At 72.8% G+C, this 90609-nt stretch carries 87 protein-coding genes and 1 pseudogene; 52 read left to right on the top strand and 36 right to left on the bottom strand.

What is annotated here, in order from left to right; all coding sequences use genetic code 11:
* The coding region (locus ACQB60_RS42635) for a TerD family protein (protein WP_496931476.1) at positions 1–706 on the top strand (706 nt) is incomplete at its 5' end.
* 22 nt (positions 707–728) lie between these two features.
* Here the strand turns inward: ACQB60_RS42635 and ACQB60_RS42640 are convergent.
* Positions 729–1955, bottom strand: coding sequence for a glycosyltransferase (locus tag ACQB60_RS42640; protein WP_496931477.1), 1227 nt, complete (start codon positions 1953–1955; stop codon positions 729–731).
* 58 nt (positions 1956–2013) lie between these two features.
* Here ACQB60_RS42640 and ACQB60_RS42645 point away from each other — a divergent pair, with 58 nt between their 5' ends.
* Positions 2014–2811, top strand: a complete 798-nt coding sequence (locus tag ACQB60_RS42645) for a glutamate racemase (protein WP_496931478.1) — start codon at positions 2014–2016, stop codon at positions 2809–2811.
* 93 nt (positions 2812–2904) lie between these two features.
* Complete coding sequence (locus tag ACQB60_RS42650) at positions 2905–3453, top strand: hypothetical protein (RefSeq protein ID WP_496931479.1); 549 nt, start codon at positions 2905–2907, stop codon at positions 3451–3453.
* A 49-nt stretch (positions 3454–3502) separates the two neighbouring features.
* Here ACQB60_RS42650 and ACQB60_RS42655 read toward each other — a convergent pair whose 3' ends face one another.
* Positions 3503–4561 (bottom strand): O-antigen ligase family protein, encoded by a 1059-nt coding sequence (locus tag ACQB60_RS42655; RefSeq protein WP_496931480.1) that lies wholly within the window; start codon positions 4559–4561, stop codon positions 3503–3505.
* Positions 4562–4796: 235 nt separating this feature from the next.
* Here ACQB60_RS42655 and lnt point away from each other — a divergent pair, with 235 nt between their 5' ends.
* Complete coding sequence (gene lnt / locus ACQB60_RS42660; protein WP_496931481.1) at positions 4797–6401, top strand: apolipoprotein N-acyltransferase; 1605 nt, start codon at positions 4797–4799, stop codon at positions 6399–6401.
* On the opposite strand, the gene ACQB60_RS42665 is transcribed toward lnt, so the two are convergent.
* Positions 6370–6837, bottom strand: a complete 468-nt coding sequence (locus ACQB60_RS42665) for a GNAT family N-acetyltransferase (RefSeq protein WP_496931557.1) — start codon at positions 6835–6837, stop codon at positions 6370–6372. The two genes, lnt and ACQB60_RS42665, sit on opposite strands and share 32 nt — an antisense overlap.
* 159 nt (positions 6838–6996) lie before the next feature.
* Here ACQB60_RS42665 and ACQB60_RS42670 point away from each other — a divergent pair, with 159 nt between their 5' ends.
* The 4 genes from ACQB60_RS42670 to ACQB60_RS42685 all read left to right on the top strand — a co-directional run bounded on the left by ACQB60_RS42670 (position 6997) and on the right by ACQB60_RS42685 (position 11443).
* Entirely contained in the window at positions 6997–7482 is a 486-nt protein-coding gene (locus tag ACQB60_RS42670; RefSeq protein WP_496931482.1) for an NUDIX hydrolase, read from the top strand.
* A gap of 56 nt (positions 7483–7538) precedes the next feature.
* A complete protein-coding gene (locus ACQB60_RS42675; RefSeq protein ID WP_496931483.1) occupies positions 7539–8729 on the top strand; it encodes a methyltransferase in 1191 nt (396 codons plus the stop codon).
* Positions 8730–8866: 137 nt separating this feature from the next.
* Positions 8867–10888, top strand: coding sequence for an NADPH-dependent 2,4-dienoyl-CoA reductase (locus ACQB60_RS42680; protein WP_496931484.1), 2022 nt, complete (start codon positions 8867–8869; stop codon positions 10886–10888).
* A gap of 15 nt (positions 10889–10903) precedes the next feature.
* Positions 10904–11443: a PadR family transcriptional regulator gene (locus tag ACQB60_RS42685; RefSeq protein ID WP_496931485.1), complete on the top strand. Its 540-nt coding sequence runs from the start codon at positions 10904–10906 to the stop codon at positions 11441–11443.
* A 76-nt stretch (positions 11444–11519) separates the two neighbouring features.
* On the opposite strand, the gene ACQB60_RS42690 is transcribed toward ACQB60_RS42685, so the two are convergent.
* Positions 11520–12026: a hypothetical protein gene (locus tag ACQB60_RS42690; protein ID WP_496931486.1), complete on the bottom strand. Its 507-nt coding sequence runs from the start codon at positions 12024–12026 to the stop codon at positions 11520–11522.
* Positions 12027–12226: 200 nt separating this feature from the next.
* Positions 12227–13216, bottom strand: coding sequence for a fibronectin type III domain-containing protein (locus tag ACQB60_RS42695; protein ID WP_496931487.1), 990 nt, complete (start codon positions 13214–13216; stop codon positions 12227–12229).
* Between the two features lie 309 nt (positions 13217–13525).
* Here ACQB60_RS42695 and ACQB60_RS42700 point away from each other — a divergent pair, with 309 nt between their 5' ends.
* The gene (locus tag ACQB60_RS42700) at positions 13526–14371 is read left to right on the top strand and encodes a glycoside hydrolase family 75 protein (RefSeq protein ID WP_496931488.1); all 846 of its coding nucleotides are present in this window, start codon (positions 13526–13528) and stop codon (positions 14369–14371) included.
* Between the two features lie 56 nt (positions 14372–14427).
* Here ACQB60_RS42700 and ACQB60_RS42705 read toward each other — a convergent pair whose 3' ends face one another.
* From ACQB60_RS42705 to ACQB60_RS42725, 5 genes are all read right to left on the bottom strand, one after another.
* A complete protein-coding gene (locus ACQB60_RS42705) occupies positions 14428–14838 on the bottom strand; it encodes a PTS-dependent dihydroxyacetone kinase phosphotransferase subunit DhaM (RefSeq protein WP_496931489.1) in 411 nt (136 codons plus the stop codon).
* The gene (gene dhaL / locus ACQB60_RS42710; RefSeq protein ID WP_496931490.1) at positions 14835–15500 is read right to left on the bottom strand and encodes a dihydroxyacetone kinase subunit DhaL; all 666 of its coding nucleotides are present in this window, start codon (positions 15498–15500) and stop codon (positions 14835–14837) included. The genes ACQB60_RS42705 and dhaL overlap by 4 nt, the downstream gene beginning before the upstream one ends.
* 28 nt (positions 15501–15528) lie before the next feature.
* Positions 15529–16521, bottom strand: coding sequence for a dihydroxyacetone kinase subunit DhaK (gene dhaK, locus ACQB60_RS42715; protein ID WP_496931491.1), 993 nt, complete (start codon positions 16519–16521; stop codon positions 15529–15531).
* Positions 16522–16645: 124 nt separating this feature from the next.
* The gene (locus tag ACQB60_RS42720) at positions 16646–17233 is read right to left on the bottom strand and encodes an endonuclease VII domain-containing protein (protein ID WP_496931492.1); all 588 of its coding nucleotides are present in this window, start codon (positions 17231–17233) and stop codon (positions 16646–16648) included.
* Between the two features lie 646 nt (positions 17234–17879).
* Positions 17880–18752, bottom strand: a complete 873-nt coding sequence (locus ACQB60_RS42725) for an aldo/keto reductase (RefSeq protein WP_496931493.1) — start codon at positions 18750–18752, stop codon at positions 17880–17882.
* Between the two features lie 212 nt (positions 18753–18964).
* Between ACQB60_RS42725 and ACQB60_RS42730 the strand changes: the two genes are divergently transcribed.
* Positions 18965–19615 carry a DedA family protein gene (locus tag ACQB60_RS42730; protein WP_496931494.1) on the top strand — a complete coding sequence of 217 codons (651 nt, stop codon included), beginning with the start codon at positions 18965–18967 and terminating at the stop codon, positions 19613–19615.
* Positions 19616–19679: 64 nt separating this feature from the next.
* Here the strand turns inward: ACQB60_RS42730 and ACQB60_RS42735 are convergent, their stop codons facing one another.
* The gene (locus tag ACQB60_RS42735; RefSeq protein ID WP_496931495.1) at positions 19680–20381 is read right to left on the bottom strand and encodes an NAD(P)-dependent oxidoreductase; all 702 of its coding nucleotides are present in this window, start codon (positions 20379–20381) and stop codon (positions 19680–19682) included.
* 160 nt (positions 20382–20541) lie between these two features.
* Between ACQB60_RS42735 and ACQB60_RS42740 the strand changes: the two genes are divergently transcribed.
* The 3 genes from ACQB60_RS42740 to ACQB60_RS42750 all read left to right on the top strand — a co-directional run bounded on the left by ACQB60_RS42740 (position 20542) and on the right by ACQB60_RS42750 (position 23339).
* Positions 20542–21267, top strand: coding sequence for a TetR/AcrR family transcriptional regulator (locus ACQB60_RS42740; protein ID WP_496931496.1), 726 nt, complete (start codon positions 20542–20544; stop codon positions 21265–21267).
* Positions 21268–21422: 155 nt separating this feature from the next.
* Entirely contained in the window at positions 21423–22586 is a 1164-nt protein-coding gene (locus ACQB60_RS42745; RefSeq protein WP_496931558.1) for a serine hydrolase domain-containing protein, read from the top strand.
* Positions 22587–22769: 183 nt separating this feature from the next.
* Complete coding sequence (locus ACQB60_RS42750) at positions 22770–23339, top strand: carboxymuconolactone decarboxylase family protein (RefSeq protein ID WP_496931497.1); 570 nt, start codon at positions 22770–22772, stop codon at positions 23337–23339.
* 3 nt (positions 23340–23342) lie between these two features.
* On the opposite strand, the gene ACQB60_RS42755 is transcribed toward ACQB60_RS42750, so the two are convergent.
* Positions 23343–24848: an MFS transporter gene (locus tag ACQB60_RS42755; protein WP_496931498.1), complete on the bottom strand. Its 1506-nt coding sequence runs from the start codon at positions 24846–24848 to the stop codon at positions 23343–23345.
* Positions 24845–25516, bottom strand: a complete 672-nt coding sequence (locus tag ACQB60_RS42760) for a TetR/AcrR family transcriptional regulator (RefSeq protein WP_496931499.1) — start codon at positions 25514–25516, stop codon at positions 24845–24847. Before ACQB60_RS42760 ends, ACQB60_RS42755 begins: the two co-directional genes overlap by 4 nt.
* Positions 25517–25764: 248 nt before the next feature.
* Here ACQB60_RS42760 and ACQB60_RS42765 point away from each other — a divergent pair, with 248 nt between their 5' ends.
* The gene (locus tag ACQB60_RS42765; RefSeq protein WP_496931559.1) at positions 25765–27132 is read left to right on the top strand and encodes a S41 family peptidase; all 1368 of its coding nucleotides are present in this window, start codon (positions 25765–25767) and stop codon (positions 27130–27132) included.
* A 45-nt stretch (positions 27133–27177) separates the two neighbouring features.
* Here the strand turns inward: ACQB60_RS42765 and ACQB60_RS42770 are convergent, their stop codons facing one another.
* Complete coding sequence (locus ACQB60_RS42770; protein WP_496931500.1) at positions 27178–28644, bottom strand: MFS transporter; 1467 nt, start codon at positions 28642–28644, stop codon at positions 27178–27180.
* A gap of 199 nt (positions 28645–28843) precedes the next feature.
* On the opposite strand from ACQB60_RS42770, the gene ACQB60_RS42775 reads away from it, so the two are divergent.
* Positions 28844–30424, top strand: coding sequence for an MFS transporter (locus ACQB60_RS42775; RefSeq protein WP_496931501.1), 1581 nt, complete (start codon positions 28844–28846; stop codon positions 30422–30424).
* 99 nt (positions 30425–30523) lie between these two features.
* Here the strand turns inward: ACQB60_RS42775 and ACQB60_RS42780 are convergent, their stop codons facing one another.
* A complete protein-coding gene (locus ACQB60_RS42780) occupies positions 30524–31747 on the bottom strand; it encodes a cytochrome P450 family protein (protein WP_496931502.1) in 1224 nt (407 codons plus the stop codon).
* Positions 31748–32039: 292 nt separating this feature from the next.
* Here ACQB60_RS42780 and ACQB60_RS42785 point away from each other — a divergent pair, with 292 nt between their 5' ends.
* The 8 genes from ACQB60_RS42785 to ACQB60_RS42820 all read left to right on the top strand — a co-directional run bounded on the left by ACQB60_RS42785 (position 32040) and on the right by ACQB60_RS42820 (position 39231).
* Positions 32040–32183, top strand: coding sequence for a hypothetical protein (locus ACQB60_RS42785; protein WP_384834123.1), 144 nt, complete (start codon positions 32040–32042; stop codon positions 32181–32183).
* A 297-nt stretch (positions 32184–32480) separates the two neighbouring features.
* Complete coding sequence (locus tag ACQB60_RS42790) at positions 32481–33224, top strand: SagB/ThcOx family dehydrogenase (protein WP_496931503.1); 744 nt, start codon at positions 32481–32483, stop codon at positions 33222–33224.
* A 55-nt stretch (positions 33225–33279) separates the two neighbouring features.
* Complete coding sequence (locus tag ACQB60_RS42795) at positions 33280–34314, top strand: TOMM precursor leader peptide-binding protein (RefSeq protein WP_496931504.1); 1035 nt, start codon at positions 33280–33282, stop codon at positions 34312–34314.
* On the top strand, positions 34314–35642 hold the full coding sequence (locus tag ACQB60_RS42800) for a YcaO-like family protein (RefSeq protein WP_496931505.1): 1329 nt from the start codon (positions 34314–34316) through the stop codon (positions 35640–35642). The genes ACQB60_RS42795 and ACQB60_RS42800 overlap by 1 nt, the downstream gene beginning before the upstream one ends.
* Positions 35617–36471 carry a CPBP family intramembrane glutamic endopeptidase gene (locus tag ACQB60_RS42805; protein ID WP_496931506.1) on the top strand — a complete coding sequence of 285 codons (855 nt, stop codon included), beginning with the start codon at positions 35617–35619 and terminating at the stop codon, positions 36469–36471. The genes ACQB60_RS42800 and ACQB60_RS42805 overlap by 26 nt, the downstream gene beginning before the upstream one ends.
* On the top strand, positions 36468–37346 hold the full coding sequence (locus ACQB60_RS42810) for a CPBP family glutamic-type intramembrane protease (protein WP_496931507.1): 879 nt from the start codon (positions 36468–36470) through the stop codon (positions 37344–37346). The genes ACQB60_RS42805 and ACQB60_RS42810 overlap by 4 nt, the downstream gene beginning before the upstream one ends.
* Entirely contained in the window at positions 37343–38413 is a 1071-nt protein-coding gene (locus tag ACQB60_RS42815) for an LLM class flavin-dependent oxidoreductase (RefSeq protein WP_496931508.1), read from the top strand. The genes ACQB60_RS42810 and ACQB60_RS42815 overlap by 4 nt, the downstream gene beginning before the upstream one ends.
* Positions 38414–38517: 104 nt before the next feature.
* A complete protein-coding gene (locus ACQB60_RS42820; protein ID WP_496931509.1) occupies positions 38518–39231 on the top strand; it encodes a TetR/AcrR family transcriptional regulator in 714 nt (237 codons plus the stop codon).
* Positions 39232–39259: 28 nt separating this feature from the next.
* Here ACQB60_RS42820 and ACQB60_RS42825 read toward each other — a convergent pair whose 3' ends face one another.
* Both ACQB60_RS42825 and ACQB60_RS42830 read right to left on the bottom strand, forming a co-directional pair.
* Positions 39260–39424 (bottom strand): hypothetical protein, encoded by a 165-nt coding sequence (locus tag ACQB60_RS42825; RefSeq protein ID WP_496931510.1) that lies wholly within the window; start codon positions 39422–39424, stop codon positions 39260–39262.
* A 23-nt stretch (positions 39425–39447) separates the two neighbouring features.
* Positions 39448–40539: a methyltransferase gene (locus tag ACQB60_RS42830; protein WP_496931511.1), complete on the bottom strand. Its 1092-nt coding sequence runs from the start codon at positions 40537–40539 to the stop codon at positions 39448–39450.
* Between the two features lie 84 nt (positions 40540–40623).
* On the opposite strand from ACQB60_RS42830, the gene ACQB60_RS42835 reads away from it, so the two are divergent.
* Positions 40624–41073: a hypothetical protein gene (locus ACQB60_RS42835; protein ID WP_496931512.1), complete on the top strand. Its 450-nt coding sequence runs from the start codon at positions 40624–40626 to the stop codon at positions 41071–41073.
* A gap of 50 nt (positions 41074–41123) precedes the next feature.
* On the opposite strand, the gene ACQB60_RS42840 is transcribed toward ACQB60_RS42835, so the two are convergent.
* A complete protein-coding gene (locus ACQB60_RS42840; protein WP_496931513.1) occupies positions 41124–41618 on the bottom strand; it encodes an FBP domain-containing protein in 495 nt (164 codons plus the stop codon).
* A 71-nt stretch (positions 41619–41689) separates the two neighbouring features.
* Between ACQB60_RS42840 and ACQB60_RS42845 the strand changes: the two genes are divergently transcribed.
* The 6 genes from ACQB60_RS42845 (at position 41690) to ACQB60_RS42870 (ending at position 46583) form a co-directional block, all read left to right on the top strand.
* Positions 41690–42313 (top strand): TetR/AcrR family transcriptional regulator, encoded by a 624-nt coding sequence (locus tag ACQB60_RS42845; protein ID WP_496931514.1) that lies wholly within the window; start codon positions 41690–41692, stop codon positions 42311–42313.
* Positions 42314–42354: 41 nt separating this feature from the next.
* Complete coding sequence (locus ACQB60_RS42850) at positions 42355–43545, top strand: GDSL-type esterase/lipase family protein (RefSeq protein ID WP_496931515.1); 1191 nt, start codon at positions 42355–42357, stop codon at positions 43543–43545.
* Between the two features lie 34 nt (positions 43546–43579).
* Positions 43580–44134, top strand: coding sequence for a cupin domain-containing protein (locus tag ACQB60_RS42855; RefSeq protein WP_496931516.1), 555 nt, complete (start codon positions 43580–43582; stop codon positions 44132–44134).
* A 92-nt stretch (positions 44135–44226) separates the two neighbouring features.
* The gene (locus ACQB60_RS42860; RefSeq protein WP_496931517.1) at positions 44227–44493 is read left to right on the top strand and encodes a DUF4235 domain-containing protein; all 267 of its coding nucleotides are present in this window, start codon (positions 44227–44229) and stop codon (positions 44491–44493) included.
* 156 nt (positions 44494–44649) lie between these two features.
* A complete protein-coding gene (locus ACQB60_RS42865; protein ID WP_496931518.1) occupies positions 44650–45279 on the top strand; it encodes a TetR/AcrR family transcriptional regulator in 630 nt (209 codons plus the stop codon).
* Between the two features lie 83 nt (positions 45280–45362).
* Complete coding sequence (locus ACQB60_RS42870) at positions 45363–46583, top strand: cytochrome P450 (protein WP_496931519.1); 1221 nt, start codon at positions 45363–45365, stop codon at positions 46581–46583.
* Between the two features lie 27 nt (positions 46584–46610).
* Here ACQB60_RS42870 and ACQB60_RS42875 read toward each other — a convergent pair whose 3' ends face one another.
* Positions 46611–47543, bottom strand: coding sequence for a zinc-binding dehydrogenase (locus tag ACQB60_RS42875; protein ID WP_496931520.1), 933 nt, complete (start codon positions 47541–47543; stop codon positions 46611–46613).
* A gap of 54 nt (positions 47544–47597) precedes the next feature.
* Positions 47598–48029, bottom strand: a complete 432-nt coding sequence (locus ACQB60_RS42880; RefSeq protein ID WP_496931521.1) for a nuclear transport factor 2 family protein — start codon at positions 48027–48029, stop codon at positions 47598–47600.
* A 206-nt stretch (positions 48030–48235) separates the two neighbouring features.
* On the opposite strand from ACQB60_RS42880, the gene ACQB60_RS42885 reads away from it, so the two are divergent.
* Positions 48236–49159, top strand: coding sequence for a LysR family transcriptional regulator (locus ACQB60_RS42885; RefSeq protein WP_496931522.1), 924 nt, complete (start codon positions 48236–48238; stop codon positions 49157–49159).
* Between the two features lie 117 nt (positions 49160–49276).
* On the top strand, positions 49277–49960 hold the full coding sequence (locus ACQB60_RS42890; protein ID WP_496931523.1) for a hypothetical protein: 684 nt from the start codon (positions 49277–49279) through the stop codon (positions 49958–49960).
* Between the two features lie 8 nt (positions 49961–49968).
* Here ACQB60_RS42890 and ACQB60_RS42895 read toward each other — a convergent pair whose 3' ends face one another.
* Positions 49969–50796 carry an endonuclease I family protein gene (locus tag ACQB60_RS42895; protein ID WP_496931524.1) on the bottom strand — a complete coding sequence of 276 codons (828 nt, stop codon included), beginning with the start codon at positions 50794–50796 and terminating at the stop codon, positions 49969–49971.
* Positions 50797–51198: 402 nt separating this feature from the next.
* On the opposite strand from ACQB60_RS42895, the gene ACQB60_RS42900 reads away from it, so the two are divergent.
* The 3 genes from ACQB60_RS42900 (at position 51199) to ACQB60_RS42910 (ending at position 52980) form a co-directional block, all read left to right on the top strand.
* A complete protein-coding gene (locus tag ACQB60_RS42900) occupies positions 51199–52089 on the top strand; it encodes an SGNH/GDSL hydrolase family protein (RefSeq protein ID WP_496931525.1) in 891 nt (296 codons plus the stop codon).
* Positions 52090–52161: 72 nt separating this feature from the next.
* Positions 52162–52359, top strand: coding sequence for a hypothetical protein (locus tag ACQB60_RS42905; RefSeq protein ID WP_496931526.1), 198 nt, complete (start codon positions 52162–52164; stop codon positions 52357–52359).
* Positions 52360–52470: 111 nt separating this feature from the next.
* Positions 52471–52980: a luciferase domain-containing protein gene (locus tag ACQB60_RS42910; RefSeq protein WP_496931527.1), complete on the top strand. Its 510-nt coding sequence runs from the start codon at positions 52471–52473 to the stop codon at positions 52978–52980.
* A gap of 84 nt (positions 52981–53064) precedes the next feature.
* On the opposite strand, the gene ACQB60_RS42915 is transcribed toward ACQB60_RS42910, so the two are convergent.
* Positions 53065–54390: a peptide MFS transporter gene (locus ACQB60_RS42915; protein WP_496931528.1), complete on the bottom strand. Its 1326-nt coding sequence runs from the start codon at positions 54388–54390 to the stop codon at positions 53065–53067.
* A gap of 317 nt (positions 54391–54707) precedes the next feature.
* Entirely contained in the window at positions 54708–55208 is a 501-nt protein-coding gene (locus ACQB60_RS42920; RefSeq protein ID WP_496931529.1) for a cupin domain-containing protein, read from the bottom strand.
* A 121-nt stretch (positions 55209–55329) separates the two neighbouring features.
* On the opposite strand from ACQB60_RS42920, the gene ACQB60_RS42925 reads away from it, so the two are divergent.
* On the top strand, positions 55330–55827 hold the full coding sequence (locus ACQB60_RS42925) for a MarR family winged helix-turn-helix transcriptional regulator (RefSeq protein ID WP_496931560.1): 498 nt from the start codon (positions 55330–55332) through the stop codon (positions 55825–55827).
* Here the strand turns inward: ACQB60_RS42925 and ACQB60_RS42930 are convergent.
* Complete coding sequence (locus ACQB60_RS42930) at positions 55817–56764, bottom strand: alpha/beta fold hydrolase (RefSeq protein WP_496931530.1); 948 nt, start codon at positions 56762–56764, stop codon at positions 55817–55819. The two genes, ACQB60_RS42925 and ACQB60_RS42930, sit on opposite strands and share 11 nt — an antisense overlap.
* A gap of 133 nt (positions 56765–56897) precedes the next feature.
* Between ACQB60_RS42930 and ACQB60_RS42935 the strand changes: the two genes are divergently transcribed.
* Positions 56898–59378, top strand: a complete 2481-nt coding sequence (locus tag ACQB60_RS42935; RefSeq protein WP_496931531.1) for an AfsR/SARP family transcriptional regulator — start codon at positions 56898–56900, stop codon at positions 59376–59378.
* A gap of 61 nt (positions 59379–59439) precedes the next feature.
* Here ACQB60_RS42935 and ACQB60_RS42940 read toward each other — a convergent pair whose 3' ends face one another.
* On the bottom strand, positions 59440–60984 hold the full coding sequence (locus ACQB60_RS42940) for an MFS transporter (RefSeq protein WP_496931532.1): 1545 nt from the start codon (positions 60982–60984) through the stop codon (positions 59440–59442).
* A gap of 161 nt (positions 60985–61145) precedes the next feature.
* Positions 61146–63089 carry an isocitrate lyase/PEP mutase family protein gene (locus tag ACQB60_RS42945; RefSeq protein ID WP_496931533.1) on the bottom strand — a complete coding sequence of 648 codons (1944 nt, stop codon included), beginning with the start codon at positions 63087–63089 and terminating at the stop codon, positions 61146–61148.
* A gap of 64 nt (positions 63090–63153) precedes the next feature.
* Here ACQB60_RS42945 and ACQB60_RS42950 point away from each other — a divergent pair, with 64 nt between their 5' ends.
* Both ACQB60_RS42950 and ACQB60_RS42955 read left to right on the top strand, forming a co-directional pair.
* Positions 63154–63876 (top strand): ArsR/SmtB family transcription factor, encoded by a 723-nt coding sequence (locus tag ACQB60_RS42950; protein ID WP_496931534.1) that lies wholly within the window; start codon positions 63154–63156, stop codon positions 63874–63876.
* A gap of 136 nt (positions 63877–64012) precedes the next feature.
* The gene (locus tag ACQB60_RS42955; RefSeq protein WP_496931535.1) at positions 64013–64549 is read left to right on the top strand and encodes a response regulator; all 537 of its coding nucleotides are present in this window, start codon (positions 64013–64015) and stop codon (positions 64547–64549) included.
* Positions 64550–64739: 190 nt separating this feature from the next.
* Here ACQB60_RS42955 and ACQB60_RS42960 read toward each other — a convergent pair whose 3' ends face one another.
* Entirely contained in the window at positions 64740–65405 is a 666-nt protein-coding gene (locus ACQB60_RS42960; RefSeq protein ID WP_496931536.1) for a TetR/AcrR family transcriptional regulator, read from the bottom strand.
* Between the two features lie 104 nt (positions 65406–65509).
* On the opposite strand from ACQB60_RS42960, the gene ACQB60_RS42965 reads away from it, so the two are divergent.
* The 5 genes and pseudogenes from ACQB60_RS42965 (at position 65510) to ACQB60_RS42985 (ending at position 69371) form a co-directional block, all read left to right on the top strand.
* Positions 65510–66448, top strand: coding sequence for an alpha/beta fold hydrolase (locus tag ACQB60_RS42965; protein ID WP_496931537.1), 939 nt, complete (start codon positions 65510–65512; stop codon positions 66446–66448).
* Positions 66445–67410 carry an SDR family oxidoreductase gene (locus ACQB60_RS42970; protein ID WP_496931538.1) on the top strand — a complete coding sequence of 322 codons (966 nt, stop codon included), beginning with the start codon at positions 66445–66447 and terminating at the stop codon, positions 67408–67410. The genes ACQB60_RS42965 and ACQB60_RS42970 overlap by 4 nt, the downstream gene beginning before the upstream one ends.
* A gap of 161 nt (positions 67411–67571) precedes the next feature.
* Positions 67572–68132: pseudogene (locus tag ACQB60_RS42975) on the top strand (carboxymuconolactone decarboxylase family protein); the annotation flags it as partial.
* A gap of 115 nt (positions 68133–68247) precedes the next feature.
* On the top strand, positions 68248–68871 hold the full coding sequence (locus ACQB60_RS42980) for a hypothetical protein (protein ID WP_496931539.1): 624 nt from the start codon (positions 68248–68250) through the stop codon (positions 68869–68871).
* A gap of 68 nt (positions 68872–68939) precedes the next feature.
* Positions 68940–69371, top strand: a complete 432-nt coding sequence (locus ACQB60_RS42985; RefSeq protein WP_496931540.1) for an SDR family NAD(P)-dependent oxidoreductase — start codon at positions 68940–68942, stop codon at positions 69369–69371.
* Positions 69372–69580: 209 nt separating this feature from the next.
* On the opposite strand, the gene ACQB60_RS42990 is transcribed toward ACQB60_RS42985, so the two are convergent.
* The 6 genes from ACQB60_RS42990 to ACQB60_RS43015 form a co-directional block, all read right to left on the bottom strand.
* Positions 69581–70150: a hypothetical protein gene (locus ACQB60_RS42990; RefSeq protein ID WP_496931541.1), complete on the bottom strand. Its 570-nt coding sequence runs from the start codon at positions 70148–70150 to the stop codon at positions 69581–69583.
* 123 nt (positions 70151–70273) lie between these two features.
* Positions 70274–72388 carry a hypothetical protein gene (locus ACQB60_RS42995; protein WP_496931542.1) on the bottom strand — a complete coding sequence of 705 codons (2115 nt, stop codon included), beginning with the start codon at positions 72386–72388 and terminating at the stop codon, positions 70274–70276.
* Positions 72389–72567: 179 nt separating this feature from the next.
* Positions 72568–73590 carry a hemolysin family protein gene (locus ACQB60_RS43000; RefSeq protein ID WP_496931543.1) on the bottom strand — a complete coding sequence of 341 codons (1023 nt, stop codon included), beginning with the start codon at positions 73588–73590 and terminating at the stop codon, positions 72568–72570.
* Positions 73587–74978, bottom strand: coding sequence for a hemolysin family protein (locus ACQB60_RS43005; protein WP_496931544.1), 1392 nt, complete (start codon positions 74976–74978; stop codon positions 73587–73589). The genes ACQB60_RS43000 and ACQB60_RS43005 overlap by 4 nt, the downstream gene beginning before the upstream one ends.
* Positions 74979–75451: 473 nt before the next feature.
* Positions 75452–76072 carry a hypothetical protein gene (locus ACQB60_RS43010; protein WP_496931545.1) on the bottom strand — a complete coding sequence of 207 codons (621 nt, stop codon included), beginning with the start codon at positions 76070–76072 and terminating at the stop codon, positions 75452–75454.
* Positions 76060–76602, bottom strand: a complete 543-nt coding sequence (locus ACQB60_RS43015; RefSeq protein ID WP_496931546.1) for an RNA polymerase sigma factor — start codon at positions 76600–76602, stop codon at positions 76060–76062. Before ACQB60_RS43015 ends, ACQB60_RS43010 begins: the two co-directional genes overlap by 13 nt.
* A gap of 199 nt (positions 76603–76801) precedes the next feature.
* On the opposite strand from ACQB60_RS43015, the gene ACQB60_RS43020 reads away from it, so the two are divergent.
* Positions 76802–77740, top strand: a complete 939-nt coding sequence (locus ACQB60_RS43020; RefSeq protein ID WP_496931547.1) for an alpha/beta fold hydrolase — start codon at positions 76802–76804, stop codon at positions 77738–77740.
* Here ACQB60_RS43020 and ACQB60_RS43025 read toward each other — a convergent pair.
* Complete coding sequence (locus ACQB60_RS43025; RefSeq protein WP_496931561.1) at positions 77728–78579, bottom strand: alpha/beta fold hydrolase; 852 nt, start codon at positions 78577–78579, stop codon at positions 77728–77730. The two genes, ACQB60_RS43020 and ACQB60_RS43025, sit on opposite strands and share 13 nt — an antisense overlap.
* A 169-nt stretch (positions 78580–78748) precedes the next feature.
* Here ACQB60_RS43025 and ACQB60_RS43030 point away from each other — a divergent pair, with 169 nt between their 5' ends.
* The 4 genes from ACQB60_RS43030 to ACQB60_RS43045 all read left to right on the top strand — a co-directional run bounded on the left by ACQB60_RS43030 (position 78749) and on the right by ACQB60_RS43045 (position 84013).
* Positions 78749–79291 (top strand): sigma-70 family RNA polymerase sigma factor, encoded by a 543-nt coding sequence (locus ACQB60_RS43030; RefSeq protein ID WP_496931548.1) that lies wholly within the window; start codon positions 78749–78751, stop codon positions 79289–79291.
* A 209-nt stretch (positions 79292–79500) separates the two neighbouring features.
* Positions 79501–82242 (top strand): InlB B-repeat-containing protein, encoded by a 2742-nt coding sequence (locus ACQB60_RS43035; protein ID WP_496931549.1) that lies wholly within the window; start codon positions 79501–79503, stop codon positions 82240–82242.
* A gap of 121 nt (positions 82243–82363) precedes the next feature.
* Positions 82364–82735, top strand: coding sequence for a DUF952 domain-containing protein (locus tag ACQB60_RS43040; protein WP_496931550.1), 372 nt, complete (start codon positions 82364–82366; stop codon positions 82733–82735).
* 87 nt (positions 82736–82822) lie between these two features.
* On the top strand, positions 82823–84013 hold the full coding sequence (locus ACQB60_RS43045; RefSeq protein ID WP_496931551.1) for an acyl-CoA dehydrogenase family protein: 1191 nt from the start codon (positions 82823–82825) through the stop codon (positions 84011–84013).
* A gap of 31 nt (positions 84014–84044) precedes the next feature.
* Here ACQB60_RS43045 and ACQB60_RS43050 read toward each other — a convergent pair whose 3' ends face one another.
* Positions 84045–84764: a histidine phosphatase family protein gene (locus tag ACQB60_RS43050; RefSeq protein ID WP_496931552.1), complete on the bottom strand. Its 720-nt coding sequence runs from the start codon at positions 84762–84764 to the stop codon at positions 84045–84047.
* Positions 84765–85067: 303 nt separating this feature from the next.
* Here ACQB60_RS43050 and ACQB60_RS43055 point away from each other — a divergent pair, with 303 nt between their 5' ends.
* From ACQB60_RS43055 to ACQB60_RS43065, 3 genes are all read left to right on the top strand, one after another.
* The gene (locus tag ACQB60_RS43055; protein WP_496931553.1) at positions 85068–85661 is read left to right on the top strand and encodes an Rv1733c family protein; all 594 of its coding nucleotides are present in this window, start codon (positions 85068–85070) and stop codon (positions 85659–85661) included.
* Between the two features lie 138 nt (positions 85662–85799).
* Entirely contained in the window at positions 85800–86732 is a 933-nt protein-coding gene (locus tag ACQB60_RS43060; protein WP_496931554.1) for an oxygenase MpaB family protein, read from the top strand.
* The gene (locus ACQB60_RS43065; RefSeq protein ID WP_496931555.1) at positions 86714–88966 is read left to right on the top strand and encodes a serine/threonine-protein kinase; all 2253 of its coding nucleotides are present in this window, start codon (positions 86714–86716) and stop codon (positions 88964–88966) included. Before ACQB60_RS43060 ends, ACQB60_RS43065 begins: the two co-directional genes overlap by 19 nt.
* Positions 88967–88981: 15 nt before the next feature.
* Here ACQB60_RS43065 and ACQB60_RS43070 read toward each other — a convergent pair whose 3' ends face one another.
* Positions 88982–90298, bottom strand: a complete 1317-nt coding sequence (locus ACQB60_RS43070) for a M28 family metallopeptidase (protein ID WP_496931556.1) — start codon at positions 90296–90298, stop codon at positions 88982–88984.
* Positions 90299–90609: the final 311 nt, after the last annotated feature.

Raw genomic sequence — 90609 nt, forward strand, 5'->3', positions numbered from 1 at the left:
GACGTGGCGTCGGGCTTCGCGTACGTCCGGCCCTTCCAGGCCGCCCCCCGCCGCGGCCGCTCCTCCGGTGCGCCTGACGAAGGTCACGCTCACCAAGGAGGCCCCCGCGGTCTCCCTGACGAAGCAGGGCGGCACCTCCGGCGCGATGCGCGTGAACCTCAACTGGGAGGTGCGCAAGCAGTTCAAGGGGTGGGGCGCCAAGCTCGGCCGGGCCGTCGCCATGCATGCCGACCTCGACCTGGACCTGTGCGCGCTCTATGAACTCGCCGACGGCCGCAAGGGAGTGGTCCAGGCGCTCGGCAACGCCTTCGGGGCGTTCCACCAGCCGCCGTTCATGCAGCTCGACGCGGACGACCGCACCGGGGCGTCGGCCAGCGGCGAGAACCTCACCATCAACCTCGACCACGCGCAGGACTTCCGGCGCATCATCATCTTCGTGACCATCTACGAAGGCGCGCGCAGCTTCGCCGACCTGCACGCCACGGTCACGCTCATGCCGCAGCACGGAGCCCCCGTCGAGTTCTTCCTCGACGAGTGCACGGTGCCCTCCACGGTGTGCGCGCTCGCGCTCATCACCAACAACGGAGGAGACCTGGTCGTGCAGCGCGAGGCCCGCTACCTGGTGCCCGAGCGCGGGGTGAGCCCGCAGCGCACCATCGACTACGCGTACGGCTGGGGCATGAACTGGACGCCCGGCCGCAAGTGACGCCGCGGCGGGGGCGGTCGGCTCAGGTCTGCTCCAGGTCCGGCCTGGCGTCGGGTCCGCTGGCAGACCGGGCATCGGACGTGGCGTCGGGCTTCGCGTACGTCCGGCCCTTCCAGGCCGCCCCCCGCCCCCGGTAGTGCTGCACCGCCGAGTCCACGGTCATCAGCAGGTACAGGAACGCGGTGAAGGGCAGCAGCGGCGCGAGCCACAGGGGCTGGCGGTAGTAGCGCAGCATCGGGACGTACGTCGCCGTCATGAGCAGCCAGGCGAGACCGCCCGCCCCAGCCACCGCCGCGTTCCCCGTGGCCAGGCCCGCCACCAGAGCCACGGGCGGGACCAGGTAGACGACGGCGAGCCCGGCGACCGTGCCGACGAGCAGCGCCGGGCTGTGCCGCAGCTGGGCGTAGGCGCTGCGGGACACCATGCGCCACAGGTCGGCCAGGCGCGGATAGGGCCGCACGCTGTCGACACGGTCGGCGAGACCGAGCCAGATGTGTCCGCCGGAGCGCTTCACCGCGCGCGCGAGGGCGACGTCGTCGATGACGGCGTGCCGGATCGCGTCGGGCACCCGGGCCCGCTCCGCCGCCTCCGCGCGCAGCAGCACACAGCCGCCCGCGGCCGCCGCGGTCCTGCCGCCCCTGCGCGCGATCCAGCGGAACGGATACAGCTGCGCGAAGAAGTACACGAACGCCGGGACGACCAGGCGCTCCCACAGGCTCACCACGCGCAGCCGGGCCATCAGCGAGACGAGGTCGTGGCCCCCGGCCCGGGCGGCGGCCACCAACTCCCGCAGACTGTCCGGCTCATGGGCGATGTCCGCGTCGGTGAGCAGCAGGTACTCGGGCTCACGCGCGCGTGCCAGGCCGATTCCGTGGCGGACCGCCCACAGCTTGCCCGTCCAGCCGGAGGGGGGCTCGCCGGGCGTCGTGACGGTCAGCGGGAGGCCGCCGTGGCGCGCGGCCAGGGAGCGGGCCAGCTCACCGGTGCCGTCCGAACTCCCGTCGTCGACAAGGAAGATCTCGGCCCGCCCCGGATAGTCCTGGACGAGCAAGGAGGGCAGGCTTTCGGCCAGCACCCCGGCCTCGTCGCGCGCGGGGACCACCACACAGACGGAAGGCCACTGCCCGGTCTCCGCCGCTTGCGCGCGAGGTGGCAGCCGCAGGTCCGTACGCCAGAAGAAGCCCTGCCCCAACAGCAGCCACACCCAGGCGAGAAGCGAAGCTGCGGCGATCCACACGACGGCGCTCATCCGCCGCAGTCTGCCCCACACCGACGGACCCGTGGGGGCGATCGGCTAGGGTGACCGGGTGAAGATCGCGCTCATGGACTCCGGTATCGGACTGCTCGCAGCGGCGGCCGCGGTGCGTCGCCTGCGGCCCGGCGTGGATCTCGTTCTCTCCTCGGACCCGGACGGACTGCCGTGGGGCCCGCGCACGCCCGAGGACCTCGTCGAGCGCTCCCTCGCCGTCGCCGAGGCGGCCGCGAAGCACGGCCCGGACGCGCTGATCGTGGCCTGCAACACCTCGTCCGTGCACGCCCTTCCCGCGCTGCGGGCCCGCCTCGAACCGGAGATCCCGGTCATCGGCACCGTCCCGGCGATCAAGCCCGCCGCGGCCGGCGGCGGCCCCGTCGCCATCTGGGCCACCCCCGCCACCACCGGCAGTCCCTACCAGCGCGGCCTCATCGAGGAGTTCGCGCCCGGCGTCGCCGTCACCGAAGTGCCGTGCCCCGGTCTCGCCGACGCCGTGCAGTACGCCGACGAGCAGGCCATCACGGACGCGATCAACGCCGCTGCGGCCCTCACCCCGACCGATGTAAGCACCGTCGTCCTGGGCTGCACCCATTACGAGCTGGTTGCGGAGCGTATTCGTTCAGCTGTCCAGCAGCCCGGTCGGCCGCCGCTCGTGCTGCACGGTTCGGCGGGCGCCGTCGCCGCCCAGGGGCTGCGCAGGGCCGCCGAGCGGGCCGGCGCGGACGGTGCCTCCGCGGTCGCCGAGGACGGCCGTCTCACCGTCATCCTCAGCGGACGCGAGGCCGAGCTGCCCGCGGCCGCCCTGAACTACGCCGAGGGCAGGCTCCTCGCGTCGGTCAGCCCCGCACGCTGACGCACCCGCCGCCCCGCGCGCGAGGACCCCACCGGAGCAGTGACTCTGTGCGACGCGGTGCCTTCACAGCGGAACGTGAGTAGTCTCTTGCCCATGAGGGACCACACCCACGGCGAGCACGGCGGCGCCGACTCCCTGCCCGAGATCTGGACCGGACGCGCGACGAACCGCGCCCAGTGGCTGCTCGCCGTGGCCGGTGCCGCCTGCATGGCGCTCGGCATCGAGCTGGCCGTGGACTCCGTGTGGACCTCCGGGATCGCGCCGCTCGCGATGTCCGTCGTGGGCTGCATCGCCGCCGGGCTGCTGATGCTCTACGGCACGCTGGCGTTCGTGCACGTCGCCGTGAAGGTCGACAAGGACTGCCTCGAGGTGCGCTGTGGCCACATGGGCCTGCCGCGCCGCCGCATCCCGCTCTCCCACGTCGTCGGCGCCGACTTCGCGCCCCGGGTCACCCCGCGCCAGTGGGGCGGCTGGGGCTACCGGTGGCGGCCCGAGAAGGGCACCGCCGTGGTGGTGCGGCGCGGCGAGGGCGTCGTGCTCAGCCTCGGCGACGGCCGGAAGTTCACCGTCACCGTCGACAACGCCGAGGCCGCGGTGCGCATCATCCGCGACCGCCTCCGCCTCGCCGGAACCGCCGTGTAACGACCTGCCCACACGCTCCTTCGAAGCGGTGCGGAACCCTTGAGGCCGTCTAGGGCCTGTCCGGGGCCCGCACCGCTTCGTCGTGGAAGGGGCGTGCCGTCGCGATGCCCGCGAGGAGGCCCGCTCCCGTCGTCACGGCGGTCACGCTCAGGGCGTTGCCGACGGCGGCGACGAGCGCGAGCGCCGTGAGGGCGGCGCCCGCCGAGAGCACCACCTGGGTGGAGCGGGGGGAGCGCCACAGCGCGTACAGGAGCCAGCAGAACACCGCCGCGAACAGGGCCACGCCGATGAGACCCTGTTCGGCGGCCTGCTGCAGCGGTGCCGAGTGCGGCTTGCCGTCGGAGAGGAGCGTCCCGGCGGCCGTCGGGCTGACGTCGCCGAAGCGGCCGGGGCCCGCGCCGAGCGCCGGTTCCCGGGCCGCGATGTCGAAGGCGTCCCGCCACAGCAGCAGCCGGTGCTCGGTCAGTTGACCCTCCAGCGAGGCGTTGAGCCCGTACGGCAGGACGCCGCCCGCGGCGATCGCCCACACCAGGCCGGTCACCAGGGCGGTCGCGCCCGCGAGGCCCGCGAGCCCGAGGCCCCGGTGGCGCATCAGGGAGACGGCGAGGGAGCAGAGCAGGATCACGGCGCAGGCGACGAGTGCGGTGACCGAGCCGAGGACGCCCGCGATCACGGCGGTCGCGGCCGTGAGCAGGCGCAGGGCGATCCGGGCCCCCGGCCGCCGCGCCGACCAGGCCGCACAGCAGGCGCCCCCCGCGGCCAGGATCAGGAGCGCGGCGGTGGCGCCCTCGGGGCCGAGCGGCGCATTGGCCTCGGGGCCCCGGACGACGTGCGGCGCCGCCACCGCGAGGGCGAGGCCCACCAGCGCGCCCGCGCACGGAGCCGCCACCGGGAGCAGGGCACCGCAGATGCGTCCGCCCGCGTACCCCGCCGTCACGGCGAGCACCGCGAGCAGGACGCCCTCGGGCTGTCCGCCGTGCACGCCCGCGCTGATCAGCGCCCAGGCCGCGCACGCCCCGAGCAGCGCGATGCCGGTCGCGTCGGACGCGCCGCGCCGTTCGCGCGCAGCCGCTGTCCCCGTCGTCGTGGCCGTCCCCGTTGACCCCACCCCGTCGCCCCCTGATGCGTGCCGGTCCCGGGACGCCGTGGCCGCATGCGTACGTGTGGCCGATTCGCGCCGGGCGCCGGGGACTCGGGCACACCGTAACGGCTGCTGGTCCCCTTTGTGGATGTGTTGCGCAGGAACGATCCCGCGACGACCGGGATGTCCCCCTTTTCCGGGCGCTCCAGGAGGCGGTGGACCACGCTGTCCGGGGCCTGGTCACGCGCCGTACACTCCCCGGGTGACCGCCACCACCACCTCCGTAGACGAGTCGGAGCAGCTCGGACCGCAGCCCGAGCCCGAAGCCAGGGCCGCTCGGCTGCTGCGCCGCTTCGGCCCGGCCGTCGGGGCGGCGCTCTCCGGAGTGCTGCTCTACGTCAGTTTTCCGCCACGCACCCTGTGGTGGCTCGCGGTCCCGGCGTTCGCGGGGCTCGCGTGGTGTCTGCGCGGCCGCTCGTGGAAGGCGGGGCTCGGGCTCGGCTATCTCTTCGGGCTCGGCTTCCTGCTGCCGCTCCTGGTGTGGACCGGCGTCGAGGTGGGGCCCGGCCCGTGGCTGGCGCTCGCCGCGATCGAGGCCGTCTTCATCGCGCTCGTCGGGGCGGGCATCGCGACGGTCTCGCGGCTGCCCGCCTTCCCGCTCTGGGCGGCCGCACTGTGGACCGCGGGAGAGGCGGCGCGCGCGCGTGTGCCCTTCAACGGCTTCCCCTGGGGCAAGGTCGCCTTCGGCCAGGCCGACGGGGTCTTCCTGCCGCTGGCCGCGCTCGGTGGTACGCCGGTGCTCGGCTTCGCCGTCGTGCTCTGCGGGTTCGGGCTCGCCGAGGCGGTACGCCAGGTGGTCGCCGTGCGCCGCGGCGGGGGCCTGCGGCGGGGCGCCGCCGTCGCGGCCGCGCTCAGCGTGCTGGTGCCCGTCGCCGGAGCGTTCGCGGCGAAGCCGCTCGTCAGCGACGACGCGGAGGACGGCACCGCGACCGTGGCCGCGATCCAGGGCAACGTCCCGCGCGCGGGGCTCGCGTTCAACGCGCAGCGCCGGGCCGTCCTCGACCACCACGTGCGCGAGACCGAACGGCTCGCCGCGCGGGTCGCGCAGGGCAAGGCGCCCCAGCCCGACTTCGTCCTGTGGCCGGAGAACTCCTCCGACATCGACCCCTTCACCAACCCCGACGCCCGCGGCGTGATCGACGGCGCGGTCAAGGCCATCGGCGTGCCCCTCTCCGTGGGCGGCGTGGTCGAGTCCAAGGACGGCAAGCTCTACAACGAGCAGATCCTGTGGGACCCGAAGAAGGGCCCCACGGACACGTACGACAAGCGCCAGATCCAGCCCTTCGGCGAGTACATCCCGCTGCGGTCCGTCGTCGGCGTCTTCAGCAGCGAGATCGGCAAGGTCCGCAAGGACTTCAGCAGGGGCGGCAAGCCGGGCGTCTTCACCATGGCGGGCACCAAGGTCGGCATCGCGACCTGCTACGAGGCGGCCTTCGACTGGGCGGTGCGCGACACCGTCACGGGCGGCGCCCAGCTCATCTCCGTGCCGAGCAACAACGCGACCTTCGACCGCAGCGAGATGACCTACCAGCAGCTCGCCATGTCCCGGATCCGCGCCGTCGAGCACAGCCGCTCCGTCGTCGTGCCGGTGACCAGCGGCGTCAGCGCGATGATCATGCCCGACGGGCGGATCACGCAGAAGACGACGTGGTTCACCGCGGACTCGCTCGTGCAGAAGATGCCGCTGCGCTCGTCCACGACGCCCGCCACCGAACTCGGCATCCTGCCCGAGATGGTGCTCGTCCTCGTCGCGGCGGGCGGCCTCGCCTGGCCCGTCACCGCACGGGTGCGCTCGCGTCGCTCCTGAAGGCGATCCACACGTCCGGGGGCAGCTCCGGGCGGCCCGGGACCGGCCGCCGCTCCTCGGTCCACGCGTCGCCGGCGACCGCGGCGGCGACGCGGCGCCAGAAGCGGACCGCGGCCGCGTTCTCGTCCTGGAAGGCGACCTCCCACGGCCCGGGGTGGCGGGCGACGACCTCGCGCACGGCCTGCAGCCCGAGCCCGCTCCTGCGGGCCGCGCGGACGACGAAGAAGCTGTTGAGGACGCGCGTCGGCCCGTCGAGGCCACGGACGAAGGCGAGCCCGACCGGGGACGCGCCATGGCTCAGCAGATACGGCGCCCAGTCGGTGCTGCCCGAGAGGGCCAGTTCGAGCCGGTCGCCGCGGAAGGTCCCGTCGGGGTTCGGGGGCAGGCCGGAGAACTCCGACATGTCGTGCCGGAACATCAGCCAGAGCCGTTCCATGAGGGGGCGGTCGGCGGGGGTCGCGAGGCGTATGGAGAGGTCGGTCGAGTCGGTCACGGGGGCTCCTTCGCGGAGTGGGCAGGACAGGGTGAAGGTATCCGCGTGGCCGAAATCGGGCTGCCCGTAAGGGCGGTGGCCGGGCGCGGTTAGGGTCGGAGCATGGCTACTCCTGATTTCATCCGTGCGCTCCGGGCCGACGCAGGCCACCAGCTCCTCTGGCTGCCGGGGGTCACCGCCATCGTCTTCGACGACGCCGGACGCGTCCTGCTCGGGCAGCGCGCCGACAACGGCAAGTGGTCGGTGATCGGCGGCATCCCGGAGCCGGGGGAGCAGCCCGCGGCGTGCGCCGTGCGCGAGGTGTACGAGGAGACGGCCGTGCACTGTGTGCCCGAGCGGGTGGTGCTCGTGGAGTCCCTGAAGCCGGTCACGTATCCCAATCAGGACCAGTGCCAGTACATGGACATCACCTTCCGGTGCCGCGCGGTCGGCGGGGAGCCGCGGGTCAATGACGACGAGTCGCTGGACGTGGCGTGGTTCGACGTGGACGCGCTGCCGGACCTGCACGAGTTCAGCAGCCTCCGGATCAAGCAGGCGCTCGCCGACGCGCCCACGTGGTTCGACCCCGGGCTTGCCGCCGGGCAGTGATCCCGCCGCCGGACGGTGATCGGGAGGTCGGCGCGCTCCGTTAGCCTGAGGGCACGATGAACCGTTTGAGCACGTCGTGGGGCGCGTACGACCTCACCCGCTTTCCCGAGGACCCCCGCGACCAGCTCCGTGCCTGGTCGGCGGCCGACGCCTATCTGCTGCGTTACCTGGCAGGTGAGGACGGCGGCGGCGAGACGCCCGTCGACCTGTCGGGGACGGTGGCCGTGGTCGGTGACCGGTGGGGCGCCCTGACCACCTCGCTCGCTGCCCACGCGCACACGACGGTGCAGATCACCGACTCGTTCCTGGCTCGGGAGGCGACCCGGGCCAATCTCGCGCGGGCCTCTCTCGCCCCGGACGCCGTCCGGCTGTCGACGACCCGGGACGAGCCGCCGGCCCGCGGCGCCGTCGATGTACTGCTGGTGCGCGTACCGAAGTCCCTCGCGCTCCTGGAGGACCAGCTGCACCGGCTCGCGCCCGCGCTGCACGCGGGCAGCGTCGTGGTCGGCACCGGCATGGTGACGGAGATCCACACCTCCACCCTGGAGGTGTTCGAGCGGATCGTCGGGCCGACCCGGACGTCCCTGGCCCGGCAGAAGGCGCGGCTCGTCTTCAGCACGCCCGTGGCTGAGGGAAGGGGCGACTCCAGCCCCTGGCCGCGCAGTTACGTCCTCGACGGGGACGCCGGGGCGGGCGCGGGGCTGACCGCCGTCAACCACGCGGGCATCTTCTGCGCCGAGCGGCTCGACATCGGCACCCGCTTCCTGTTGCGGCACTTCCCCCGGATCCCGCGCGCCGCCCGGGTCGTGGACCTCGGCTGCGGCAACGGGATCCTCGGTGCGGCCGCCGCCGTCGCCGAGCCCGGGGCCGAGGTCACCTTCATCGACGAGTCCTTCCAGGCCGTGGCCTCGGCGGAAGAGACCTTCCGGGCCAACGCCCCCGAAGGCGCCGAGGCGGAGTTCGTGGCCGGGGACGCGCTGGACGCCGTGCCGCCCGCCTCCGTGGACCTCGTCCTCAACAACCCGCCGTTCCACAGCCACCAGGCGACCACCGACGCCACCGCCCGGCGCATGTTCGGCGGGGCGCGGGCCGCCCTGCGCGACGGCGGAGAGCTCTGGGTCGTCGGCAACCGCCACCTCGGCTATCACGTCCGCCTCAAGCGCCTCTTCGGGAACGTGGAGGTCGTGGCGAGCGACCGGAAGTTCGTGGTGCTCCGAGCGGTCAAGGCGCCGCACGCCAAGCGCTGACCCCGCGCCGCGGGTCTCGGCCGTGGTGCCGCCGTGACGTGCCGCCGTGATGCCGGACACCTCTTTGTGCAACTAGTTGCATAAGGGGGTCGGCGGCCTCTACAACTGTGGTGACGACACCGCGTACGGAGGGCCGCATGAGCCGTTACCCGAACCTGCTGAACCCGCTCGACCTGGGCTTCACCACGCTGCCCAACCGCGTGCTCATGGGGTCCATGCACGTGGGCCTGGAGGAGACGCCGGGCGGCTTCGAGCGGATGGCGGAGTTCTACGCGACCCGCGCGCGGGGCGGCGTCGGCCTGATCGTGACGGGCGGCATCGCCCCGAACGAGCTGGGCAGGCCCTGGGACGGCGGCGCCAAGCTGACCACCGAGGCCGAGGCCGAGGAGCACGCGGGCATCACCGCCGCCGTGCACCGCGAGGGCGGCCGGATCGCGATGCAGATCCTGCACTTCGGGCGGTACGCGTACCACGACCAGCTCGTCGCCCCGAGTGCCCTCCAGGCGCCCATCAGCCCCTTCGTGCCGCGCGCCCTGGAGGACGACGAGGTCGAGCAGACCGTCGAGGACTTCGTGCGCGCCGCCGAGCTGGCCAGGCTCGCCGGGTACGACGGCGTCGAAGTCATGGGCTCCGAGGGCTACTTGATCAACGAGTTCATCGCGGCCCCCACGAATCAGCGCACCGACCGGTGGGGCGGCTCCTACGAGAACCGGATCCGCTTCCCCGTCGAGATCGTGCGCCGCACCCGCGAGCGCCTGGGCGACGACTTCATCATCATCTACCGGCTCTCCATGCTGGACCTCGTCCCCGGGGGCTCCACCCTCGACGAGGTCGTACAGCTCGCCAAGGAGATCGAGGCCGCGGGCGCCACCATCATCAACACCGGCATCGGCTGGCACGAGGCCCGCATCCCCACCATCGCGACCTCGGTGCCGCGTGGCGCGTACAGCTTCGTCACGAAGAAGCTCATGGGCGAGGTCTCCGTCCCCCTCGTGACCGTCAACCGCATCAACACCCCCGAGATCGCCGAGCAGTTGCTCGCCGACGGCGCCGCCGACATGGTGTCCCTCGCCCGGCCGCTGCTCGCCGACCCCGACTTCGTGAACAAGGCGAAGGCCGAGGACGCCGACGCCATCAACACCTGCATCGGCTGCAACCAAGCCTGCCTCGACCACACCTTCCAGCTGCAGATCACCTCCTGCCTGGTGAACCCGCGCGCCTGCCACGAGACCGAGCTGGTGCTCGCGCCGACCCGCACCAAGAAGCGCGTCGCCGTCGTCGGCGCCGGTCCCGCCGGGCTCGCCTGCGCCGTCTCGGCGGCCGAGCGCGGCCACGCCGTGACCCTCTTCGACGCCGCCGCCGAGATCGGTGGGCAGCTCAACGTCGCCCGCAAGGTCCCCGGCAAGGAGGAGTTCGACGAGACGCTGCGCTACTTCCGTACGCGGCTCGAACGGCTCGGTGTGGACGTCCGGTTGAACCACCGCGCCACCGTCGACGAGCTCGGCGCGGACGCGTACGACGAGGTGGTCGTCGCGACCGGCGTCACGCCCCGCACGCCCGAGATCCCCGGCGTCGACCACCCCAAGGTCGTGGGCTACCTCGACGTGCTGCGCGACGAGGCGCACGTGGGGGAGCGGGTCGCGATCATCGGTGCGGGCGGCATCGGCTTCGACGTCGCCGAGTACCTCACCGACAGCGGCGACAAGGCGAGCCTCGACCCGGCCACGTACTTCCGGCAGTGGGGCGTCGACATGGACTACCAGGGCCGCGGCGGCCTGATCGCGCCCGAGCGGCCCGCGCCGCCGCGCTCCGTCCACCTCCTGCAGCGCAAGACGTCCAAGGTCGGCCAGGGCCTCGGCAAGACCACCGGCTGGATCCACCGCACCGAGCTGCGCCACCGCGGCGTGACGATGGTCGCGGGCGTGAGCTACGACCGCATCGACGACGCGGGCCTGCACATCACCGTGGACGGCGACAGCCAGCTCATCCCGGTCGACACCGTCGTCCTGTGCAGCGGCCAGGACCCGCGCCGCGGCCTGTACGAGGAGCTGTGCGCCGCCGGTCGGGAGGCGCACCTCATCGGCGGCGCCGACGTGGCCGCCGAGCTGGACGCGAAGCGGGCCATCAAGCAGGGCACGGAGCTCGCGGCCGCGCTCTGACCGTAGGGTGCCTGCATGTCACTGCCGCACGCCATCCTCACCGCCCTGCTCGAGAAGCCGTCGTCGGGGATCGAGCTGACCCGCAGGTTCGACAAGTCGATCGGCTACTTCTGGTCGGCCACGCACCAGCAGATCTACCGGGACCTCGGGAAGCTGGAGCGGGACGGGCTGATCCGGGCGCTGCCCACGGATCAGCCCACGCGCGGCCAGAAGAAGGAGTACGAGGTGCTGCCCGAGGGCCGCGCCGAGCTGGCCCGGTGGACGGCGGAGAGCCAGGACCCCAAGGCGCTGCGGGACCCGCTGGCGGTGCGGATCCGGGCGGCCGCCGTCGTCGGCACCGAGGGCCTCGTCGCTGATCTCCAGCGCCATCTCGGGCTGCACCAGCGGCAGTTGGAGACCTACCAGGAGATCGAGAAGCGCGATTTCCCCGCGGGCACGGAGGCGCTCGACGACCGGCTGCGGCACCTGGTGCTGCGGGCCGGGATCGACATGGAGACGTTCTGGACGAACTGGCTCACGCAGGTGCTCGAGGAGTTGGGGGAGGAGTCCGCCTGAGTGTGGCGGACAGACGGCTGCCGCCGGTCCGGCACGGGGCCGGGCCGGCGGCAGCCGGTGTGCGGTGGAGCAGGAGCTAGCTCCGGTTCTGCGCGCCGCGGCGCCGGATGTACCAGGCGCCGCCCCCGCCCACGGCCGCGGCCACGAGGGCCCCGCCCGCGACGAGGGTGATCGTCCCCCGGTCCTCCGTACCGCCCCCGAGCCCCCCGCGGACGCCGCGCGTGGGCGACGTCGTCGAGGAGATGGTCGGCGAGGTGCCGACCGTGACGGTCTGGGTACCGGCGGTCGAGCCGTCCTGGCAGACCACCGCCACCGTGTAGGTGCCGGGAGTGACGCCCTGCCAGGAGCCGCTGCCGTTCGTCAGGTCCACCTGTTTGCCACCGGCGAAACTGGCGTTGCCGTTGCCCATCAACGACGCCCGTGCCCCGTTGGGACAGGCGCTGGTGCTGACGTTGACCGTGGATCCGGTGGCGGTCACGGAGATCCCCGAGCCCGCGACCGCCGGGGAGGCGGCCAGTGCCAGCGGAACGGCGAAGGCGGCGACGGTCAGGCCGGAGCGGACGGATATTTGAGTGGTACGCATGATGTCTGCCCTCCGGAGGCACGGGAGGCGGGACATCCCTTGCGCCGCCGAATTAGGGAAACCCCGTGCTACCTGACGTCGAGCCAACGCGCCGGGCAGACGGAGCGCATGCGGACCGCCCCCGGGCAGGTGACGGAATCCTTCGTCCGGCCGACGTCCGGGTTACGCGGGGGCGGGCGCCCGCTCTCAGGAGGCCGTCCTCAGCCGCCGGTCGTGACGGTCCGCTCGGGCGCGTAGCCGCCCCACGTTCCGTCAGGAAGCTTGGCCCGCAGCTTCACGCGGTGCGACTCGCCCGCCTTCTTGCCCACGTAGAAGCTGTGCCGGGCGGTGCCCTTGGGCGGCTTTCCGCCCCAGACCAGCGAGGTGGCCGACTGTCCGTCGAGCCGTATCTGGTACTCCGTCACCGCGCCGCCGGTGTGCGGGGGCGTCCACGACAGGTCGATGTAGTACGCCCCGTCCTTCGCGTGCGTGCGGGCGCGGAAGTCCGTCGGCGCGGTGCCCCGGGCCTCGCCCCCGCTGTCGTCGCCGTCCGCCGTCGTGGTGACGGCGGTGGCGGGGCTCGCGGGGGAGACGTTGTCGGCGGCGTCCCGCGCCTTGACCGTGAAGCGGTAGGACGTGCCCGGGCGCAGACCGGTGAGCACGGTGCTCGTCTCGTCCCCGTCGACGCTGTGGATCTGCGATCCGCCCTGATAGACGGCGTACGAGGCGATGCCCTGGTCGTCGTGCGACCTGCTCCACGACAGGGTCACCGCCCGGCTCCCGGCCGCCTTCGCGCGCAGCCGCCCCGGCCGGGTGGGGGCCTTGCTGTCCTCGGCCTTCGCGGCGGGCGTGGTGACCGAGAGGCGGGCGCTGTCGGCGGAGACGTTGCCCGCCCGGTCCCGGGCGCGGACCGTGAAGGTGTACGCGGTGCGGGGCTTCAGCCCGGTGACGTCGACCATGTGTTCCCGTTCGGGCAGTGACTTCACGCGCTTGCCGCTCCGGTACACGTCGTAGCCGGTGACCTCGGTGTCGTCGGTGGCCCTGTTCCACATGACGTGCACCGAAGTGGCGCTGCCCGCCTGGGCGGTGACGCCGCGCGGTGCCTCCGGGGGCCGGGTGTCCTTGCCGTCCTGGCCGCCCCAGGCGCAGGCGGTCAGGGCGCAGGCGGCGGTGACGGTGACGGTGGCCAGGGCGTGGGGGGTCCGTCGCACGGTCGTGCCTCTCGGTGGGCGGGCTGGGTTCCGGAACCGGTTCCGGAGGGATTCCGGGATGGGTCCGGGATCCGTTCCAGGTTTGGTCCAGACCTATTTGACACAGGTGACGAGGCCACATCAAGAGGTCGGAGGGGACGGGTCCGGGTCCTGCCCTGTTCCTGCCCCCTCCCTGCTCGGCCCCCTGAGGGACCGTCATGCACCGTCCGGACCCTGAGCGGTGGCCGCATCCCGCGGTCGGCACCAGATTGGGATGCCTGGCCCACGGGCCGTCATGTCCCCAGTTCCGTACGGAAGGTCCCCACTCCGATGCGCACCCGAACCGTCGCCCTCGCCGCGGCCGCCGGCGCCGCCCTGCTCGCCCCCGCGACGATGCCCGCCGCCGCCCGCCCCGCGGACGAGCCCGCCGCACACCCGGCCGACGAGCCCCTGCGGCCCGCCCTCGCGGCTCCGAGGGAACCCAACTCCCGTATGGGGACGGGAGGTTCCACATCCCATACGGCGAAGGAGGCTTCAGCCGCCTCCCCGGCGGTGAAAGAGGGATCATCCACCTCCCCGACGGCGAAAGAGGGTTCCGTCCGGGCGGCGGATCTCCTGGCCCGGCTCCGCTCGTGCAGACAGATCTCGCACGGCAAGTACCGCACCGACGACGGCGCCCGGGCCTCCGTCCCCGTCTGCGGCGGCAGGGGCGCCGTGTTCTGGAAGGCCGACATGGACATCGACTGCGACGGCCGCCCCAGCAGGGCCTGCAACCACCGCACCGACCCGCTCTTCGCGCCGATGACGGCCTTCCAGCAGTCCAACGGCGACCACTTGAGCGCGGAGCGGCTCCCGTACGTCGTCGTGCCCGGCGCGAGCCGCCGCTGGAACCCGGCCGCGCACGGCATCAAGGGCGGCGGGGTGGCCGCCGTCATCTACCGGGGGAAGGTCGAGTACGCGGTCGTCGGCGACACCGGACCCACCGACCTCATCGGCGAGGCGTCGTACGCCACGGCGCGCGCCCTCAGGATCCCGCCGAACCCGCGCACGGGCGGGGCCGGGCCCGAGGTCACGTATCTGCTCTTCAAGAACTCGCGGGTGTCCCCGGTGGAGAGCCACCGGGCAGCGGTCGCGCGCGGCGACGCGCTGGCCCGGCGGTTCCTGCGCGAGAACTGAGGGCGGCCCGGCGCCCGCTGCGCTTCTCCTTGCCGCTCCTCTGCCCGGGGCCGGACCTACTCCTTCCGGTACGCGTACGCCTCCGTGGCCGCCGCCTCGACCGCGGACAGGCCGGCGCCGGCCGACGCGGTCACCACGGCGGCCACGGCGCCCTCCACGAAGGGGGCGTCCACCAGGCGTGCGCCGTCCGGGAGTTCGTCGCCCTCGGCGAGCAGCGCCTTCACGGTGAGGACGGCGCTGCCGAGGTCGGCCAGAATCGCGACGCCCGCGCCGCGGTCCACCTTCGCGGCGGCCGCCGAGACGAGCTCGGAGCTCGTCCCGAAGCCGCCGTCCTCGGTGCCGCCCGCCGCGGCGACCGGGGCGGTGGCCCCACCGCCCGCGAGCCCCACGGCGAGCCCGGCGACGGACTCGGCGACGGCGGCGCTGTGCGACACGAGCACGATTCCGACGAGTCGATCTTCGCTCACTGCTCTGCTCCCCCTGCCTGCGCGAGGGCGGCGAAGAGGAGCGCGGAGGATGTCGCCCCCGGGTCCTGGTGCCCGATGCTGCGCTCGCCCAGGTAGCTGGCCCGGCCCTTGCGCGCCTGCAACGGAGTGGTGGCGAGCGCCCCTTCCTCGGCCGCGGCCCGCGCCGCCGCGAACGATTCGGTGAGTGCGTCGACGCCGGGTACGAGGGCGTCCAGCATGGTCTTGTCGCCGGGTGTCGCACCGCCGAGGGCGCTCACCGCGTCCACGCCGACGCGCAGGGCACGGGCGAACTCCTCCCGGCTCACCCCGGCCGCGTCGCCGTCCGCGTCCCCGCCCGCGGCGCCGAGCGCCTTCCCGGTGCGGCGCAGCAGCGTCCCGTACAGCGGCCCCGAGGCGCCGCCCACGGTGGAGATCAACTGCCGCCCCGCAAGGGTGAGTACGGCTCCGGGGGTGCCGGGCGCCTCCTTCTCCAGGACCTCCACGACGGCCGCGAAGCCGCGCCGCAGATTGCTGCCGTGGTCGGCGTCCCCGATCGGGGAGTCGAGTTCGGTGAGCCGCTCCGCCTCGCTGTCGACGAGCGCGGCGGCCGCCGTCAGCCAGTTCCGGAAGAAGGCGGCATCAAGTACGTCGGGTACCTCAGGTACCTCGGGTGCCTCGGGCACGGAATCTCCTCTCCTGTCACGTCCCCCCTCACATACCCCACCGCAGCCCGGCGGTGCGCACCGGCGCGTCCCACAGGCGCAGCAGTTCTTCGTCCACCTCGCACAGCGTGACCGAGGCCCCGGCCATGTCCAGGGAGGTCACATAGTTGCCGACGAGGGTGCGGGCGACGGGCACGCCGCGCTCGGTCAGCACGCGCTGCACCTCCGCGTTGAAACCGTAGAGCTCGAGCAGTGGAGTGGCCCCCATCCCGTTGACGAGCAGCAGCACGGGATTGCGCGGCCGCAGATCGTCGAGAACCGCCTCGACGGCGAAGTCGGCGATCTCCCGGGAGGTCATCATCGGCCGCCGCTCCCGCCCCGGCTCACCGTGGATCCCGATGCCCAACTCCAGCTCCCCGGCGGGCAGATCGAAGGTGGGGCTGCCCTTGGCGGGCGTCGTGCAGGGGCTCAGCGCGACGCCGAAGCTGCGCGCGCTCTCGTTGACCTGCCGGGCGACCGCCTCGACCCGCTCCAGCGGCAGCCCTTCCTCGGCGGCGGCACCGGCGATCTTCTCGACGAAGAGCGTGGCCCCGGTCCCGCGCCGCCCCGCCGTGAACAGGCTGTCGGTCACGGCGACGTCATCATTGACCAGCACCTTGGCGACCTGCACGCCCTCGTCCTCGGCGAGCTCGGCGGCCATGTCGAAGTTGAGCACGTCACCGGTGTAGTTCTTCACGACGAACAGCACGCCCGCACCGCTGTCCACGGCGGCCGCGGCCCGCACCATCTGGTCGGGCACGGGCGAGGTGAACACCTCACCGGGACAGGCGGCCGACAGCATCCCCGGCCCCACGAACCCCCCGTGCAACGGCTCATGCCCCGACCCGCCCCCCGACACGAGGGCCACCTTCCCCGCGACCGGGGCGTCCCTGCGTACGACCACGCGGTTCTCGACGTCCACGGTGAGCTCGGGATGCGCGGCGGCCATCCCGCGCAGGGCGTCGGCCACCACGGTCTCGGGGACGTTGATCAGCATCCTCATGGGTACCTCCGGGTGCGATGAGCAGCTGCGCTGCTGACCGGTGTCTTTCTTCGTCGGACATGGCGCAGGATGCCATCGGGGCACGGGGGTTGGACAGGAGGACAGGCGGAGGTCCGGCCCGTGGCTATGCCCCGTGCAGTTCGATGTACCGGATCGCGGCCCGAAGCCGGTCCACATCATCTCGGAAGTGCCCCAGAGCCAGGTTGCAGGCCCGGCACAAGAGGCCCCGTACCTTGCTGCTGTTGTGGCAGTGGTCGACGTGAGGGCTCAGGGTGCTGCTGCGGATCTCAAAGGGCTCCCGGCAGATCCAGTAGCGGTACTCCTGTTCCTCGAGCATCGCCAGGTACCGGTCGTAGGCGAGGCCGTAGAGGCGGAGCATCGCCGACTTCTGGTCCTTGAGCCACTTGCACGTCTTGCACACCCGCGTGCCCTGGTCGACGAAGAACCCCACGTCGGCGTACGCATGACCGTTGTGGCAGTGCGTCTCCGTGCCGCGGTAGGGCTCCCTGGCCGCTCGGAGGGGATGCTCCGGGGCATTGCGCTTCTTCGACTCCCAGCCGCACTGCCTGCACCCCCAAGCATCGCGGTGCGGTTGCCGGTAGAGGTTCTCGTCGTCCAGCTCGTGGCCGTTCACACAGTGGCTGGGGATCTCGGCCGCGCCCGGCTTCCGGTAGCGGCGGACCATGCCCGGCGAGGCGTGACCCACGGCCACGCAACGCCTGTTCCCACACGTGCGCTTGAGGATCTGCCCTTTCACGAGCCGGTCGTTCTCGCTCTCGTAGAGCCAACGGGCGACCACGGTCCGCCGAGACCCCCTGCCCCTCTCGGTGTCCGGCTCGAACCACACGGGGTGGCCGTCCTTGTTCAAGGACCCCTGCCAGATGAGGCACCCGCTCTCTCGCTCGCGCGTGGTGTCAGCTATCACCGTGAGACTCAGCGGGACATTCCGGAGCCCGGAGCCGGGAGCCACCGGGAGGGGAAGTGCACTGTTCTTGGTGCGTGCGCTCATCCTCGGACGGTACGCCGCCGAGAGGAGCGCGGTCGCCCGACCGATGAAACGTCACAGAGACGGTGCTCGCGCTGTTCCGGCTGGGGTCGGGGGCGCGGGGGCGGGAGGTCTTCCGGCCGTGGCGGGAGGCGGCCCTGCGCCGGCTCGGCGGGAGCGAGTGTGCGCTGCGGCGGCAACGGGCCCTGCTGCGCACCATCGTCAGTGACCGGTCCCCGTACTTCCCCGGCCTCGGCCCTCGCCCCCGCCCTGCCGCGGTGGTGCCACGAGGTCGCCGACGGTGACGGAGCGGTGCGGTGCGGCGCCGCGGAAGGGGAGTTTCTCCGTGGCGCCCCCGTGTGCACGCGATGTGTCAGGCCGCCGCCGACAGCGCGTCGAACTCCGCGTCCGTGAGCCTGATGTGGGCCGCCGCCGTGTTCTCCTCGAGGTGCGCCACGCTCTTCGTGCCGGGGATCGGGAGCAGGACGGGGGAGCGGCGCAGGAGCCAGGCGAGGGCGAGTTGGGCGGGGCTCGCGCCGTGGTCCTTGGCGGCGGCGTCCAACGGGCCGCCGGGGCGGGCGAGTTCGCCGGTCGCCATCGGGAACCACGGGATGAACGCGATGTTCTCGGCCTCCGTGTACGTGAGGAGGTCCTCCGCGGAGCGCTTCGCGAGGTTGTAGTGGTTCTGGACGGACACGATGTCCGCGTACGCGCGGGACTCCTTCAACTGCTCGACCGTGACCTCGGAGAGGCCGATGTGGCGGATCTTGCCCTCGTCCTGCAGCAGCTTGAGTTCGCCGACCTGGTCGGCGAGCGGGACCTGCGGGTCGATGCGGTGCAGCTGGTAGAGGTCGATGCGCTCGACGCCGAGGTGGCGCAGGCTGAGCTCCGTCTGCTGGCGCAGGTACTCGGGGCGGCCCACCGGGCGCCAGTCGTCGGGCCCGGAGCGGGTCAGGCCGCCCTTGGTCGCGATGACGAGGTCGTCCGCGTACGGGTGCAGCGCCTTGCGTATCAACTGCTCGCTGACGATCGGCCCGTACGAGTCGGCGGTGTCGATGAGGTTCACGCCGAGCTCGACGGCGCGGCGCAGCACGCGCACCGCCTCGGCCGGGTCCTCGGGCTCGCCCCAGACGCCGGGCCCGGTCAGCTGCATGGTGCCGTAGCCGAGGCGGCGGACGGGCAGGTCGCCGCCGAGTTCGAACGTACCGGCGGTCTCGGCGGGGCGGGTGGGCGCATCAGTGGTCATGACGGGTGTCCTTCGTCGTTCCGCAGGTGGTCGGCTCCGAGGAGCTTACGAAGAGGGGGCTCGTCCGCGCACGGGGTGTTTGACCGCTCGACGCCTACAACGTTTCGCCGGGTTTGTCGTTGACCGGGTGTTGAACGGGGCGGAGTTCTCCAGAACCATCCCCTCAACGCCCTTCCGTCAATGTCCTTCAACTGCTTCGAGAAGGAGCCCTCGTGGAACTCGCCGTCAATGTGCTGGACGCCCAGTCGATGATCACCGCCTTCGGCCTCGCGGGCATCCTGGCGGTCATCTTCGCCGAGACGGGGCTGCTCATCGGCTTCTTCCTGCCCGGTGACTCGCTGCTGTTCCTGGCGGGCGTCGGCGCGTCCGGGGCGGCCGCCGAGGTCTTCGACCGGCCCGGCTTCCATCTCTCGCTGCCCGCGCTCCTGGTGGGGGCGCCGCTGTGCGCGATCGCCGGGGCGCAGGTCGGACACCTGCTGGGCGCGCGGCTCGGCCCGAAGCTGTTCGCCCGCCCGGACTCGCGTCTCTTCAAGGCCGAGTACGTGGCGAAGGCGGAGGCATACTTCACCAAGTACGGCGCCGGGAAGGCCGTCGTCCTCGCCCGGTTCGTGCCCATCGTGCGCACGTTCCTCAACCCGGTCGCCGGGGTGCTCGGCATGCGCGCGGGTGCGTTCCTGCTCTGGAACGCCGTGGGCGGCGCGGTGTGGACGATCGGGATCATCCTGCTCGGCTACCGCCTCGGCGACTCCCTCAAGGGCAGCATCGACACGTATCTGCTGCCCGCCATCGCCCTGATCATCGCGCTGTCGCTGCTGCCCGTGCTGGTGGAGGTCGTGCGGTCGCGGCGTGCGGCCACGCGCTGACGGCGTCAATCCCGGCATGGGCAGGGGTGGTTGAGGACGTGGCGGCGGTAGGCGGTACGGCGGCTCAGTAGCCCACCGTGAAGCGCCGCTGCACGAACCGCGGCAACTCCGCCTCGTCGACGAGCGCCACGGCCGCGTCCTCGGCCGAGATGCGGCTGCGCCCCTCCGCGTCGACGACCACCTGGTCGCCGCCGACGCGGAAGCGGCCCGTGCGCGCGCCGGGCGCGATGTCCTCTGCGGGACTGAAGTACGTCCACAGCCGGTTGGACGTGCGCAGCACGTCGAGCGCGTCCCGGTGTCCGCGCACGGCGGCCGCGTACTCCCGCGGCAGGCCGACCGCGTCGAGGGTCTCGTGCAGCAGCGCGTCGTCGTCCGCCCGCGTGACCCCGGGCCTGATCTCCAGGCTGCCCGCGCCGCCGATCACGATCAGCCGCGTCCTGGGGTGGCTCTCCAGGGCCTTCAGCAGTGAGCGCGCGGCGGTGGCGTACAGCGTGGGGTCGGCGATCGAGCGGGCGAGGGTGTCGGCCATGTCCCGGGCGGCGTTGCCGGGCTGGTAGCCGCTGATGAGCACGTCGAGTCCGGGCAGCGCGGCCGCCACGCCCTCCGCGTCGAGCACGTCGACGCTGCGCCAAGTGACGTTCTGCCGGGACTCGTTGACGCCTTCCGCGTTGCGCGTGAACGCCGTGACGTGATGGCCCCGGCCGAGGGCCTCGGTGACGACGCGGCTGCCGATGGTGCCCGTGGCCCCGATGACTCCTATGCGCATGACTCTCCCCTTGAGTGGCTCTGTTCGAGCGGCTGTGCCCCTGAGCCGATCCGTCCCTGGGCGGCCCGCCCATGACGCGATCTGCTGCACGGCGTGCCGGGACTATACGGCGTGAAGTTTTCATACGGCAAGCAGTGAAGTGACGCTGTACAGTGACCGCGTGGTGAGCACCAGGAGTACGCGTACGGGCAGCGGCGGGCGGCGGGAGCGGCTGCGCGCCGAGACGACGGCCGAAATCAAAGAGGTGGCACTGGAGTTGATGGCCACGGGCGGGCCCGACGCCATCACGCTGCGGGCCATCGCCCGCGAGATGGGGATGACCGCCAACGCCATCTACGGCTACTTCGCCACCCGCGACGACCTGGTCACCACGCTCATCAACGACCTGTACACCGCCCTCGCCGACGCCGTCGACGCCGCCTGGCAGGCCGCTCCCGCCGAGGACCCGGCCGCCCGCATCCAGGCGTGGGCGGACGCCTTCCGCGGCTGGGCGCGCACCCACCCCGAAGGCTTCCGCCTGGTGTACGGCGACCCCGTGCCGGGCTACCGCGCCCCCGAGGGAGGCCCCGCCCCGGACGCCGCCCGCCGGGTCTGCGTCGGCATCACCGCGCTCGCGGCCGCGGCCTGGCCGCACGCCGAACGGCGGTATGCGGACTCCGAGTTCACCTGGTCCGACTTCGACGAGGGCCTGCTCGCCAAGGTCCGCCCCGCCTTTCCGGACCTTCCCCCGGCCGCCGTCGCCCTGGCCCTGCGCATCTGGAGCCGGCTGCACGGACTGGTGTCGCTGGAGGTCTACGGGCACCTCGCCGGTCAGACGCCGAGCCCCGACAAGCTCTTCCGCGAGGAACTCGCCCAACTCATACGGTCTTTGGGCGTCCCCGAGTAGGGTGCCGGGGCGTCCGCGCCGGATCACCGCAGGGCCGGGCGATGATTTTCGCGTACGACGGGAGTCGACCCCCTCAGCCGCCCACGGATCAGCCGCCCACGGACGAAGAAGGTGCCCCGATGCAGCCGAAGACCCCTGTGTCCCCCGTGACCCCGATGGCCGACGCAGCCGCCGGCCTCGGTGATCTCCTCAAGACCCACGTCGCCGACGGCACCCTGCCCGGCGCGGTCGCCCTCGTGGCGCGCGGCGACGAGACCGAGGTGGCCGCCGTCGGGTCCGCCGACGTCGCGTCGGGGCGTCCGATGGCCCGGGACTCGCTGTTCCGCATCGCCTCGCTCACCAAGCCCCTGACCGCGGCGGCCGTGATGGCGCTCGTCGACGACGGGCGGATCGCCCTCGGCGACCCGATCGCGCCGTGGCTGCCGGAACTCGCGGCGCCGATGGTCGTCCGTACGCCGGACGCCCCCGTCGACGACGTGGTCCCCGCCGCCCGGCCCCTCACGGTCGAGGACCTGATGAGCTTCCGCGCCGGATGGGGATTCCCGTCCGACTTCTCCCGGCCCGCCGTCGCCCCGGTCCTCGGCCTGATCGCGCGGGGCGCCCCGCACGCGCGGGAGTTCGCGTCGGACGAGGAGTGGCTGGCGGAGCTGTCCCGGGTGCCGATGCTGTACCAGCCGGGCGAGGCATGGCTGTACAACACCTGCTCCGACATCCTCGGCGCGCTCGTCGCGCGGGTCAGCGGCCGTCCGCTGGCGGAGTTCCTCGCCGAGCGGCTGCTGGTGCCCCTGGGCATGGCCGACACGGGATTCGAGGTGGCGGCGGTCGACCGGGACCGGTTCACCACCGCCTATGAGCGGGACCGGGAGAGCGGTGAACTGGTGGCCTACGACACCCCGGACGGGCTGTGGAGCGGCGCGGTCGGCTTCGCCTCCGGGGCGGGCGGCCTGGTGTCGACCGTCGACGACCTGCACGCCTTCGCCCGGATGATCCTGGCCGGGGGTGAGACGCGGGGCGGGCGGCAGCTGCTGTCGCGGGAGTCGGTGCGGCTCATCACCACCGACCACCTCACGCCGGAGCAGCGCGCGGCGAGCGCGCTCTTCACCGGGAAGCAGGGCTGGGGCTTCGGCGGCACCGTGGACGTCGAGCCGAGCCAGCCGTGGCACGTCGTCGGGCGCTACGGCTGGACCGGTGGCTCCGGCACCACGGCCCACCTCGTCCCGGCCACCGGCGCCGTCACCGTGCTGCTCACGCAGGTGGCGATGACCGGGCCCACGCCGAACCCCCTGATGCGGGAGTTCTGGACGTACGCGGCGCGCTGATCCCGCCCGAGACGGCCGGGCATCGGGATGGCGCGCTGATCCCGCCCGAGACGGCCGAGTGCCGGGAGGGGCCGCTGATCCCGCCCGCAGTGGCTCAACTTCAGGATGGCGATTCGGAAACAGAAGCAGTAGTCTCCCTCCGTATCCGCGCTTCTGGAACAGAAGCGCTCGAAGGGAGGCCGCATGCCCGCCCGGATCCCACCCGTCGCCGCCCCGTACCCTCCTGACGTCGCGTCAGTGCTGCGCCGCATGATGCCGCCAGGCGAGGAGCCCATCGGGCTCTTCCGGACCTACGCGCAGAACCCCGGCCTGACGGAGGCCCTGCACGCCTGGGGCTCCTACCAGCTCACCCGCAGGCTCAGCCTGGGCCTGCGCGACCGGGAGATTGTCATCGACCGCACCTGCGCGCGGTGCGGCTGCGCGTACGAATGGGGCGTGCACGTCCAACGGTTCGCCGGGCGTGCGGAGTTGACCGCCGCGCAGATCGGCTCGCTCACCCACGGCGGTGCCACGGACGCCTGCTGGACGAGCGAGCGTGACCGGCTGCTCATCGAGGCGGCCGACGCGCTGCACGCCGACCATGACATCGACGACGCACTCTGGGCCCGGCTCGCCGCGGAGTTCGCGCCCGAGCAGCTGCTGGATCTGCTGATGCTGTGCGGCTGGTACCACGCGATCAGCTTCACGGCCCGCGCGACCAGGCTGCCGCCGGAGCCGGGGGCACCTGGCTTCGCCGACTTCCCCGCACCGTAGCGGCTACGGGGCGGACAGCCGCCCGCTGAGCAGAGTCCCCGCTCCCGCGACCACGGCGAGCACCGTGAGCGCGGTCCCCATCGCCGAGGTGAAGGACCCCGAGGACCCGAGAACCGTGCCCGCCACGGCGATTCCCAGCGTGGGCCCGACGTTCATCGCGGTCTGCTGGAGCCCGCCCGCCACCCCCGCGTCGGCCGCCGGGGCCCGGCGTACGACGACCGTGGTCGCCGTCACCATCACGGTGCCGAATCCGGCGCCGAGCAGCAGGAAGCCGCCACCGACGGCGAGCGCGCCCGAGTCCGGACCGAGCCGCGACAGGGCCAGCACCCCGAGGGTGAGCAGCGCCATCGCGGCGGCCGTGGTGCGCCGGGGGCCGTGGCGGCGCTCCAGTACGGGCGCGAGCGGGGCGGCCGCCACCATCGTCACGGCCAGCGGCAGCGCGCGCAGGCTGCTCTGCAGCGGGTCGAGTCCGAGCACGTCCTGAAGAAAGTACGTCGCGACGTACAGCGCCCCGAACATCGCCGCCGACGCGGTGACCAGGACGGCCAGGGCCGAGGTGATCGCCGTCGAGCCGGACACGGACGCGGGGACGAGAGGGCTCTGGGTGCGGCGCTCGTGCCGGACGAAGGCGAGGCCCGAGGCGAGGGCAACTCCCGCGCCGAGTACGGGAAGTGAGAGGAGCGGTGCGCCGGGGAGCCCCACGCAGGCGTGCACGAGACAGCCGAGGGTCAGGGCGAGGAGAGCGGCTCCCGGCAGGTCGAGGCGCTCGCCCCGCGCTTCGCGTACTTCCTGCGCTTCCCGTACGTCCTGTGTGTCCCTTGCGCCCCCTGAGCCCCTTGCATCCCTCGTGCCCTGCGCTTCCCGCGACTCCCGCGCTTCCCGCGACTCCCGTACGAGGAGGGTCAGCGCGAGCCCGCCGAGGGCGAACGCGGGGACGGCGCTGAGGAAGAACGCGGACCGCCAGCCCCAGTGGGTGGTGAGCGCGCCGCCGACGAGCGGACCCGTGGCCGCCGCGAGGCCGATGGCGGCGGTGCGCACGGCGAGCGGCCGGCCGAGGCGGTCGGGCGGGTAGGCGGCGCGGAGCATGCCGAGCGTGGCGGGTTGCAGAAGTGCGCCGAACACGCCCTGGGCGACGCGGAGTCCGATGACCGGGCCGATGCCCGGGGACACCGCGATCCCGGCCGATGTGACGGCGAAACCGAGCGTGCCGAGGGCGAAGAGCCGCCGGTGGCCGTAGCGGTCGCCGAGCCGCCCGGCGAAGACGAGGAGGCTCGCCACGGCGATGAGGTAGCCGGTGCTGGTCCACTGGACCTGTGCGAACGAGGCGTGGAGGTCGCGGCGCAGGGCGGGTTGGGCGACGGTGAGGACCGTGCCGTCGAGGGCGACGACCACGGCGCCGGTGACGCTGGCGGCGAGAGTGAGGCGGGGGCTGCCGCCGCGGCCGCGGGGGTGGTGTGGGTGCGCGGCGGTGGTGGTGCTGCGGGCCGTGTCGGGGAGAGGTGAGGTCATCGCGCGTCGGACTCCGGGCCCAGGTGCGCGTCGAGCGCCGCGTGCAGCAGGGGTTCGACGTCGTCGGCGCCGGTGGCGAGCTGAAGGCTTCCCCAGCCCCACAGTTGGGCGATGCCGTGCAGATTGGCCCAGAGCGCGCCCGCGATCACGGCTGGCTCGGCGCCGTGCAGGGGCCGGGCCCGGGCGACCAGGTCCACGAAGACAGCGAAGAGCGGCAGGCTGGTGTCCCGCAGACCCAACTCCTTCGACTCCAGCAGATCGTGACGGAACATCAGCTCGAACATGCCGCGGTTCTCGAGCGCGAAGCGGAGGTAGGTGCGGCTGAGATCGGCGAGCTGGGCGCGGGGTGAGGGGCTGCTCGTGCCGCCGCCTCCCGTGCCCCCGCCTCCCGCGCCCCCGGCCAGGGTCGTCGCCACCTCTTCGGCGAGGTCCGCGAAGCCCTGCCGTGCGATGGCGGACAACAGGGAGAGGTGGGTGGGGAAGTGGCGGCGGGGCGCGCCGTGCGAGACGCCTGCCCTGCGGGCGATCTCCCGGAGGGAGAGCGCGGCCACGCCTTCGCGGGCCACGAGGTCGACGCCCGTCTCGACGAGGCGGGCGCGGAGGCCCTGGTCCTGCGCCCCCTGAACTTCCTGTGTTCCCTGTGCTCCGTGCTCGTTCCGCTGATCCATAGACACTGTCTACCACGTGCACGTAGACACTGTCTACGTGCACGTGGGGTGGGGTCTTCCCCCGCATGGACCGTCGGGCCAGCAGGATGTCGGGACCTCGGCCGCGTGACGATCATTGAGGCGACGCATCAAGTGGCCGGATAGACCAAGTGGCCGACGGGAAGGGTCAGATCGTGTACTCGGAGAACTCGCCGACGAGGACGTCCAAGACGCTCGCCGCCGCCGTGTTGGTGGCCGTGATCGGCGGCATGGCGGCGACCGCCGGACCTGCCCGAGCCGTACGGGCCGGCGAACTGCCCGGTGAGCAGCCCGGCGTCCAGGGCACCTGGCGCATCCAGGGCGACAGCACGCTCCTGTCCATCGCCCACGGCACCCTGCGCACCTACCAGACGACCGCCGTCAGCTGCCTCCCCGGCGACACCGCGCGACGCACCGGACGCGGGACGGTGCCGGCGGGCACCGTCACGTACAAGGGGGACGAGAACACCTACCAGGTGCGCCCCGGCAAGGGCGGCGCGCGGGCCACGCTGCACTACGAGGGCTCGACCGGCGACCGGACCCTGCGACGGGTGGCGGAGCTGCCGGAGTCCTGCGGCGAGTCGGCGCCCGACGGCAAGCGCGCGACCTTCGACGTCTTCTGGCGGACCTTCGAGGAGAACTATCCGTTCTTCACGGCGAAGAACATCGACTGGCACGCGGTCCGGGACCGGTACCGGCCCCGGATCCACGAGGGCATGAGCGACGCCCAACTCTTCGCCGTACTGCGGGAGATGATCCGTCCGTTGTACGACGCCCATGTGTCGCTGCGCGCCGGGGACACCGGGAGTTTCGGGCAGGGGCGCCCCGGTACGGAGGTCCCGTCCGCCACGCTCGACCGGCGTGCGCGGAGCCACATCGAGCGGATCGACCTCGGCGGCGAGCGGCTGCGCCCCTTCGCGGGCGGCCGCATCGGATACGCCCGGCTCCCCGACGGGCAGGGCTATCTGCGCATCTCCGGCTTCGGTGGCTACACCGACAAGGGGGACGACTACGCGGCCGACAGCGCGGCCCTCGACGAGGCGCTGACCGAGGCCGTGCGGTCGGGCCCGCGCGGCCTCATCCTGGACCTGCGCATCAACGGCGGCGGCTCCGACGCCCTGGCCCTCCAGGTGGCCCAACGCCTCACGAAACAGCCGTACTTCGCGTACGCCAAGCGCGTGCGCGACGACCCGGCCGACCCCGCCCACTTCACCCGCCCGCAGTCCGTGCGCGTCCACCCCGCCCCCGGCAGGCAGCGGTACGCGGGCCCGCTCGCGGTCCTCACCGGCGGCGAGACGTACAGCGCGGGCGAGACCCTCACACAGGCCCTGATGGACCGCCCGGCCCCGACCGTGCGGATCGGCCGGAACACCCAGGGCGTCTTCTCCGACGTACTGGAGCGGAAGCTCCCCAACGGGTGGACGTTCGGCCTGCCCAACGAGGAGTTCCTCACCGCGACCGGCGAGACCTTCGACGGCACGGGCATTCCGCCGCATCACCGAACCGGTGTGTTCACCGAGGAGTTGGCGCAGGGGAAGCGTGACTCGGCCTTCGCGTGTGCCCTCGTGGAGCTTGCCCGACACCCCGGCCGGTCGTAGCGGCCGTGGCGGTCGCGGCTGCCGCGGTCGTGGGCGATCCGCGGCTCAAGCCCGCTGTCGCGCCTCCGCCCGGAGGTCGAGCACCGCCGCCACCAGCGCCACGACCACGAAGCCCAGCGCCGTGAGCAGGCCCAGCTGCAGGGCGTCCGCCCAGTGGTCGTGGTTGCCGACGTGGGCGAAGAAGACGGCGCCCACCGCAGCGATGCCCGCGGCGGAGCCGATGCGCTGGGAGGTCTGGAGCACGCCGCCCGCCGCGCCCGCGAGGCGCACCGGGACCTCGGAGAGGGTGAGCGTGGTGTTGGGGGAGACCGTGAGGCCCGAGCCGAGCCCCGCCACCAGCAGGGGAAGGGCCGTCGCCCACGCGGCGTGGGGACCGGGGACGAGGCGGACGGCCACGATGGTGCCCGTGAGGCCGAGGGCCACGCCGAGCAGGCCGAAGGTGACCAGCTTGCGGCCGTGCCGGACCACGAGGCGGCCGCCCGCCGCCGCGGCGACCGCGGAGCCCGCCGCGAACGGGACGGACGCGCAGCCCGCTTCGAGCGCGCTGTAGCCGAGCCCGTTCTGCAGGAACAGGGTGTAGACGAAGAAGACCGTGGTGAAGCCGGCGAAGTAGACCAGGGCGAGGAGCGCGCCCAGCGAGAAGGAACGGAGCCGGAAGAGGCGGACGTTGACCAGCGGCGCGTGCTGCCGGTCCGTCTGGCGGCGCTCCCACAGCCAGAAGGCGAGCAGGAGCAGCACGCCCAGCGGGACCAGCGCCCACTTGCCGCGGCCCGGCCACTCCTGCTCCTGGACCAGCGGCAGCATCACCGCGACGACGCCCAGGCCGAGCAGGAGCACGCCGAGCGGGTCGAAGCCCTCCCCGCCCCGGCGCTCGGCGGCGGAGCGCCGGGGGAGCAGGCGCAGGGCGGCGGCGAACGCGGCGGCGCCGAGTGGCAGGTTGACGAAGAACACCCAGCGCCAGCCCGAGTCCGTGCCGAACGCCTGGATGAGCAGACCGCCGACCAGCGGGCCCACGGCCGTGGAGATGCCGATGGTGCTGCCGAGCATCCCGAAGGCCCGGGCCCGCTCCGCGCCCTGGAACAACTGCTGGATCAGGCCGGAGACCTGCGGCGAGACGAACCCGGCCGCCGCGCCCTGGAGGAGACGGAAGGCGACCAGCCAGCCCGATGAGGGCGCGAGTCCGCAGGCCGCCGAGGCGAGCGTGAACAGGGCGAGGCCGGTGAGGAACGCCGTCCGGCGCCCGCGCAGGTCGCCGAGCCGCCCGGCCGGTACGAGCGCGAGCCCGTACGTGAGCGCGTACCCGGAGACCACCCAGGACAGGTCGGCCTGTGAGGCGTGCAGTCCCCGCTCCATCGACGGCAGCGCGACGTTGACGATCGAGGTGTCGAGGAGCGTCATGAACCCGGCGGTCAGACAGACCGCGAGGGCCTTCCAGCGGCGGGCGTCGGCGGTCGCCTCGGGGTCGGGGCCGTGCTCCGTGGCTGCGGCTGTCCGGGCCTTGGGGACGGTCATGGCTCCCAGCCTGGCCGGTGCCCGGGGCCCGGGGGAGATCGCGCGGGCCGTTCGAGTGGCGGGGCGCTTCAGGTCGCCGGGGACGGTGCGCTTCACGGAGTGCGGAGCGAGGCGCTTCACGTCGCAGACTCACACTGTTAGAGTGGTCTAACAGTGTTAGAGAACGATCTGCGAGACCAACCCGACAGGACGGTGTGCGATGGCGGTGGACACCCCCGCCCGATCCGGCCGGAGCCCGTACCGGACGCTCCCGGCGCTCTGTGTGCCGCTGGCCCTCACGATGCTGCAGAGCACGGTGCTCAGCACCGCGCTGCCCGACATCCAGGACGATCTCAACGGCGGCATCCAGGACATCCAGTGGGTCATCAGCGGCTACTCCCTGGCGTTCGCCGCGCTCATGCTGACCGGCGGCGCCTGCGGTGACCGGTTCGGCCGCAAGCGGACCTTCCTGGCCGGCCTCACGGTCTTCCTCGCGGGCTCGGTCTTCTCCGCGCTCGCCGGGTCCGTGTGGGTCCTGGTGGCCGGGCAGGCCGTGCTCGGCGTCGGCGCCGCGCTGCTCATGCCCAACACGCTCTCGATCATCCGGCACGTCTTCACCGACAGCGGCGAGCGCGGCACGGCCATCGGCATCTGGGCCGCCGTCGCGGGCGCGGCCGTCGCCTTCGGCCCGGTCGTCGGCGGGCCGCTGGTGGAGAACTTCGGCTGGGCGGGCATCTTCTGGATGTACGTGCCCATCGCCGTGCTCGGTCTGGTCATGGGCCTGCGGGACGTACCGGAGTCGTCCAACCCCGAACGGCGCCTGGACCTGGCCGGGTTGGTGCTCTCCATCGCCGCCATGTCCGCGATCGTGTACGCCACCATCGAGGGCGGCTCGCGCGGCTGGAGCGACTCGCTCGTCGTCGGCGCGTATGTGGCGGGCGGGGTGCTCCTGGTGGCCTTCCTCGTCACCGAGACGCTGGTGAAGGAGCCGATGCTGGACCTGTCGTTCTTCCGTGACCGGGTCTTCACCGGCTCCGTGCTCGCCGGGTTCGTCCTGTACTTCGGCCTGTTCGCGATCACGTACTTCCTGATGCTGTGGCTGCAGACCGTCCTCGGCTGGTCGGCGGTCGGCGCCGGACTCGCGATCCTCCCCGGCATGCTCCTCGCGATGGTCTCGGCGCCGGTCGCCGGCTGGATGACCACCCGGGTCGGCGGCGCCGTGCCGCTCGGGCTCGGCATCTTCTTCGCCTCGATGACGATGTTCGGGGCGTCCCTGTACGGCACCGGGGCGCGCTACTCCGAGTACTGGTGGGTGGTGCTCCTGGTCGGGCTCGGCATCGGTCTCACGCTCACCCCGATCTCCACCCTCGTGATGATGCGGGTGCCCGCCGCCCGCTCCGGCATGGCGTCCGGCGCGAGCAACGCCACCCGGCAGCTCGGCAGCGTCTTCGGGGTGGCCGTGCTCGGCACGCTGCTCACCACGAAGATGACCGACAGCGTGCGCGACCGGCTGACGGAGGCGCGGGTTCCGGCCCAGGCGCGCGACAGCGTCGTGAAGGCGGTCGAGGCGGGCGGTGCGCAGAGCACGGGCCAGGGCGGCGACCCCCGGATCACGAACCTGGTCAACGAGGCGTTCGTGGACGGCCTGCACCTGGCCGAACGGGTCGGCGGCGCCTTGCTGTTGGTCACCGCGGTGGTCGCCTACTTCCTCGTCCGTGGCCGGGACCGCACCGACATCGAGGACGAGACGGCGGCGGACACGGCGGCCGGCGACGAGGTCGCGGCGGGCGACCGCACCTGAGACAGCCGGGCGGGCTCGGATCGGATCCCCCGTCGGCCGAGCCCGTCCGGCGTTCGACGCGCCACTCCCGTCACGGGAGTGGCGCGTCTCCCCGTACCGTCACTCCCGTACGAGCACCGGCAGTTCGCACACGCCCCGCATCATCAGGTTGTCCCGCCACCGCAGATCCTCCGGGGCCCAGGCGAGGCGCAGCCCCGGGTGGCGCGCGAACAGCCGGGCCACCCCGACCCGCCCCTCCATGCGGCCGACCGCGGCCCCCATGCAGTGGTGGATCCCATGGCTGAACGCCAGGTGCTGCTGCGCGGCCGCGCGGGTGCTGTCGAAGTGGTCCGGGTCGGGGAAGCGGCGCGGATCACGGCCGGTCGCCCCGAGCAGTACGAGCACCGGCTCCCCGGCACGCAGTTTCCGTCCGCACAGCTCGACGTCGCGCACCGGGAAGCGCCAGGTGGGCACCTTCACCGGGCCGTCGACGCGCAGCACCTCCTCGATCAGGGGCTCGATCCGCGCGGGATCCCGCTCCAGGGCGGCGCGTTCTTCCGGGTGGGACAGCAGGCGCAGGGTCGCGTTGGTGATGAGGTACGCGCTGGACTCATGGCCCGCGAAGAACAACTGGTAGACGAGTGAGATCAGTTCGTAGTCGTCGAGGTGCTCCTCGCCGTGGGCCGAGACCAGGGCGCTGACCAGGTCGTCGGCGGGTTCCTTGCGGCGGGAGGCGAGCAGCGGGACGAAGTAGCCGGCCATCTCGTCGGCGGCCTGGTCGAAGGACGCGTCGTCCTGGAGCTCGGCGCGCACGAGCAGCGCGCCCCAGTCCTTGAACCGCTGCCGGTCGGCTGCGGGAATGCCGATCAGCTCGCAGATCACCTCGACGGCGAGCGGCAGCGCGTAGTCCCCGAGGACGTCGAAGTCGGGGCGGCCCGCAAGGGTGTCGAGCTGTGCTTCCGCGAACGTCTCGACGGGGCCCTGGAGTTGGAGCATCCGCCGGGCGGTGAGCGCCCGGGACATCAGCCGGCGCATCCGGGTGTGGTCGGGCGGGTCGACGCTGAGCAGATGACGGCCGAGCAGGGCCGTCTTCTCCTCGGCGCGGCCGGCCGCGATGGCCTCGCGCACCGGCTCCTCCGTGTTGGCCGGATCGACGCTGAACAGCGGGTCGGAGAGTACCCATTTCGCCACGTCGTAGCCCGTGATCAGCCAGGGGTTCAGGTCCGGGCGCAGATGCACGCGGGTCACCGGTTCCGTGCGGTGGAGCTCGGCGTAGCCCGGCCCCGGGTCGGCCATGAATGCGGAATCGAGCAGATCAACCGGAGGTGCGTCTTCGAAGGCCATGGCCTCGTTGGTAACGCATGCCGGGGGTGCCACGCAATAACGGTCTGGTATTCCCCATTAAAAGGCTTCGTCAAGTGGAATATAGCGTGCCGTTTGCCCGATCGGGCTATTTGTAGTTCGCTCGGGGCGGCCTTGCACTGGCTGACAAACACTGTTAGGTTGCGACGCTGTGAGGCTGGAAGTTTCTGCTCAACAGACTCACCGACCTCACCGGGGGTTTCCGGTGAATGTGGCCGGATGCCCTTCGTGCACATGGAATCCACCCTCCGTATCCCAACACGAGGAGATGGTCATGAAGCTGCAGTCCGAGAAGACGGCGGAGCACCGCAACAGCACCCCGCAGGCCGCTCTTGAGCCGTTCGGCGCAGGTCGTGAAGGTGCCGTTCTGGTTCCTGGCGCCTGTTCCTGCTGCTGCGGAGCCGTTGTCCGCAAGTAACCGATGACGGTCGGCGCGCCGCGGGTCACGGGCCCGCGGCGCGTCGGCCCCTCGTCAGTTCTGACAACGACGGTTAAGTCCGCAGCGGCGGGTTAAATGCGAGGAGCGAATTACATGAGCGATGCGCAGACCCCCGCAGATTCAGGACTTGTGCGGTCCTCGGTTGCTGCGAGTGCCTATCGCACGATGAGTCCACATGTGAACGCTGTAGGTTTGCAAACCCACTCGATGCGTTTTGAAAATCAGTCAGCAGATGGTGCCGAACGCATCGCGGAGGAGTTTCTGATAGCAACTCGAATGCGACGCTGGGACCGTGAGTCCCTGCTGTCCATCGGGTATTACTTCTCCGATGTCATGGCGGTCGTCCAGTCCCGCCAGGACCGGCTGCCGCGCCAGGGCGCGCCCCGCGTCCCGCTGCCCGAGGGCGCCGACGCCCCGGCCGGGCTCGCCGAGACCGTGCTGCGCCGCCGCAGCGGCCGTGACTTCACCGGCGCCCCGGTCTCCCTCGACGACCTCGCCACGGTGCTGCGCTTCGCGGGCGGCGTCACGGCCGAGGCCGACATCGAACTCGCCGACGGCGCCCCGCTGACCATGGGCTTCCGTACGGTGCCCAGCGCGGGCGGCCTCTACCCCGTCGAGCTCTGGCTCGCCGCCCTGAACGTGACCGGCCTCGAGCGGGGGCTGCACCGCTATCTGCCCGTCGAGGACGCCCTCACCGCGCAGGCGGGCCCCGAGACGCTGCCCGAACTCCTCGCCTCCTTCGACCCGCAGGACGGCTCGATCGACTTCGAGCGGGCCGGCGCCGTCCTCCTGCTGATCGGCAACCCCTGGCGCTCGATGCGCAAGTACGGCCCGCGGGGCATGCGTTCGATGTTCCACGAGTCGGGCGGCATCGCCCAGAACACCCATCTGGCCGCCACCGGACTCGGGTTGCAGAGCGTGGACTTCTCCGGCTTCTACGACGACGAGGCGCACGCCGCCCTCCACCTCGACGGCGTGCACCGCACGCTGCTCCACACCGTGCTGTTGGGCGCGGGCTGACCCCCGCGCGCCCACTCGACACCACCAGGGACCAGGCAGAAGAGAGGCCCCACGCATGACAGACAACCGGCAGCCGCGCGTGCGCCGTTCGTTCTCCGTCGTCGGCCACAGCCCCGACGTCGTCGAACTGCGCACCGGGGTGTGGAACGCCAAGTCCTACACGCTCACCGACGACTCCCGCTCCGGCAAGCTCTTCAACCTCGTCAGCGGACTCGACGGCACGCTCTCGCGCCGCGACCTCGCCAAACGCGAAGGCGTGTCCCGCGTCGAGGTCGAGGCCCTCGTCGACCACCTCTACGGCCTCGACGCCATCGAGGAGGGCCCCGGCAACGCCCTGGACGCCTACCTCGACGGCATGGCCGCCCTCGGCGCCCGCCCCGAACAGCCCGTCGCCCGGGGCGTGATCCTGCTCGGCGACGGCGAACTCACCGAGCGCACCGCCGCGTTACTCCCGCCCGACGTCACCGGCGACACCCTCATACCCGGCCCCGACCACCCCGTACGGGCCCGCCTCGACGCCCTCGCACCGGCCGTCCTGCACGACGGACTCGCCTTCGGTGAAGCCGTGGAATTCCTCGCCCCCTGGCGCGGCCACTACCTCCTGCTCGCCGAGAAGACCATCGACCCGGTGCGCGCCCAGCTCCTCAACCGGCTCACCCGCGCCGCCGGGATCGACTGGACGTACGCGGCGATCGACGGGCCCTTCCTCTTCGTCGGACCCACCATGGTCGCCGGGCGCTCCGCCTGCTTCGAGTGCTTCGAGACCCGCGTCACCATGAACCTCCGCGAGAGCGCCGGATACCAGCGCTACAAGGCCGCGCTCGCCCGCTCCGCCGTGCACGCCGGCGAGCCGCCCGTCTACGGCCCCGTCCAGCAGCTGCTCTGCTCGCACCTCGCCCTCGAAGCCACCAACTACCTCAGCTGCGGCTCGACGTTCACCATCCAGAAGGTCCTCGGCTGCTATCTGCCGAGCATGGAGATCTCCTACCAGGAGGTCCTGCCGCTGCCCGGCTGCCCCGGCTGCGGCTCCGTGCCCGAACGGGACGACGAGACCCTCCACTTCGACCCGCGCTCGTGGCTGGAGGACTGATGCGCCTGACCCTCCACCAGGACGAGGACACCCGCGTCCACCGGCTGCGCCGCCGCATGCACAACCCGCTGTGCGGCATCACCACCTCGATGGGCTTCCTCACCCGCTACCCCGGCGGCCCCCGGCTCCTCGTCGGCACGGCCGACATGACCGGCGTCCACGTCCGCCAGGACCAGCCGCCGCCCAAGGCGGGCAGTTACCACATCGGCGGCTACGGCATCTTCCCGTTCGAGAGCCACATCCGCTCGCTGGCCGAGACCCTGGAGCGCTACTCCGGCTACGCCGCCGCGCTCGACGGCCACTTCGAGGAGCGGTACGCCTCGTACGACCAACTGGCCGCCGAGAACGAGCCGTTGCTGCCCCCGTCGGCCTTCCGGCTCTTCACCGACGAGCAGTACGAGCGCGACGGCTTCCCCTTCGACCGCTTCGACCCACAGGCCCCCTCCGGCTGGATCCGCGTGCCGTCCCTCACCGGCGGCGGCACCTGCTGGGTGCCCACGCAGCGCTTCCTCCTCGGGTACGTGCGCCGGCGCGAGGAGCCCTGGACGCTGCCCGCCGTCACCACGGGCACCGCGACGCACACCACCGCACCGGCCGCCCTGCGCGCGGCACTCGAGGAAGTCGTCCAGGTCGACGCGGCCATGGGCCACTGGTACGGCCGCACGGAGTCCGCGCTGATCCGGCCCGACGCCCGCACCCGGCACGTCGACCGCATCGTCGACACCTACTTCCCCGCGTCCGCGCCCCGCCCCGAGTTCCACGCCCTGCCCAGCCCCGACCTGCCCGGCTTCACCATCGCCTGCCTGCTGCGCCAGCCCGCCGGGCTCGTCCCCGAGGTCGCCATCGGCCTCGGCAGCGGCGCCTCGCTGGCCCGTGCCATGTACCGGGCGCTCCTCGAAGCGGCGGGCGTGCAGTGGCTCGCCGCCTGGGTCGCGGTCGAACAGTCCCAGGAGGGCACGCCCGACACCGGGGACATCTACGACCTGGAGGGCAACGTCGGCCTGTACGCGACGTCCAACGGCGCCCGCACGGTGGAGCGGCGCTTCGCCCACCACACCGAGACACCCGCCTCCGAGCTCCCACCCGACGACGACCGCCCGGTCAAGGAAGCGGTACGCGGCCTCGTCGACGCCTTCCAACACACCGGGAAACAGCTCTACTTCGCCGATCTGACCACCCGCGACCTGCGCGCCCTCGGCTTCCACGCGATGCGCGTCTGGTCGCCGGACACGGTCAGCCTGCCGCTGCCCAGCGCCGTGCCCGCCGCCCACCCGCGCTTCGCCGACTACGGGGGCTTCACCGATGACGTCCCTCATCCCTACCCCTGAGCTGCGCGCCACGGCGCTGGCCGCGCTGACGCTGTGCGCGTTCTCCGCCCTCGCGCTCGCCTCCCACCTGCACGTGCGCTTCTTCGACCACCGGGGGGTCCACACCCTCCAGGTGTACGCGGGGGTGCTCGGCGCCGTGACCGGGTTCGGCCTGCTCGTGCTCGGCCCCGCCGCGCTCGGGCGGGAGGCGGCGGTCTGGGGCCTGGTGGCGGGACCGGTCCTCGGCGCGGCGGCGGCTCCGCTGATCGCCACCGCCGACACGGCGATCACACGGCGGCTGGCCCGGCGCGCGTCCGCCCGGCCAACTCCCGCACGCACGACGGCAACAGCGCCTCGGACGCGGGCCACGCGGGCGGTGGGCGCGGCGGCGAAGCTCGCACGGGGAGCCGGGGGAGAGGCCCCCGCTCCGGCGGTGGAGCGGCGCTGGACGGCCAGCCGCCGCGACAGCGACGTGGCGCTGCCACTGGTGTGGCTGGTGACGGTCGGAGTCCTGGAGGAGTGTGTGTTCCGGGGCACGCTGACCGGCGTGGCGCTCCATCAACACGCGTGGCCGGTAAGGGCGTTGGTACTTCTCCTCGCCACCGCGGCCTTCGCCCTCTCGCACATCTTCTTCGGCTGGGCCCAGGTCGTCGCGAAGCTCCCGCTGTCGTGCGTGGCGCTCGCGCTGACGCTGGCGACGGGCACGGTCCTGGGCGCGGTGGTGGCGCACGCCCTGTTCAACGCGCGGATCTGGCGCTACCAGAACACGGTGCGGGCGGCGGCGCCACGACCGGGCGCTCCCGCGAGCGCTCCCGGCGCCAAGTCCCGCGTACAGAGGGCGGGTTCATGAGCAGTGTGGTGGCCGCGGCGGTGGTCCTGCTGGTGACGGCAGGGGCGTACGGGGCGCTGGCGCCCTGGCTCGCCCGGAGCGTCCCCGGCCGGTTCACGGCGGTGCCGCCCGCCCGGTCCCGATCGCTGGCCGGGGCCGCAGCCGGGGGCCTGGTGACGCTGACCGCCGCCCTGTGCGGCGCCCTGCCGTGGCACCCGCCCGCCCCGGACGGCACCACGGCGGCCCTCGTGCTCCTCGGACTCGCCCTGGGCTGCGGCGAGTTCGCGGCGGCGGCCTTCCTGTCGAGCGTGGTGGCGGACGCGGGGGCGGCGCTGCGGGGAACGCGGGTGGCGCGCGGGGCGGAGCGGGTCCTGGCTGCCGTGCGGCGCGCCGGGACGCGCGCCCGCGACGACGGCCGGCCTCGCACGGCTCCCCACCGAACCGCCCGCACCGCGACCCGTGCCACCGTCCTGCCGCCGCGCACCACCCGTCCCGCCTCGGCCGCCGGGCAGACCCACTGGCTCGCCCTCGCCCGGGGGCAGGCCGCCGAGGAGGCTCGGGCCAGGGTGGCGGGGCCCGGTGCCGCGTGGGGCGTGGCGGCCCTCGCGGTTGCCGTGGTCGCCGAAGAGGGCGCGTTCCGGGCGGGGTTGGTGAGCGCCCTCGCGGGGGCGGGCGCCGTGGCAGCTGTCGGGGTCGCGGTCCTCGCCCACGCCGCCGTGCAGGTGCGCGCCGTCCCGGACGGGCGGCGCACCGCCCCCGACGTCTGGCTGCCCGCCCTCCTCGTCCCCGCCGTGCACGCCGCCCTGTACTGGCGCACCGGAACCCTCACGCCGCTGCTCGCCGCCGACGCCGCCTATCTCGCGCTGCTCATCCCGACCGAGAGGAAACGATCGTGAAACACGGCATCTCGCTGCTCCCCGACTGCCGCCCCGCCACCCGCGGCGCGCGCGAGTACTACGAGGACGTGCTGCGGATCTCCCGGCTCGCGGACGAAGCGGGCCTCGACTACGTCAAGATGACCGAGCACTACCTGAAGGAATACGGCGGCTACTGTCCCAGCCCGCTGACCTTCCTCGCCGCCGTCGCCGCGCAGACCAGCCGGATCCGCCTCATGACCGGCTGCGTGCTGCCCGCCTTCCACCACCCCATCCAGCTCGCCGCGCACACCGCGATGGTCGACGCGCTCAGCGGCGGCCGCCTCGACGTGGGCTTCGCGCGGGCCTGGATGCCGTACGAGTTCGCGGCGTTCGGGGTGTCGATGGACGAGAGCCGCGACCGGTTCAACGACACCATCGCCGCGGTCCTGCGTCTGTGGACCGAGGAGAAGGTCTCCGAGGACAGCCCCTTCTTCTCGTTCCGGGACGCCACCTCGCTGCCCGCTCCCGTGCAGCGCCCGCACCCTCCCGTGTGGGGCGCCGCCGTCCGCTCCCGGCAGAGCTTCGCCTGGCTCGCCGAACAGGGCTTCGGGCTCCTGGTCACGCCCCCGCCCCGGCAGCAGGACCTCGCGGGCGTACGGGACTTGGTGGAGGTCTACCTCGACACCTTCGAGGACGTCCACGGCGACGCCCCCGACGCGCCCCGCCCCCGCGTCGCCGTCTCCATCCCGCTGTACGTGGCGGAGACCGACGACGAGGCGTACGCGACCGCCGACCCGCTGCTGCGCGAGTACCTGACCGTATGGGCGGAGGCCGCCGAGGCGTGGATGCACACGTCGTCGAAGGACTACCCCACGTACTCGCAGATGGCCCTGACGCTGCGCAACCTCGACATCGCCGACTTCCGCAGCCTCGGCACCGCCGTCGTCGGCTCCCCGGCGACCGTGCTCGAACGGGCCCGCCGGCTCCAGGAGTTCCTGTCCGTGGACACCTTCCTGTGGCAGGTGGACTTCGGCGGCCAGGACGGCCCGACGATGGAGCGCAGCTTCCGGCTCTTCGCGGACGAGGTGCTGCCGCACCTGCGATAGGTGACGGGACGGCAACAGGGGTGGCGGAGAGTTACTTTCCGCCACCCCGTTCCCCTAACATTATTAGGGAACCCGTACCGCACCCGCAGGAGGGAGTCGGCCGCATGCCCGCTCAGCGTGCCGCAAACTCGGCAAACCGCCAGCCACGGCCGTCCATCACGCTCGAAGCCGTCACGGCGGCAGCGCTGCGCACACTCCAGCGGGACGGGCTCGACTCCCTGTCCATGCGTCGCCTGGCCGACGAACTCTCCATCCAAGCGCCCTCCTTGTACTGGTATGTCCGGAACAAGGATGAGCTTCTGGACCTTCTGGCCGATGCTCTTCTGGCCGATCTGCGGCTTGACACACTCGTGCGGGACGACGGCGACTGGCAGCGGGAGCTGCGCGAGATGATGCAGGAGTACCGCAAGTACCTGCTCTCCAAGCGGGATTCGGGGCGCGTCCTCGCGGGGCGGCTCCAGCTCGGCCCGCACTTCCTGCACCACGCGGAGGTCATCCTCGGAGCGGTGCGCCGCGCGGGCTTCGGCGACCAGGACACGGCCGACTCGCTGTACTCCTTGACCCAGTACGTGCAGGGCTTCGTCCTCCATGAGACGTCGCCGCTCTCCGCCGACGTGGCGCGGGGCACGGACCCCATGGAGTTCCTGGAGGCCGCGCGCGACCGCCTGGCGCACCTCTCCGCGGAGGAGTACCCGAACGTGGTCGCGGTCGGCTCCCGCCTCGCCCGCCCCGACATCGAGGCCCGCTTCAACTACGGGCTCGACCGCTTGCTGGACGGGCTGCGGGTGCGCTTGGAGGAGGCCAACTCCCCGTCATAGACGGGGAGTTGGTGGTGCGTGGCGGAGCTCAGTCGTCCTGCTGTTGTTGCTGGCGCGCGTCGCGCTCCGCCTGCTCGCGCTCCTGGCGCTCGCGGTTGCGGGCCTGGTCCTCGTCCTGCTTCTTCTGGAGCACCCGCTGCCGGGCCCGGTTGCGGGCCCGCTCGACGGGGTCGCCCTTCCATGGTGCGCGCATGGTGAGACCTCCTGGTCGTCTTGTCAGTTGGGGGTGGAATCCGGGGTCGGGGGCGAGGCCGGGGCCGGAGCCGGGTGCGCGACGAGGACCGACTGCGGCGGGGTGGCGGGCAGTACGCGCTCAAGGGTGAATCCGGCCCGCTCGAGAAGGTCCCGCCACTCCTCCTCGCGGCGCTCGCGCCCGTCGTTGTCGGCGAGCATCTCGATGTCGATGAGCTTCGCCCAGTGGAAGCCGTTGCCCGGTGGCACGACGGCCTCGATGACGAAGAGGCGCGCGTCGTCGCGGCAGGCCGCGCGCACCTTGCGCAGCACGGCAAGCGCGGTGTCGTCGTCGAAGCAGTGCAGCATGTTCTTGATCAGATACGCGTCGCCGCCGCCCGGCACCTCGTCCGTGGCGTCCCCCGCCACGCACCGCACCCGCTCGGCGACCCCGAGCCGGGCAAGCCGCTCGCGGGCGAGCTCGATGACATGGGGCCGCTCCACCAGCACACCGCGGCTGTCCGGGGCGTGCGCGAGCAGCGTGCCGAGCAGCTCGCCGTCCCCGCCGCCGAGGTCGACGAGCGTGCCGTAGCCGCTGAAGTCGAGGGCGGTGACGAGCTCGGCCGCGAGCTCCGAGGTGAGCTCGCCCATGGCCGACTCGTACACGGAGCGGAACGCGACGTCCTTGTCGAGATGCTCGAACAGGGGCCTGCCATGGGCGACTTCGAAGGCCGTCCTGCCGCTGCGCACCGTCTCGGTGAGCTTCCCGAACGAGTCCCACATGGGGCCTTCGGTGAGCATGAGCACCCAGTTGCGGATCGGCGTCGTGGCGTCGCGCCGCAGACAGTCGGCCATGGGCGTGAGCCCGTACCGCCCGTCTTCCTGCTCCTCGAAGACGCCGACGCAGGCGGCGGCGCGCAGGCAGCGGTGCAGCGAGGGGGCGTGCGCGCCCACGGCGGCGGCGATGTCGGCCACCTGGCGCGGTCCGTCGGCGAGGACGTCGGCGACCCCGAGCGAGGCGAGCGCGGAGATGGGCTGGGCCGCCCACTTCGCCGCGGCGAGGGCCAGCACCCGCGCGTGCGGCGGATCGTAGGGCCCGCCGGGAAGGCCGATCGGAGCGGATGCCTCAGCGGTCACGTAACCCTCCTTCTAACAGTGTTAGATAGAAGTCAGGCTAACACCGCGCCCGGCCCGCCGGGAGGTTCGGCGACAATGACCCCCATGTCCCGCCCCGCCCGCTGCTGTGCGGCCCCCGCCCTCACCCTGCTGCTGACCCTGGCCCGCCGGGGCGCCCCGCACGGGGGTGCCGGGCACGGCTCGGTCTTCGACTACACGGCCCTGCTGGCGTGTTCGGCCTGCGGCGGGGGCGTGGTCGAGCACCACTCCCACGACTGCTGGGACGTGGCGGACCACGCCTCGTGGGACATGTACTGGTGGTGGCGCATCACCGCGGACGACATGCCCCTCGTCCATGAACTGGCCGCGGCCTGCCCGGTGTTGCCCGCCGAGGCCGCCTGCGCGTGCCCCGTCCACCGGGGCCTGGGGGAGGGGGCGCCGCCGGGGATCGCGGCGCCGGTGGAGACGCGGTCCGAACCGGCGCCGGTGCCGCGGGCCCGGGTGCGGCTGGCGGACGGAGTGGCGCGCTGGGCCGAGGGGGCCCCGGGGGCTTGACCGTCGAGGAGAGCCTCGGGGTCTGACGTGTCGCGCCGAGCTCTCGGCTCTCAGGCCGTGACCTTCGCGACGAACGCCGCGACGTTCGTCACCGTCCGCTCGATCTTCTCCTCCAGGGTCAGCGTCTCGTGCAGCCGCGCCCCCGAGCCCGCGTCCCGCAGGCCCCGCACATAGAGGGAGCAGGCGAGGTCGCTGCAGATGTACGCGCCCACCGAGTTGCCCTGTTTGCCGGCCTTCCCGGCCTTCGGGGCGACCAGCAGCGAGACGCCGCCGGACTGGGTGGTCAGGCACATCGAGCACATGCTGCGGCGTGCCTGCATCCAGGAGCCGGAGGCGGAGCCGCGCATGGTGAGGCCCTGCAGGCGGCCGTCCAGCTCGATGACGAGGTAGGCACGGTCCGGCGCCTGGGGATCTCGCCAGCCCAGATAGTCCAGGTCGTCCCATGGCCGCTCGCCCAGGTCGCGGGGCACATTGAGGCGCTTGGCCTCGCCCTTGCTGCAGTTCACGAACGCGGCACGGATCTCTTGCTCGGTCAGTGGCTTCATAAACCTGAGGCTAAGTTGCCTAAAGCTTTTAGGCAAATGCATAATGGGTGCAGCTGAAGGTGAGGATGCTTATGGTGCGCGTAGGGCTGAGTGCGGAACGCCTGACCCGGGCGGGCGCGGAGCTGGCCGACGAGGTCGGCTTCGACCGGGTGACCGTCTCGGAGCTGGCGAGGCGGTTCGACGTGAAGGTCGCGAGTCTGTACTCGCACGTCAAGAACTCCCAGGACCTCAAGACGAGGATCACCCTGCTCGCCCTGGAGGAGCTCGCCGAGCTGGGCTCCGCCGCGCTCGCCGGACGGGCCGGGAAGGACGCCCTGGCCGCCCTCGGGAACGTCTACCGCGACTACGCGAAGGAGCACCCCGGCCGGTACGCGGCCACGCAGCTGCGGCTCGACACGGAGACGGCGCTCGCCAGCGCGGGCCCGCGGCACTCCCGGATGACGCGGGCGATCCTGCGCGGCTACGACCTGGACGAGCCGGACCAGACCCACGCCGTTCGCCTCCTCGGCAGCGTCTTCCACGGTTACATCAGCCAGGAGCTGGGCGGCAGCTTCGACCACAGTGCCCCGGACACGCAGGAGACCTGGGAGCGCATCGTGGACGTCCTGGACGCGATGTTGCGCAACTGGCCCGCACCGGCTGCCCAGTCCAGTCGGGCCGGTAAATCCAGTCAGTCCACCCGGACCGTCAAGTAGCGCAGTATCCGTACACGTTGATCAAGAGGTTGAGGCAGTCCATGAGCGCCCGTCACGGCTGGACCACCACCCCCGTCACCGCCGCCTTCCTCCGCGGCGCCCTCGACGTCGAGCCCACCGAGCTCGGCGTGCTCCCGCACCGGCTCCCCGCCCGGGCCCGCGCCCAGAACACCGACGCCCAACTGGCCATGGTCGAGAGCCACCCCTCGGGCGTACGGCTCGCGTTCCGCACCCGGGCCACCGCCGTCGAGCTGGACGTGCTGCGCACGAGACTCGCCTACGTAGGTGTCCCGCCGCGCCCCGACGGTGTCTACGACCTGCTGGTCGACGGCCGGCTCGTGGCGCAGGCCGGTGCGGACGGCGGCCACACCATCACCGTCGACATGGCCGCGGGCGGCGCCGAGCGCACGCCGGGCCCGCCCGGCACCGTCCGGTTCACCGGCCTCCCGGAGGTGGCGGGCGACGGCCTCAAGACCGTCGAGATCTGGCTGCCGTACAACGAGACCACCGAACTCATCGCGCTGCGCACCGACGCCCCTGTGGAGCCCGCCCCCGACCCGGGCCGACCGGTGTGGCTACACCACGGCAGCTCGATCAGCCACGGCTCCGACGCCGCGAGCCCCACCGCCACCTGGCCCGCGCACGCCGCCGCCCTCGGTGGTGTGGAGCTGGTCAACCTGGGCCTCGGCGGCAGCGCCGTGCTCGACCCGTTCACCGCGCGCGCCCTGCGGGACACCCCCGCCGACGTGATCAGCGTCAAGCTCGGCATCAATGTGGTCAACCTCGACGCGATGCGGCTGCGCGCCTTCGGCCCGGCCGTCCACGGCTTCCTCGACACGATCCGCGAGGGCCACCCCACCGCACCCCTCCTGGTCGTCTCGCCCATCCTCTGCCCCATCCACGAGGACACCCCCGGCCCCACGGCCCTGGACCTCAGCACGCTCGGCACCGAGCACGTGAAGTTCCGGGCGACGGGCGACCCGGCCGAAGCCGCCTACGGGAAGCTGACGTTGAGCGTCATCCGGGACGAGCTGGCCCGGATCGTGGCCCAGCGCGCCGAGGACGACCCGCACCTGCACTACCTGGACGGCCGCGACCTCTACGGCCCGGACGACGTCGCCGAGCTCCCGCTGCCGGACGCGCTCCACCCGGACGCCGCCACCCACCGCCGTATCGGTGAGCGATTCGCCAAGGCCGCCTTCGACAACGGCCTTATCCTTCCGGTGGCTTGAGGAGAAGCGGATATGTGAGGAGGAGTGGTCGAACGTGCACGAGTCCCCCCGGGTGCTGCTGCTGGCCGCACGGGCCGCGGAGCTCGCCGACCCCGCCGGGCAGGCGCGGGGCGGCGCGCTGTGGCGACTGCTCGACCGGGGCAGACAGCTCGACGCCAACGTCCTGCGGCTGCCGCCGGGCGCCTCGGTGGCCGAGCACGTCGAGTACGACGTGGATGTGATCCTGGTCGTGGCCGAGGGCGGCGGGCACCTCGACGACGGCACGCGGCGGCGGGAGTTGACCCCCGGCACCGTGGTGTGGCTGCCGAGGACGGCGCGCCGCGCCCTGTCCGCCGGGCCGCACGGCCTGACGTACGTCTCCGTCCATCAGCGCCGCGCGGGCATGGCCATCGGCGGCCCGCTCACCGCCACCGCCACCGCCATCGCCACCGGGGCCGCGGCCTCCGCCGGCGGCATCGTCGGTGAAGGCGGCGAACCGGCCTGCGCCCTGAACCGGGTCTGCCCGGCCTGCGGCCGCCTGGGCACCGAGGCGGGCACCCGCTACTGCGGCTGGTGCGGCGAGGAACTGCCGGGTTCCGCCGCCCCGTAGCCTCCCGCGCCTCCCCCTCGCGGCGCCGCGTGACCCGCTCCCGACGGGGTACTCACGACGGGACGTTGACCCGCTGGCGAAGGGAGGAGCCGGTGAAGGCAGTGAAGATCGCGTACAAGCCGGTCGGCATGGCGTTCGGGGCGCTGAGCGGCGTCCTCGCGGGCGCCGCGTTCAAGAAGGTGTGGAGGACCCTCGGGCACGAGGACGACGCGCCCGACGCCACCGACGAGGGCCGCACCTGGCGTGAGGTGCTGCTCGCCGCCACGTTGCAAGGTGCGATCTTCGCGGGGGTCAAGGCCGCCGTCGACCGTGCGGGCGCCGCCACGACGCACCGTCTCACCGGGACATGGCCGGGCTGACGGCGAAGGGGGCCGCCGCCTGGGAGAGGGGTCCGAGGCGGTGGCCCGTCGGCGGCCTTGGCTGCGCAGGGACTTGACGGCTCGTCAGTTCAGTGGGTTCCTCTCTTATATCGGCTCACCGATATAAGTGCACACCGCAGCCGCCCAGGGAGACCCGTGCCCAGACCCACCCAGGCCCAGCGCAAGTCCGAGACCCGCACCCGGCTCATCGACGCCGCCGCCGAGCTCTTCGCCAAGAAGGGGTTCCACGCGGTCTCCGCCGAGGCCCTCGCCGACGCCGCCGGGCGCACCACGGGCGCGCTCTACAGCCACTTCGGCGGCAAGGAAGGGCTGTTGCTCGCCCTGCTCGACGTATGGAAGGAGCGCACCGCCGAGCAGCTGGCGGGCGAGCTGCACCAAGTGGCCGACCCGGGCGCGCACTTCGCGGCGATGTGGCGCAGCGTCACCCAGCCCGCCGCCGACGACCGCGGCGACTCCTGGCTGCTCCTGGAGACCGAGCTGTGGCTGTACGGGGCCCGGGACCCGCTCGTCGGCACACCGCTCGCCCGGCGCTACACGGAGATACGGGCACAGCTCGGCGAGGGCCTCGCCGACTGGGCCGAGGCCACCGGCACCACGCTCCCGCACCCGCCCGAGGAGACCGGCGCCCTCGTGCTCGGCGTCCTGCTCGGCTGTGCGCTCCAGCACCGGCTCGAACCCACCGCCGTACCCGAGGAGTTGGTCGTGAACGGGCTCAGCGGTCTCCTCGGACTCACGCCCGGCCGAAGGACCGGACACCCCCGATAGACCGGACACCCCCGATAGGCCGACCACTCCCGCAAGACCGCCCGCCCGCGAAAGGCCGACCCTCGTCGAAAGGCCGACCCCTCATGAGCGCTGTCCCCACCCTCGACTCCATCGACCTCCTCGAAGACACCTGGGCGCAGGCGGTGCCGCACGAGCAGTTCGCGCTGCTGCGCCGCGAGGACCCGGTGCACTGGCACGAACTCCCGGACGGCGAGGGCTTCTTCGCCGTCACCCGGCACGCGGACATCGTCGCCCTGAGCCGGGACCCGGAGCTGTGGTCCGTGCAGCTCGGCTCGTTCTTCATCCGCGACCAGGCACCCGAGGCCCTGGAGAGCCTCGGCCTGACCCTGATCGGGATGGACCCGCCCAAGCACACCCGCTACCGGCGGCTGGTCAGCACCGCGTTCGCGCCGCGCATGGTCGCCAAGCTGCTCGACGACATCGAGCGGCGGGCCGCGCTGCTCGCCGACTCCGTGGAGCCGGGCGCCGCCGTCGACTTCGTGGAGCGGCTCGCGGCCCGGCTGCCGCTGCAGGTCATCTGCGAGATGATCGGCGTGCCCGCCGCCGACGAGGACCGCATCTTCGACTGGAGCAACCGGATGGTGGGCTTCCAGGACCCGGACTTCCGCACCAGCGAGGAGGACGGCCAGACCGCGGCCGCCGAGATCTACCTCTACTGCGACGAACTCGCCGCCGCCCGCGCCAAGGACCCCCGCCACGACGTGATGAGCGCCCTGGTGCACGGCGAGGTGGACGGCGAGCGGCTGTCCACGCACGAGATCAACATGTTCTTCGTGACCCTGTGCGTCGCGGGCAACGAGACCACCCGGAACCTGCTCGCAGGCACCCTCCGCACTCTCATCGAGCACCCTGATGCCCTCGCCGAGCTCCGCGCCGGCATCGACGACGACGCGCTGTGGACCTCCGCCACCGAGGAGTTCCTGCGCTGGAACGGCTCCATCCACAACTTCCGCCGCACCGCGACCCGCGGCACGGAGATACGCGGCGTACCGATCCGCGCGGGCCAGAAGGCCGTCCTCTTCTACACCTCGGCCAACCGCGACGAAGATGTCTTCGCCCACCCCGGCACGCTCGACCTGCGCCGCACACCGAACGACCACCTCACGTTCGGCGGCGGCGGTCCGCACTTCTGTCTGGGTGCCAACCTCGCCCGCAGCCAGATCAAGGCGCTGATCCGCGCCCTCGTCCGGCGCTACCCGAGGATCGAACCGGCGGGCGAGGCACGGCGCATGCGCTCGGACTTCATCAACGGGGTCAAGTACCTGCCCGTGCGCTTCAGTTGACGTCGGTGCAGTGCCGGTGGCTCCGGTTCACCCCACCGTCAGGACCGCGTTCCCGCGCACCCTGCGCCCGCGCAGCTCGCCGATGACCTCGGCGGTGCGGCTCCAGTCCCGGACCGTGCCGATCTCGGGGTGGAGGCGGCCGGTGGCGACGAGCCGCACCAGGGCGGCGAGGTCGTCGCCGTCCGTCGCCTCGGACCGGGTGTAGTCGAAGTGCGTGATCCGCGCCTGGTCCGGCCCCTTGAAGAAGTCGAAGAAGTCCAGCGTCACCGGGGTGCGGCTCGCCTGCCCGAACCACACGAGCAGCCCGCCCGCGGCGAGCCGGGCGAGCGCCGCCGGGAGCGAGGCGCCGCCGACCGACTCCAGCACCACGTCGTACGGGCCTTCGGCCTCCTCGACCGACGTCACCAGGCCGACCGCCCCCAACTCCACCAGCCGCGCACCTCGTTGCGCGCTGGCGCTCACCACCGTCACGGCCGCTCCGGACGCGGCGGCCAGCTCGGTGACGTAGTGGCCGACGCCGCCGCTCGCCCCCGTGATCAGGACGCGCCGCCCCGCCACGGGCCCCGCCGCGCGCAGCAGCCGCAGCGCCGTGATCCCGGCGAGGGGGAGCGCGGCGGCCGTCACCGCGTCGACGCTGTCCGGGAGTTCGGCCACGGCGCCGGTCGGCACGGCGACGCGCTCGGCCCAGCCGTACGCGGGCGGGTGGGCGACGACGCGGGTGCCCTCGGCGGGGCCGGTGCCGTCGGCGGCAGCCCGTACGACCGTGCCCGCGACGTCCTTGCCGGGGCGCCAGCCGGGCCAGGTCCGGTCGAGCTGCCCGTCGAGCTGAAAGGTCTCGCCCCGGTTGACGGAGTACGCCTCGACGGCGAGCACCAACTCGTCCTGCTGGGGCTCGGGTTCGGGGGCCTCGCCGAGGACGACGGGCTTGTCGGGGTCGGTGCCGGGGAGCAGGGCGTGCATGGCGGGCGGTCCTTTCAGGGGAGCGGGGAGGGGACGTACGACGGGTCGGGGGGCTCAGGCGAAGACGACCTGCTGGGCGTGGAGGGTGTCGAAGTGCTCCCGTACGTCCGCGATCCGGCCGTCGCGGACCGTGAAGACGGCCAGGCAGTGCTGGTCGTAGCGGCCGCCGGAGCGGGCCAGGGCGCGGGTGTTCCACTGGGCGAGCACCCGCTCGCCCTCCCCGATGAGACCGTGGAACTCGAACTCCACGGTCTCCGGGACCAGTCGGGACACCATCGCGGGCACGAACTCGCCGAGGATCTCGTCCGGCCCGGTCCAGGTTCCCGACACGGGCAGGTCGCCGGCGAGCGTCCAGGTCGTCTCCGGGGTGAAGAACTCCCGCAGCGCCTCGACGTCGCCCGCCATGAGGGTGTCCATGTAGCGCTGCACGACGGCCTTGCTCGACTGGGTCACGGTGGTCAGCTCGGTGAGGGGGTGCGTGGTCATGGTGCGGCCTGCTCTCGTCTCTCGAAGGTCTGTCGTGGGTCTGTCGTGGGTCTGCCGTTGGTCCGTTGCCGGGGCTGGTCCCGCGGGCGTTCCGGCGACTTCTGAACCGTAGGGACGGGAGCCGGGGCGAGGGAAAGACCTGTTGCGGATCGGCCCATATCGGGGCGGCATCAACGCAGGTCAGGACGGGTCGTATGCTCCCCGGCATGTCTGAACTGCGTCGCCTCCGGTACTTCCTCGCGGTCGCCGCGGAGCGGAACTTCACCCGCGCCGCCGAGCGGCTGCACATCGCGCAGCCCGCGCTCAGCCGCCAGATACGCCAGCTGGAACAGGAGTTGGGGGTCAGGCTCCTGGACCGCACCACCCAGTCCGTCGAGCCCACCGAGGCCGGGCGCGTCCTGATGGAGCGCGGCGCGGCGCTGTGCGAGGAGGCGGACCGGCTGTGGCGGGACATCCGCGGCTTCGCCGAGGGCGAGCACGGCACCCTGTCCTTCGGCTACAGCGCGAGCACCGGTTACGAGACGGCCCCCGCGCTCCTGGCCGCGCTGGCCGAGCGCCACCCGGGCCTCACCACGACGACGCGGCTGCTGCCCACGGCCGAGATCGTCGCGGCGGTGGCCGACGGGACGCTCGACGCGGGCCTGGTGCGCTGCCCGCCGCCCACCCCTCAACTCGTACGCACGCTGGTCAGGCTGGAGCCGCAGGGCGTCCTGCTCCGCGCCGACCACCCGCTCGCGCAGAGCGGGTCGGCCGTCGACGTGACCGCGCTCGCCGGGGAGACGCTGCTCGTGCACCCGCGCGCGGAGAACCCCGGCCACTACGACGCGATCATGGGCATCTTCGAACAGGCGGGCATCGCCCCGAGCCTGCGCCTGCGCCAGCTCTCCTTCGACGCCGCGCACACGCCCGTGGCGAGCGGCCGGGCGGTGACGGTCGTCGGCCAGTCCGCCGTCCCGAGCCTCCCGGCGGGCCTGGCCTGGCGCCCCCTGACCCCGGCGGCCACGATCGAACTCCACCTGCTCACCCGGGGCGCCACCGGCCGTGCCGCGGTCACCCGCCTGCTGCGGGTGGCGGGGGAGACGGCGCGGGCCGGGGGGTGGCTGCGGTCACCGGGGGCGCGCACCCCCTGAACCAACGTGCGCAATGCCTGGGTCAAGGTGTTGCATTGCTTGATCAAAGCGTTGAATTCCTGGGCTAATGTGCGCTCTGACCTGGGGTGATGGCATTTCAATGGGGGATCGATCTGCGTGGGCGCGATTCTGTTCAACGTCACGACGGCGGCGCTGCTGGTGCTGATGTTCAAGGGCGGCCTGGCGCTGGTCGGTGAGGACACCGTGCGCCGGCGGCCGGTCCCCTGGGTGGCCGTGGGCCTCGCGGCCGTCGCGATCGGCGGGGTGGTGCTCCAGCACACCTGGTCCGGGGCGATGGACGCGCTCGACGCCGATCCGGGGAGGTCCGGGTGGTGGCGCGTGGTCACCTCGGTCTTCATGCAGAACGGGGGCTTCCTCGGCGCCGCCTGGAACCTGGCGACGCTCGCCGTGATCGCCGCCCTCGCGCAGTGGTTCTGGCGCGGCCCGCTGACGCTGGTGCTGTTCGCCGCGGGGATCCTGCTGCCCGAGCGGATCGACGCGCTGTTCGGCGAGACCTCCCACAGCACCGACCCGCGCAATTTCGCGGGCAGTTCGGGCGCGACGTACTTCCTGGCCGCGACGCTCGCCGGGGCTCTCCTGCTGACCACCCGGGACACCAAGGAGCGGCTGCTGGCGGCGGCCGTGCCCGCGCTCGGCCTCGTCATGTGGCTGGCGCAGGACAACGGCCATGGCCTGGTGGCCTGTTACGGGTTCCTGCTCGGCGCGGCCGTGCTGCCCCTGGCCCGCAGGGTGTCCCGCTCGTTCCGGGAGCCGGAGCGAGCGGGACGGGCAGCGAGGTAGGGGCTCCGCTACCAGATCGACTCGACCCACTCCGGGTGGTCGATGAACGGGTTGCGGTTGTGCTGGAACTTGTCGTAGATGACCTGGTTCCGGTTCTTCTCGAAGGCGTCCGGCGGGTCCTCGTCGCTCCACTGCTTCAGGACGGAGAGGCGGCCGATGGCGGGGGCGCTGCCGTTGTCGACCTTGTCGTTGGGCTCCAGGTCGGGGAAGCCGTCGTCGCCGTCGTAGCGGACCGCCATGTAGAGGATCATGCGGGCGACGTCGCCCTTGACGGCGTCGCGGGGCTCGAAGGAGTCGGAGTCCGTGAGGCTGCCGGGGGCCTCGTCGACGGGGCTGCCGCCGTTGTCGAAGTCCTTGTTGCCGCGCGTGCTGTTGACCGTGACGTCCTCGGGGCGCAGGTGGTGGACGTCCGTGCCGGGGCCGGTCGCGGTGCCGAAGTCGCCGTGGGACTTGGCCCAGACGTGCTCGCGGTTCCAGTCGTTCGCGTCGCCGCCGTTGCTGTCCTTGCTCTGTGAGCGCCCGCTGTAGAGCAGGATCACGTTCGCGCTGTTGCCGGGGTCCTGGTCGGTGACCTTCAGGGCGTCCCAGACCTGGTCGTACGAGAGCTTCGTCTGCTTGCTGATGATGGTGTGCAGGGCGCTCTTGAGGGCCGGTCCGGTCTTGCCCTCGGCGTCCTTGTAGTAGTCGTCGACCGCGCTCGTGGACCCGGAGGCCGCGGTGGTGGTCGTGGCGTCCGCGGCGGCCGGGACGGTGAGGCCGACGAGGACCGCGGCGGCCGTCAGGGCCAGCGGCTTCCAGTGCCGGGTGCGGGGGCGTCGTATGTGGGAGTCGGGCATGTGGGGGGAGTCCTTTCCCGGGCGGTACTCGCGCACGGCGACCGGTGGGGCCCAAGGAACGGGCGGTCTACGCGAGTTGACTGCTTCGACACCGGGAGGGTGCCACGGGTGGCCGCGTCACCGTATGAACGTCGTGGGTCGAACCTGTGGCGATGTCGTGGACATGAGGAAGTTGTGACCGTCTGCGCGAAGGCGGCTGCACGCCTATTGACGCGTATTCAAACCTGTCAGTAACTTCAACGCTGCACCACTTAACTCCCAGGTAACAAAAGGGGAGTTGAGCTCGCGATGCCGCACCCGGCACTTCCCCCCACCCTTCCCTGACGAGTCACCCATGCCGCCGCCGTACGGCGCTGCGCCATGCCCTCGTGCCCCCGCACGTCGGATTCAAAGGAGAATCGGATGCCGATCCGCGTACGTGCCAGAAGCCTCGCGGCCCTCGTCGCCGCGGCGGGAACCGCGGCCCTCGGTCTCGCCGCACCGACCCCCGCCGCGGCCGTCCCCCGTCCCACCGCCGACGGGCTCTCCTACGTCGCCATGGGCGACAGCTACAGCGCGGGCTCCGGCGTCCTGCCGCTGGACCCCGCCGCGCCCCTCCTGTGCGCCCGCGCCGCCGCCAACTACCCCCACGTCATCGCCCGGCGAACCGGCGCCGAGCTCACCGACGTGACCTGCGGCGGCGCCCAGACCAAGGACTTCGCCGGGTCGCAGTACCCCGGCGTCGCCCCGCAGCTCGACGCGCTCGGCAAGGGCACCGATCTGGTCACGATGACGATCGGCGGCAACGACAACAACACCTTCATCAGCGCGATCCTCGCCTGCGGCTCGGCGGGCATCCTCACGGGCGGCAAGGGCAGCCCGTGCAAGGACCTCTACAAGGACTCCTTCACCGAGAAGGTCGACACCGTCACGTACCCGGCGGTCAAGCAGGCGCTCGCCGCGGTGAAGGCCAAGTCGCCCGGCGCGCAGGTGGCGATCCTCGGCTACCCGTGGATCCTGCCCGCGCAGGCCGCCCCGGGCTGCTTCGCGAAGATGCCGGTGGCCACGGGCGACGTGCCCTATCTCCGGGACCTGCAGACCCACTTGAACAAGGCGGTGCAGCGCGCGGCGTCCGAGACCGGTGCCACCTACGTCGACCTGTCCGGCGTCTCCGAGGGGCACGACGCCTGTCAGCCCGCGGGCACCCGCTGGATCGAGCCCGTCCTCTTCGGCACGAACATCGTCCCCGTGCACCCCAACGCCCTGGGGGAGTCCAAGATGGCCGAACAGGCGATCGACGCGCTGCATCTGTGATGATCACTGTCACGGACGGCGGCCGAGACCGGACGCCGCGAGAGACAGAGAGAAGAACGGGGGCGGTCGGGCATGGCGATCGTGGTGCTCATCGGTGTGCTGGTGCTCGTGGTGGCGGGCCTGGCTGTGGGGATGTGGGGAGAGCGCGGCGGGCCCCGGTGGGCGCGCGGCGTCGGCGCGGTGGCGGTCGCAATCGGAGAGGCCGCCAGGAAGTCGGCGAAGAGGAACCGGAGGACGGGTGGCAGCAACAACAGCGGCGACTCCATCTGAGCTGCCTCCTGGCAGCTGAACTCCCCTCCCCGGCCGCCCGTTTCGCCGCCGTGGCGAAGGGGAGGGTTGAGAGGGGTGTCCAGCGGGTGAAGGGTGCGCAAGGATGGGGTTATGACCGCGGTCCATCGCGCCATGGCCCAGCTGGAGTCCTGGCCGAACTTGGTAAGTGGTCCGCCTAGGTGTGCGATCGGGCACGGCATCGCCACGGCGGACCACGACATCGTTCACTTCCACTCCGAGGACGCCGCCGACGTGTGCCTCACCCGGGGTGGCGTGGAGCGGATCCTGCCCCAGCTGCGGCACAGCAGCGCGATCCGGGTGATGCCCGGCGCTGCCTGGGTGACGGTGCTGCTCGACTGCGACACCGACATCGACCTGCTCCTGTGCCTGGTCAGCCTCGCCCTGAAGGAGAACGCCCGGGAGTGCGGAGCCAGACCGGACCCGCCCTGCGCCTGGGAGCGGCCGGGACGAGCGGTGCCGTGTGCGGCGGGCGAGGCGACGGGCACCGGGGGCGCGGCGGACGGAGCGGATCGGACCCCGCCGCACGGGACGCACGGCATGCTCCCGAGCGCACGGCGCGCGGTCGGCAGACTGATGCACCACGGGCGCCGGGCGAGCTGACGCACGGCAGCCGCCCGGCGCCCGCAACTCCCGTCGCCGTGCGCGCTCTTGCTGTTCTCGGCGCTTCTGTTCTTGCTGTTCCCGCTACTCCTGGATCAGCGCCCGGATCCGCGGCGTGCCCGCCGCCATCGCGGCCGCCGCGACCACCGCGAGCGAGCCCAGCGTGAGGTAGAGCGTCGCGCCGGTCAGGTGCGAGGCGACCTGGCTGCCGATCGCGTCGCCCGTGGAGGCGGACAGGAAGAACAGGCCGGCGAGCTGCGAACCCATGCCCGCGGGCGCCAGCTTGTGGCTGATCGACAGGCCGGTCGGGCTGAGGAACAGCTCGCCCAGGGTCTGCAGGAAGTACAGGCCCACGAGCCAGAGGATGGACACCCGCACGGTTCCCGTCGCCTGCGTGGCCGCGATGGCGAGGAACAGGAACGAGGCGCCGCACAGGGCGAGGCCGGTGGAGAACTTCGCCGGGGCCGAGACGCTGAACCGCCGCCACACCGCCGCGAGCACGCCCGCGAACAGCACGATCATCAGCGGGTTGAGCGCGGCCTGCCAGGTGTCGGGGAGCCCCATCATGTCGACGTGGTCCGCCGCGAAGAGCTGCACGTTCGAGGCCGCCAGGTCGAAGATGGCCCAGAAGAGGACCGCCGAGGCGAACAGCCAGACGTACGCGCGGACTCCGGAGCGGCCGCGCTCGTCGAGGCCCTTCGTGCGGAAGAGCTTCGTGAAGTAGAAGACGGGCGCGGCGACCGCCAGGACCGAGAAGGCGGTCAGCGAGTGCGACAGCGTCAGCCGGCCGGCGAGCGCCACCAGGACGACGACGGCCGCGACGACCACCGAGCCGATGCCCAGGCCGCGCAGCACCCGGCTCCGCTCGTGCGCGGAGAGCGGGCGCGACGGACCGTCCTCGACGGTGCGCAGGCCGCCGCTGGCGAGGAACACGACCAGGCTGAAGGCCATGCCGACCGCGGCCGCGCCGAACGCCACCGGCCAGCCGAAGTGCACGCCGAGCCAGCCCACGAGGAGCGTCGCGAGCAGGCCGCCGATGTTGATGCTGGCGTAGAACTTGCTGTACGCGGCGTCCCGCTCCTGGTCGCTGCGGTGCCCGAAGAGCTTGCCGACGAGCGCCGTCATGTTGGGCTTCTGCAGTCCGGTGCCGAGGGCGATCAGGACGAGGCCCGTGTAGACGGTGGCCGCCCCGTGCTCGAAGGCGAGCGCGATGTGGCCGAGGAGGATGACGACGCCGCCGAGCACGGCCGCGCGGCGCGCGCCGAGGACGCGGTCAGCGACCCAGCCGCCGGGCAGGGCGGTGAAGTAGCAGGCCGACAGGTACGCGCCGACGAGCGCGGTGGCGGTGGCCGGGCTCATGCCGAGGCCGTTCGCGGTGTCGACGAGGAAGAGGGCGAGAACCGCCCTCATGCCGTAGAAGGACCGCTAAGGAGAACCGCTCGGCTGCTTCGCTCAGGCACAGCGGCAGCAGACCCCGGATGGGGGCGCGGTTCTCTGCGATCACCTCCGATCGCGGACTGGCAGGTGGAGCGGTGGAGGGCATAAGAAAGGACTGCCTATTCGAGTGCAGGTTACATCTACTGTCCTCCACGGTACGGCGCGCGCATGCGGTGCTCCCAGGGGCGTTGGGCCCGCGGACGCGGGGCGAAGATCCCGCCTTCCGGTGGCAGGTGCGGCAGCCGGTGCGGCAGCCGGTGCGGCGACCGGCGTGATGGCCGGTGCGGTGATCAGTGGGGTGCGCGGGCCCGCTTCCAGGCCGGGCTCTCCAGGAAGAAGTTGTCGAAGCGCTCCTGAGAGTCCAGGACCTCCTGGATGTCGGCCGTGCCCTTGCGGACCCGGTCGAGGAGCCGGAAGTACTCGAAGCGCTCCACGCCGGGCGTGATGACGATGAGTACGTCGGCGTCGGACCCCGGCTCGGCGGCGAAGGCGTGCGGCATCCCCGCCGGGACGACGAGGAAGTCCCCCTTGTCCGCGGTGACCACGTCGTCGCCCGCGAGCGCCTGCAGCCGCCCGTCCAGGACGAAGAAGAGCTCGGACGCGGTCGTGTGGTGGTGCGGCGCCGCCCCGTCGGCGCCCCCGGTGAGGGTCACGCGCTGCGCGCTCAGGGCGCCGCCGGTGGTGCTGGAATCGGCGAAGAGCCGCACGGTGCTGTGCGCCCCGCCCAGCGTCTCGGCCTCGGCCTCGCGCACGAAGATTCCCTGCCGGTTCCCGGGCGTGATCAAGGACACGGCTCTCCCCTTTGCTTTCGCGTCGTCCTGCTTGCCTCGCACCTAGTTCTGCGCCAGATAGTACGGCATCTAATTATCTTGCGTCGAATAAGCTGGGTGCGTGACGGAAGAGCGGAACGACATGACGGAAGGCCGGGACGCGGTCGACGCGATCATCGACCAGTGGCGGGCCGAGCGGCCGGACCTCGATCTCGCGGCGATGGGAACCTTCGGACGGCTGGGGCAGCTGGCGCTGCTGCTGGCCCCCGCCATGGAGGAGGTGTTCGTCCAACACGGCCTGCGCCGGGGCGAGTTCGACGTACTGGCGGCGCTGCGCCGCTCCGGCCCGCCGTACACCCTGATCCCCTCCGCGCTGTCGAAGACCCTGATGCTGTCCCGGGCGGGCATGACCAACCGGCTCGACCGGCTCGAGGCGGCCGGGCTCGTCGAGCGCCGCCTCGACCCCGCCGACCGCCGCAGCTTCCAGGTCGCGCTCACGGAGCACGGCCACGAGGTCGTCGACGCCGCAGTCACCGACCACGCCGCCAACGAGACCCGGCTCCTCGCCCCCCTCACGCCCGCCGAGCGCGAGACCCTCGACCACGCCCTGCGCACGCTGCTCCGCACCGTCAGCGGGTGAGCAACTCCCGTACGGCGGAGCTCACTTCCTCCGGAGCCTCCTCGGCCATGAAGTGACCGCAGGAGACGGTGGCGTGCCGCAGGTCCGGCGCCCAGGCGCGCCACAGCTCCGCGGCGTCGAAGCCGAGGGCGGCGCCCCAGTCCTGCTGCAGCACGCTGACGGGCATGGCGAGCCGGCGGCCCGCGGCGCGGTCGGCCCGGTCGTGCTCGACGTCGATGCCGGCGGAGGCCCGTACGTCCGCGACGATCGACGGCACCGCCGCGCGCGACGCGGCCAGATAGGCGGCGCGCACGTCGGCGGGGATCGCCGCGGGGTCGCGCGCCCAGACGTCGAGGAAGTGACCGAAGAACACGTCGGGGCACGCACCGATCAACTGCTCCGGCAGGCCCGGCGGTTGGGCCATCAGGAACAGATGGAAGGCCACGGCGGCGGTGGTGCCGCGCAGCACGTCCCACGAGTCGAGCGTCGGCAGGACGTCGAGGGACGCGAGGTGCGTGACGGCCTCCGGGTGGTCGAGCCCGGCGCGGATCGCGACGAGGGCGCCCCGGTCGTGCCCGACCAGCGCGAACCGCTCGTGCCCCAGCGTGCGGGCGAGCGCGACGACGTCGGCGGCCATGGTGCGCTTGGAGTAGGTGGCCGCGCCGCTGGCGGCGGGCTTGTCGCTGGCGCCGTAGCCGCGCAGGTCGGGGCAGATCACGGTGTGCTCGGCGGCCAGCTCGACGGCGACGTGCCGCCACATGAGGTGGGTCTGCGGGAAGCCGTGGAGCAGGACGACGGGGGTGCCGGAGCCGCCGACGGCGACGTTGAGGCGGACGCCGTCGGCTCCGGGGACGTGGCGGTAGGTGAAGCCGGGAATGGCGGGAGCGGCAGGGGCAGAGGGAGTGGCGGGAACGGCGGGAATCGTGGGAACGGCGGGGGCAAGGGTGGGGTCAGTCATGGTGGGCCTTCCGGAACCGGGGACCGGGGGCCGTGTCTCGGGCCCCTGTGCCGTCGAGACTGCCGCCCGCGAATCAGCAGCCGATCAGCACGTACGGTGGCCGGTGAGCGCAGGAGCGACGCGAGAGGCGGCCATGGGCCAGGTCAGGTTCGGTGTGCTGGGGCCGGTGGCCGCGGTGGCCGCGGTGGCTGCCCAGGACGGCGTGGACGGCTCGGACTGCGTGGACGCCTCGGACTGCGTGGACGGCGCGGGCGGCTCGGACGGATTGGACGCCCCGGCCGACGGGGGCGGATGGTCGGGCGGGGCTCCGATCGCGCTGAAAGGGCGACGGCACCGGGCCGTCCTCGCCCGTCTGATCGTCGCCCGCCGCCGTGTCGTACCGGTGACCCGCCTGGTCGAGGACCTGTGGGAGGAGCCGCCGCCGCGCGCCGTGGGCGCGGTGCGGACCTTCGTGGCCGACCTGCGCCGGGCCCTGGAGCCCGACCGGCCGCGCCGGGCGCCCGCGCGGCTGCTCGTGACGGAGGGCCCGGGGTACGCGCTGCGCGCTGCGCACCCGGACGCGGTCGACGCCTGGCACTTCGAGGCCGCGGTCACGCAGGCGCCCCGGCTCGCGCCCGCGACGGCGCTCCGGCGCCTCGACGATGCCCTGGCCCTGTGGCGCGGCCCGGCCTACGCGGAGTTCGCGGAGGAGGACTGGGCGCGCGGGGAGCGGTCCCGCCTCGCCGAGCTGCGGCTGCAGGCGGGGGAGCGGCGGGCCGAGGCCCTGCTCGCCCTCGGCCGCTCCGCGGAGGCGGTGCCCGACCTGGACGTGCACGTCGTCGAGCACCCCTGGCGCGAGGACGGCTGGCGCCTCCTCGCGCTCGCGCTGTACCGGGAGGGCCGCCAGGGCGACGCCCTCGCGGTCCTGCGCCGGGCGCGGGCGACACTGATCGAGCAACTGGGGGTGGATCCGGGCCCCGCGCTGCGCCGCATGGAGGCGTCAATCCTGGCCCAGGACCCAGCACTTGCCCCGGCTCCTGCTCCCGCCTCGGCTTCCGCTCCGGCTCCGGCTCCGGCGTCTGCTTCTGCCCCGGCTTCGGCTTCGGCTCCGGCGTCCGCTTCCGCCCCGGCTTCGGCTTCAGCGTCCGTTTCCGCCGCGGCTCCTGCTCCCGCTTCCGCTCCGGCTCCGGCTTCCGCCCCCGCTCCCGCCTCGGCTTCCGCCCCCGCCCCGGCTCCCGCTTCCGCTCCGGCTTCGGCGTCTGCTTCCGCCCCGGCTTCGGCTTCGGCTCCGGCGTCTGCTTCTGCCCCGGCTCCGGTTCCGGCTTCCGCCCCGGCTCCCGCTTCCGCTCCGGCTCCGGCGTCTGCTCCCGCCCCCGCCTCCACTCCAGCCCTCGCCCCCGCCCAGCTCTGGACCCAGGCGGCCGCCGCCTACGACCGCGTCGTCTCCGGCGGCGCCCGTGCTCGCCTCGAGTCGACGGTCGGGCTGCTGCGTACGCTCGCGGTGACCGGGCCGGACGGCCTGGAGGCCGCTCGGAAGCAGCGGATGGCGGCCATCGCGGCGGCCGAGGAACTCGGTGACCCGGAGCTGACCGCCCGCGTCATCGGCGGCTTCGACGTCCCCGCCAACTGGACCCGCAGCGACGACCCCGAGCTCGCCCGCCACATCGTTGCCGCCGCCGAACGCACCCTCGCCCGCCTGCCCGCCCCCCAATCCCACACCGACACCCGCGCCCAGGGCCACACCCACGCCCACGCCGTCACTCCCGTCGACGCCGCGCGCTGCCGTCTGCTCGCCACCGTCGCCCTGGAGACCCGGGGCCTGCGCACCACCCGCGGACCCGAGGCCGCCCGCGAGGCGGAGCTGATCGCGCGCCGCCTCGACGACCCCGCGTTGCTCGCCTTCGCCCTCAACGGCAGCTACATGCAGTCCTGCACGAGGGCGGGCGGCGCACCCCGGCGCGACGCGATCGGCGCCGAACTCGTCGAACTGGCCGCCCGCCACGGCCTGGTGACCTACGAGGTGCTCGGTCATCTCGTCCGACTCCAAGCCTGCGCGGCCCTCGCGGACTTCCCGCGCGCCGACGAACACGCCACCAGGGCACAGCAGTTGGCGGACCGTCATGAACTGCCCCTCGTAGGCGTGTTCACGCAGTGGTACGAGGTGCTGAAGCTGGCCGCGTCGGGCGAGGCGGAGGAGGCGGGAGAGCGGGTCGAGGCCGCGTACCGAAGTGCCGCCGTGCGCCTGGACGGCGCCGGGATGCCCGGCGTACGGACGGGGCTGCTGCCCCTCGCGCTCCTCGGGCTGCGGCTCGCCCACGGCCGCCCGCCCCGGGTCGACCTGGACCAGGACTGGGGGCCGTACCGGCCCTGGGCCGAGGCGCTCGCTCTGGCCGGGGCGGGGCGGCGCGATGCCGCACGCGCGGCCCTGCGCCGACTCCCGGAGCCGCCGCCCGACCTCCTCTACGAAGCCCTGTGCTGTCTCACCGTCGAAGCCGCTCTGCGCGCCGACGACACCGCGGCCTTGGAGCGGGCCAGGGCCCGGCTGCGCCCTGCGGCCGCCGAACTCGCGGGCGCGGCCAGCGGAATGCTGACCTTCGGCCCCGTCGCGCGCTACCTCACGGACAGCGAGGACTGACAGCGAGGACTGACAGGGGGAGGGCCGGCAGGGGGACTGGCAGTGGGGAGCCCGGCCCGGGTCAGACGCCGCTCACGTCCGGCACGGGGGCGTGCTTGGGTGCACCGGCCGTCACCATCAGCGCGGCCACCACGGCGCCGAGGAACATGAACCCGGCGGCCCACCAGATGGCCACCGTGAAGCCGTGCACCATGCCTTCGTTGGCGACCAGGGCCTTCTGGGCCGGGTCGCGCAGATGAGAGGCGACGTAGGTGGTGGCGGTAGTGGTCGCGATGGTGTTGAGCAGGGCCGTGCCGATCGAACCGCCCACCTGCTGGAAGGTGTTGACCGTCGCGGAGGTGACGCCCGCGTCCCTCGGGGCGACCCCGTCCGTGGCGGTCGCGAAGACCGGCATGAAGGTCAGGCCCATGCCGAGGCCCAACACCACGATCGCGGGCAGGACGTGGGTGGCGTACTCGGAGTTCACCGTGATGCGGGTCAGCAGGATCATGCCGAGCGTGGCGAGGAGCATGCCGGGGGCCATCAGATAGCGCGGCGGGGTGTGCGGCAGCAGCCGGGCCGATATCTGGGTCGAGCCGATGATGATCGCGGCCGTCATCGGGAGATAGGCGAGCCCGGTCTTCACGGGCGAGTACTCCAGGGTGACCTGGAGGTAGTACGTGAGGAACAGGAACACCCCGAACATGCCGATGGTCGCGAGGCCCATCGTCGTGAACGACCCCAGGCGGTTGCGGTTCTTGATGATGTGCAGGGGCAGCAGCGGGCTGGCCGCGCGCGACTGCCACCACACGAAGGCCACGAGCAGCACGGCACCGGCGCACAGCAGCGTGAGGACCAGGCCGTCGCTCCAGCCCCGCGGCTCGGCCTCGCTGAACCCGTACACGATCGCGACGAGCCCGCCGCAGCCGAGCAGGACGCCGGGGACGTCCAGGGCCGCGTCGCGGTGGCCCGGCAGGTCGTGCAGGAGGGCCATGGCGCCGAAGAACGCGAGGAGGGCGATGGGGATGTTCACGTACAGGCACCAGCGCCAGTCCAGGTACTCGGTGAGCAGCCCGCCCGCGATCAGCCCGATCGCGCTGCCGCCGCCCGCGAGGGCGCCGTAGATCCCGAAGGCTTTGCCGCGCTCCTTGGGGTCGGTGAACGTCGTGGTCAGCAGGGACAGCGCGGACGGCGCCAGGATCGCCGCGAACACGCCCTGGAGGGCGCGGGCGCCGAAGAGCATGCCGGAGTTGGCCGCGGCACCGCCGAGCGCGGAGGCGGCGGCGAAGCCGACGAGGCCGATGAGGAAGGTCCTCTTGCGGCCCACGAGGTCGGCGACGCGCCCGCCGAGCAGCAGCAGCCCGCCGAAGGCGAGCGTGTACGCGGTGATCACCCACTGCCGGTTGCCGTCGGACATGCCGAGGGCGCGCTGGGCGGAGGGCAGGGCGATGTTCACGATCGTGGCGTCCAGGACGACCATGAGCTGGGCCATGGCGATCACGACCAGCGCCCACCAGCGTCTGGGGTCCTCCCCGGGGCTGCCCTGTCGCTGCGCGGCCGCGGCGCCGACCGTCCGGCCGCCGGATTCCATGCCGTCCGGGGCCGGGTGTCCGTCGCTCGCACTCATGGGTACCAGTGTGGGTGGGGCCGGCGGATTCCGCCTTTTGGGCGACTTTGTCATTGGTTGCGATGACCGGGTGTTGCCGTCAGCACCAGCACTGCGGCTTCAGCGCCAGCACTGCGGCTTCAGCCCCTGCACTGCGGCTTCAGCCCCTGCACTGCGCGGCTTCAGCTCCTGCGCTTCGTCGTCAGCTCCTGCACTTCGTCGTACGTGAAGGGGCGCGGGCCCTCGGGGAGGGCGTGCCCGTCGCGGACGGCGGTCGCGGTGCTGACCGCTGCGGCCAGGGCGGACCGGTACAGGAGCGAGCCGAGGCTGACCCGGCGGACGCCGAGGGCGGACAGTTCGGCGAGGGTGGGCCCGGCCGGGGTGTGGAGGACGTTGAGCGGGACGAGGACGGTGGCGGCGAGCGCGGCGATGCCCTCCCGGTCCGCGAGGCCGGGCACGAACACCCCGTCGGCACCGGCCTGTTCATAGCGGGCGAGGCGCGCGGCCGTCTCGTCCTGCCGCAGGCCCAGCCAGTGGGTGTCGGTACGGGCGTTCACGAACAGCCCGGGAACGGCGGCCTTGACGGCCTCGATCTTCGCGGCGTGCAGCTCGGCGGGTGCGAGGGAGCCGTCGGAACGGCCGTCCTCGAGGTTGATCCCCGCGGCCCCCGCTTCGTGCAACGCGCTTGCCAGGGCGGCCACTTCAGCCGCGTCGTCACTGAAGCCGCCTTCGACGTCGACACTGAAGAGAAACGCGCCGCGCCGCCCGAGCCGCCGGGCCAGGTCCAGCGTCGCGTCCGCCGCCGCGCCCGCCCCGTCCGGGACCCCGGCGGCCGCGGCCACGCCGAGGCTGGTGGTGCCGACGGCCGCGAACCCCTCGGCCGCGAGCGCGGCGGCGGAGGCGTGGTCCCACGCGTTGGGCAGGAGCAGCGGTGTGGCCTGGTGGTGCAGCCGGGCGAAGGCGGACAGCGGCCGCTTCCGCAGGCCCTCCGAAAGGGCCAGGGCGTGGGCACGGCCGGGGCAGACGCGGGGCGCGGCGCCGAAGGTGAGGGGTGCGGGGTGCGTGCGGTGAGCGGTGGCGACGTGCAGCAGTACGAGGTCGCCCGGGGCGATGCGGCGCCCCGCGACCCGGGTGGGCCGGACGGCCACGCGCCGCATGGTCCGCAGGGGCGGGCGCTGCCGCAGCACCCTCGCGAGGGGCGCGCCGACGTCGTCACCGGCGGTGGCGGCGTCGACGAGTGACGCGGTGGCGTCGCATGCCTGGACGAGGAGGCCGATGACGTTGGCGGGGGTTTCGAGGGTGGGGTCGAGGGAGACCTCACGTGCGCTCGCCCGTGGGCCGAGGGGCGGCGCGGCCTCGTGGGCGCTTCCCCGCGCCGCATGAAGCTCGCGTCCCGAAGCGGCGTGACGCTTGTCGCCTCGCGCCGAGTCAGGTTCGCGCTTCCGTGCCTGGTCAGGTTCGCGCTTCCGTGCCTGGTCAGGTTCGCGCTTCCGTGCCTGGTCAGGTTCGCGCTTCCGTGCCTGGTCAGGTTCGCGCTCCCGCGCCTCGTCACGCTCGCGCTCCCGCGCCTCGTCACGCTCGCTGTCCCGCCCCGCACGGCCGGTGCCCTCAACATCCCTACCAGCGGCTGCCGTTGGCGTCAGCCTCCCCGCCAGCCTCCCCGCCAGCCTCCCCACCAGCCGCGCCACCGCCTCGTCCGCCCCCGGAACCTCCCCGCCGAAGTAGGCCCCGGCGACCGTGGCCACGTCCGCCGCCACCCCCGCCGGGTCCGGCAGGCCCAGGGCCTCGGCGAGAGTGCGCACCACGCGTACGCGGAGCGAGGACAGGTCCTCGTAGCCCGAGGGCGACCCCGGCTCCGCACCGGTCTCCGTCGCCCTCTCCCACAGCACCGCCGGTTCCAGCCGCGCCAACTCCGCCTCGACCAGGGCCCGGCGCCGCCGGTGCGGCTCCCCGTGGCTGAAGCGGGCCACCGTCGCCCGCAGCCAGGCGACGCTCGCGCCGACCTGGGCCGCCTCGCCCCGCGCGGGCGGGAGTTCGGGGACGAGCGCCGGATCGGCCAGGGCCGCCCGTACGTCCTCGTACGTGTCGAACTCGTGCACCGACTGCACTGCCTCTGCGCCATCCATGCCCCGACGCTAGGCCCGGGACTGTTCGGTCCCGGCCGAACCGTGCCGGGGGCATCATGACCGCATGTCCCCTCTCGCCGAGACCGCCGCCCTGCTCGCCGACCGCACCCGCGCCGCCTTCTGCCAGGCCCTGCTCGACGGCCGTGCCTGGACCGCGGGCGAGCTCGCCCGGTACGCGGGCGTGCGGCCCTCCACCGCGAGCGAGCACCTCTCCCGGCTGATCGCGGGCGGGCTGCTGGCCGAGGAGCGCCAGGGCAGGCACCGGTACGTCCGGCTCGCCGGGCCGGAGGCGGCCGCGCTCATCGAGGCGCTTGTCTCGTACGCGCCGGATGCGCAAGCCACGCCGGGCGTCTCGGATGGTGCCGACCGTCGACGGCCGCGGAATCTGCGGCAGTCGGGGCGGCTCAACGCCGAGGCCAGGGCGCGTACCTGCTACGACCACCTGGCCGGACGGCTCGGCGTGGCCCTGGCCGACGCGATGATCGCGAAGAGGCTCGTCGCCGACGACGCCGGGCTCGCCGTCACCCCGGCGGGGGCGGATTGGCTGGCCGATGCGCTGGGATATCGGCGTCCTGCGCGAAGCAGGCGGCCCCTGGTGCGCAGTTGCCTGGACTGGACGGAGCGGCGCCCGCACCTGGCGGGCGTCCTCGGTGCCGCGCTGTGTGCCACGGCGCTGGAGCGGAGCTGGGTGCGGCGTGTGGGCTCGGGGCGGGCGGTGCGGGTGACGCCGGAGGGGGCGGAGGCGTTCCGGGGGCTGCTGGGCGTGGAAGCGGGGGAAGAGAGCTGACCGGCGTCGGGGGTGAGGCGTAGCCGGTGGCCGGGGCGGGTAGATCCCGGGTCCGCCACGGGAGTTGGGGCAATGCGAGGCGACCCCATACCCCATGGGCGTACGGTGGACACGTGAGAGAGGGGGGCTCTAGGCCATGCCGGAAGACCCCAGGATCCTCGTCGTCGACGACCACGAGGACACCTTGTTCGCGCTGGAGAGCGCACTGGCCCCCCTCGGCCATGAGCTCGCGTGCGCGACCAGTGGCGAGGCGGCGCTCAAGGAGCTCCTGCACGGCCACGTCGGACTGATCCTGCTCGACCTGCGCATGCCCGGGATCAACGGCCTGGACGTGGTGCGCTACGCCCGCGGCCTGGAACAGACCCAGCACATCCCGATCATTCTGATCAGCGGCTTCGGGCTGACCCACGAGGAGTCGCTCTCGGCCTTCCGCCTCGGCGTGGCCGACGTCGTCATGAAGCCCGTCGACCCGTTGATCCTGCGCACCAAGGTCCGATATCTGTACGGGACTTACCACGAGGCCCAGGACCTCCGCACCGAACTGGCGGACCTGCGCACCCAGTTGGCGGCCCACGACATTCCCCCTCCCCTCGGTGGGCCCTACGAGGAGCTGGGCCTGCCGCCGACCGCGGCGCGGGACACGACGCTTCCGCCGCCGCCGGCCGCCCCGTAAGAGGGAGCGGTTGCCGTCGAGGACAGGGGCAGCCGCAACGTGAAGGCGACGCCTTGCCCGTCGGCGCCCTGCCCCACGGCGGGCGGTCCTGTGGCGGGCGGTCCCACGGCGGGCGGCCCCGCCGTGAGCGTGCCGCCGTGAGCGTGCCGCCGTGAGCGTGCCGCCGTGCGCCGTGGCGATGTCGCAGCGGTCAGGGCGCCACGGCCCGGACCAGCGCCGTCACGGACGTGGCGAGGCGCTCCGGCGTGAACGTCTCGGGCTGCTCGACCAGCAGCCGGGCGAGATGCTCGGCGTTGTCGCGCACGAGGTGGGCGACGAGTTCGACGTCGAGTGCGACGCCGGCGTGGTCGTGGTCGTGGGCGTGGGCGAGCCGGTCCTCGACGACGGCGAGGATCTGGCGGCGCACCCGTTCGCGGCCCTCGCGGATGGCCTCCCGAACGGCCTCCGGCGCGCCCTCGATCGGCAGCAGCACCAGCTTGGAGATGGCGGGTTCACTCGCGACGCTCTCCAGGTAGACGGTCAGACCCGCGCCGAGCCCGGCCGCCACGCTGTCCGCCTCCCGCCCCGCCGCGAGAGCCTTGGTGACACGCTCCTGGGTGACCTCCTGCGCCCGCAGCAGCACGGCGCGCTGAAGTCCCGCCTGTGACGCGAAGATCGCATAGCTCACGGACTTGGCCACCCCGGCCTCGGCGGCGACGCGCTCCATCGTCATCCCCCGCCAGCCGTGCTCCGCGATCAGCCGGGCCGCCGCGTCGAGGATCTGCGCGCGGCGGAGCTCGCGGGGCTGGCGCGGGGCGTAGCGGCGTCGCGGGGCGTCGGGGGCTGCCGAAGAACGCGCTGAACTTGATGCAGTCACCCCGCGATTGTAAGCAGCGAGTGTACCCAGGCGAATATTCCCGATGGTACATTCCGTGCCGGTGAGCGCACGAGCGCGTGCCGAGGCGACCGGAGGGCGGCCCCATGAACTGGTTCGAGTTCGACGGCATACGCGTCTGGTACGAGCGCAGGGGCAGCGGAACCCCTCTGGTGTTCCTGCACAACGCCGGTGCCTCGCACGAACTGTGGCACCGCCAGATCGCGCACTTCGGCGAGCGGTACGACGTGATCGCCCCCGACCTCGTCGGCTACGGCCGCTCGGACCGGCGGCCCGACGACCCCCACGACCAGGGCCTGTACCTGCGCATGCTGGAGCACCTGGTCGACGAACTCGGTCTGAAACAGGTCGTGTTGGTCGGCAACTGCATCGGCAGTGCCACGTCGGTGCGTTACGCCGAGCGGCACCCCGGGCGGGTGAAGGCCCTCGTGCTCATCAACGTCGTGACCGCCCGGATCGCCGCGGCGGGCGGACTCGGCCCGGTGATCCGGCTGCAACGGAACGCACGCCTGCGACCGCTGCTGCGCCGCGTCGCCGGTCTCCGGCTGCCGTGGCGGCTCCAAGCCCCCGTATTCCGGCGGCTGTTGTTCGGTCGCGGCGGCGACCGGGCGTTCATGGGGCGTCTGTCCGCCCTCTACCGCGACCCCGGCCAGACGGTGTCACTGGTCAAACTCGGCGAGGACATCGGCACGTTCGGGCCGCTGGAGCGCTCGCGCGCGCTCGCCGGCCTGCCGATCTGCGTGCTCCACGGCGAGGAGAACCGCGTCCTGCCGCTCGGCCGGGCCGCCGGGACGATCCGCGCGCTGGCGCCCGATGAGCGTCATGTCATCGCGTACGGCGGTCATGTGACGCCCACTCAGAATGCGCGGGAGGTCAACGAGATCATGGACGGCTTCCTCACCGCTCATGTCCGGGAGGTGGCCGATCCCGCCGCAGCCCGGTCTGAGATCTCCACGGACTCCACGGTCTCCACGGACTCCACTGCCTCCGGTGTCTGTGCCGCCCCCACGGGGAGCGCGTCATGACCCGGCGTGGCCGCGGCGTGCGGAGCCTCGCCGGGCGCCGCGTGTTCCTCACCGGCGCGGCGGGCGGCATCGGCCGCGCCCTCGCCGAACGGGCCGCCGCCGAAGGCGCGGTGCTGCTCCTCACGGACCGTGCCGCCGACCCCCTGGAGGACACCGTCCGGTCCGTACGGGAAGCGGGCGGCACGGTCGCGTACGCCAAGGCGGCGGACGTCGCCGCGTACGACGAGGTGCGCGCCCTGGCCGAGGAGATCCACGCCGAGGGCGGCCCGGCCGACGTCGTGATGAACGTCGCCGGGATCTCGACCTGGGGCACCGTCGAGAGGCTGGAGCACCGGCACTGGCGGGACGTCGTGGAGGTGGACCTCATGGGACCGATCCACGTGATCGAGTCCTTCCTGCCCGCGATGATCGCGGCGCGGCGGGGCGGCCACCTGGTGAACGTCTCCTCGGCCGCGGGCCTGATCGGCCTGCCCTGGCACGCCCCGTACAGCGCGGCCAAGTTCGGCCTGCGCGGCGTCAGCGAGGTGCTCCGCTTCGATCTGCGTCGGCACCGCATCGGCGTGACCCTGGTGTGCCCGGGGGCGGTGGCCACGCCGCTCGCCGACACGGTGGAGATCGTCGGCGTGGACCGCGACAGCCCGGCGGCCCGGCGGCTGCGGGCCCGCTTCCTGAAACGGGCCGCGTCCCCCGAGGAAGTAGCCACCACGATCCTCGACGGCATGCGCCGCGGCCGCTACCTCGTCCACACCTCACGCGCCATCCGCGTCCTGCACGCCCTGCAGTGCCTGGCCCCACCACTGTACGTTCTGGCCATGCGCGCCTGGAACCGGGTCGCGCAACGGGTGTTGGGGGCGGCGGTGGCCCGGCCGGGGGAGAGGGCGACCGGCTCAGCTTCTGCGGCTGGCGCTGGTTCTGGCCCCGGTCCAGGTCCTGCGGTGGCGCGGGTCAGGGGTGTTCGGTGAGGGGAGAGGGCGGCGCGGGGCCGGTGGGTGACGGACCGGTGGGTGAAGGGCCGGTGGGTGAAGGGCCGTTCGAGGGTGAGGCGAAGGGTGACGGCCCGACGGGCGGCACGTCGCCCGGCGAGGGGCGGCGCGGTGAGCGGCACGGCCTGCCGCACGGCGGCATGGCCCGCGACGAGCCGTCGACCGGTCCCGTTCCCCGTATCGCTCCCGGCACCCGAGCCGAAGTCGGCCGTCTCACCTGGCTGTTGAGCAGGGCCGCCGGGCTCGTCGGCGGCACCCGGCCGCCCGCGCTCTTCCTCGTCCTCGGCCGGCACCGCCGCCTCTTCCGTGGCTGGCTGCGCTTCGCCGGACGGCTCATGCCGCGCGGCACCCTCCCGCGCCGCGAGACCGAACTCGTCATCCTGCGCACCGCCCATCTCCGCGACTGCGCCTACGAGTTCGAGCATCACCGGCGCCTCGGCCGCCGCGCCGGAGTCACGTCCGGCGACGTCGACCGGATCCGCGCAGGGCCCGACGCCCCGGGCTGGAGCGCGCGCGAGCGGGCCCTGCTGACCGCGACCGACATGCTGCAGGACAGCCAGGACCTCGACGACGTCACCTGGCAGCGGCTGCGCGAGCACCTGGACGAGGCCGCCACCATCGAGTTCCTGCTCCTCGTCGGGCATTACCAGATGCTCGCCACGGCCATCACCACGCTGAGGCTGCCCCCGGATCCCGTACGGGCGACGCCGGGTGTCCGAGGCAAATGGCAGAGTGTTCGACATGAAGCAGCAGGAAGAGCGCGGGTCTGTTCGACTCGTCGTGGTGGACCCGGACCTCAAAGCCCAAGGTGAGCGAGTGGCGAAGCACTTGCTGGAGCCCATGGCCGCGGCCACCCGCGGGGGCCCCGACCACGCCTTGTTCGCGGACGGGGTCGCGGCCTTCCGGGCCGTGCGGGACACCCTCGCGGAGGCCGTGGCCACGGGGCCCCGCGTATGGACGCCGAACGGCCGTTGGGAACACGAGGGGCTGCGTGCCGTGGAGTTGCCCGCCACGCACACGGATCTGTTGTACGCGGTGCTGCGCACGCTCTCCGGCGCGTTGGCGGCGCCGCCGGACCCGGCGGCCGCGGCCACCGCCGCGGCCCTCCGCACCGTCGCCCCGAAACCGGCGGACTCCGACGCGGCCGTCCCCGACCCGACCGCCCCCGGCTCAGGGGATTCGCGCTCAGCGGACTCCCGCTCAGCGGACTCCCGCTCAGAAGAGTCCGCCGTCGCCCTCGTCGGCGCCCTCGCCCGCGTCCTCTCGATGGTCGACCTCACCCCCGACGCCGACACCGCCACCCTCTCCACCGCGCTGGCGGCCGCCGGCAGCGAGGACGTACGCCTGACATACCCGCAGGAAGAGGCGTGGCAGCGCCTCGCCCACCGGGTCACCGTCCTGCTCACCGAGTCGGAGCCCCTGCACCGCTTCCTGTACTGAGACGTCGTCGAGCCGCCGCGCACCTGCTCGTTGAGGGCAAAAGCGAGCAAACAAGGGAAAGGCGCCGCATGTCCCACGGCAACCCCGAGCCCCAGCCGCCTCGCCATCGCCGAGCGTTTCGCGCGCGAGGGCGCGAGGGCGCGACGGTCGTCATGTCCGACGTCGTGGACGCCAGTGCCGAGGCCGCGGAGCTGGGCGCGCACTTCGTCGCCGCCGACGTGAGCGACAAGGAGCAGGTCAAGGCGCTGATCGCACACACCGCAGCGACCTTCGGCGGCCCGGACGTCCTCGTGAACAACGCGTCCGAGCTCGGCCTGGCGGGCGACGCGGGCGTGGCCGCGTACTGCGCTTCCAAGGGCGGTGTCATCCAGCTCACCAAGGCGACCGCCATCGACGGCGGACGCCCCGCGCCCGCTGAGCCGGGCGACCACTACGCCGAGAACCACGGCTTCAGGGGACCCTTCCGCTGCACGGCAAGCGCCGCTGCGCAAGCGCGGTGACTTCACCCCGAAGAGCGTCCGCGCCGCGCTGACCGGCCTCGGTTACGCCTGTGTGGGGAGGGCGCGATGCGCGAAGCGGCCGTCGGGGCGGACGCGTTCGGCGGCTACCCCGACCACGCGGGCTGCGACGTCCCCAGCGGCGGCCACTGAACAGCCCCCGCTGACAGCCCCCAATGACAGCCCCCACTGTCGGCCCCCACTGACAGCGGTCAGTCCTCGCACCCGTCGATGTCGTCGTCGCAGCCGTCCACCGCGTCCTTCGCGAGAGTGTGCAGCCGCCACATGATGAGCCCGGTGCTGTCCTTCACCGGGTCCACGCGCGCGGTGAAGGGGCGTCCCGCGGGAACGTTGAACTGGTCCGCGTCCGCGTCCCCGCAGCCGATCCCGTACGACTGCTCCTCGCCGCCGCGGGAGAGGGTGAGCGTCACCTCCTTGATGCCCGAGGTGTCACAGGTGATGTCGAAGCGGTAGGGCCGCGCGCCCGTCGCCTGGAACTCCTTGTCCAGGCCGCTCGCCACGTACGCGCTCCCGGAGTCGACGAACTCCGGCTCCCCGCCGTCGTCGGCGGCCGAGTCCAGGGCGCGCTTCGCCCGCTGCAGCGCGTCGTCCGGCTCCCACTCGCGCCCCCCGCCCTCGCTCGGGTCGCTCTCCTCAGGGGTTGCCGACGGCCGTGCCGACGCGTCGGCCGACTCCTTGCTCCCACCGCCCCCGTCGCCGGAGCAGCCGCTCAGGAGGAGCGCCGCGGCGGCACAGAGGGGAAGGAAAAGACGTGTGCGCATATGTCCAACCGTAGATCCACACGCCGGCGGCGGAAGGCGGCCTCGCCTCCCGCCGCCGACTCGACGTACGTGTACGCATGACCACGTAGGTGTACGTACGTCCTGCGTACTGACCGACCGGCCCTAGGCGGGCGGCGGCACCAACTGGTACTCGCGGCCGAGGGCGTCGGCCTGCGTGTTGCCGTACATGGACACCTCGCCGTCGGACCAGCGCACGAAGACGTCGTCCTCCCAGAGGTTGCCGCCGAACTCGCCGGGCACGACGACCTTGGCGTGCTTCCAGGTGCCGTTCGGGCCCTTCACCTGGTTCTCCCTGCCGAGACCGTGGGCGCCGATGTCCTCGTAGATGGTGAGTTCACCGTCGGACCAGCGCACGAACAGGTCGAAGTCGGAGTTGGTGGAGCCGTCGAAGTCGCCGCCCGCGACGATGTCGGCGTGGTCCTTCCACAGCGCGTTGGGGGCGAGCAGCTGCTTCTCGGCGTGGAAGCCGCCGCCGTCGACGTCGGTGTACTTCGTGACCTCGCCGTCGACCCAGCGCACGATCAGGTCGTCGGGCCACTTGTTGCCGCCGTACTTGCCGGTGGCGATGCCCTTGGCGTACTTCCACGTGGAGCCCGCGTCGGCGATCTTGATCTCGTTCGCCGGGTGCTGGTCGGTGGAGGTCGGCAGCTTGGTGTGTTCGTCGATGTCCTTGTAGATCGTGACCTCGCCGTCGATCCACTTGACCATCAGGTCGTACGCGTTGGAGCCGGTGTAGTCGCCCGCGGTGATGACCTCCGCGTAGTCCGCCCACATCTTGTTCGGCTTGGCGAGCTGCACCTCGCACGGCTGGTCCTTGCCGCAGCCCGTGTAGAAGCCCTGCGACTGGTCGCCGGGGTACAGCGTGACCTCGCCGTCGGACCACTTGACGATCAGGTCGCCGTCCTCCGTCCTCTGGGACGAGGTGTGGAACTGCCCGGTGGCCGCGGCCTTCGCGTGGGTCCACAGGCCCGCGTTGCCCATGCCCTCGTTGCCGGACGGCGTGTCCGGCGTGTAGTCGTTCACGGCCTGGTTGTAGAGGCGCACGACATCTGCGTCGAACTGCGAGGAGTACGAGATGTTGTCGAGCTTGCCGCCGGTCTTGTACCCGCCGATGACGCCGATGACATCTCCCCGCTTGCCATCGAAGTTCCGCAGGAACGGACCACCGGAGACACCGGGCGCGAACCCGTCGCAGGCGATCTCCAGGAAGCGCTTCTGGAAGGGCTTCGTCGTCGTGGAGGGGCACACGCGCGGCGACTTGGCGTCGCCGGGGAAGCCGATCAGCGTGACGTTCTTCTGGTTCAGGTTGCCGGAGGCGGGCAGCGTGGTGAGCTCGTTGCCCATGCCTGTCGCGTTCTCCAGGAACTGCCCCTTGGAGTTGGGGCCGGTCTTGAGGAACGCGAAGTCCAGGTCGTCGGCCTTCGACGGGCCCTGCGACAGATAGCGCCCGTCGATCCAGATCTTCCCCTTCTTGATGGGGAAGATCCCGTACGGGGCGATGCCCTTGCCCTTGTGCTTCGGGTCGGCCTTCCAGCCCGGCGCGAACGCCAGGTTGCGGAACCGGTCGTTGTCGTTGAGGCAGTGAGCGGCCGAGATCACCAGGGACTTGGTGGGCGAGGCCACCGAGGAGGCGGAGCAGAACTGGTCCCGGTTGCCCGGGTCCGACTGCGGGTCGTCGTCCTGGTTGATGAGGAAGACGCCCGCCGTGGCGACGCCCTTGCTGTCGATGTGCGACGGCGACCGCAGCATGTCGCCGAGCGAGCGGGGGGTGGGGCCCGCCTGGGCGCCCTTGTCCGGGTTGGCGGGCACGGCGTCGGCGATGCGCTCCGGAGTCCAGTACGCCTCGACGCGCTTGGCCTCCGCGATCTCCTCCGGGGTGGCCTTGAGCCCGTCGTCCGGGGTCGGTCGGGCGGTGGCGCTCGCGTCGGGGGACGGGACCGCGTCGGGGGACGGGGTCGTCTCGGGGGACGGGATCGCGTCGGGCGTGGCGCTCGGCTTCGAACTCGCCTTGTGCGGGGCGGGAGTCGGAGTGCCGGTGCCGGTGCCGGTGCCGGTGGCGGTGGGTGCCTCCGTCGCCCTCGTGCCGGGGGACGCGATGGGGGAGGGCTCGCCCGGCGTGGGTGCGGCGAGCGCCGCACCGGGAGACGCGAGCAGTACGGCTGCCGCGGCCGCGCCGAGCGCGGCGGTACGCACGGCAGTGCGTATTCGGTTGTTCATGAAGAGCTTTCGATGTGGTGCTAATGCAGGCATACGTCGCAGATGAGCAACGCATGAGGCGATGACCCTACTTCATTGGTCTGCACCAAATGACCGGCCCCCGCCGGGAGCTCTCTCCGGCGGGGGCGTGGGTCGTTCGCGGCCGCAACGTGCCGCATCTGGTGGGTGGTTCGCCGCCGTCAGGCCGCCCCGCTCGGCTGGAGGTAGCGCGCCAGCAGGTCGTCCAGGCTGACAAGGCCGGTGAGGCGGCCCGTGTCGTCGCAGACCACGGCGAGGGACGCGCGGCGGTGGCGGAGCTGCTCGACGGCGTCGGCGACGGTGGTGTCGGCGGTGAGTTCGGGCATCGGCCGGGCCAGGTCGGCGGCGGTCGTGGCGCGGCCGCGGGTGCGGGCCACCAGGGCGTCGCGGGCGTGCACCGAGCCGAGCACCCGGGCGCCGTCGCGGACCAGGAGGCGGGTCCGTGCGCTGGCGTCGGCCACCGCGAGGATCTCGTCGACCGGTGCCGTCCCCGGCACCGACGTGATCTCGGCGGAGGGGATCTGGAGGTCGCCGACCGGTGTCAGCGGCTCGGTGAGCGAGCGCGCGATCAGCTCCGAGTCGTCCTTGCTGATCAGGCCGAGGCGCTCGGACTCCTCGACGAGATGGGTGAGTTGCTCCCGGTTGTGGACCGCCGTGAGCTCGTCGCGCGGGGTGACCCGGCACAGCCGTACGAGGCCGTTGCTGACCCTGTTGAGCAGCCAGATGAGCGGGCGCACGGCCTTCACCACGGCGCGGAAGGCGGGGGAGAGGAGCATCGCCGAGCGCTCCGGGTGGGCGATGGCCCAGGACTTGGGCGCCATCTCGCCGACCACCATGTGCAGGAAGACGACCACGATCATTGCGAAGGCGAAGGAGACGCCGTAGCTGAGTCCGCTCGGCAGCCCCCAGCCGTGCAGCAGCGGGTCGAGCTCGTGGGAGATCGCGGGCTTGGAGATCGAACCGAGGCCCAGGGTGCAGACCGTGATGCCGAGCTGCGCGCCCGCGAGCATCAGCGACAGCTCGCGCATGCCCGCGAGCGCCGCCTTCGCGCCGCGCTTCTTCTCGGCGGCCGCCTTCTCCATGCGATGCCGCTTGGCGGCGACGAGCGCGAACTCGGCGGCGACGAAGAACCCGCTGCCGATCAGCAGCAGCACGGTGACGAAGAGCGCCATCGGAAAGCTCATGCCCGCTCCTCCCCGGCCTCGGCCCCGGTCCCGGTCCCGGCCTCGGTCCCGGTTGCGGGGGCCGCCGCGGGGGCCGCCGCGGGCAGCCGCTCCAGGCGGACCCGCTCGGGCACGTGCCGGTCCAGGCTCCGTACGTCGATGACCGCGCTGTCGCCGCCGGGCAGGGCCACGGTGAGCCGGTCGCCGATGGCGGGGAAGCGGCCGAGCCGGTCCACGATGAGCCCGGCCACGGTGTCGAAGTCGTCCTCCTCGGGGAGCACGACGCCGGTGGCCTGGGCGACCTCGTCGAGGCGGCGGCCCGCGTCGACGAGCCAGCCGCGGCCGTCGGCCACCGCGAGCTCGGTGACGGTGTCGCTCTCGTCGGCGATGTCCCCGACGAGTTCCTCGGCGATGTCCTCGTACGTGACGATGCCCGCCACGCCGCCGTGCTCGTCCAGGACGACGGCGAACTCGTCGTCCCGCGCGCGCATCTGCGTCACCGCGTGCGGCAGCTCCAGGGTGTCGGGCAGGAGCAGCGGCGGGCGCGCGAGCTCGGCGGCCGTCGTCGTGCGCAGCCGGCCCGCGGGCAGCCCCATCAGCTCCCGCACGCCGAGGACGCCGCCGACGTCGTCCGGGTGGTCGCCGAGCACGGGGTAGTTCGAGTGGCCGTGCCGCGCGATCAGCTCGACGGCCTCGGTGGCGGGCGCCCCGGCCCGTACGAAGACGGCGTCCACGCGCGGCACCATCACCTCGTCCAGGGTCCGTTCGGAGAACTCCAGGGCCTGGTCGAGGAGTTCGGCGGTCTCCTTGGGCAGCTCGCCGCTCTCATGGGACTCGCCGATGAGATGGCCGAGCTCCTCCAGGGTGGCTCCGTGGTGCAGCTCCTCGACCGGCTCGATGCCGGCCTTGCGCAGCAGCCGGTTGGCCGCCCCGTCGAAGACCCGCACGAGGGGCCCGACGACCTTCAGATACGCGAGCGTGGACCCCGCGAGCGCCTTCGCGAGCCGCTCCGGCACGGCGAGCGCGAGGTTCTTCGGCGCCAGCTCGCCCAGCACCATCTGCACGACGGTCGCGAGCACGAACGACAGGACGACGGCGATGCCGGAGACGGCCCCCTCCGGGAGGCCCGTCCCGGTCAGTACGGGCCGCAGCAGCGTCGAGACCGAGGGCTCGGCCAGGAAGCCGACGACCAGACCGGTCACGGTGATGCCGAGCTGGGCGCCCGACAGCATGAAGGAGAGCCGCTCCAGGACCTGGAGGGCGCGGGCTGCCTTCTTGTCGCCGCTCTTGGCCTCGCGTGCGAGGGCGAGCCGGTCCGCGGAGACGTACGCGAATTCCTGGGCGACGAAGTAGCCCGTGCCGGCCGTCAGGACGAACACGGCGAGCACTCCGAGTGCGGCACTGATCATCGAGCACCACTGGGGCCCGGGGGGTCCGTCGGTCTGGCGGACAAGGTTCGGCTCCTCGAACTCGGGGGTTGCCAGGTGAACGGTCGGCTCCGGATCTGAGTTCCGGTGCTCTGTGACCACTGTCCGACGAGCCCGTACGGGGTGCCACCCGGCGCCGCGGCCCCGCGGGGAACAGCGGGCGGGGGAACAGCGGGGGCGGGGAGACCGTTCGCCACGAAACAGTTAAACAATGAACTAGAGAATCCGAAGGGTGAGCTCCATGTAGTTCGGGATCTTCACTGTCGGTGACGTCACGCCCGACCCGACGACCGGACGGGACCTACCTGCGTGCCCTGGTCGTGCCGACCGCCGTGTACGCGGCGTCCGAGGACTGGGGTGCGCAGGGCCTCGCGGCCAGGGTCGACCGTGCGGGCTCCGAGCCGGCCCGGTTCATGGGGCCGGGGGCCGGGCCTGTCGGCGGTGCGGTCCCGGCCTCAAGCGGGTTGAGAAGGGCCGCCGGTGCCGGCGTCGCCGTCGCCGCTCTGTGCCGCGGTGCGGTGTGTTTCCGTACGCCGTGCTTCGGTACGCCGTGCTTCAGTACGGCGCGCTTCGGTACGGCGGCGGGCGCGGGCGATCATGCGGCGGCCGCGGGCCCGGCCCAGCGGCCGCACGGCGCGCCGGAGCGGCCCCGGCACCGCGTGCCGCACCCCGCCGAGCACCGCGAACCGGGTGCCGGACCCCTCCGGCACGGCCGCCATCCCCCCGACCACATGCGCGCTCTGCATGAGGCACCACCCCGGTCGCAGCTGCACGTCGAACCGGGCCCGGTGGCCGAACGGCCCGTACGCGAGGGCGGTGCTGCGCCCGGACGAGAGCGTGGCCGTCGTGCGGAACGCCCGCATGGCCGGGACGAGATGAGGCAGCTCGGCGTCGAGGTCGCTCGCGACCGCCCACACCTCGTCGACGGGCAGGTCCACGTACTCCTCCGCGTACATGACGGCATGGAGCCCCGCGGCCATGACGCGCAGCCGGCGCACGGGGTCGAGGTCGGTGCCGGTGCCGGTGGTGCCGGTGGTGGCGGCGGTGTCGGGCGGGTCGGCGGTCATCGGGCCCATGCCTTTCGGAAGGTGTGGCGGGCGCGGTGCAGCCGTGACTTCACCGTGCCCCGGGAGACGTTCAGGACCTCGGCCGCCGTCCGTTCGTCGAGCCCCTCCAGCTCGCGCAGGACGAGGATCGCGCGGTGCTCGCCCGGCAGCCGGCGCAGCACGTCGCGGACGTCGGCGTCCAGTTCGGGTCCGGGCAGGGACGCGATGTCGTCGAACTCGCCGACGGGCGTCTCCCGTTGGCCGCGCCGGGCCACCCGCACCGCCTCGCGGACCGTGACGGTGCGCACCCATCCATACAGCGCGCGCGGGTCCTTGAGGCGGGGCAGCCCCTGGAAGACGGCGATGAGGGACTCCTGCACGGCGTCGGCGCTGTCGGCGAGGGCGATGGGGCGGCAGAGCCTGCCGACGTAGGGCGTCAGCAGGTCGATCAGGTCGTTGAGGGCCAGGGCGTCACCGGACTGTGCCGCCCGCACCAGGAGCGCGGCCGCCGCCCAGGGATCGTCCTTCCTGGACGGATCGCCTTCCTCTGGTTCGCGCACGGTTCGGTTCCCTCCCTGGGGTGCTGCGTCGCGACGGCTCCGTCTGCGTGAGCCGTCGGAAGGTCAGGAGGCGCGGGCCCGCGCAAAGGTTCCCGCCGATTCCTGCGGAACCTTTCCCCGACCGGGTTCCTCCTGACGGGACGACCGCCGAACAGGCAGCAGATGAGCAAGCAGCAGTCGAACAGGAGTTGACATCGCCATGGAGCCGATGACCGCGCTGGACCCGCAGCAGTACGCGTCGAAGTGCGGCGGCGCTCGACCGCTGCCCGCTCTGGACGGCGTCCGCCACCGTGACGTCGAGGTGCGAGGAGGGGTGCGCCTGCACGTCGCGGAGGCGGGTGACGGCGCGGGCGAGCCGGTCGTGCTGCTGCACGGGTTCCCCCAGCACTGGTACGGCTGGCGCGAGGTGATCCCCCGCCTGTCCGGCGCGTTCCGGCTCATCTGCCCGGACCAGCGGGGCTTCGGCTGGTCCGACGCCCCGGCGACCGGCTACGACACGAACAGCCGGGTGGCGGACGTGCTCGATCTGCTCGACGCCCTCGGTCTCGACCGGGTCCGGCTCATCGGCCACGACTGGGGTGCCTGGACCGGCTTCCACCTGTGCCTGCGCGCCCCGGAACGCGTCACGCACCACCTCGCCCTGAACATGCTGCACCCCTGGCCGCGCCACCGCCGCCTGGCGCCGCAGTCCTGGCGCTTCTGGTACACGGCACTGCTCGAACAGCCCCTGCTGGGGCGGTGGTTGCTGCGCCACCGGCCCGGCTTCACCCGCTACCTGATGCGGAAGGGAGCGGCGGCACAGGAGGTGTGGTCGCCCGAAGTCCTGGAGGAGTTCGTCAGCTCCAGCCGGGAGCCGGACCGCGCGCGAGCCGGGGAGGCCCTGCACCGCGCCTTCGCCCTCCACGACATCGCGCGTCTGGCCCTCGGCCGCTACCGGAGGCTGCACCTCGCCACCCCGACCCTGATCCTGGGCGGCGAGCGCGACTTCCTGCTCCCGCCGAGCGTCCTCACCCCTCCTGCCGAAGGTCTCGCCGACGACCTGCGGACCGAGATCCTGACCGGGTGCGGGCACTACGCGCACGAAGAGCGGCCCGACGCGGTGGCACAGGCGGCGCGCGAGCTGTTTCAGAAGAGCTGAGCCGCCAGGAACGCGGCCGCGGTCGCCACGAAGCGGTCCGCGTCGTCGTGCCACGGGTAGTGCCCCGCCCCCGGCTGCACCACGAGCGTGGCGTCGGGGAACAGCGCCGCGAGCTCGGCCACCGCCGCGGGCGGGCTGTTGAGGTCGTACTCCCCGGCGAGCAGCAGCACGGGCGCCGTGAGGGAGGCGAGCGCCGCGCGGGTGGCGTCCGGGTCGAAGGCCCCGTCGGAGCCGTAGCCCCGGACCGCCTCCCCGTTGCACGGTTGGCTCTCGGCATGCAGCTTCCGTGTCGTCTCGTCCCAGCGGCCCCAGAAGAAGGGTGCGACGGCCTCCCAGTCGCCGCCCGTGCCCGCGGCCACCGCCTCGAACGCGGCGAACGCCTCCGGGAACCAGGGCTCGTGGGCCCGCGACAGCGCCACCGCACGCCGGGCCTCGCCCGTGACCTCGACCCCGGCGGCGCGGGTGCCGGGGCCGATCAGGGCGAGCCTGCGCACGCGCCGCGGGTACCGGGCCGCGTACTGGACGGCGAGGTTCGCGCCGCCGGAGTGGGCGAGCAGGTCGATCTCACCGAGGCCGAGGTGCGTACGGAGCGCCTCGACGTCGTCGACGAGCCGGTCGCAGCGGTACGAGGCGGGGTCCTCGGGGAGTGCGGACGCGCCCGTGCCGCGCAGGTCGAGGCGGAGCAGCGCGCGGTGGGCGGCGAGGCCGCCGAGGTCGCCGAGATAGGCGGAGTCCGCGGGGCCGCCGGGGAGGCACACGACGGGGTCGCCGTCCTCGCCCCCGCCCTCGGCCAGGTGAGCGGCGAGCCGGGTTCCGTCCGGTGCGGTGAAGGTGGGCATGGCGCGGATCCTGTCACTCATAACCAGGTTGTACAACCCGGTTATGGGGCGGCTCGGCTGCGGTGTATAACCGAGCGATGACAGGCGAAGAGAGCACGCGTCGTCCCCCGGGCCCCCGGGTTCTCCGGGGGCGCTCACCGACGGCCAGGCCGAGCGGCTGCTCGCCGACATGAACGAGGTCATTCGCGCCGGCGAGGAGATGCGGGCGCTGCGCGCCGAGATGATCCGGCTGCTCGTCGGCCAGGGCTGGACCCAGGAGCGGATCGCCCGGCTCAGCGGAATGAGCCAGCCCGCGGTGTCCAAACAGGTGGCCAAGGCCAAGGCGGACGGCCCCACGCCCGCGCCCGAGCTCGCCCTCGGCCAGTACGACACGCCCTGGCTCGAAGGGCGCCTGTGGGGGCTCGCCGAGGAGATCTCCGAGACCTGCCGGGACGCCGCCCGCTGCACCCGTGCGGTCACGGCCCTCGCCCGCGGAAGGCTGCGCTTCACACCCCGCCACGTCGACGAGCTGCGCCGTCTCGTCGAGGAGGACCTGAGGCTCAACAGGACGGAGCTGCCGGGGAGTTACCAGGCCGCGTACGACCAGATCGCCCGCGGCCTCGACGTCCCGCCGAAGAGCGCCGCCGACCCGGCCCCCGTCCCCGGATCTCCCTCCGCCCGTCGTGCCCTCGCCTGCCGGATCCAGCGCGACGTGCTGCGCGCCGACGCCTGACCGGCGGGTCCGCGCACCCCCCGATCGGCGGAACCCCCGGCGCGCCCGGGCCGTCGTGCGGGGGGAGCGGTACGGGCCGGGGTCCTCTGGTGGGTGACGATCCGTCACCTATCGGTCAGGAGAGGACTGTTGTGGCCAGAGCAGTGGGCAGAGGCGTGGGCAGAGGCGTGGACAGAGTCGCGGGCAGTGTGAACAGGCGGCGGAGACAGGTGAGTTGGGCCTCGGCCGTGGCCTGCGCGGTGGTGCTGACCCAGGCGGCGCCGGTGGCCGCGCAGGGGGCGCCGCCGCCCACCGGGGGAGCGGCCGCGCGGGCCGCCGCGCTGGGACCCGTACCGGGAGAGCCCTGGGTGCTGCGCGAGGGCAGGCTCGGCGTCACGCCCGACAACGTCAAGAGCCTCTGCGACCAGCAGGCCGACGGGGTGTTCTCCATCGTGCTGCCGCTCTTCCCCGACGTCACCATCAGCGCCGTCGCCGACCAGGTCGGCTATCTGCCGGGCGACAGCATCGTGATCGAGGGCCACGTCGAGGGCGCGCCGGACGCGAAGCTGTACCTGACCGTGACCAAGGGGTGCAGCGGCGGCCCGGTCCGCCTCTCCGGGCAGGTCCAGCAGGGGTACCTCCGGTACGAACTGACCGGCACCGACGAGGGGTACAGCGCTGTCCAGGAGATCGACCCCCGGGCCAAACCGGTCCGGCCGACGGACACCTACACCCCGCCCGTGATCCACCGCGAACCCGCCGGAACCCGCGCCCGGACCGCCCGCCCCGAGCCGCGGTCCGAGCCGCGCGTCAGGGCGCAGTCCGTCGTGGACGTGGCCGTCGGCTACACCAAGAACGCGGCGAAGAAGCTCGGCGGCGACCAGGGCCTCAAGGACAAGGTCGCCGTCGCGGAGAAGTCGATGAACGCCGCGCTCAAGGCCGCCGGGGTGCAGGGGAAGGTGAAGTTCGGCTCCCTCTTCAAGGCCGACTACACCGGCAACGAGGACTCCGACGCCGTGCTGAAGGCCCTCAACACCAAGGACAGCGCCCTCGGCAAGCAGGCCCGGAAGCTGCGCGAGGACAAGAAGGCCGACCTGGTGTCCGTCATCTCGGACGTGCCCAAGCCGCCCGCCGGCACGTACACCGCGGGCATCGCCAACACCCCGCAGGAGCCGCTCCTGAAGGAGAAGCGGGAGCGCAAGGGCAACACCATCTGGGTCACCCCGCCGACCTCCGGCGAGCAGATCTACTCGGCCGTCGACGCCGCCGACATGGCCGACGGCACGATGGCGCACGAGCTCGGCCACAACATGGCGCTGTGGCACGACGACAAGACCCTGGACGAGCAGCGCGGCAAGGGCTGGGCGAAGAACCCCGTCTACCCCTACAACCGCGGCTTCGTCGTGCCCAGCCAGAAGTACCACTCGATCATGGCGTACGGCTCGGCGTGCACCCCGGCGTGGAGCTGCAGCGTGAGCATGCACTACTCCGCGCCGAAGCAGAAGGCCGCCTCGGGGGAGACCCTCGGCAACGCCGACCACGACAACGCACGCGTGCTGCGCCAGACCCTCCCCGTCGTCGCCCAGTACCGCACCCCGCCCAAGCCGCCCACCACGTACGCGCTCGCGCTGAGCGCCGCCCCGGCCGCGGGCGGCACCGTGAAGGCCGCGCAGGACGGCCCGTACGACCCGGGCACCAAGGTCACCGTGACGGCGACGCCGCAGGCGGGCTACGCGTTCAGCGGCTGGACGCTCGACGGCAAGCCGCGCGGCTCGGCCAACCCGACGTCCGTCCTGATGGACGCGCGGCACACGCTGGTCGCCCAGTTCAAGAAGAGCACGACACCGCCGAAGGTCTACCCGGTCACGGCGACCGCCGACCCGGCCCAGGGCGGCACCGTCGCCCTCAAGCCGAGCAAGAGCGGCTACCCGCAGGGTGCCAAGGTCACCGCCACGGCCAGTCCGAAGCCCGGATACCGGTTCAGCGCCTGGGAGTTGAACGGCCGGCGCGCGGGCACCGACGCCGCCCTGAACCTCGAAGTCGACGGCGCCACCCGCCTCACCGCGAAGTTCAGCCGCGCCGACCTGACCCTCACCACGAAGACGGCGCCGAACGCGAAGTCCGGCACGCTCCAGGTCTCCGAGCCCGGCCCGTACCCGAAGGGGAGCTCGGTCCTGGTCAGCGCCCGCCCGGCCAAGGGCCGCAAGCTGACCGGCTGGAGCGTCGACGGGGCCGAGGCGACGCCCGCCAACCCGCTCCGCCTCACGATGGACACCTCCCACACCGTGACCGCCACCTTCGGCTGCGCGACCTCGCCCAAGGGTGGCTTCGCCGCCAAGTGGCGTGCCCTGGGCGGCGGGAGCGGCTCCCTCGGCTGCGCCACCACGGGCGAACGCCGCACCCGCGGCGGCTCCTACGAGCGCTTCGCGGGCGGCAACCTCTACCGCACGGGCTCGGCGCAGCCGTACGCGGTGCACGGGCCGATCTTCACCAAGTACGGCCAACTTGCCTATGAGCGGGGCGGCTTGGGCTTCCCGGTCGCCGACGCGAAGGACTCGGCGGCCGACACGCGCCAGGAGTTCCGGGGCGGCACCCTCGTCTACGACAAGAAGACCCACAAGGTCACCGTCCAGCGCCGCTGCAAGCTCCCCGTGACCGGCTCCTTCGCCCGCAAGTGGCAGCAACTCGGCGGCATCCAGGGGGTCTACGGCTGCCCCACGACCAAGGAACGCCCCGCCTCCAAGGGCGGCGTCTTCCAGCGCTTCGACTACGGCAACCTCTACTGGACCAAGGCGACAGGACCGCACGGCGTTCAGGGGCCCTTCCTCTGGACGTACGAGGCGCGGGGCTGGGAGCGCGGCAGGCTCGGCTTCCCCGTGGGCGACGAGCGGCCCACGGCGACCGGCGCCACCCAGCGCTTCCAGGGCGGGACGCTGACGTGGAACAGGAGGACGGGCAAGGTCACCGGCTGACACCCGGCAGGTGCGGGCGGCTGCGGCGGGGTTCCGGAAGGGCCCGGACCGCAGCCGCCGCCGTATGACCGGGTGCGGCCGTATGACCGGCGACAGCTGCTTGACCGGGTATAACCGGCGCATGATCTACCACGCGGTTCCCCTCGCGGACTGGAGCGCCGACCCCGACGCCCCGTATGCGCCCCCGTCCCTCGCGAAGGAGGGCTTCGTCCACTGCTCGCCCGACGAGGCGACCACCCTCTCCGTCGTCAACGCCTTCTACCGCACCGCCCCGAGGCCGCTCGTGGTCCTGTGCCTGGACGAGTCCCGCCTCGCGTCCCGGGTGGAGTGGGAGGCTCCGACCCCCGTGCCCCCGCCCGGAGCGGCCCACGTCACGGCGTTTCCCCACGTGTTCGGCCCGCTCGACCGTGCGGCGGTCGAGCGGGTCCTGGAGGTGGAGTGGGACGAGGAGGGGAGGGCGGTCGGGCTGCGGCGGGCGCGCGGTGAGGAGTGACGGGGCCATTCACAATTTCTGGAACGAGTTCTACTGTGTCCGCCGTCAGGTCCCGGATGCGCAGAAACCGCCGAGCCAGGAGCCGCCATGCACCTCGAATACACCCCTGAGCAACAGCAGTTGCGCACCGAGCTGCGTGCGTACTTCGCCGACCTCGTGCCGGACAACGCCTACGCCCGCTACGACGACCCCGCCGCGCAGAAGCAGTTCTACCGGGAGACCGTGCGGCGGCTCGGCTCCGACGGGTGGCTCGGGGTGGGCTGGCCCAAGGAGTACGGGGGGCGCGGGCTCACGCCCATGGAGCAGTTCATCTTCTTCGACGAGGCCGCCCAGGCGGGGGTCCCGCTGCCCTTGATGGCGCTCAACACCGTCGGGCCGACCATCATGCAGTTCGGCACCGACGAGCAGAAGGCGTACTTCCTGCCGAAGATCCTCTCCGGGGAGATCGACTTCGCCATCGGCTACAGCGAGCCCGACGCGGGCACCGACCTCGCCGCCCTCAAGACGAAGGCGGTGCGCGACGGCGACGAGGCCACCGGCCATTACACGGTCAACGGGCAGAAGATCTGGACCACCAACGGCGACACCGCCGACTGGGTCTGGCTCGCCGTCCGCACCGACCCGGACGCCCCGCCGCACAAGGGCATCACGATGCTCCTCGTGCCGACCTCCGACCCCGGCTACTCCTGCACCCTCATCAACACCCTCGCCTCGCACGACACCACCGCGAGCTACTACGAGAACATCCGCGTCCCCGTCACGCGCCGGGTCGGCGACGAGAACAAGGGCTGGCGGCTCATCACCAACCAGCTCAACCACGAGCGCGTCACGCTCGCCGCCCACGGCACCATGGCGATCCGCGCCCTCCACAACGTGCAGCGCTGGGCCGCCGACACCAAGCTCGCCGACGGCCGCCGCGTCATCGACCTGGGCTGGGTGCGCCAGCGCCTGGCGAGGACGCACACCAAGCTCGACGCCATGAAGCTGCTCAACTGGCAGATGGTGAACGCCGTCCAGGAGGGCACGCTCACCCCGCAGGACGCCTCCGCCGTGAAGGTCTACGGCTCCGAGGCCCGCCGCGACGCGTACGCCTGGCTGATGGAGGTCGTGGGCGCGGCCGGCGTCCTCAAGGAGGGCTCCGCGGGCGCGGTCCTCCACGGCGAACTGGAGCGCGGCTACCGCTCCGCGGTCATCTTCACCTTCGGCGGCGGCAACAACGAGATCCAGCGCGAGATCATCTCGTGGATCGGCCTGGGGATGCCGCGCGTACGACGGTGATCTCCCCGCCCGTGCCGAGCGCCCCTCGTTCTCACCACTGCTGCCACGACGCGGACTCCGCCGACCACACCTCGTCGCGCACGCGAGTGTCGTGTTCGAGGTGGCCCGTGTCGTTCCAGCGGCGGATGACGCGGTGGCCATGGCTCCAGCTGAGACCCGACAACGACCCCGGGGCGAGGTCGAGCCGGGCCGCGAAGGACACGTCCTGTCCCAGCCAGCGGGCGGCGAGCGCGCGCAGCATGTGGGCGTGGGCGAAGAGGACGACGTTGCGGTTCAACTCGCAGGCCCAGCCGACCACTTCATCGGCGCGGGCGGCGATGTCCGCGAGGGTCTCGCCCTCGGGCACGCCGTCCCGCCACAGGTCCCAGCCGGGGCGGTCCTCCTGGATCCGGGGCGTGGTCAGGCCCTCGTAGGCGCCGTAGTCGTACTCCATGAGCGCGTCCCACGGCGTGGCCCGGTCGATGAACCCGGCGAGTTCGCACGTCTGCCGGGCGCGCAGCAGCGGGCTGGTGCGGACGACCGCGTCGGACAGGCCGTCCCACGGGCTGCGGTGGAGGCGCTCGCCGAGCCGTCGCGCGCTGCGCCGCCCCGCCTCGATCAGCGGCAGGTCGGTGCGGCCGGTGTGGCGTCCGCTCTGGGACCAGGTGGTCTCGCCGTGCCGGGCGAGCAGGATGCGCGGCGTGGGCGTGGGCGCCGGCTCGCCTCCGCTCCGCGGCGGGTCCACCCCGCGTCCCTGTGGGTCGGCGCTCATGACTCCCAGTAGCCGCCATGATCAGCTCACCGTCAGGCGGAGGTGGGCCGATCGGGTGTGAGCGGCACCATCGGCCCTCAGTACGACCAGTTCGGAGCCCCCGCCGCTCGCGGGTCGACCGCTGTCCAGGGGCCGGACGGACCGCTCCGGTGCCCGGCCGGCCCTTGGTGGCCGGCGGGTGCGGCCGGACGCTGAGGGGGAGGAGCCGGACCCGCAGCGGCGAAGGGACGGCAGCCATGGCGGACAGGTGCGAGACGATCCGCGCGGCATCAGCCCCACCCCGTGCGGAGGGGGTCTGACGGCATGCCGGGCACGCGACGCGGCTGGCGGTGGCGAGCCAACCCCCTGCGGCGCCGGTCCGACGTCATCGAGGCATGGCTGGTCCTGGGCATGGGGGCCGCCGTGCTCCTCGGGGCGCCCGCGGTGGGCGTCGTCGTGGGCGGGGCCGCGCTCGCCGACGCCCGCGTCGAGGCCCAGCGGCAGCGCGCGGAACGCCTGCCCGCCCGCGCCGAACTCACCCGCGACGCACCGGCACAGACCGCCTGGACCGTCACGGGCGGCAGCCCGCCCTCGACCTACCCGGTGTCCGTGCGCTGGACCACGGAGGCGGGCGAGAGCCGCACCGGCACGGCGCGCGTCACCGTCGGCCTGCACGCGGGAGACCGCGTCGACATCTGGCTCGACCGTCAGGGCGACCTGGTGGGCGCCCCCTGGGACGACTCCGACCTGTGGCTGCGCGCCCTGTCCACCGGCGCGGGGGCGGCGGCCGTGGGGGCGGGGGCGGCGCTGCTGACCGGCTGGGCCGTGCGGCTCGGCCTCGACCACCGGCGCCTGGCCGCCTGGGAGCGGGAGTGGGCGACGACGGCCCCCGACGGCCCCTGCCCGCCGACCCCGTGACGGGGTATGCGGACCGTGCCCCTTGCCGGTGCGGGCTCGCCCCCTGGCACGGCCCGCAGGGGGCGGGCCGTTCGGCCGCACGGACCATACTGAGAGGGCACCAGCAGCCGTCGTACGTCGCACTCCAGGAGGCCGGCCATGCGCCCCGACCCCGGTGACCCCGGTCTCTTCGGGCCCTCGTCCGTCACCTGGAACCTGCACGGCGACCCGATGATGTGGGTCGGCGGGATCCGCGCGCTCTACCTCCAGGCGCTGCACCCGCGCGCGGTCCGCGGCGTCATGCAGAACTCCGACTTCAGGAAGGACGCGTGGGGGCGGCTGCTGCGGACCGCGCGGTTCGTGGGCGTCACGACGTACGGCGCGACGGAAGCGGCGGAGGCGGCCGGAGCCCGGGTGCGGAAGATCCACAGCAGATTGACGGCGACCGACCCGGACACGGGGGAGCGGTACGGCGTCGACGAACCTGAGCTGCTGCTCTGGGTGCATTGTGCGGAGATCGACAGCTACTTGCACGTCGCCCGGCGCTCGGGCATCGGCATGCCGGACGCGCTCGCCGACCAGTACGTGCGCGAACACCGGGAGAGCGCCCGCCTCGTCGGGCTCGACCCCGCCGCCGTACCGGCGTCGACCGCCGAACTCGCCGCGTACTTCGAGAAGGTGCGGCCCGAGCTCGCCGCGGGGCCCGAGGCCCGGGACGTCGACGACTTCCTGCGCCGGCCGCCCGTGCACCCGGCCCTCGTCCCGGCACGCGCCCTGCTGTGGCGGCGCGTCGCCGGACTCGCCTACGCGTCCCTGCCGCCGTACGCGCATCAGTTGTACGGGCGGCCCGCTCCGGCGCCCGCCGTCGTGACGCGCCGCCTGCGCACCACGGGCACCCTCCTGCGCACCATTCCCCCTCGTCTACGCTGGCAACTTCCCCCGAAGCACATCCTGCGGGCCATGGAGCGCGTCGGCCCGGGCAGCCGCCCGGCCCCGTACAAACTCGGCACCCGGGCAGCCATACTGGACGGGCCGGGGAGGGCGCAGCGAGGCAACGGGGGCGACGGCACGACATGGCGGACACCAGGCTGATCCAGGGCCGCTACCGGCTCCTCGATCTGATCGGGCGCGGGGGCATGGGCGAGGTGTGGCGGGCGCGGGACGAGTCGCTCGGCCGCAGGGTCGCCGTGAAGTGCCTCAAGCCCCTGGGGCCCCAGCACGACCAGTCGTTCACCCGCGTCCTGCGCGAGCGCTTCCGCAGAGAGGCCCGCGTCGCGGCCGCGCTCCAGCACCGGGGCGTGACCGTCGTCCATGACTTCGGCGAGCACGACGGGCTGCTCTACCTGGTCATGGAGCTCCTGGACGGGCGCAACCTCAGCCAGCTCCTGGAGGACAACAAACAGCACCCGCTGCCCGTCGGCGACGTCGTGGAGATCGCCGACCAGGTCGCGGGCGCCCTCGCATACACCCACGAACAGGGCATCGTGCACCGCGACTTGAAGCCCGCGAACATCATGCGGCTCACCGACGGCACGGTGAAGATCTGCGACTTCGGCATCGCCCGGCTCGGCGCCGACATCGGGTTCACCTCGCGGCTGACCGGCACCGGCATCGCGATGGGCACCCCGCACTACATGTCGCCGGAGCAGATCAGCGGCGGCCACGTCGACCAGCGCAGCGACCTGTACTCGTTCGGCTGCGTGCTCTACGAGATCGCCACGGGCGCGCCGCCCTTCGACATGGAGGACGCCTGGGCGGTCCTCGTCGGCCACCGCGACACGGCCCCCGAACCGCTGCGCGCCCACCGCGAGGAACTGCCCGGCTACTTCGAGGAGCTCGTCCTCGACCTGCTCGCCAAGGAGCCCGACGACCGCCCGCACGACGCCCGCGAGCTGAGCCGCCGCATCCACGCGGCCCGCGGCCCGCACGGCGGCTACGTGCCCACGGTCAGGACGCCCTCCGTCGCGCCCCGCCCCGGCCGGCCCGCCTCCGCCGGCCACCTCCCGTCCCGCGAGCCGCGGCTGCCGTCGTGGACGCGCGGCATGACCACCGGCCACAAGGCGGGCGGCGCACACTCGCTGCGCATGACACCGCCCGACGCGGCGGCCGGGCTCACCGGCGAGTGGATCCCGCGCGCGGGCGCCCGCGGCCCCGCCGTGCCCCGCGAGCCCGAACGCCCCACGCCGCCCCCGGAGTTGCTCGACAAGCTCGCCGACCGGCACAGGGCGGGGCTCAGCCTCGGGCGGCTCGGACGGTGGGCGGAGGCCGGGGAGGTGCACCGCTCGGTGGCCGCCGAGCGCGAGCACGCCCTGGGGCCCGAGCACCCCGACACCCTCGCCAGCCGCTACGAGGTCGGCTTCACCCTCAGCCGCACCGGGCGCCCCGCCGACGCCCTGCGCGAATACGGCCGCGTCGCCGAGGGCCGGGAGCGCGCGCTCGGCCCCGACCACCCCGACACCCTCGCCGCCCGCCAGGAAATGGCGTACGTCCTCGGCCAGTTGGGGCGGCACTTCGAGGCCCACCAGGTCTATACGGCGGTGCTCGCCGCCCGCGAGCGGACCGTCGGCGCCGACCACCCCGACACACTGCGCTGCCGCCACAATCTCGCCTACAACCTCAGCCGCCTGGGCCGCCTGGAGGACTCGTACCGCCTCGCGAGCCAGGTGGCGCTCGCCCGCGCCCGCGTTCTCGGCCCCACCCATCCCGACACGCTCGTCACGCGGTACGAAGTGGCGTACGCGCTCGGCCAGTTGGGGCGCTGGCCGGAGGCCCTGCAGACCTACCGGGAGGTCGCCGACGCCCGCTCCCGCGCCCTCGGCGCCGACCACCCCGACACGCTCGCCGCCCGCTACGAGGTGGGCATCAGCCTCGGCCGTCTCGGCCGCAGCGGCGAGGCTCTGGAGCTCTACCGCGACCTCATCGACGACCGCACCCGCGTCAATGGCCCCGCCCACCCCGAGACGCTGCGTGCCCGGCACGGACTCGGCGTCAACCTCGGCCGCCAGAGCCGCTGGGAAGAGGCCCTGGCCGAGGCCCGCGACGTGTGCGCGATCCGCGAGCGGGTGCTCGGCGCCGACCACCCGGACACCCTGGTCAGCCGCCGCGAAGTGGCCGTCGGGCTCGGCTGGCTGGGCCGCTGGGCCGACGCGCTCACCGAGTACCGGCGGGTCGCGGCGGCCCGCGAACAGGTCCTGGGCGCCGACCACCCCGACGCCCTGGCCAGCCGCAACGACGAGGCGCACTGTCTGGAGCAGCTGGGCCGGGGCACCGAGGCGGTGGAGCTGTACCGGAGGGTGGCGGCGCTCAGACAGCAGCGGGCCACCTGACCGGTCGGAGAGGACTCAGAAGGTCAGCTTCCAGCTGTTGATGTAGCCGGTGTCCTGGGCGGCGACGTCCTGGACGCGCAGCTTCCACGCACCGTTCGCGGCCTTCGCGGACGCGTTGACGGTGTATGACGCGATGACGTTGTCCGCCGAGTCGTTGCTGCTGGAGTTCTTCAGCCGGAACGCCGTGCCGTCCGGTGCGAGCAGGTCGACCACCAGGTCACCGCGCCAGGTGTGCCGGATGTCGACGTCCACCTTGAGGTTCGACGGGGCGTTGCCGGTGCGGCCGGTGACGTTGACGGTGGACGTGACGGCGGCGCCGTTGTCCGGGATGGCCACGTCGTCGGTGTTCTCGAAGACGCCGCCGGGCGGGGTGGTGGAGCCTTCGGCCAGGTTCCAGACGGCGTACGCGATGGCGTCGCTGTTGCGGTCCAGGGCGGTGTCGTTGATGTTCGCCGTGGTGTCGCAGGACGAGTGGTAGCAGCGGTCGAAGGGCTGGCCCGCCGTGCCGCCCCACTTCTGGGCCTGGGCGCTGGTCTTGGTGTAGTCGGCGCCGCTGAACAGCCCGCCGACGGCGATGCCGACGTTCTTGAAGGGGGCGTGGTCGGACCGGCCGTCGCCCTCGGTCTCGATCTCCGTGGGGATGTTGAGACCGGCGTAGTAGTCCTTGAAGACCTTCTCCAGGGCGGGGTTGTCGTCGTAGACGAAGTAGCCGGGGTTGGGCGAGCCGATCATGTCGAAGTTCAGATACCCGCTGATCTTCGAACGCTCGCTGGAGGGAAGGTTGTTGACGTAGTACTTCGACCCGACCAGGCCGAGCTCCTCCGCGCCCCACCAGGCGAACCGCAGGTGCTTCGCGGGCTTGAACTGCTCGCGCGAGACGGCGAGCGCGGTCTCCAGGACGGCGGCCGAACCCGAGCCGTTGTCGTTGATGCCGGGCCCCGCGGTGACGCTGTCGAGATGGGAGCCGGTCATCACGGTCTGGCCGGTGTCCCCACCGGGCCAGTCGGCGATGAGGTTGTAGCCGGTGGCGCCGCTGGAGGTGAACTGCTGGACGGTGGTGGTGAACCCGGCCGCGTCCAGCTTGCCCTTCACATAGTCGAGCGACGCCTTGTACCCGGCGCGGCCGTGGGCGCGGTTGCCGCCGTTGGAGTTCGCGATGGACTGGAGCTGGGAGAGGTGCGCCTTCACGTTGGCCACGGGGATGTCGGGCGCGGCGAGGGCGGGGGCGGGCGCCGTGGGGTGCGGCGCCGCGAGGGCCGCGGGCGCGGCCGGGACGAGCAGCCCGCCGATGGCCAGGGCGGCGACGGCGACGGTGCGTCTTACGCGTCTCATGAGAGGGCTCCGGATTCCGAACAGGGACAGGGACGGAATGTGCGAGACGCCCCGTGCCGTGGGGACACGGAGCGCTGGAGCTGTGGGGGAAGTGAGGTGCATGAAGCGTGAACGGTGACGCGAGCCTGATGGTCGGGGAGGGCTGACGCACGGTCAAGGGCGGAAACCGGTCAGAATGCGGGCGCCAATGTCCGCATAACGGACGGCGGGCTGAGCGGGTCTGCCTCGTCTGCGTCTGCGTCTGCGTCTGCGGGTGAGGATGGTGGGTGGGGCGGGGTGGGGACGCGGCGGTATGTCCGTCCTCGAAACGC

It is taken from the genome of Streptomyces odontotermitis, assembly GCF_050510915.1.
Lineage (GTDB): Bacteria > Actinomycetota > Actinomycetes > Streptomycetales > Streptomycetaceae > Streptomyces.

Bases quoted from the DNA above. Each gene is read 5' to 3' on its own strand.
- ACQB60_RS42640 (WP_496931477.1), bottom strand. From the start codon at position 1,955: ATGAGCGCCGTCGTGTGGATCGCCGCAGCTTCGCTTCTCGCCTGGGTG.
- ACQB60_RS42650 (WP_496931479.1), top strand. From the start codon at position 2,905: ATGAGGGACCACACCCACGGCGAGCACGGCGGCGCCGACTCCCTGCCC.
- ACQB60_RS42665 (WP_496931557.1), bottom strand. From the start codon at position 6,837: ATGGAACGGCTCTGGCTGATGTTCCGGCACGACATGTCGGAGTTCTCC.
- ACQB60_RS42670 (WP_496931482.1), top strand. From the start codon at position 6,997: ATGGCTACTCCTGATTTCATCCGTGCGCTCCGGGCCGACGCAGGCCAC.
- ACQB60_RS42675 (WP_496931483.1), top strand. From the start codon at position 7,539: ATGAACCGTTTGAGCACGTCGTGGGGCGCGTACGACCTCACCCGCTTT.
- ACQB60_RS42680 (WP_496931484.1), top strand. From the start codon at position 8,867: ATGAGCCGTTACCCGAACCTGCTGAACCCGCTCGACCTGGGCTTCACC.
- ACQB60_RS42685 (WP_496931485.1), top strand. From the start codon at position 10,904: ATGTCACTGCCGCACGCCATCCTCACCGCCCTGCTCGAGAAGCCGTCG.
- ACQB60_RS42690 (WP_496931486.1), bottom strand. From the start codon at position 12,026: ATGCGTACCACTCAAATATCCGTCCGCTCCGGCCTGACCGTCGCCGCC.
- ACQB60_RS42700 (WP_496931488.1), top strand. From the start codon at position 13,526: ATGCGCACCCGAACCGTCGCCCTCGCCGCGGCCGCCGGCGCCGCCCTG.
- dhaK (WP_496931491.1), bottom strand. From the start codon at position 16,521: ATGAGGATGCTGATCAACGTCCCCGAGACCGTGGTGGCCGACGCCCTG.
- ACQB60_RS42725 (WP_496931493.1), bottom strand. From the start codon at position 18,752: ATGACCACTGATGCGCCCACCCGCCCCGCCGAGACCGCCGGTACGTTC.
- ACQB60_RS42735 (WP_496931495.1), bottom strand. From the start codon at position 20,381: ATGCGCATAGGAGTCATCGGGGCCACGGGCACCATCGGCAGCCGCGTC.
- ACQB60_RS42745 (WP_496931558.1), top strand. From the start codon at position 21,423: ATGGCCGACGCAGCCGCCGGCCTCGGTGATCTCCTCAAGACCCACGTC.
- ACQB60_RS42750 (WP_496931497.1), top strand. From the start codon at position 22,770: ATGCCCGCCCGGATCCCACCCGTCGCCGCCCCGTACCCTCCTGACGTC.
- ACQB60_RS42755 (WP_496931498.1), bottom strand. From the start codon at position 24,848: ATGACCTCACCTCTCCCCGACACGGCCCGCAGCACCACCACCGCCGCG.
- ACQB60_RS42760 (WP_496931499.1), bottom strand. From the start codon at position 25,516: ATGGATCAGCGGAACGAGCACGGAGCACAGGGAACACAGGAAGTTCAG.
- ACQB60_RS42765 (WP_496931559.1), top strand. From the start codon at position 25,765: ATGGCGGCGACCGCCGGACCTGCCCGAGCCGTACGGGCCGGCGAACTG.
- ACQB60_RS42770 (WP_496931500.1), bottom strand. From the start codon at position 28,644: ATGACCGTCCCCAAGGCCCGGACAGCCGCAGCCACGGAGCACGGCCCC.
- ACQB60_RS42775 (WP_496931501.1), top strand. From the start codon at position 28,844: ATGGCGGTGGACACCCCCGCCCGATCCGGCCGGAGCCCGTACCGGACG.
- ACQB60_RS42780 (WP_496931502.1), bottom strand. From the start codon at position 31,747: ATGGCCTTCGAAGACGCACCTCCGGTTGATCTGCTCGATTCCGCATTC.
- ACQB60_RS42785 (WP_384834123.1), top strand. From the start codon at position 32,040: ATGAAGCTGCAGTCCGAGAAGACGGCGGAGCACCGCAACAGCACCCCG.
- ACQB60_RS42790 (WP_496931503.1), top strand. From the start codon at position 32,481: ATGCGACGCTGGGACCGTGAGTCCCTGCTGTCCATCGGGTATTACTTC.
- ACQB60_RS42795 (WP_496931504.1), top strand. From the start codon at position 33,280: ATGACAGACAACCGGCAGCCGCGCGTGCGCCGTTCGTTCTCCGTCGTC.
- ACQB60_RS42800 (WP_496931505.1), top strand. From the start codon at position 34,314: ATGCGCCTGACCCTCCACCAGGACGAGGACACCCGCGTCCACCGGCTG.
- ACQB60_RS42805 (WP_496931506.1), top strand. From the start codon at position 35,617: ATGACGTCCCTCATCCCTACCCCTGAGCTGCGCGCCACGGCGCTGGCC.
- ACQB60_RS42810 (WP_496931507.1), top strand. From the start codon at position 36,468: ATGAGCAGTGTGGTGGCCGCGGCGGTGGTCCTGCTGGTGACGGCAGGG.
- ACQB60_RS42820 (WP_496931509.1), top strand. From the start codon at position 38,518: ATGCCCGCTCAGCGTGCCGCAAACTCGGCAAACCGCCAGCCACGGCCG.
- ACQB60_RS42825 (WP_496931510.1), bottom strand. From the start codon at position 39,424: ATGCGCGCACCATGGAAGGGCGACCCCGTCGAGCGGGCCCGCAACCGG.
- ACQB60_RS42835 (WP_496931512.1), top strand. From the start codon at position 40,624: ATGTCCCGCCCCGCCCGCTGCTGTGCGGCCCCCGCCCTCACCCTGCTG.
- ACQB60_RS42840 (WP_496931513.1), bottom strand. From the start codon at position 41,618: ATGAAGCCACTGACCGAGCAAGAGATCCGTGCCGCGTTCGTGAACTGC.
- ACQB60_RS42845 (WP_496931514.1), top strand. From the start codon at position 41,690: ATGGTGCGCGTAGGGCTGAGTGCGGAACGCCTGACCCGGGCGGGCGCG.
- ACQB60_RS42850 (WP_496931515.1), top strand. From the start codon at position 42,355: ATGAGCGCCCGTCACGGCTGGACCACCACCCCCGTCACCGCCGCCTTC.
- ACQB60_RS42870 (WP_496931519.1), top strand. From the start codon at position 45,363: ATGAGCGCTGTCCCCACCCTCGACTCCATCGACCTCCTCGAAGACACC.
- ACQB60_RS42875 (WP_496931520.1), bottom strand. From the start codon at position 47,543: ATGCACGCCCTGCTCCCCGGCACCGACCCCGACAAGCCCGTCGTCCTC.
- ACQB60_RS42880 (WP_496931521.1), bottom strand. From the start codon at position 48,029: ATGACCACGCACCCCCTCACCGAGCTGACCACCGTGACCCAGTCGAGC.
- ACQB60_RS42885 (WP_496931522.1), top strand. From the start codon at position 48,236: ATGTCTGAACTGCGTCGCCTCCGGTACTTCCTCGCGGTCGCCGCGGAG.
- ACQB60_RS42895 (WP_496931524.1), bottom strand. From the start codon at position 50,796: ATGCCCGACTCCCACATACGACGCCCCCGCACCCGGCACTGGAAGCCG.
- ACQB60_RS42900 (WP_496931525.1), top strand. From the start codon at position 51,199: ATGCCGATCCGCGTACGTGCCAGAAGCCTCGCGGCCCTCGTCGCCGCG.
- ACQB60_RS42905 (WP_496931526.1), top strand. From the start codon at position 52,162: ATGGCGATCGTGGTGCTCATCGGTGTGCTGGTGCTCGTGGTGGCGGGC.
- ACQB60_RS42910 (WP_496931527.1), top strand. From the start codon at position 52,471: ATGACCGCGGTCCATCGCGCCATGGCCCAGCTGGAGTCCTGGCCGAAC.
- ACQB60_RS42915 (WP_496931528.1), bottom strand. From the start codon at position 54,390: ATGAGGGCGGTTCTCGCCCTCTTCCTCGTCGACACCGCGAACGGCCTC.
- ACQB60_RS42925 (WP_496931560.1), top strand. From the start codon at position 55,330: ATGACGGAAGGCCGGGACGCGGTCGACGCGATCATCGACCAGTGGCGG.
- ACQB60_RS42930 (WP_496931530.1), bottom strand. From the start codon at position 56,764: ATGACTGACCCCACCCTTGCCCCCGCCGTTCCCACGATTCCCGCCGTT.
- ACQB60_RS42935 (WP_496931531.1), top strand. From the start codon at position 56,898: ATGGGCCAGGTCAGGTTCGGTGTGCTGGGGCCGGTGGCCGCGGTGGCC.
- ACQB60_RS42940 (WP_496931532.1), bottom strand. From the start codon at position 60,984: ATGAGTGCGAGCGACGGACACCCGGCCCCGGACGGCATGGAATCCGGC.
- ACQB60_RS42945 (WP_496931533.1), bottom strand. From the start codon at position 63,089: ATGGATGGCGCAGAGGCAGTGCAGTCGGTGCACGAGTTCGACACGTAC.
- ACQB60_RS42950 (WP_496931534.1), top strand. From the start codon at position 63,154: ATGTCCCCTCTCGCCGAGACCGCCGCCCTGCTCGCCGACCGCACCCGC.
- ACQB60_RS42955 (WP_496931535.1), top strand. From the start codon at position 64,013: ATGCCGGAAGACCCCAGGATCCTCGTCGTCGACGACCACGAGGACACC.
- ACQB60_RS42965 (WP_496931537.1), top strand. From the start codon at position 65,510: ATGAACTGGTTCGAGTTCGACGGCATACGCGTCTGGTACGAGCGCAGG.
- ACQB60_RS42970 (WP_496931538.1), top strand. From the start codon at position 66,445: ATGACCCGGCGTGGCCGCGGCGTGCGGAGCCTCGCCGGGCGCCGCGTG.
- ACQB60_RS42985 (WP_496931540.1), top strand. From the start codon at position 68,940: ATGTCCCACGGCAACCCCGAGCCCCAGCCGCCTCGCCATCGCCGAGCG.
- ACQB60_RS42990 (WP_496931541.1), bottom strand. From the start codon at position 70,150: ATGCGCACACGTCTTTTCCTTCCCCTCTGTGCCGCCGCGGCGCTCCTC.
- ACQB60_RS42995 (WP_496931542.1), bottom strand. From the start codon at position 72,388: ATGAACAACCGAATACGCACTGCCGTGCGTACCGCCGCGCTCGGCGCG.
- ACQB60_RS43000 (WP_496931543.1), bottom strand. From the start codon at position 73,590: ATGAGCTTTCCGATGGCGCTCTTCGTCACCGTGCTGCTGCTGATCGGC.
- ACQB60_RS43005 (WP_496931544.1), bottom strand. From the start codon at position 74,978: ATGATCAGTGCCGCACTCGGAGTGCTCGCCGTGTTCGTCCTGACGGCC.
- ACQB60_RS43010 (WP_496931545.1), bottom strand. From the start codon at position 76,072: ATGGGCCCGATGACCGCCGACCCGCCCGACACCGCCGCCACCACCGGC.
- ACQB60_RS43020 (WP_496931547.1), top strand. From the start codon at position 76,802: ATGGAGCCGATGACCGCGCTGGACCCGCAGCAGTACGCGTCGAAGTGC.
- ACQB60_RS43025 (WP_496931561.1), bottom strand. From the start codon at position 78,579: ATGCCCACCTTCACCGCACCGGACGGAACCCGGCTCGCCGCTCACCTG.
- ACQB60_RS43030 (WP_496931548.1), top strand. From the start codon at position 78,749: ATGAACGAGGTCATTCGCGCCGGCGAGGAGATGCGGGCGCTGCGCGCC.
- ACQB60_RS43040 (WP_496931550.1), top strand. From the start codon at position 82,364: ATGATCTACCACGCGGTTCCCCTCGCGGACTGGAGCGCCGACCCCGAC.
- ACQB60_RS43045 (WP_496931551.1), top strand. From the start codon at position 82,823: ATGCACCTCGAATACACCCCTGAGCAACAGCAGTTGCGCACCGAGCTG.
- ACQB60_RS43050 (WP_496931552.1), bottom strand. From the start codon at position 84,764: ATGAGCGCCGACCCACAGGGACGCGGGGTGGACCCGCCGCGGAGCGGA.
- ACQB60_RS43055 (WP_496931553.1), top strand. From the start codon at position 85,068: ATGCCGGGCACGCGACGCGGCTGGCGGTGGCGAGCCAACCCCCTGCGG.
- ACQB60_RS43060 (WP_496931554.1), top strand. From the start codon at position 85,800: ATGCGCCCCGACCCCGGTGACCCCGGTCTCTTCGGGCCCTCGTCCGTC.
- ACQB60_RS43065 (WP_496931555.1), top strand. From the start codon at position 86,714: ATGGCGGACACCAGGCTGATCCAGGGCCGCTACCGGCTCCTCGATCTG.
- ACQB60_RS43070 (WP_496931556.1), bottom strand. From the start codon at position 90,298: ATGAGACGCGTAAGACGCACCGTCGCCGTCGCCGCCCTGGCCATCGGC.